Origin of the sequence: Actinomadura citrea (assembly GCF_013409045.1) — a bacterium.
GTDB lineage: Bacteria > Actinomycetota > Actinomycetes > Streptosporangiales > Streptosporangiaceae > Spirillospora > Spirillospora citrea.
The window spans coordinates 5,922,578-6,037,920 of record NZ_JACCBT010000001.1 but is presented as its reverse complement, the minus strand read 5'-3'; the positions used below and the strand labels follow the sequence as shown (position 1 = coordinate 6,037,920).

The window sequence follows — 115,343 nt, the reverse complement described above, 5'->3', positions numbered from 1 at the left end:
CGCTGATCAGCGGTGTCCCGTCGGCGATGTCCGCGCTGCTGGCCACCGGCGCGCTCACTCTGGACGCGGGGGACGTGGTGCTGGCGGGGGAGGCGCTGCCGGCGCGGCTCGTCCAGGATCTGCGCGCCCTCCTGCCGGACGCGCGGATCTCCAACATCTACGGCCCGACCGAGGCGACCGTCTACGCCGCGGCCTGGTTCGACGACGGCAACGCCGCCGGACACGCCCCGATCGGCGGCCCGATCGCCAACACCCGCGCCTACGTGCTGGACGCGTCCCTGAGGCCCGTTCCGGCGGGCGTGCCCGGCGAGCTGTACCTCGCGGGCGAGGGCCTCGCGCGCGGCTACCTGCGCCGCCCCGGCCTGACCGCCGACCGGTTCGTCGCCTGCCCCTTCGGGGAGCCGGGCGGGCGGATGTACCGGACGGGCGACCTCGTCCGCTGGGACGAGCGGGGCCGGATCGAGTACCTCGGCCGCCTCGACCACCAGGTCAAGGTGCGCGGCTTCCGGATCGAGCCGGGCGAGATCGAGACCGCGCTGTCCGCGCACCCGGCCGTCACGCAGAGTGTGGTCGTCGCGCGCCGGGACAACGCGGGCGACACCGTCCTCGTCGCCTACGTCGTGTCGGACGGGGCGGACCCCGCCGACCTTAAGCGGTTCGTGGCCGCCGTTCTGCCCGAGTACATGGTCCCGTCGGCGATCGTCGTCCTGGACGCGATGCCGCTGAACCCGAACGGCAAGCTCGACCGGGCCGCGCTCCCGGAGCCCGACCTGGCCGCGCCCGCGGGCGGGCGCCGGCCGCGCGACGCCCGCGAGGAGGCGCTGTGCGCCGTGTTCGCCGAGGTCCTCGGCGTCGAGCGGGTGGGCATCGACGACAACTTCTTCGACCTCGGCGGCGACTCCCTCAAGGCGACCCGCGTGGTGTCGCGGGCCCGCGCCGCGCTGGGCGCCGACCTGGGCGTCCGCGCGCTGTTCGAGGCGCCGACCGTCGCCGCGCTCGCCGCCGTGCTCAAGGAGGCCGACGGTGACGCCCGGCCGAGGCTCGTCCCCGCCGAGCGCCCGCCCCTCGTGCCCGTGTCGTACGCGCAGCGGCGGCTGTGGTTCATCCACGACCTCGAAGGCCCGAACGCGACCTACCACATCCCGATCCCGCTGCGGCTGACCGGCGAGCTGGACGTCGCCGCGGTCCGCGCCGCGATGCGCGACATGATGGCGCGCCACGAGGCGCTGCGCACGGTGTTCGTGCAGGTCGAGGGGGAGCCGTACCAGCGGATCCTCACGCCGGACGCGATGGCGCGTGAACCGGAGTTCACCGACCTGTCCCCCTTCCGGGGCGCGGGGGAGGGCACCCCTCCACAGGGAGACGTCACGCCGGAGGACCTCCACGCGGCGGTGTTCGAGGCCGCGACGCGCGGGTTCGACCTGGCCGCCGAGCCGCCCGTCCGCGCGCACGTGTTCCGCCTCGCCGAGGACGACCACCTGCTCCTGCTGGTGATGCACCACATCGCCGGGGACGGCTGGTCGATGGAGCCGCTCGCCGCCGACCTGATCACCGCCTACGCCGCCCGCGCCGCCGGGGACGCGCCGCGCTGGGAGCCGCTGCCCGTCCAGTACGCCGACTACGCCCTCTGGCAGCGGGAGGTCCTCGGCGGCGAGGACGACCCGGGCAGCGTCATCGCCGCGCAGCTGGCCTACTGGCGCGAGGCCCTCGCGGGCCTGCCCGAGGAGCTGGCCCTCCCCGCCGACCGGCCGCGCCCGCCGCGCGCCACCTACCGGGGCGCCCAGCACCCCTTCACGCTCCCGCCCGCCCTGCACGAGGCGCTGGCCGCGCTCGGCCGCGACCACCGCGCCAGCCTGTTCATGGTGCTGCAGGCCGCGCTCGCCGGCCTGTTCACCCGGCTCGGCGCCGGGACGGACGTGCCGATCGGCTCGCCCATCGCGGGCCGCACCGACGAGGCCCTGAACGACCTGGTCGGCGTGTTCGTCAACACGCTCGTCCTGCGCACCGACACCTCGGGGGACCCGACGTTCGCCGAGCTGCTCGCCCGCGTCCGCGAGGCCGACCTCGCCGCGTTCGCCCACCAGGACGTCCCGTTCGAGCGGCTGGTCGAGGTGCTGAACCCGCAGCGGTCGATGGCCCGGCACCCGCTGTTCCAGGCGATGATCTCGATCCAGAACGACCCGTCCGCGCGGGTCGCGCTGCCCGGCCTGACGGTCGCGCTGGAGCCGGTCGACCCGGGCGTGTCCCGCTTCGACCTCGCGCTCCTGGTGGACGAGACGCGGGACGCCTCCGGCGCCCCTGCCGGGATCGCCTGCCGGCTGGAGTACGCGCTCGACCTGTTCGACCCCGAGACCGCCGCGTCGATGGCGGCCCGGCTGGAGCGGCTGCTGGCGCAGGTCGCCGCGGACCCGTCCCTGCCGCTCAGCGCCGTCGACCTGCTGGACGACGCCGAGCGCGACACCCTCCTGCGCGGCTGGAACGCGACCGACCTGCCCGTCGCCCCGGCCGTCGTCCCCGAACTGGTCGAGGCGCAGGCCGCCCGGACGCCCGAGGCGGCCGCCGTGGTCGCGGGCGGGGCGCGGCTCACCTACGCCGAGTTGAACGCCCGCGCGAACCGCCTCGCCCGCCACCTGATCGCGCGGGGTGTCGGCGCGGAGGACTTCGTCGCGCTGGCTCTGCCGCGTGACGAGAACCTGGTCGTCGCGGCGCTGGCGGTGCTGAAGGCGGGCGCGGCCTATCAGCCGATCGATCTGGCCTACCCGGCCGACCGTGTCGCCTACATGCTGGAGGACGCGGCTCCGGCCTGCGTCATCACGACGTCCGGCGCCGACCTGCCCGGCACCACTCCGCGCGTCGAACTCGACGCGCTGTCGCTGGACGGGCTGTGCGGCGACGACGTCACCGACGCCGAACGCGCCCGGCCGCTGCGCCCCGCGAACCCCGCCTACGTCATCTACACGTCCGGGTCGACGGGACGCCCCAAGGGCGTCGTCGTCTCCCACGCCAACGTCGTGGACTTCTGCGCCGAGTCGATGGCGAGCTACGGGCCCGCCCGGATGGCGCGCGTGCTGTTCTCGACGTCGCTGAACTTCGACGTGTCGGTGTTCGAGTGGCTCGTGCCGCTCACCGTCGGCGGCGAGATCGAGGTCGTCCGCGACCTGTTGGAGGTCGCCGAGCGCGGCGGCTGGTCCGGGACGCTCGTCAGCGGCGTGCCGTCCGCGGTGTCGGCGCTGCTGGCGCGCGGCGGTCTGCGGCTGGAGGCGGGGGACGTGGCGCTCGGCGGCGAGGCGCTGCCGCCGCAGCTCGTCCGGGACGTCCGGGCGCTGCTGCCGGACGCCCGCGTCTCCAACATCTACGGCCCCACCGAGGCGACGATCTTCGTCACCGGGTGGTACGACGACGGCAACACCGAGGGCCTGGCGCCGATCGGCCGACCGATGGCCAACACCCGCGCCTACGTGCTGGACGACCGGCTCGGCCCCGTCCCTGTCGGCGTGCCCGGCGAGCTGTACCTCGCGGGCGACGGGCTGGCGCGCGGCTACCTGCGCCGCCCCGGCCTGACCGCCGACCGGTTCGTCGCGTGCCCGTTCGGCGGGCCGGGGGAGCGAATGTACCGGACGGGCGACCTCGTCCGCTGGAACCGCGCCGGCCACATCGAGTACCTCGGCCGCCTCGACCACCAGGTCAAGGTCCGCGGCTTCCGGATCGAGCCGGGCGAGATCGAGACGGCGCTGTCCGCGCACCCCGCCGTCACGCAGAGCGTCGTGCTCGCGCGCCGGGACGCGGTCGGCGACACCGTCCTCGCCGGCTACGTCGTCGGCTCCGCGAGCCCGGCCGAGCTGCGCGCGTTCGTCGCCGGGACGCTGCCGGACTACATGGTCCCCTCCGCGATCGTCGTGCTGGAGGAGATGCCGCTCACCCCGAACGGCAAGCTCGACCGCGCCGCGCTCCCCGAGCCGGACCTCGCCGCCTCCCTCACCGCCCGCGGCCCCCGCGACGCCCGCGAGGAGATCCTCTGCGGGATCTTCGCCGACGTCCTGGGCCTGGAGCGGGTCGGCGTCGACGACGGGTTCTTCGACCACGGCGGCGACTCCCTCAAGGCGACCCGCGTCGTCGCCCGCGCCCGCGCCGCGCTGGACGTGGAGCTGCCGGTCCGGGCGCTGTTCGAGGCCCCGACCGTCGCGGGCCTCGCCGAGTACATCGCCTCCGCCGGAGGCGCCGGGCGCCCCGCGCTGCTGGCGGCCGAGCGCCCCGCCCCGCTGCCGGTGTCGTACGCGCAGGAGCGGCTCTGGTTCCTGAACCGGCTCGAAGGGCTCACCGCCACCTACAACATGCCGATCCCGCTGCGCCTCACCGGCGCGGTCGACCCCGAGGCGATGCGGGACGCGCTGCGCGACGTCGTCGCCCGCCACGAGCCGCTGCGGACGCTGTTCGCCGACGCCGACGGCGAACCGCACCAGGTGATCGTCGCGCCGGACGAGGCCGACCCGCGCCTGACGGTCAGCGAGCCCGCCGACCTGCGCGCCGCCCTCTTCGCGGACGCCACCCGCGGCTTCGACCTGGCGGCCGAGCCACCGGTGCGCGCCCACCTCTACCGGCTCGGCGAGGACGAGCACCTGCTGCTCGTCGTCCTGCACCACATCGCCGGCGACGGCTGGTCGATGGCGCCGCTCGCCCGCGACGTCATCACCGCCTACCTGGCCCGCCGCGACGGCGGCGCCCCCGGCTGGGCGCCGCTGCCCGTCCAGTACGCCGACTACGCGCTCTGGCAGCGCGGCCTGCTCGGCGACGAGCGCGACCCGGCGAGCCTCGCCGCCCGCCAGATCGCCTACTGGAAGGACGCACTCGCCGGGCTGCCCGACCAGATCAGGCTGCCGCACGACCGCCCCCGTCCCGACCGCGCGTCCTACCGGGGCGGCCAGATCGCCTTCGAGGTCCCGGCGGAGCTCGCGGAAGGGCTGCGCGCCCTCGCCCGCGACCACCAGGTCAGCGTGTTCATGGTGCTGCAGGCCGCGCTCGCCGCGCTGCTCACGCGCCTCGGCGCCGGGACGGACGTGCCGATCGGCTCGCCCATCGCCGGCCGCACCGACGAGGCCCTGGACGACCTCGTCGGCGTCTTCGTCAACACGCTGGTGCTGCGCACCGACACCTCCGGCGACCCGTCGCTCGCCGAGCTGCTCGCCCGCGTCCGGGAGACCGACCTCGCCGCCTACGCCCACCAGGACGTCCCCTTCGAGCGGCTCGTCGAGGTGCTCAACCCGGCGCGGTCGCTGGCGCGGCACCCGCTGTTCCAGGTCATGCTGACCCTGCAGAACAACCCCGAGGCGTCGGTCGAGCTGCCGGGCCTGAACGTCGCCGTCGAGCCGGTGGACGCCGGGGTCGCCAAGTTCGACCTGGAGTTCCTCCTGGAGGACGCCCGCGACCGCGCGGGCGGGTACGCGGGGACCCTCGAATACGCCCTCGACCTGTTCGACCGCGAAACCGCCGAGCGGCTCGCCGGCTGGTACCGGCGGACCCTGGAGGCGGCCGTCGCCTCCGGCGGCGCCGTCACCGTCGGCGCCCTCGACCTGCCCGGAGCTCCGCAGGACCTCACCCAGGCCCCGCGGTCGGCGGAGGGTCCGAGCGAGAAGCGCCTCGTCGCGTACGTCGTCGCCGCGCCCGGCCAGACCCTCGACCCCGAGGAGCTGCGCGCCCACCTCCGCGAGAGCCTGCCGGAGTCGATGGTGCCCGCCGCCGTCGTCGTCCTGGACGAGATGCCGCTCACCCCGAACGGCAAGGTCGACGCCAGGGCACTGCCGAAGCCGCAACTGACGATCGCCCCGGCGACCGCGTACCGCACCCCGTCGGGGGAGGCGGAGGAGGCCGTCGCCGCCGTCTTCGCCGACCTGCTCGGCGTGGACCGGGTCGGCGCCGACGACGACTTCTTCGCGCTCGGCGGCAACTCCCTCATCGCGATGCGGGTCGTCAGCCGGGTCCGCCGCGCCCTCGACGTCGAGCTGCCCGTGCGGGCGCTGTTCGAGGCCCCGACCGTCGCGAGCCTCGCCGCCCTGCTCGGCCGCGGCGCCGCGCCCGTGCGCCCCGCGCTGGAGCCGCGCGAGCGCCCGGGCGTGATCCCCCCGTCCTACGCCCAGCAGCGGCTCTGGTTCCTCAGCCGGTTCGAGGGGCCGTCCGCCACCTACAACATGCCGACCGCCCTGCGCATCCGCGGCCCGCTGGATGTGGACGCGCTCCGCGCCGCCGTCGGAGACCTCGTCGAACGGCACGAGTCGCTCCGCACGATCCTGCCCGACAGCGGGGGAGTGCCGCGCCAGCTCATCCTGGACGCGGCCGCGGCGCGGCCCGAGCTGGAGATCGCCGACACCACCGAGGCGGAGCTGCCGGCGCGGCTCGCGATGGCCGCCGGATACGCCTTCGACATCTCCGCCGAGCCGCCGCTGCGCACCCACCTGTTCCGGGTCGGGCCGCGGGAGCACGTCGCGCTGCTGCTCATGCACCACATCGGCGGCGACGGCTGGTCGATGGCGCCGCTCGCCCGCGACTTCATCACCGCCTACGCGGCCCGCGCCGGCGGCACGGCCCCGGAATGGGCGCCGCTGCCCGTCCAGTACGCCGACTACACGCTCTGGCAGCAGGACCTGTTCGGTTCCGAGGACGATCCCGGCAGCCTGATCTCGCAGCAGATCGCGTACTGGCGCGAGGCGCTGGCGGGGCTGCCGGAGGAGCTGCCGCTGCCCGCCGACCGGCCGCGCCCCGCGCAGTCGTCCTACCGGGGCGGGACGGCCCGCTTCCGGCTCGGCGCCGAGGTCCGCGGGCGCCTGCAGAAGATCGCACAGGAGACCGGCGCCAGCCCGTTCATGGTCGCCCAGGCCGCGTTCGCGGCGCTGCTCACGCGGCTCGGCGCGGGGACGGACGTGCCGATCGGCTCGCCGATCGCGGGCCGGACCGACGAGGCTCTGGACGATCTGGTCGGCATGTTCGTCAACATGCTCGTCTTCCGCACCGACACCTCGGGCGACCCGTCGTTCCGGGAGCTGGTGGGACGGGTGAAGGAGACCGACCTCGCCGCCTACGCGCACCAGGACGTCCCGTTCGAGCGGCTCGTCGAGGTGCTCAACCCGCCCCGCCACCTGGCCCGCCACCCGCTGTTCCAGGTCGGGCTGACGTTCCAGAACAACCCGGAGGCGCGGCTGGAGATGCCCGGGTTCAGCGCCGAGCTGGAACCGCTCACCTCCGCAGTGTCCCGATTCGACCTGCTGATGATCCTCACCGAGCGGGAGGACGGATTCGACGGCGAGCTGGAGTACGCGCTCGACCTCTACGACCCGGCCACCGCGCGCGGCCTCGTCGAGCGGTTCGAGCGGTACCTGGAGTCGCTGCTCGCCGAACCCGACGCCCCCATCGGCGCCGCCGACGTCCTGTCGCCGCGGGAACGCTCGCTGGTCCTCGGCGACTGGGCGGGCGGCTCCGCGCGCCCCGCCGAGCGGTCCACGATCCCCGCGCTGTTCGAGGAGCAGGCGGCGGTTCGTCCGGGTGCGGTGGCGGTGTCGTTCGAGGGTGTGTCGTGGACGTACGGCGAGGTGAACGCGCGGGCGAATCGTCTGGCTCGGCGGCTGGTCGAGCGGGGTGTGGGGCCTGAGCGGTTCGTGGCGCTTGCTCTGCCGCGTTCGGCGGAGCTGGTGGTGGCGATCCTCGGGGTGTTGAAGGCGGGGGCGGCCTACGTTCCGATCGATCCGGACTATCCGGAGGACCGGATCGCCTACATGGTCGAGGACGCCCGCCCGGTTGTGACCCTGCGCCCGGAGGATCTCACCGATCTGGACGCGGCCGGGTACGACGACACCGATCTCGGCATCGCGATCTCCCCGGATCATCCGGCGTACGTCATCTACACGTCGGGTTCGACGGGGCGTCCCAAGGGTGTGGTGGTGCCGCATCAGAACGTGGTGCGGTTGCTGCGTTCGACGGAGGGGTGGTTCGACTTCGGTCCGGGTGATGTGTGGACGCTTTTCCACTCCTACGCTTTCGACTTCTCGGTCTGGGAGCTGTGGGGTTCGCTGCTGTACGGCGGCAGGCTCGTCGTCGTTCCCTATCTGACCTCGCGGTCGCCCGAGGACTTCCTCGCCCTGCTCGCCGCCGAGAAGGTCACGGTCCTCAACCAGACACCGTCGGCGTTCTACCAGCTGATGGCGGCCGACAGGCAGAACCCGGGCAGTGACCTGGCCCTGCGCTACATCGTCTTCGGCGGTGAGGCACTCGACCTCGGCCGCCTGGAGGACTGGTACTCCAGGCACGACGAGGACGCGCCGGTCCTGGTCAACATGTACGGGATCACCGAGACAACGGTTCACGTCTCGTATGTGGCTCTGGACCGCGCCTACGCGGCGAACACGCCCGGCAGCGTCATCGGCGCCGGCATCCCCGACTTGCGCGTCTACGTACTGGACGGCCGTCTCCAGCCCGTCGCGCCAGGCGTCGTCGGCGAGCTGTACGTCGCGGGTCCCGGTCTGGCGCGCGGCTATCTGAACCGTCCAGGCCTGTCCGCGGAGCGGTTCGTCGCCGACCCGTTCGGCGAGCCCGGTACCCGCATGTACCGGACGGGCGACCTCGGTCGCTGGCGCCCTGACGGAACCCTCGACTACCTCGGCCGCAGCGACCAGCAGGTGCAGCTGCGCGGCTTCCGCATCGAGCTCGGCGAGGTCGAGTCGGCCCTGGTCCGGCACGGCGCGGTCACCGACGCCGCCGTGATCGTCCGGGACGACCGCCTCGTCGCCTACGTCGCGGGCAGCGGAGTCGACACCGCCGACCTGCGCCGGTTCGTGGGCGGGCACCTGCCGGACTACATGGTTCCGGCGGTGGTGGTGGAGGTGGACGCGCTGCCGCTGACCTCCAACGGCAAGCTGGACCGCGGGGCGCTGCCCGCGCCGGACTTTTCGGCGAAGGTGTCGTCGCGGGCGCCGCGCACGGAGCGGGAGGAGACACTCGCGCGGTTGTTCGCCGAGGTCCTCGGCCTGGAACGGGTCGGGATCGACGACGGGTTCTTCGACCTGGGCGGCGACTCCATCATCGCGATCCAGCTCGTCTCACGCGCCCGCCAGTCCGGCCTGGTCATCACTCCCCGCGAGGTCTTCCAGCACCAGACCGTCGAAGAACTCGCCGCCACCGCCACACCGGTCGGCGAAGGCGAGGAGATCGAAGCGGAGGCGCCGGGTGCCGGGGTCGGCCCCGTCCCCATCACCCCGATCATCGCCTGGCTGCGCGACCGGGCGGACGGCGACGCGTCGCTCATCAGCGGCTTCCACCAGGCGATGCTGCTGCGCACCCCGCCCGGCCTCGGCACGGAGCGGCTGACCGCCGCGCTGGCGACCCTGCTCGACCACCACGACGTCCTGCGCCTCCGCCTGGACGCCGACGGCGGCCGGTGGCAGCCGGTCGTCCGCCCGCCGGGTTCGGCCGACGCCGCCGCCCTCCTCACCCGCGTCGACGTCGCGGGCCTGGACGGCGACAAGGTCCAGGCCGTCGTCGCCGAGCAGGCCGCCGCCGCCCGCGACCGCCTCGACCCGGCCGCCGGGACGGTCGCGCAGCTCGTCTGGTTCGACGCGGACCGCGAGCAGGGGCGCCTCCTCGTCGTCCTGCACCACCTGGTCGTGGACGGCGTGACCTGGCGCATCCTGCTCCCCGACCTCGTCACCGCCTGGGCCGGGGGAGAGCTCCAGCCGGTCGGGACGTCCTTCCGCCGCTGGGCGCAGAAGCTCACCGCCGCCGAGCGGGGCGGGCAGGACCTGGAGGACTGGCTCGACATCGTCGACGGCCCGCCGGACGGGCTCGCTGACCGACCGCTCGACCCGCGCGCGGACATCGCGGCCCGCGCCCGCTCGCTCACCCTCGACCTGCCCGCCGACGTCACGGGGCCGCTGCTCACCGACGTGCCCGCCGCGTTCCACGGGCGCGCCAACGACGTGCTGCTCACCGGCCTCGCCGTCGCCGTCGCCCAGTGGCGCAGGCGCCGCGGCGGGCGCGGCACCGGCGTGCTGGTCGACCTGGAGGGCCACGGCCGCGAGGACTCCGTGCCGGGCGTGGACGTCTCGCGCACGGCCGGCTGGTTCACCTCGATCCACCCCGTCCGGCTGGACGCGGGCGGCGCGACCGGCGGCGCGGCCGTCAAGAAGGTGAAGGAGCAGCTGCGCGCCGTCCCGGACGTCCTCGGCTACGGGCTGCTGCGCCACGTGGACGGGGACGAGGAGCTGGCCGAGGTCCCGCCCGCGCAGATCGCGTTCAACTACCTCGGCCGGGTCGCGGACGGCGGCGACGGAGGCGACTGGACGCTCGCCCCGGAGGAGCTGCCGGCCGGGGAGGACCCCCGCATGCCGATGGCGCACGCGCTGGAGGTCAACGCCCTCACCCGGGACCTGCCCGCGGGCCCGGTGCTGTCGGCGACCTGGACGTGGCCCGGCGGGCTGCTGGACTCCGCCGACGTCCGGGAGCTGGCCGAGGGCTGGTTCGCGGCGCTGCGCGGCCTCGTCGCGGACGTCGCCGGCGGCGCGGCCGGCGGATTCACCCCGTCCGACCTGCTGGTGGACCTGGACCAGGGCGAGATCGACAAGCTGCAGACCGCGTGGAGGCAGAAGAAGTGAACCGGGGCGACCTCGAGGACATCCTGCCGCTGTCGCCGCTGCAGCAGGGCTTCTTCTTCCACGCCCTCTTCGACGCCGGCGACGGCGACGTCTACACGGCCCAGTTCGTCCTGGACCTGGAGGGCCCCCTCGACGTCGCCGCGCTGCGGACCGCCGCCGCGACGCTGCTGCGCCGCCACCCCAACCTGCGCGCCGCGTTCTGGCACGAGGACCTGTCGCGGCCCGTGCAGGTCGTGCCGCGCACCGTCGAGCTGCCGTGGGAGGAGGTCACCGCCGCCGGCGCCGAGGCCGACGCCGTCGTGCTGCGGGAACGGGCGCGCGGCTTCGACATGACCGCGCCGCCGCTGCTGCGGTTCGTCCTCGTCCGCACGGGCCCTGAGAGCCACCGCCTGATCTTCACCAACCACCACATCCTGCTGGACGGCTGGTCCACGCCGATCATGGCGACCGAGCTGTTCCTGCTGTACATGCAGGGCGGCCACGACGCGGGGATGCCGCGCGTCACCCCCTACAAGAACTACCTGGCCTGGCTCTCCCAACAGGACCGCGACGCCGCCGAGGACGCCTGGCGCCGCGCCCTGGACGGCGTCGGGGAGCCCAGCCTCGTCGCCCCCGCGGCCGCCGCCCGCGCCCCCGAACCCCCCGAGCGCACGATCACCGGGCTGGACGAGCGCACCACCCGCCGCCTCACCCGCGCCGCGCGCCGCCACGGCGTCACGCTGAGCACCGTCCTGCAGGGCGCCTGGGGACTCGTCCTCGGACGGTTCCTCGGCACGGGCGACGTGGTGTTCGGCGCGACCGTGTCCGGCCGTCCCCCCGAGCTGCCGGGCGTCGAGCAGATGATCGGGCTGTTCATCAACACGCTGCCGGTCCGCGTCCGGTACCGGCTGGACGAGCCGCTCGGCGCGCTGATGGAGCGGCTGCAGGACGAGCAGACCGAACTCCTCGCCCATCACCATCTCGGCCTCACCGACATCCAGCGGGCGGCGGGCCACGGCGGCGCGCTGTTCGACACGATGACGGTGCTGGAGAACTACCCGTTCGACCCGTCCTCGATGGACGGCCCCCTCAACGGCGTCCGCATCGCCGCGGCCGACTCCTACGACGCCACCCACTTCCCCCTGTCGTTCGTCGCCGTCCCCGGCGAGAGCCTCTCGCTCCGCCTGCACTACCGGCCCGACGTCTTCGAGGCGCCCACCGTCGAGGCGCTGCTCGCCCGCGTCCGCCGCTTCCTGGAGGCGTTCGCCGAGGACGCGGACCAGGTGATCGGCGCGGTGGACCTCGCCGGCGACGCCGATCGGGCGGCCCTCGCCGCCTGGAACGACACCGCCGCCGACGTCCCGTCCGGCACCCTCCCGGCCCTGTTCGAGGCGCAGGCCGCCCGCACCCCGGACGACACCGCCCTCGTCTGCGGCGAGGCCCGGCTGACCTACGCCGACCTGAACGCGCGCGCCAACCGCCTCGCCCACGAGCTGATCGCCCGGGGCGTCGGCCCCGAGGACCGCGTCGCGCTCGTCCTGCCGCGCACTCCCGAGATCGTCGTCGCGATCCTCGGCGTCCTGAAGGCCGGCGCCGCGTACGTGCCGGTCGACCCCGAGTACCCGGCCGATCGCATCGCCTCCACGCTCGACGACTGCCGCCCGGCGCTGACCATCACCGCCGGCGACTTCCCGGACGCCGCCGGACGGCCCTCCCACGACCCCTCCGACGGCGAGCGGATCCGGAGCCTCCGGGCGGACAACGCCGCCTACGTCATCTACACGTCGGGATCCACCGGGCGCCCCAAGGGCGTGACCGTCCCGCACGTGGCCGTGCTCAACTACTTCGAGGCGCACCGGGACGCGTTCTTCGACCCTGCGATCGAGGCAGCCGGTGGCCGCCGGATGCGGTTCGCCCACCTGGCGTCGTTCTCGTTCGACACGTCCTGGATGGGCCTGCTGTGGATGACGTACGGCCACGAGCTGCACCTCATCGACGACGAGACCCGCCGCGACGTGGAGGCCTACACCGCGTACGTGGCGCGCGCGCGGATCGACCTGGTGAACACCACCCCGTCGCACTTCACCTCGCTCCGCGAGGCCGGCCTCCTGGACGCCGACGGCCGGCACCTGCCCTCGCAGCTCCTCCTCGGCGGCGAGGCGATCAGCGAGAACCTGTGGACGGAGCTGCGCGCGGTCCCCGGGCTCACCACGCGCAACTTCTACGGGCCCACCGAGTCGACCATCGACACCATGAACGCGGTGGTCGCCCGCAGCGGGCGCCCGACCGTCGGCGCCCCCTACCGGAACACCCGGACCTACGTGCTGGACCGCGCGCTCCAGCCCGTCCCGGCCGGCGTCCCCGGCGAGCTGTACCTCGCGGGCGTGCAGCTCGCGCGCGGCTACCACGACCGGCCCGGCCTGTCCGCCGAGCGGTTCGTCGCCGACCCGTTCGGCGCGCCCGGCGAGCGCATGTACCGCACCGGTGACCTCGGCCGGTGGCGGCCGGACGGGACGGTGGAGTACCTCGGCCGCGCCGACGACCAGGTCAAGATCCGCGGCTTCCGGGTGGAGCCAGGCGAGATCGAGAACGTTCTCGCCGGATGCCCGGGCGTCGCGCGGGCCGCCGTCGTCGTCCGCGAGGACCGGCCGGGCGACCGGCGCCTCGCCGCCTACCTCGTCGGGCCGGACGTCGACGCCGCCGCCGTCCGGCGGTACGCGGCCGAGCGGCTGCCCGACCACATGGTCCCCTCGTTCACCGTCCTGGAGGCGCTGCCGCTCAACGTGAACGGCAAGCTCGACCGGGCCGCGCTGCCCGCCCCCGACGCCGGCGCCGCCGGCCGCGCGCCGCGCTCGCCGCAGGAGGAGATCCTCTGCGGGCTGTTCGCCGAGATCCTCGGCGTGCCGAGGGCCGGCGTCGACGACGGCTTCTTCGACCTCGGCGGCGACTCCCTCACCGCGACCCGCCTCGTCAGCCGGATCCGGTCCGCGCTCGGCGCCGAGCTGCCCGTCCGGGCGCTGTTCGAGGCGCCGACCGTCGCGGGCCTCGCCGAGCGGCTCGCCGAGGCCTCCGGTGACGTCCGCCCGCCGCTGGTCCGGGCCCAGCGTCCGGACGTCGTCCCGCTGTCGTACGCGCAGCAGCGGCTCTGGTTCCTCAACCGGTTCGAGGGCGCCCCCGCGACGTTCAACATGCCGATCGCGCTGCGCCTGGACGGCGCCCTCGACCTCGCCGCGCTGCGCGCCGCGCTGGCCGACGTCGTGGCGCGCCACGAGCCGCTTCGCACGATCTTCCCCGACCGGTCCGGAACCGCCCGCCAGCTCGTCCTGGGCGCGGCCGACGCCCGCCCCCGCCTCGACGTCGCGGAGGTGGAGGAGAGCGCGCTGCCGGCGGCGCTGGCCGCGACGGTCGGACAGGGCTTCGACCTGTCGGTGGAGCCGCCGCTGCGGGCCCGCCTGTTCGCGCTCGGCGGCGGCACGCACGTCCTCATGCTCGTCCTGCACCACATCGCGGCGGACGGCTGGTCGATGGCGCCGCTCGCCCGCGACGTGATCCTCGCCTACGCGGCCCGAGCGGAGGGCCGCGAGCCGGAGTGGGCGCCGCTGCCCGTCCAGTACGCCGACTACACGCTCTGGCAGCGCGAGCTGTTCGGTTCCGAGGACGATCCCGGCAGCCTGATCTCGCAGCAGATCGCGTACTGGCGCGAGGCGCTGGCGGGGCTGCCGGAGGAGCTGCCGCTGCCCGCCGACCGGCCGCGCCCGGCGGAGGCGTCCTACCGGGGCGGGGCGCACGGGTTCGAGCTGGACGCCGAACTCCACGCCGAGCTCCTGGCCCTCGCCCGGCAGAGCGGCGCGAGCCTCTTCATGGTCATGCAGGCCGCGTTCGCGGCGCTGCTCACGCGGCTCGGCGCGGGGACGGACGTGCCGATCGGCTCGCCGATCGCGGGCCGGACCGACGAGGCTCTGGACGATCTGGTCGGCATGTTCGTCAACATGCTCGTCCTGCGCACCGACACCTCAGGGGACCCGTCGTTCCGGGAGCTGGTGGGACGGGTGAAGGAGACCGACCTCGCCGCCTACGCGCACCAGGACCTGCCGTTCGAGCGGCTCGTCGAGGTGCTCAACCCGCCCCGGTCGATGGCGCGGCACCCGCTGTTCCAGGTCGTCCTGTCGTTCCAGAACAACCCCGAGGCGCGGCTCGAACTGGACGGCCTGACCGGCGGCGCCGAGCCCCTGGCGGCGGGCGCCGCCAAGTACGACCTCTCCCTCTACCTGGAGGAGCGGCACGGCGGCGACGGCGCGCCCGCCGGCATCGAGGCCGGACTCGAATACGCCCTCGACCTCTTCGACCCCGCCACCGCCCAGGCGATCGCCCGCCGGTTCGAGCGCCTCGTCCGCGAACTCGTCGCCGACCCCGACGCGCCCATCACCACCGCCGAGATCCTCGACCGCGGCGAACGGCGCACCCTGCTGCGCCGCTGGGCGGGCGGAAAGGGCGGCGACGTCCCGCGCACGACGATCCCCGCGCTGTTCGAGGAGCAGGCGGCGGTTCGTCCGGGTGCGGTGGCGGTGTCGTTCGAGGGTGTGTCGTGGACGTACGGGGAGGTGAACGCGCGGGCGAATCGTCTGGCTCGGCGGCTGGTCGAGCGGGGTGTGGGGCCTGAGCGGTTCGTGGCGCTTGCTCTGCCGCGTTCGGCGGAGCTGGTGGTGGCGATCCTCGGGGTGTTGAAGGCGGGGGCGGCCTACGTTCCTCTCCTTCCGGACTATCCGGAGGACCGGATCGCCTTCATGGTGGAGGATGCCCGCGCCGTCCTGACCTTGCGCCCGGAGGACCTGGAGGGTTTGGACGACCCGAGCGTTCCCGCGACCGATCTCGGTGTCGTCATCGACCCCGACCATCCGGCGTACGTCATCTACACGTCGGGTTCGACGGGGCGTCCCAAGGGTGTGGTGGTTCCGCATCAGAACGTGGTGCGGTTGCTGCGTTCGACGGAGGGGTGGTTCGACTTCGGTCCGGGTGATGTGTGGACGCTTTTCCACTCCTACGCTTTCGACTTCTCGGTCTGGGAGCTGTGGGGTTCGCTGCTGTACGGCGGCAGGCTCGTCGTCGTTCCCTATCTGACCTCGCGGTCGCCCGAGGACTTCCTCGCCCTGCTCGCCGCCGAGAAGGTCACGGTCCTCAACCAGACACCGTCGGCGTTCTACCAGCTGATGGCGGCCGACAGGCAGAACCCGGGCAGTGACCTGGCCCTGCGCTACATCGTCTTCGGCGGTGAGGCACTCGACCTCGGCCGCCTGGAGGACTGGTACTCCAGGCACGACGAGGACGCGCCGGTCCTGGTCAACATGTACGGGATCACCGAGACAACGGTTCACGTCTCGTATGTGGCTCTGGACCGCGCCTACGCGGCGAACACGCCCGGCAGCGTCATCGGCGCCGGCATCCCCGACTTGCGCGTCTACGTACTGGACGGCCGTCTCCAGCCCGTCGCGCCAGGCGTCGTCGGCGAGCTGTACGTCGCGGGTCCCGGTCTGGCGCGCGGCTATCTGAACCGTCCAGGCCTGTCCGCGGAGCGGTTCGTCGCCGACCCGTTCGGCGAGCCCGGTACCCGCATGTACCGGACGGGCGACCTCGGTCGCTGGCGCCCTGACGGAACCCTCGACTACCTCGGCCGCAGCGACCAGCAGGTGCAGCTGCGCGGCTTCCGCATCGAGCTCGGCGAGGTCGAGTCGGCCCTGGTCCGGCACGGCGCGGTCACCGACGCCGCCGTGATCGTCCGGGACGACCGCCTCGTCGCCTACGTCGTCGCGTCCGGCGCCGGCACCGCCGACACCGCCGAGCTCCGCCGGTTCGCCGCGAAGGAGCTGCCGGACTACATGGTTCCGGCGGTGGTGGTGGAGGTGGACGCGCTGCCGCTGACCTCCAACGGCAAGCTGGACCGCGGGGCGCTGCCCGCGCCGGACTTTTCGGCGAAGGTGTCGTCGCGGGCGCCGCGCACGGAGCGGGAGGAGACGCTCGCGCGGTTGTTCGCCGAGGTCCTCGGCCTGGAACGGGTCGGGATCGACGACGGGTTCTTCGACCTGGGCGGCGACTCCATCATCGCGATCCAGCTCGTCTCACGCGCCCGCCAGTCCGGCCTGGTCATCACTCCCCGCGAGGTCTTCCAGCACCAGACCGTCGAAGAACTCGCCGCCACCGCCACACCGGTCGGCGAAGGCGAACAGACCGAGGTGGAGGCGCCGGGCGCGGGAATCGGCCGCATCCCCGCCACCCCCATCATGCGCTGGTTCCAGGAGCTGCACGGCCCCGTCGACGGCTACAGCCAGCGCATGCTGCTCCAGGTGCCGCCCGGCCTCGGCGTCGAGAGGCTGACCGGCGCGCTCCAGACCGTCCTGGACCACCACGACATGCTCCGCCTCCGCGTGGCCGACGCCGAGTTCGAGGTCACCGAGCCCGGCACCGTCGACGCCGCGCCCCTCGTCCGCCGCGTCGACGTCGCCGGCCTGGGCGCCGGAGACCTGCGCGCCGTGCTCGCCGCCGAGGCGGAGACCGCCCGCCGCGGCCTCGACCCGGCCGCCGGGACCATGGCGCGGCTCGTCTGGTTCGACGCGGGCCCCGCCGCGTCCGGACGCCTCCTGCTCACCCTCCACCACCTGGCCGTGGACGGCGTCTCCTGGCGGATCCTCCTGCCGGACCTGGTCACGGCCTGGGCCGGGGGAGACCTCGACCCCGTCCCGACCTCGTTCCGGCGCTGGGCGCAGCGCCTCGCCGCCGAGGCGTCCGACCCCGCCCGGACCGCGGAGCTGCCGCTCTGGGACGACATCCTCGCCACCCCCGACCCGGCGCTCGGCTCCCGCCCGCTGGACCCGGCCACCGACACGTTCGGGACGGCGGGGCACCTCACGCTCGACCTGCCCGCCGACGTGACCGGGCCGCTGCTCACCGAGGTCCCCGCCGCGTTCCACGGGCGGGTCAACGACGTGCTGCTCACCGGCCTGGCCCTCGCCGTCGCCGAATGGCGGCACGAACGCGGCGCCTGCGACGAGACCGCCGTCCTGGTCGACCTCGAAGGGCACGGCCGCGAGGAGATCGTCCCCGGCGCCGACCTGTCCCGCACCGCCGGATGGTTCACCACGATCCACCCGGTGCGGCTCGACCCCGGGCGGCTGTCGCCGGCCGACGTCCGCGAGGGCGGCCAGGCCGTCGGCACCGCCCTCAAGCGGGTCAAGGAGCAGCTGCGCGAGATCCCCGACAACGGCATCGGGTACGGGCTGCTCCGCTACCGGGGCCCCGTCGTCCGCGCCGGCGCCCACCCGCAGATCGCGTTCAACTACCTCGGCCGCTCCGCCGCGCCCGAGGCGACCGACTGGGGACCCGCGGACCAGGCCGACTCCGACGCCCTCGGCGCGGGGCAGGACGCCGCGCTCGGCCTCGTCCACGCCATCGAGGTCAACGCGCACACCCGCGACCTGCCCGGCGGTCCCGAGCTGTCCGCGACGTGGACGTGGGCGGGCGGCCTCTTCGACGCCGCCGCGATCGAGGATCTGGCCGAGCGCTGGTACGCGGCCCTGCGCGGCCTCGTCGCGCACGTCGTGGACGGCGCCGCCGACGGGCCCGTCGGCGGGTTCACCCCGTCCGACCTGTCCCTGGTGGACGTCAGCCAGGAGGAGATCGACGAGCTCGCCGCCGAGCTCGACGGCGAATGGGAGCTGGATTGAGCACGTCGCAGCTTGAGGACATCCTCCCGCTGTCCCCGCTACAGCAGGGCCTGTTCTTCCACGCGCTCCACGACTCGGGCCGCGACGTCTACACCGCGCAGATCGTGTTCGACCTGCGCGGCCCTCTCGACGCCGGCGCGCTCCGCGCCGCCGCCGCGACCCTCCTGCGCCGCCACGCCAACCTGCGCGCCGGGTTCCGGCAGCGCAAGGAGGGCTCGCCCGTCCAGGTGGTCCACCGCGCGGTCCGGCTCCCGTGGCAGGACGAGGATCTGTCGGCCCTGCCCGAGGCGGAGCGCGAGGCGAAGGCGCGCGAGCTGGCCGAGGCCGAGCGCGCCCGGCCCTTCGACATGACGAGGCCGCCGCTGCTGCGCTTCCTGCTCATCAGGCTGGCGGACGGCCTCCACCGCATGGTGTTCACCAACCACCACATCCTGCTGGACGGCTGGTCCACGCCCGTCCTGCAGACCGAGCTGTTCGCGCTCTACCTCGCCAAGGGCGACGACACCGGGATGCCGCGCGTCGCCCCCTACAAGAACTACCTGGCCTGGCTCGCCGCGCAGGACCGCGCCGCCGCCGAGGACGCCTGGCGCCGCTCGCTCGACGGCGTGCACGAGCCCACCCTCGTGGCCCCGGGCGCGCCCGAGCCCGGCGCCGGTACCCCCGGAAGCGTCCGGACCCGGCTCACCGAGGGCCTCACCTCCGCGCTCGCCGCGCGGGCCCGCGCCCAGGGCGTCACCCTCAACACCGTCCTGCAGCTGGCGTGGGGCACGCTGCTCGGCCGCCTCACCGGCTCGGCCGACGTGGTGTTCGGCGCCGCGGTCTCCGGCCGGCCCCCGGAGCTGCCCGGCGTCGAGCAGATGATCGGCCTGTTCATCAACACGCTGCCGATCCGCGTCCGCGTCCGGCCCGCCGACACGGTCGCCGGGGCGCTGACGCGGCTCCAGGACGAGCAGGCCGCGCTGATGCCGCACCACCACCTCGGCCTGTCCGACATCCAGCGCCTCACCGGCGCCGGGACGCTGTTCGACACCATGACCGTCCTGGAGAACTACCCGTTCGACCCGGACGCCGCCGGCACCGACCTCGGCGGCCTCACCCTCCACGACGTCGACGGCCACGACGCCTCCCACTATCCGCTCACCTTCGCCGCCGTCCCGGGCCGCGGCCTGTCGCTGCGCATCGACCACCGCACCGACCTGTTCACCGGCGAGGACGCCGCCCGCCTGATGCGCCGGTTCGTCCGCATCCTGGAGGCCGTCGCCTACCGGCCCGACCTGCCGCTCGGCCGCATCGAGGTCCTGGACGAGGAGGAGCGCGCCCGCGTCCTCGCGGCCTGGCAGGGCCCGGCGACCGGCCGCCGCCCGCAGACCCTCACCGCCCGCTTCGCCGAGCAGCGGGCGAGGACCCCGGACGCCGTCGCCGTCCGGGCCGCGGGGGAGTCGTTGACCTACGCCGAGCTCGACGCCCGCGCGAACCGGCTGGCGCACCGCCTCGCCGGCCTCGGCGTCGGCCGGGACACCCCGGTCGCGGTGCTCCTCGAAAGATCTGCCGACATCGCCGTGGTCTCCCTGGCGATTCTCAAGGCGGGCGGAGCCTACGCGCCGATCCACCACGGCTACCCGCCCGAGCGGATGGCCTGGGCGGTCGCGGAGGTCGCCGCGCCCGTGCTCGTCGTCAACACGCCGATGCGCGACCGCGTCGCCGCCCTCGGCACCGCCGTGCGGATCCTCGTCGTGGACGACGACCCCGAGATCGGCGCCCAGCCCGCGGCCGCCCCGGCCGTCGAATGCCACCCGGAGCAGCTCGCCTGCGTGCTGTTCACCTCCGGCTCCACGGGCGTGCCCAAGGGCGTCATGCTGCGGCACCGCGACGCGGTCGACCTCGCCGCCGACGGCCGGCTCCGGGGCGGGGCGCACGACCGCGTCCTGGTCCACTCCCCGCACGCGTTCGACGCGTCGGTCTACGAGCTGTGGACGCCGCTGCTGCACGGCGGGACGGCCGTCGTCGCGCCGCCCGGCCACCTGACCGGCGAGGCCCTCGAAGAGATCATCGCCGCCGAGGAGCTGACCGGCCTGTTCCTCACCACCACCCTGTTCAACCTCGTCGCCGACGAGCGGCCGCGGGCGTTCGCGCGGCTCCGCGAGGTCCTCACCGGCGGGGAGGCGGGCTCTCCCGCCGCGATCCGCAAGGTGCTCGCCGCGTGCCCGGACACCGAGGTCGGCAACGTCTACGGGCCCACCGAGGCGACCACCTACACCACCATCGCCGGGCAGCGGGCGCCGCTCGACGACCCCTCCGAGACGTCCGCCGTGCTGGGCCGCCCCATCGACGACGTGCGCGTGTACGTGCTGGACCAGGGGCTGCGCCCCGTCCCGCCCGGCACCGCGGGCGAGGCCTACATCGCGGGCGCCGGGCTCGGCCGCGGCTACCTGCGGCGGCCCTCGCTCACCGCCGAACGCTACGTCGCCGACCCGTTCGGCGCGCCCGGCGACCGCATGTACCGCACCGGCGACCTCGTCCGGTGGCGGCCGGACGGCACCCTCGAATACCTCGACCGCGCCGACCTCCAGGTCAAGGTCCGCGGGTTCCGGATCGAGCTCGGCGAGATCGAGGCCGCCATCGCGGCGCACCCGGCCGTCGCCAACATCGCCGTCGTCGCCCGCGAGGACGCCCCCGGGACCAGGGCCCTCGTCGCCTACGTCATCGCCCCGGACCTGCCCGCCGCCGGGCACGGCCTGCGCGAGTTCGTCAGGGAGCGGCTGCCCGAGTACATGGTGCCGGCCGCGTTCGTCCTGCTCGACACGTTCCCCGTCGGGCCGAACGGCAAGCTCGACCGGCGCGCCCTCCCCGCCCCCGACTACGGCGAGGCCGCCGCCGGTCGCGACCCCCGCACCCCCGAGGAGGAGCGCCTCTGCGGGATCGTCGCGGACGTCCTCGGCATCGACCGCGTCGGCGCCGACGTCAGCTTCTTCGACCTCGGCGGCGACAGCATCGCCGCGCTCAAGCTCGCCACGCGGGCCCGGCGGGCCGGCGTCGAGCTCACCCCCCGCGACGTGTTCACCCACCAGACCGTCGAGGCGATGACCAGGGTCGGCGACCCGGAGGACCGGCTCGGCTTCGAGGTGCTGCTGCCCATCCGCACGTCCGGGACCCGGCCGCCGCTGTTCCTCGTCCACCCCGCCGGCGGCCTGGCCTGGGGCTACCTGCAGTTCCAGCGGCACCTCGGCACCGACCAGCCGATCTACGGGCTGCAGGCCCGCGCGTTCACCCGGGCCCGGCTGCCGGAGTCCATCGGGGAGATGGCGGCCGACTACCTGGAGCAGATCCGGGCCGTCCAGCCGTCCGGCCCCTACCACCTCGCGGGCTGGTCGCTCGGCGGGCTCGTCGCCTACGAGATGGCCCTGCGGCTGCAGGCCGCCGGGGAGCGGGTCGCCCTGCTCGCCCTCATCGACGCCTACCACGGTCAGGACCTCGAAACGGAGCGCCGCGAGATCCTCCCCGAGCTGCTGGAGGCGATCGGCGTGGACGCGCGGATGGTCGCCGAGGACGGCGACCCCGATCTGGCGCAGATCATGGCGGTGCTCGCCGAGCGCGACGACGCGCTCGCCACCCTCGGCGAGGAGGACCTCGTCAACGTCTACCGCAACTACGAGAACGGGCTCCGCCAGGCGGAGGAGTACCGGCCCGGACGGTACCGCGGAGACGTCGTGTTCTTCACCGCGCTCCGCGGCCGCACCGCGGACTCGCCCACCGGCCGCTCCAACTGGGGACCGCTCGTCGACGGCGGGATCGAGGACTACCCCCTCGACGTCGACCACCACCTGCTCATGGAGCCGGGCCCGGCCGCCGAGATGGGGGCCGTGCTGGCCGCCAGACTCGACAAACTGCACGCGCCACTCCAAGCCGCCAGAGCCACGGAAAGGGATGACCGATGACCAACCCCTTCGAGGACCCCGAGGGCACCTACCTCGTCCTCGTCAACGACGAGGGCCAGCACTCGCTGTGGCCGTCCTTCGCCGAGGTCCCCGCCGGCTGGACGGTGGCCAAGGACGAGGACACCCGCCAGGCGTGCCTCGACTTCGTCAACGAGAACTGGACGGACATGCGGCCGAAGAGCCTCATCGAGGCCATGGGTGAGTGAGGCGGGCTGGAGGCCGCCTCCGGAGACCGCGCATCTGCGGGTCCCCTCGGTCACCGAGTGGGAGATGGAGATGCGGGACGCCGCCGACCTGCGTCCCGCGCCGCTGCCGGGCGTCGAGATGACGTTCACCCTCGCCGGGCTGCCGTCCCCCGACGTCAACCGCGCCCTCTACGCGACCGTCGGCGCCCGCGTCTGCTGGACCGACCGCTTCCCGTGGACGTACGAGCAGTGGCGGGCCTGGGTGGAGCGGCCGGAGCTGTCGACGTGGATCGCCATGGCCGAGGGCACCATCGCCGGCTTCTTCGAGATCGAGGCGCAGCCCGGCGGCGACACCGAGATCCACCTGGTCGGCCTCACCCCCGCGTTCGTCGGGCGCGGCTACGGCGGCTACCTCGTCGAGCAGTGCACCCGCCGCGCCTGGCAGCGCGGCGAGCTGTGGGCCCTCAGCGGCGGGCCCGCGACGCGGGTGTGGCTGCGCACCAGCAGCCTCGACCACCCGAACGCCATCGCCAACTACCGGCGGCGGGGCTTTAAGGTGGCGGCGGAGAGCACCGCGTCGAAGCTCGTGCCGGACCCGCGGGTCGCGCCGTGGCCGCTGCCGCGCGACCCCCGCGCGGCGTCGCGCCGGCACGAGGAGGAGGAGTTGATCACGTGACCTGGTTCCGCTGCCCCGAGACGCGCCCCTGGGCGTCGATGCGGCTGTTCTGCCTGCCGCACGCGGGCGGGTCGGCGGTGTTCTACCGGCCGTGGGCCAAGCGGGCCGGCCCGGCCGTCGAGGTGCAGGCCGTCCAGTACCCGGGGCGCGCCGACCGGATGGCGGACGCGTTCGTCACCGACGCCCGCCAGCTCGCCCGCCTCATCGCCGGGGCGATGGCGCCGCTGATGGACCGCCCCGCCGCGCTGTTCGGGCACAGCATGGGCGCCGTCCTCGCCTACGAGGTGGCGCGGCTGCTGGAGGAGCGGGGCACCGCCCCGGTGCACGTGTTCGCCTCCGGGGCCCGCCCGCCCGACGACCGGGGCGACGAGCACCTCCGCCACAAGGACGACGACGGCCTCGTCGCCGAGCTGGTGCGGCTCGGGGGGACCGACGCCGAGCTGCTGGCGGAGCCGGAGCTGCGCGAGCTCGTCCTGCCGTACGTCCGCAACGACTTCACGCTGATCGAGGAGTACGCCCACCGGCCCGAGCCGCCGCTGACCGTCCCGGTCACCGCGATCATCGGGGACGCCGACCCGCACGTGGACGAGGAGCTGGCCCGCGGCTGGGAGCGCGCCACCCGCGGGCGGTTCGCGCTCCGGGTGCTGCCCGGCGGGCACTTCTACCTGGCCGACCAGCAGCCCGCCGTGCTCGCCGAGGTCCTGCGGACGCTGGAGGTCCCGGCCGTCTGACGCGCGGGCGGGCCGCCCCCCACGGGAGTCCGTGGCGGGGGCGGCCCGACGCTGCGGGGGAGCCTCCTGGGGTTCTTTAGTAGACGGACGCGCTGTACACCGACAGCGGCTCGGTGATGGGCTGGAAGAACGTCGTCCCGCCCGAGGAGCAGTTGCCGCTGCCGCCCGAGGTCAGGCCGAGCGCGGTGTTCCCGGCGAACAGGGAGCCGCCGCTGTCGCCCGGCTCGGCGCACACCGTCGTGCGGATGAGGCCGCTGACGCTGCCCTCCTGGTAGTTCACCGTCTGGTTGAGCGCGGTGACCCGGCCGTTGTGCAGGCCGGTGGTGCTGCCGCTGCGGTACACGGTCTGGTTGACCGCGGCGTTTCCGGCGCTGGTGATGTCGCGGGTGCCGCTGTAGAGGCTGACCGTGCCCTGCGTGTCGGTGGGCGTCGAGGAGTACGTGACGATGCCGTAGTCGTTGCCGGGGAAGCTGCTGCCGGCGGTGCGGCCCAGCGTCCGGCCCGAGCTGTCGGTCCAGGTCGAACCGATGTTGGTGCAGTGCCCGGCGGTGATGAAGGCGTAGCCGCTTCCCCTCCTGACGTTGAAGCCCAGCGAGCACCTGGCGCCGCCGGTGTAGATGGCCTCGCCGCCTCGGGTGAGCGTCTGGAACCTCCCGGCGACGCTCTCGGTGCGGACCGCCGCGCCCTGCCTGCTCGCGGCGGCGCGGACCTTCGTGAGCCGGGCGCCCTTGACCGTGCTGTCCACGCTGAGGACGACCTGGTTGCTCGCGGGGTCCACGGCCCAGGCGGTGCCCGGGACGGTCGCCTCGCGCTTGAGCGCGGCCTCGACCTTCTTCAGGTCCGCGCCGCTGCGCGCGACGGTCCGCGGCACCGCGCCCGCGGCGCGCACGGCCTGGGCGGCCTGCGCGTCGGTGACCGTGACGACCAGCTTGCCGTCCTTGAGGTAGGAGCCCGCGCTGCGGGTTCCGAGCTGGTTCGCCAGGGACGTCGCGACGTCGCCGGGAGCGGCCGGTGCGGCGGGAGCCGCCGGAGCCGCGGACGCGGTGGGAGCGGTGGCCAGGGTGGCGGCCACCAGGCCGGCCGCGGCCGTGGTGACGGCCGCGGCACGGACGCGCCTGTGACGGATCTTCACTTGTGCCTCCACGGGGGATAGGGCGCACCCGAGTGGTGCGCCGGAGGTCATCGACATGGTGTAAGAACAGTCAAGGCGGACGTAAGACGCAGAAGGTGACTAATTCGACACGTTCCCGTTGGCACTCTCGAAGCGGCGCCCGTGGTCAGTCCGGCAATGCCATCCGCCGCGCGCCGGGTAAGAACGATGTTCGGTCCCGGTCCTTTCGCCGGGGCGGAAAAAGGACCGGGACCGAAACCTCTCCGGCTTCCCGCCGCCTGGGAGCTCCGGCGGGCCGCCGAGGGGCCGGCTAGTAGATCTCGACCCCGAACGCCGACAGCGGCTCGGTCACGGGCTGGAAGAACGTGACGCCCCCGGACGAGCAGTCACCGCTGCCGCCCGAGGTCAGCCCGACCGCGCTCGACCCGGCGAACAGCGGGCCGCCGCTGTCGCCCGGTTCGGCGCACACCGTCGTCTGGATGAGGCCGCTGACGCTGCCCTCCTGGTAGTTCACCGTCTGGTTGAGCGCGGTGACCTGCCCGTCGTGGACGCCGGTGGTGCTGCCGCTGCGGGTCACGGTCTCGCCGACCGTGGCGTCGGCGGCGCCGGTGATGTCCTGGAACTGTCCGTTGACCGTGACGCCGCCCTGCGTGTCCTCCGGGCTGGAGTCGTACTTGACGAGGCCGTAGTCGTTGCCGGGGAAGCTGCTGCCGGCGTTGCCGCCGAGCGCGCCTCCCGATTCGTCGGTCCAGGTGGAGCCCGCCTCGGTGCAGTGCCCCGCCGTCAGGAAGTAGTACTCGCTTCCCTTCCTGACGTTGAAGCCCAGGGAGCAGCGGGCGCTGCCGGTGTAGATCGGGTCGCCGCCGGCGGTGAACATGCGGAACCTCCCCGCGACCCGCGTGGTGCGCACGGCCGCGCCCTGCTTGGTCGCGGCGCTGCGCACCTTGGTGAACCGGGCGCCCTTGACCGTGCTGTCCATGGTGAGGACGACCTGGTTGGCGGCCGGGTCCACGGCCCAGGCGGTGCCCGGGACGGTCGCGTCGCGCTTGAGCGCGGCCATGACCTTCTTCAGGTCCGAGCCGCTGCGCGCGACGCTCTTCGGCACGGCCCCGGCGGCCCTGACCGCCTGCGCGGCCTTGGCGTCGGTGACCGTGACGACCAGGTTCCTGGTCGCCTGGTCCACGTAGGCGCCGGCGCTGCGGTCGCCGAGCCGTTGCGCCAGCTTCGCGGCCACCCCACCGGTGTCGGATCGGGTGGTGACGCCCCCGCCGGGCGCGTCGAGGGTCGCGTTCGCGGCGGGGACGGCGACCAGGGCGGTCGCCACGAGCCCGGACGCCGCCACGGTGGCGGCGGCTCCGCGGACGCGGGTAGGACGGATCTTCACTGTGCCTCCAGGGGGGATTGGGCGCGCCCGAATGGCGCGCCGGAGGTCACGGGTCATGCTGGAAGATTCCTGAACGCCCATGTAAGTCGAGAAAGTGACTAATCGACCATCTACGGATTGTCACAATGGGTGCGGGTTCCGTGGTCGATCCTCGGGGAGGACTGTCCGTTTAGCTGGTTTCGGGCGGGACGGGAGGTCCAATGGGGTGCCCTCCCGGGGTGACGCCGGCCTCGGGGGCGCGGGAGGATGGTCCGGTGACGCTCCTCTTGGCCCGTTCCATCCTTGAGTCGCTGCTCGACCCCGCCCCCTGCCTGGACGCCCTGCGCCGCGGCTTCACGGCCGAGGACGGCGGGGCCGCCGCCCGCCGGGTGATCGTCGAGCTGCCGGAGCAGGGCACCGCGACGGCGCTGATGCCGGGCGTGGTCGAGGGGATCCCCGCCTACACGGTGAAGGTGAACGCCAAGTTCCCCGGCAGCCGGCCGGCGCTGCGCGGCGTCGTCTGCCTGCACGACCTCGGGACCGGCGAGCTGCTGGCCCTGCTGGACTCGGCGACCGTGACCGCCTGGCGCACCGGCCTGGCCGCCGCGCTCGGAACCCACGTCCTGGCGCGCCCCGCGGCCGGCTCGGTCGCGGTGATCGGTGCGGGCGCGCAGGCCGAACTGGTCATGCGGGGCCTGGGCGAGCTGCGGGAGGTGCGCGGCCTCACCGTGTTCGACCTGGACGCCGCCCGCGCCGCGGACTTCGCCGCGCGGCACGGCGCCCGGCTGGACGCGCCCGCGACCGTGGCGCCCGACCCGCGCGCCGCCGTCCGGGACGCCGGGATCGTCGTCCTGGCGACCTGGGCGCGCCGCCCCCTGCTGCACGCCGCCGACGTGGCCCCCGGGACGCACCTCACCTCGCTCGGCGCGGACCAGCCCGGCAAGGCGGAACTGGGGGCCGACCTGCTGGAGGGCGCCCGCGTCGTCGTCGACGACGTCCCCCTGGCCGTCGAGATGGGCGTGCTGGCGGGCGCGGGCCTGGACGTCGAGCACGCCGCCGGGACGCTGCGCGACCTGATGCGCGGCCAGGTGCCCGGGCGGGTGAAGGACGGCGAGATCACGGTGTACGCGCCCGTCGGGCTGCCCTGGCAGGACCTCGTGCTGAGCTGGACGGCCTACACCGCGGCCCGCGCCGCGGGCGCCGGCGCGGAGTTCGATTTCCTCGGCTGAACCGGTTTCGGCCATCAGGTGTACGGCCGCTAATTGGCGGAATACCCAGCGCTGGATTCCTGGTTTTCCCGGTGTCTTTACAATGACGCAGTGAATAGTGTTGGCTCCGTCCGGTAAGACTTCAGTAGTCGCGAGGCCTGTCGAAGGTGACCTAATGAAAATTCGATTTCGCGCTGACCGAATCTCCGGCAGCCCTTCTCGGCCACCGCCCTGACTTCATATTAGAAGCGCGTTCGGTGATTGTTCCCTTCTCGGGCCGCGGACGGGTGGCCGTGTTGGAGACGAAAATGATTCGGATTCTGCTCGCGGAGGGGGCGCCTCTCCTGCGCAGCGGGCTGGTCGCGCTGTTCGACCGGGTGAAGGACCTCGACGTGGTGGCGGCGGTCGGCTCGGGCGATCAGGTGCTCCGCACGGCGCGCAGACGGCGGCCCGACGTCGCACTGATCGACGTCGGGCTGCCCGACCTGGACGGATTCACGGCCGCCCGGGCGTTACGCGAGGCCGTCCCGGAGTGCCGCACCGTCCTCATGGCGGGCCGCTGCCGTACCGGCGACCTGCGGCGCGCGGTGGACGCGCGGGCGGCCGGGCTCGTGCTGAAGGACACCTCGCCGGGCGAACTCGTGGACGCGATCAGGCGGGCGGCCGAGGGCGCGCGCGTCATCGACCCCGACATGGCCTTCACCGAACTGGGCTCGGCCCAGAGCCCGCTCACCGAACGGGAGATCGAGGTCCTCACCCTGGCGTCACGGGGCGCTTCCGCGGCGCAGATCGCCGAGGACCTCGTCCTGACGATCGGCACCGTCCGCAACCACCTCTCCCGCATCAACCGCAAGATCGGCGCGGAGAACCGGGTCCAGGCCATCCGGATCGCCGAGGACGCCGGGTGGCTGTGAGCCCTCCTCCCAGCGGCCGATCAGGTCCCGGTACAGCGGGCACACCGCGGGCAGGTCCGCGTGCCGCCCGAGGTGGGCGCGGGTCCCGTCCAGCACCAGGACGCGGCGGGCGCGCATCGCCGAGCTGATCCGGTGCGCGATGACGACCAGCGTGCCGGGCCGCCGCGCGAACGCCTCCTCCATCCGCGCCTCGGCGGCCGGGTCGAGCCGGTACGCGGCCTCGTCCAGGATGACGACGGGCTGCGGCGCGAGGTAGGCCCGGCACAGCGCGACGCACTGCCGCTGGGCCTCGGTCAGCGCGCCGGGCTCCAGCCGCGCCCCGTACCCGCCGAGGTCGCGGACGAGCGGCGCCAGCCCCAGCGCGTCCACGGCCCGGCCCGCCTCGCACGGGCCGGCGTCCGGCGCGTGGTAGGTGAGGTTGTCGAGGAGGGTGCCGCTGAAGACGTACGCCTCCTGCGGGACGAGCACCCGGCGGCCCGGGTCGCCCGCCGGCCGCCCGTCCACCAGGACCTCGCCCGCGCCGGGCGCGGCCAGCCCCGCGATCAGCGCCGCCAGCGTCGACTTGCCGATCCCGCTCGGCCCCACCACGGCCAGGTGGTCGCCGGGCGGGACGACCAGGTCCAGGTTCTCGATCACCGGCCGCGCGCCGTCCCCGTAGGCGAAGGTCACGCCGCGCAGCTCCACCGCCGGAGCCCCCGGCACGGGCGCGGCGGGCTCGGGCGGGACGGGCGCGTCCGGCGCGCCCGTCTCCAGGATCCGGCCGAGCGTCACCGCCAGCCGCAGCCCGCTGCCGCCCATCCCGTGCACGAGCGTGCGCAGCGCCGGCTGCAACCCGTGCAGGACGTAGGTCAGCGCGCCGATCACCGTCCCCGCCGTGGCGCCGCGCCGCATCAGCCACGGCGCCGCCGCGAGGACCAGCAGCAGCGGCAGCCAGCCGCTCACCGCGAGGGCGACGGCGCGCACCGCCGCGAGCCGCGCCACCGCGCGCCCGGCCGCCGCCTGCGCCTCCACGGCGGCGCCCAGTTCCGCCCGCAGCAGGTCCTCGCCGCCGCACCCGACGGCGTCCCGCAGCCCGGCGGCCAGGGCGGTGGTCCGTTCGGCGATCTCCTCCTCGCCGACGACGAGCTCCCGCTGACGCGCGGCCGCCCTCCCGAACACCGCCCCGAACAGCGCCAGCCCGAGCACGAGCGGCGGCAGCACCAGCGCCACCACCTCCGGCGTCATCGTCGCCAGCCCCAGCAGCGCCGCCCCGGCCGTGAACGCGAACCCGCGCGCGACGACGAGCAGCCCGCCGAACGTGTCCCGGACGATCTCCACCTGGTGGGTGAGCCGCGCGACCGCGCCCGTGTCGGGCCGTCCCCGCAGCGACCGGTGCAGCGCCCCCGTCGCGACCCGCCTCACCAGGTCGTCCCGGAACGGCTCCACGATCGCGGCCAGCGCCGGATACAGCCGCCGGCTCCCGACCGCCCCCACCAGGGCCGACACGGCGAGGGCGCCGAGCCAGGCGACCGCGGCGGACGTGCGGCCCGTCCGGAACGCGTCGGTGGCCTCCCCGACGGCCCGCCCGAACACCGCCGTGGGCACGGCCTCCACCGCCGACCACCCGGCGGCCCGCGCCACCGCCCGCGGGCGCGCCCGGACGGCGTCCCCGGCACCGCGCCACAGGACCCGCGCCGCCTCCCGCCTCCCGATCACGCCGGACCCCCGAAGACCGCGCGGTAGTCGGGGTCGGGCCAGAGGACCTCGTGCGGGGCGACCCGGCGGACGCGGCCCTCGTGCAGCCAGACGACCAGGTCGGCGCGGGCGGCGGTGGAGGCGCGGTGGGCCACGATCAGGCGGGTCCGGTCGGCGAACCGGTCGAGCAGCGCGTCGGTGATCTGCAGTTCGGTCACGGTGTCGAGGCTGGAGGTCGCGTCGTCCAGGACGAGGACGCGTCCGGCGTGGGCGAACGCGCGGGCCAGGCCCACGCGCTGCAGCTCCCCGCCGGACAGCGGCGCCTCCGCGAGCGGTGTGCCGTAGCCCCGCGGGAGGCGGCGGATGAAGCCGTCGGCGCGGGCGGCCCGCGCCGCCTCGCGCAGCCAGGTGTCCGGCGGGCGCGAGGGACCGAAGGCGATGGCGTCGCGGACGGTCGCGCCGAACAGCGCCGGCCGGGCGAAGGCGTAGCCGATCTCGCGGCGCAGCGCCGTCCGGCCGAGCCGGGGGAGGGGCGTGCCGTCCAGCAGCACCTCGCCGCGGTCGGGGTCGGCGAGCCGCCCGGCGAGCGCGGCGAGCGCGGAGGCGCCGGAGCCGGAACGCCCCACGACGGCGACGGCGCGCCCGCCGGGGACCGTGAGGTCCAGGCCGTCCAGCGCGCCGGGGACGGCGACCCCGCGGAACTCCAGGCGGCCGGGGCCCGGCGGGACGTCGCCGGTGCCGTGGCGCCGCGCGGGCCACGCCAGGATCTCCGCGGCGCGGCGGGCGCCGGCGCGGGCGCGGCCGAGGCGGAGCAGCTGGGTGAGGACGGGCCCGAACCCGGCGGCGAGCCCCGCGTACTGGACGGTCGCGACCAGCTCGCCCGGCGTGACGCGGCCCGCCGCGAGCTCGGCGCCGGCGATCCCGACGGCCGCGACCTGCAGGAGCAGCAGCGCCAGCAGGCCGCGCGCCGCGATGCCGCCCTGCACCCGCCACATCGCCTCGCCCTCGGCGCGCAGGCCGGGGAGGGGGCCGAGGATGCGCGCCGCCTCGCGTCCCGCCGTGCCGGCGGCGGCGATCGTCCGGGTCCCGGCGATGGCCTCGGCGAGGCGGCCCGCGATCGTGCCCTGGACGGTGAGGTAGCGGTGCGCGGACGCGGTGATGTCGCGGACGAACGCGCGCATCAGCAACGCCACCGCAGGCAGTGCGGCCGCGATCGCCGCCGCGATCCGCCAGTCGATGAGGCAGAGGGCGGCGAGCGCCCCGGCGGCCGGCAGCAGCCCGGCCGCGGCCTCGGTCGCGGCGGCGGGCGCCACGCCCGCCTCGGCCGCGCCGCCCACCATGCGTCCGGCCACGTCCCCCGGCGGGACGCGCGGCGCCGGGTCCGCCGCCAGCAGGTGCCGGACGAGGGTGTGCCGCAGCCACGCCGTCGCCCGCGCGGCCGCGCAGCCGGTCGCGAGCTCCGACAGCACCTCCGCCGCCGCGGACGCCGCGACCAGCGCGACGCAGGGCCACAGCGCGGCCGAGGCGGGGGTCCCGCCCGGCGGGACCGCGTCGATCGCGCGGGCCAGCGCGAACGGGAGCAGGACGGCCGCCGCCGCGTCCGCCAGGGCGGTGGCCGCGACGAGCGCCGTCCAGCCGCGGGCGCGGCCGGCGGCGCGCAGCAGCAGCCGGTCCGCGCCGGGCGCCGGGGGAGGGGAGGTCATGGGGTCTCCAAACACGGTGGCGGCCACGGCCCCGGAAGAGGGCCGTGGCCGCCAGCGTCATCACAGGCAGATCGTGATGCTGTGGGAGCTGTGGCAGAGCAGGCTGAGGCTGCTGTTGCCGCCGCCGCCGCCGTTCTCGCTCACCATCCCCTGAAGGTCGAGAAGCGCCATGTTCTTCACCTCCTTTCGGGCTGGATAGAGGTGGCCGCCGTGGGGGTCCCCACGGGGGGTCGGTGCGCCGTCCCGAGGAACGGCAGTCCGGGGGCCGGGTCGTGGAGGGCCGCGCCGAGCGCGAGCAGCACCCCGGCGGTGCCGGTCGCGAGGTCCATCGACAGCCGGTACATGTGCTCGCCCGGCATCGCCAGCCCGCCCGCGTACGGCAGCGCGTGCCAGGCGAGGTCGCGGACGTGCCCCTCCACCCGCGCCCCGTCCGCCGGGTCGAGGCCCGACCGGGCGTGCCGGGCCAGGTGGAGCAGCATCCCGGCACGCCCGCTGAACAGGCTCGGCTGCGCGTAGTACCGGGACATCGCGGCGAGGCGGACGGCGTCGCGCGCCGCCTCGAACCGCTCGTCCGCCCGGTGGGCCAGGTACTCGTCCAGGACGAGGCCGATGCCGACGCTGCCGCGGCCGAGGTAGGGCAGCACCCGGCTGCCCTGGTCGACGTGCAGGGCGCCGTTGTGGTCGGTGACGCAGGCGGCGAGGTCGCGGTGCAGCGCGGCGGCGGCCAGGTCGAGCAGCTCGGGGTTCCCGTCGCGCTCGTAGGCGCGGACGAACATCAGCGCCGCGCCGGCGCCGCCGTGCATGAGGCCGGGACGCGCGCCGCCCCCTCCGCCGGACCGCTCCGCCACGATCTCCACGCAGCGGCGGGCCGCCTCGCGCAGGAACGCGTCGCCGGTCGCGCCGGCGAGGTGGTCCAGGACGAGCGCGACTCCCGGCAGGCCGCCGTAGAGGTCGTCGCCGAGCCGCTCCCACCGTTCGCCCAGGCAGTGCCGGGCGGCGGTGAGCGCGGCGTCCCGGTGGCCGAGGCGGGACAGCACGTACGCGGCGCCCATCAGGCCGTCGTACAGGCCGATCCCGGTTCCGCGGCGCGGGTTCGCCGCCCGCTCCGCCAGCCACTCCTCGTGGGCCGGGACCCGGCCGGCGCCCGTCGCGTCCAGCGCGTACAGGACGCCGGCGGCGCCGTGCGCGAGCCCGAGCGACGCGCCGGAGAACTGCTCCACGTCGCCGGGGAAGAGCCGGTCGGCGCGCTCGGGGGTGGCGCTCTCGAGGATCGCCCGTGCGAGGGCGTCCCTGGCGCGCTCCCAGCCGGGGGCGTCCGGAGTGAACGCCGGTGCGGGGGCGGGCACGACGTCCCGGGCGATCTGCGCGACCGCCTCGTCCAGGAACGCCCGGGGGACGGGGAAGTTCTCGGCGATCAGGTCGGCGAGCTGCCGCGCCTTGCCCCGGTCGATCACGAACAGCGTGGTCAGCGGGACGAACAGGGCGAGCCGCAGGCAGGCGAGGCTGTAGCGGTCCACCTCGGCGCCGCGCCGGTCGGGCGGGGCGAGGAACGCGGGGTTGGCGAGGGTCTGCCGGCCGCCGTCGGCCGCGGGCGCCGCCGTCTCGAAGTCGATCAGCGCGACCGAGTCGTCCGGCCGCACCATCACGTTGAACATGTGCAGGTCGTTGAAGACCACGCCGCGCTCGTGGATGGCGGCGATGACGCGTTCCACCCCTGCGTGGACGCGCAGCGCCCATGTGGTGTACTCGGCGGTCTTCGCGGGATCCGGCTCGGGATCGAGCATCGGGTGCCGTTCGGCGAAGAAGGTGTTGAGCGTGCGCCCCTCGATGAACTCCTGGACCAGGAAATGGTGCTCGCCGAGCGTGAACCAGTCGAGAACGGCGGGCACGCCGTCGATCCCGTCGAGCTTTTCCAGAATGTCCCGCTCACGCCGGAGCCGGGTCACCGCGTCCGCGCCGTCGGCGGCGAGGCCCGCATAGGGGCGCCCTTCTTTCAGTACCACCTTCGTCCCGCTTCGGGTGTCGGTAGCCGCGTAGACACCGCCCCCGTTGGAAAAGTGGAGGGCCGTGTCGATCCGGTAGGGCAGATCGGTCGTCGTCGTGGCGCCGCGTGCCTTGAGATGCGCTTCCAGGCAGTCGGGAAGGCTCACCCAGCCGGGGACGGAGAAGACGGGATCGCGCCGGTCCGGCACCAGTTCCCCGGAGCCGTCGCGCAGCGCTGGCACGAGCCGCCCCTGCTCGTCCAGGCACCGGCGCTCCGCGAAGCCGCCGTACCGGACGTGCAGCGGGCCCTCACCGATGCGCAGGTCGCTGAGGATGTACGGGCCGGGGAGGCCGTCCAGCCGCGCGCCGAGCCCGGTGAGCACCTCCGCCAGCTCGCGCTCGTCCTCAGGGTAGATCGTGACGAGCTTCCCGCTCGCCCCGCGCGGCGCGTACTTGGCGTTGCGCCTCCGGAGCGTCCCCGGGCCGCGCAGGTGCTTGAACTCGATTCCCCGGGCGACGCAGTATTCCCACGTGCCGGCGAGCGACTCCTCCGCGCTTTCCGGGCACCCCGAGACGTGCACTTTCCAGCCCTGCTCGGGGGCGCGCTGCACCGGCGGCACATAGACGACCCACTCGTCGCCGAAGACCTTTTCCCAGCCCTCGGGGAGTTCCCGCCGAGTGATGTCGAAGTCGGTGCTACGGGCCACCGGCGGAGCATCGTAAAAGAGCTCGTCTGCGAGGCAGTAAAGCTCGTACCCCTTGTCCACGGCCGGTTTCCCCTTTCCTGTGCGCCGGTTGCCGGAACGCACAGGGGAAAGAATTGCAGGCATGTCGGAAATGGACTAGTAGCGGACATCACGAATGACCCGTGAAGATGTACCGTCCGCCGGCGTGCGCCCGTCACGCGCCGCCCGTCACACTGGTATTGAAACAGGTTCTAGTTCCTGCGTAGGCTGTGCGGGCGGCGAGGCGACGGACCGGAGGTGACGCCGGTGATCTCGGAGCGGTTCCGAATCGACGGCAGGGTGGCGGTGGTGACCGGCGCGGGCCGGGGGATCGGAGCGGCCACCGCGGTCGCGCTCGCCCAGGCGGGCGCCGACGTGGTGATCTCCTCCCGGACGCGCGAGCAGCTCGACGAGGTCGCCGCCGGGATCGAGGCGGCCGGGCGGCGGGCCCTGGTCGTCCCCTCCGACCTGGCCGACCCCGAGACCGCCGCCGAGCTGGCGGACCTCGCCGCCGGCGAGTTCGGCCGCCTGGACATCGTGGTGAACAACATGGGCGGCGCCATGCCCGCCGCCTTCCTGGACACCTCCCCCCGGCACATGGAGAAGGCGTTCCGCTTCAACGTGGGCACCGCGCACGCGCTGACCCGCGCGGCAGTCCCGCACCTGCTGAAGGCGGACGGCGGCAGCGTCGTCAACATCTCCTCGGCCATGGGGCGCATCGCGGGCCGCGGTTACCTCGCCTACGGCAGCGCCAAGGCGGCCCTCGCCCACTACACCCGGCTCGCCGCGTTCGACCTGGCCCCGCGCGTGCGCGTCAACGCCGTGGCCGTCGGCTCCGTCGCGACGTCCGCGCTCGACGTCGTCATGACCAGCGACGAACTGCGCACCGAGATGGAGCGCAGGACGCCGCTGCGCCGCGTCGGCGAGCCCGAGGACGTCGCCGCCGCCGTCCTCTACCTCGCCGCGCCCGCCTCCGCCTACGTCACCGGCAGCGTGCTGCGCGTGGACGGCGGCATCGAGGCCCCCAACCTCGACCTCGGCCTGGAGGATCTGTGACCTACCGCGTCGTCCAGTGGAGCACCGGCAACGTCGGGCGGCACGCGATCGCCGGCATCGACGCCCGCCCCGACCTCGAACTCGCCGGGGTGTGGGTCTCCAACCCGGCCAAGGTCGGCCGGGACGCCGGCGACCTGGCGGGCCTCGGCCGCGACCTCGGCGTCACCGCCACCGGCGACGCCGAGGCGCTGCTGGCCCTGCGGCCCGACTGCGTCGTCTACACCTCGATGGCCGACGTCCGGCTGATGGAGGCGATCGACGACCTGTGCCGCATCCTGCGCGCCGGGGTGAACGTCGTCTCCAGCAGCCCGGTGTTCCTGCAGTTCCCGGACGGCGTCGTCCCGGCCGGGATGTCGGACCCGGTGCGGGAGGCGGCCGCGGCCGGCGGGGCGTCCGTCTTCGTCAACGGCATCGACCCCGGCTTCGCCAACGACGTGCTCCCGCTCGCCGTCACCGGCATCAGCGAGCGCATCGAGCAGGTCCGCTGCATGGAGATCCTGAACTACAACACCTACGACCAGGCCACGGTCCTGTTCGACATCATGGGCTTCGGGCGCCCGCTGGACGACGCGCCGATGCTGCTGCAGCCCGGCGTCCTCACCATGGCGTGGGGGAGCGTCGTTCGGCAGATCGCCGCCGGCCTCGGCGTGGAACTGGACGGCATCACCGAGGGGCACACCCGCCTCCCCGCGCCCGAGACCTTCGCCGTCTCCGCCGGGACCATCGAGAAGGGCACGGCCGCGGCGCTGCGGTTCGAGGTGCGGGGCATGCGCGGCGGCGAGGCCGTCGTCGTCCTGGAGCACGTCACCCGGCTCCGCGACGACCTCGCCCCCGACTGGCCGCAGCCCGCCGGCGCGGGCTGCTACCGGGTCGAGGTCCGCGGCGAGCCGAACTACACGGTGGACCTGCGGCTCCTCGGCACCGACGGCGACCACAACACCGCGGGCCTGAAGGCCACCGCGATGCGCCTCGTCAACGCCGTCCCCGCCGTCGTCGAGGCGCCCCCCGGCCTGCTCACCGCCCTGGACCTGCCGCTGATCCCCGGCCGCGGCCTCCTCTAGGAGCCCGCTCCTAGAACTCCAGGGCGTCCAGGAGCGGGACGAGCCGCTCCTCTTCGCGGTCGAGATGCGCCCCCAGGGCGGCGGTGAGCCGGTCGACCTCGGCGCGCAGCGACGCGGAGTCGCCGGCGTCGAGGACGCGGCGCAGCTCCTCCAGCAGCGCGCTGATCGTCGCGTGCTCGTCCCTCAGCTCCGCCAGCGCCGGGGCCAGCTCGGGGTGGCGCCGCTCCAGCAAGGGGAACATCTGCTGGTCCTCACCCATGTGGTGGTGACCGAGCCCCTGGCACATCGTCAGGCAGTTGACCCTCAGCTGAGCGCCCACGGCGGCCCCGGACGCGGCGACCTCCTTGCGGATCAGCTCCAGCTCCCCGCGGAACGCGTCGTGCACCGCGACCAGCATGGCGCTGGGCGACTCCGGCCCGGAGGGCGGCCCGGCGGCGACCTGGACCAGGGCGACGACGGGGAGCGTCCGTCCCGACTTCTCCTCGTACCCGGCCCAGCCGGGATCGGCCTCGGCGGCCCGGGCGAAGGCGCGGTCGCGCTCGTCCCCTTCCAGGACGACCGCGTCGGCCTCGTAGGTGAAGGCGCCGCTCTCGACCGTGACGCGCGGGTTCGCGACCAGGTTGTGGAACCAGGCCGGGTTCCTCGGCGCGCCACCGGCCGAGCCGATGACCAGGACGCGCCCGACGCCGTCGGGCAGGTAGCCGAGCGGCGTCGTGTGCGGGGCGCCGCTCCGCGCCCCGGTCGTGGTCAGCAGGAGCAGCCGCCCGCCCTCGAACGGGCCGCCGACCCGTCCGCCGTTCGCGCGGAACTCCTCGATGATCTGCTTGTTGAAATCCATTTGTCTCCTGTTTTCGGGCATGGCGAACAAGCCACGGAAAGAACGCGCGGCCGTGGCTTCGGAAAGGTGGTACAAGGGCATGCCGAAAGCACGGGCATGCCTGATGACGTCGCGCTGCGCGCGCGAAGAACGATGCGCGGCGCGCGCGGAAGATGAAGAGAAAGGGGAGTGGAAGAGGCGGGCCTCGGGCCCGCCGCGGCCTCACTCGGAGGCCGGGAACCTCACTCGCTCGTGGCCCATGGCCGACCCGGCAGTCACGAAATGCACATTACCGGCGCCCGGTCCGGAATGGCAAGATCAGGTGCCCTCGCGGTGGGCGACGGCGGCGGCCTGGGTGCGGCTGGAGACGTTCAGCTTGCCGAGGATGTTCGACACGTGCACGCTCGCCGTCTTGGGGGAGATGAACAGCGCCGCCGCGATCTCCCGGTTGTTGCGGCCCTCGGCGACGAGCTTCAGCACCTCCCGCTCCCGTCCGGTGAGGGAGTCGAGCGGACCGGACGGCGCGGTCCGGGGCGCCGCGCCCGCGCGGCCGGTCCCGAGCCGGGCGCGGACGCCGAGGTCGCGCAGCGCGGCCAGCAGCGGCCTGGCACCGAGCCGTTCGGCGGCCTGCACGGCCGCCCGCCACTGCACGGCGGCCTCGTCCCGGTCGCCGTTCTCGGCCAGCGCCTCGGCCAGCCGCCACCGCGACCGCGCCACCTCGTAGACGAACCCGCCGTCGGAGTCGCCGTAGGTGAACAGCTCGGCCGTCCTGCGCCACAGTTCCACGTCGTGGACGCCGTCCAGGCGGCGGCGCTCGGCCTCGGCGCGCGCCAGCCAGCCCTGCCCCTCCCAGCCGAGCCAGGCGCGCGGCTGCCCGTCGACGTTGACCGCGACGACGCTGCGCGCGATCCGCAGGAGCATGTCGCCGGTCTCCCGCGCCGCCCGCAGCGCCTCCTCGTCCCCGGCGGCGCGGGCCCGGGCCGCCCGGTCGGCCTCCGCCCAGAGCCCGGTCGCCGCGATGCGGATGGCCCCGACCGTCTCGATGTAGACGGTGTCGAGAACGTCGCGGACGTGCTCGGCGGCCGTCTCGGGGTCGCCGTGCCACAGCGCCTGCTCGGCGGCGAGCCCCCGGGAGAGGTAGTTGACGAACCCGTCCTGCGCCCGCAGCGGAGCGATCCAGCGCAGCCGCTGCTCGACCGTCGGGGCGCCCTGCGCGACCTCCAGGAACAGGGCGTACGCCGACACCTGCGCCTCGGGCGTGCGGACGACCTGGACCGCGAACTCGTCGGCGAGCCGGCCCGCCTCCGCCCAGTCCCCCGACGTGTAGTGGACGAGGTAGCGCAGGGACCGCAGCACGATGCCGAACGTGCTCCACACGAGGCCGTTGTCCACGGCGAACTTCACGCCCGCGTCGGCAGCACGGACCGCGCCCGCGAGGTCGCCGCGGTCGAACTTCGTCCGGGCGAGGTGGAAGGAGGCCCGCATCGCGATCATGGAGCTGTCGCCGGCCGCCGCGGCCAGCTCGTGGGCGCGGGCGAACACCTCCGCGACGCCGGTGTCGGCCTCCCGCGACTCGCGGTACAGGCCGAGCGTGACCAGCAGGCTGGCCTCGGCGCCGGTGGCGCCCGCCTCGCGCGCCGTCTCGATGGCGCGCTCGGCGAACTCGGGCATCTCCCCGGCCGCGTCCCGGTACATCAGCGTCCGGGCGTAGGTGGCGAGCGCGTCGGCGCGCTCGACGGTCGGCGGGTCGGCCGGCAGCATCGCCACCGCCTCCCGCGCCACCGCCTGCGACTCGGCGTCCTCGTCGATGTCGCCGAGGTAGCCGGCCAGGTGCTCGCGCAGCAGGCAGCCGAGCCGGACGTCGGCGGGGTCGGCCGCGGCCAGCACCCGGCGCAGCCGGTGCACCGCCCGCCGCAGCTCGCCGGCCCGCGCGGACGCCTGGGCGGCCGCCAGCGACAGGCGCATCCGGTCCGTGCCGGCGGCGGCCTCCGGGTCGGCGACGGCGTCCCACAGCTCCAGCGCCCGGTCGTAGTGCTCGTAGGCCTCGGCGGGCGCGGCGAGGCGGTCGGCCTCCCGGCCGGCCCGGACCGACGCGGCGAACGCTGCGGGCAGGTCGTGCGCGGCGAGGCTGTGGTGCGCCAGCTCGGCGGCCGACCCGCGCGTGCCGTCGGGGAGGCCGACCAGGAGCCGGGCGAAGTCGGCGTGCAGCCGGGTCCGCTCGCCGGGCAGCAGGTCGGCGTAGACGGCCTCGCGCAGCAGCGCGTGCCGGAACGTGTACCCGGCGCCGGACGGGACGAGCAGCTGGTGCGACACCACCTCGCGCAGCGCCTCGCCGACCGTCGCCTCGTCCAGCCCCGCCACGACGCGGACCAGTTCGTCGTCGACGCGGCGCCCCGCCACGGCCGCGACCCGCACCACCCGCTGGCCCGCGTCCGACAGCCGCTCGATCCGCGACAGCAGCAGGTCGGCGAGCGCGGACGGCAGCCCGGCCGCCCCGTCGTCCCCGGTGTCCCCGACGTCCAGGCCCGAGGAGTACAGCTCGGCGGCGTAGAAGGGGTTGCCCTCCGACCGGCGGTGCACCCGCTCGACGGTCCGTGCCGTGACCGGGGCGGACCCGCGCGCCAGCTCGGCGAGGTACTGGGCCGTCTCGCCCCGGCCGAACGGGCGGACCTCGACGCCCGTCACGTTCGGCAGCCGCAGCAGCTCGGCGACCACGGGCCGCAGCGGGTGCCGCCGGTGCAGGTCGTCGGACCGGTACGTCCCGACGAGGCAGACCCGCTCGCGCTGCAGGACGCGGCTGAGGAACGTCAGCAGGTGCCGCGTCGACCGGTCGGCCCAGTGCAGGTCCTCCAGGACCAGCAGCACGGGCCGCTCGTCGCCCAGTTCCCCGAGCAGGCCGAGCACCGCGCCGAACAGCTGCTGCTGGCCGAGCTCGGATCCCGCGGCGGGGCCGCCCTCGCCGTCGGGCAGCAGGCGCGCGAGCGCGGGCCGGGCGTCGAGCGCGGAGCGGACCTCGTCCGACTCCGGCGTCCCGGCGTGCGCGGCGGCCCACAGGGCGTCGGTGAGCGGCAGGTAGGGCATGCTCTCGCCCAGCTCGGCGCACTGCCCGACGAGCACGGCGCAGCCGCGGTCGACGGCGGCGGCGGTGAGCGCGGACACCAGGTGCGTCTTGCCGACCCCCGCGTCCCCGCTGACCAGCACGACGCCCGCGCTGCCGGCGGCGGCGCGGTCCAGCGCGGCGGTCAGCTCCGCGAGCTCCGCCGCCCTGCCGATCAGCATGAACTGCCCTTTCTGGTCATCTCGGTCGAGTATTCCATCCGGGGGGACGTGAACGGGCCCCGGACCGGGAGGGTCCGGGGCCCGCAGGGACGGTGTGCGTCAGCCGACCAGGGCGGGGGCCTTGCCGGTCTCCTGCCCCGCCTCGTCCTCCTCCGCCGGCTCCGGCTCCGGGACGGGCAGCACCTTCAGGTACGCGCGGAGCGTCTCGGCGGCGACCCGCTCCAGGGAGTAGCGGGAGCGCGCGCGGTCGCCGGCGGCGATCGAGTAGCCGTGCAGGGTGGTGTCCTCCGACAGCAGCTGCCGGATCGCCCGCCCGATCACGACCGGCCGTCCCGCCGGGACGTGGATGCCGGTGATGTGGTCCAGGACCTCGTCGGCGTTGCCGCCGACCGGGGTCGCCACCACGGGGACGCCGCAGGCCATGGCCTCCAGCGGCACCGCCGGGGACGGCTGGTGCGGGGCCAGGCAGAGCGCGAGGCTCGCGGTCCGCAGCAGCTTCGGCAGGGTCTTGCGGGGCAGCCGCCCGAGGAAGATGACCCGGTCGGCGACGTGCAGCTCCTTGGCCAGCAGCCGCAGCCGGTGGACGGCCGAGTCGTGCTCCAGGTCCTCGCGCTCCGGGCCGCCGGCGACGGCCAGCTCGGCGTCGGGGACGTGCACCAGGGCGCGCAGCGCGGTCTCGGCGTCGGCGCCGAGGTCCTCGCTGACGATCACCAGGCGGGGCCGGTCGCCGTGCGGCATGGCCGGGCCGACCTGCGAGAAGTGCTCGGAGTCCACGCCGTAGGGGACGACCGAGACCGACGGCCGCGGGACGCCCGTCCGCACGACCGCGGTGGCCTCCTCGGCGTGCCCGGCCAGGACCAGGTCGGCGTCCCGCCCGATGGCCTTCTCCAGGCGGTCGCGGTGCGGGTGGACCTGGCGTCCGGCCTGCCGCTCGACGGCGGCCACGCCGTGGTAGCTCTGCACGAAGGGGATGCCGAGCTCGCGGGCGACGGCGCAGGCGGCCAGGCCGCCGATCCAGCCGTGCGCGTGCACGATGTCGGGGCGCGCCGAGCCTGACCAGCGGCGACGCAGCCCGTCGGCGAAGTCGCGCAGGTGCTGGAGCAGTTCGTCGTCCGACAGCGGGCGGGCGGGGCCGGCGTCCAGGTTCACCTGGGAGGCGCCCGGCGCGAGCCGGACGCGACCGCGGGCGGCCCTGTCCTGGCGGCGCGTGTAGACCGTGACCTGGTTCGGCTCACCGTCGGCGACCAGCGGACGGGTGAGGGAACGAGCGAGATCCCGGACGTGGACTGACTGCAGGTGCTCGCCGTCAAGGTCGGAGGCGGACACCAGAGCGATGTGAAGCGGGCGATGCATGACGGATCCTCCGGGACTACGCAGGGGAAGCTCGGAGGTATCTGCGTCGTAGACACCTGCTCGGTCAGTTTCCTATCCCTCCCCCCTCTCCGTCAAACCTGACGAAACGGAATACCTGCCCCCGGCGCCGGCGGGAGGCCGCTCACCCTGCGGCGATACTTTTTCCGACGGACGACGAACCGGTCCGGTTCATGGCGTACGGCGCGAACCTGTCCCGCGACGGGTTCCGCGCGCGGCCACAGGGCCGCCGGGGAGGTCGCGGCCCTGCTCGGCTAGGTTCGACCCATGAAACCCGGTGATGTCGTCGACGACTTCGAACTCCCGGACGAGACGGGCGAACCGCGCACCCTGACCGGCCTGCTGGCCGAGGGCCCGGTGGTCCTGTTCTTCTACCCGGCGGCCATGACCCCCGGCTGCACCGCCGAGGCCTGCCATTTCCGCGACGTGGTCGCCGAGCTCGCCGAGGCGGGCGCCCGTCCGGTGGGCATCAGCGCGGACCCGGTCGGCAAGCAGAAGGAGTTCGCCGACAAGCACTCGCTCGGCTACCCGCTGCTGTCCGACCCGGACGGCGAGGTCCGCGCGCGCTTCGGCGTCAAGCGCTCCGTGGCCCTCATGCCGACCAAGCGCCAGACCTTCGTCATCGACACCGACCGCAGCGTCCTGGCGGTCGTCAAGAGCGAGGTCCGCATGAACACCCACGCCGACAAGGCGCTGGAGGCCCTGAGGGCCCGCCGCGGCTGACCCCGCCGCCCCGCCGTTCAGCGGACGATCGGCAGCATGATCGCGGACGGGTGGCCGGGGGCGTGGAAGATCTCCTGGTCGGCGGTGAGCATCTCGGTGGCGCTGCCGATGGGGGCGCCGGTGCCGGAGTTGCGGGCCACGCGGGGATAGGCGCCGCTGGCGACCTGCACGCGGACGCGGTGCCCCCGGCGGAAGCGGTGGCCGACCGGCCAGAGTTCGACGGCGACGCGGCGGACGCCGTCGGGTCCGGGCTCCGGGGTGCCGGGGACGAGGCGGCGCATGCCCTCGCACAGGTTGAGGGACTCGCCCTCGGGGGTGACGTCGCAGAGCCGCACGACGAAGTCGGTGTGGTCGCGGTTCGAGCGGACGTGCAGGTCGGCGGTGACCGGGCCGATGACCTCCAGGTCCTCGTCCAGGACGCCCGAGGTGAAGGTCAGCACGTCCCGGCGGCGCTCCAGGCGCTTCTGGTCGGTGGACGGGTGCGTCTCGCCGAGCAGGGTGGGGCCGCCGAGGAACGGCGTGGGGTGGTTCGGGTCGTAGCGGTAGACGTCGGGGTCGGACTCCGGCGGCTCGTCGGGGGACAGGGCGCCCGCCGGGTGCAGGTGCCAGCGCTCCTCGCGCATGCCGGGGACGGGCCAGTCGGGGAACTCGCGCCACTCGTCCGCGCCGGTGACGAAGATCCGGACGGGCTGCGCGCGCAGGCCGGACGGGTCGTCCAGCAGGTGGGCGCGGAACCACGCGATGGCGTCGGCGACCGAGCCGCGCATCATGCGCTGGTCGGCGTGGAACCAGGGGCCGATCGTCAGGTAGGGGCGCCGGCCGGCGGCGCGCAGGGCCGCGTAGTCCTTCATCTGCCAGGGCAGGAAGATGTCGTACCAGCCGCCCGTCATGTTCACCGGCGCTGTGACCTGTGACACGGTGGTGCTGAAGTCGCGCTTGTCCCAGAACGGGGTGTCGGGGCCGTTGACGAGCAGGTCCTGGAAGAAGCGCTGCTGCTCGCCGGTCGCGAGCCGGTCCAGCTCGGCCAGCGGGCGTCCCGACAGGGTGGCGCGGCGGGCGCGGCGCGGCGACATGATGCCGGTCGTGATGCCCGACAGGGAGCTCTTCATCCGCGCGGTCAGGTCGACCCAGATGAGCGCCGACTCCAGCGCGAAGGTGCCGCCGACGTTGACGGCCTCCCGGAAGGTGGACGCCGTGACCTGCATCGACAGCGCCTTCAGCTCGGGTCCGGCCTCGGCGGCGACGGCCCACTGGACGTAGCCGAGGTAGCTCGGCCCGTGCATGGCGAAGGTGCCGCCGAACCACGGCTGTGACGTCAGCCACTCGATGGTGGCGAGCCCGTCCTCCCGCTCGTCCAGCGCCTCGAAGACGCCGCCGGACCCGAAGCCGCCGCGCACGCTCTGCACGACGGCCTGGAACCCGTGCGAGGCGAACCCCTGCCCGCACATGAGGCCGAACGGCCCGCGCCGCCCGTAGGGCGAGCGGACCAGGACCGTCGGCGCCCTCTCGACGTCGGCGGGCGAGTACCGGTCGGCCAGCAGCGTCACGCCGTCGGCGGCCGGCACCTCCAGGTCCCGCTCGACCGTCACCCGATGGGGGCCGTTCCGCAATCCCAGCGCCGTGACCCCGAGCCGGCGCATCATTCCCACGCCTACCACTTGATCGATCGTAACGGGCAGGTCCCCGGGCCCTGGAGCCAGATGTGCCGTGATGTGCCTCGCAGTGCCTCGGGTCTTCACTACGATCAGGGACTCGTAACACGCAAAACGGAAATTTCAACGGGGCGGCACCGTGCTCCCCGGACAGAGGGGGGAATCTTCCGCGTCATGGCTGACCTGGGCGATCTGAGCTGGCATCGGGTTGTGGGAGCCGCCGCCGTGCTGGTGGTCGCGGTCGGGATCGCGGTGATCCTGCGGCTTCTGACCGGCCGGCTGTTCCGGCGCGCGGGCGACACCCGGTGGGCGTGGGACGACCTGGCCGCCCGCCTGGTCAAGGACCTGGCGGTGCCCGTCTCGGTGCTGCTCGGCCTGTGGGGCGCGGCCCGGGTGCTGGACCTGCCGCGGGGCACGCTGGACGTGACCGCGAAGGTGCTCACGGCCGCCGCGATCCTCATCGTCTCGCTGGCGATGGCCCGGCTGATCGCGGGCTCGGTCACCTCGATCGCGCTGGCCCGGCAGGGCGTCGCGGCCAATGTGACGATCTTCGCGAACATCACCCGGGTCGTGGTGCTGTGCGTCGGCGTCCTGGTGATGCTGCAGAGCCTCGGGATCTCGATCTCGCCGCTGCTCGGCGCCCTGGGCGTGGGCGGTCTCGCGGTGGCGCTCGCCTTGCAGGACACGCTGGCCAACCTGTTCGCGGGCGTGCACGTCCTGGCGTCCAAGACGATCGAGCCCGGCGACTACATCAAGCTGAGCAGCGGCCAGGAGGGGTACGTCGTCGACATCAACTGGCGCAACACCTCCATCCGGACGCTGTCGGACAACATCGAGGTCATCCCGAACCAGCGGTTCTCCGACACGATCCTCACCAACTACCACCGCCCCGCCGAGGACATGTCGCTGCTGATCCAGGCCCGCGTGGCCTACGAGAGCGACCTGGAGCGCGTGGAGAGCGTGGTCGTCGAGGTAGGCCAGGAGGTCATGAACGAGGTACAGGGCGGGGTGAAGGACAGCGAGACCCTGGTGCGCTTCCACACCTTCGGCGACTCGTCGATCGGCTTCACCGTGATCCTGCGGACCGACGAGTTCGGGGACCAGTTCCGCCTGAAGCACGAGTTCGTCAAGCGGCTGCACCGCCGCTTCGTCAAGGAGGGCATCGAGATGCCCTACCCCCGCCGCCAGCTCATCCTGCCCGACGGCGAGGGTACGCACGGTCTGGTCAGCGGATGAACCGGACGTCGGGGTGGCGGGGCGACGGACGGTCGAGGACCGGGCGGTGCCGTCCGAGCAGCGCCCGGTCGAAGAACGCGGTGACGTAGGCCCGCACCGACGCCGTCATCCGTCCCGGGTCGACCGTCCCGATGAGGGCGGCGCGGTCCTCGGCGGGGATGTCGAGCTCGCCGTCCAGCGCCGGAAGGACGGACTGGACGTCGGTGTAGGAGTAGTGGCTCGCGGCGGGGACGTTCAGATCGCGCTTCCAGCCGGTCGAGCGGCTCCAGAACGATCCCCAGGACGGGGTCGTCCGGTGCGTCTGCGGAGAGCCGCCCGTGGCGGCCCCCATCAGCATGAACGCGCGGTCGAGCCCCGTCTCGGCGACCCGCACGAAGTCGTCGTCGGCGTACTGCATGGTGCCGTCCATGTCGATGCCCGCGTCCACCCGCCGGTCGGTGCGCATGGCCTCGGCCGCCTCGATGCCGCCCGCGGAGTGCCCGACCATGCCGACCCGGGACAGGTCGAGGGCCCGCCCGAGACCGCCGGGCAGGGCCCGTCCCTCGGCGTCGGGGTTGCGGCCGGCCCGCAGGGCGGCGAGCCGGTCGAGGACGAGGCGGGTGTCCTTCACGCGCGCGTCCAGCGCGGTCTTCAGCCGCTGCGGCCCCTGCGGGGGGAGGCGCTGCCCCTCGACCCGCCCGCCGGGGAACTCGACCGGGGCGGTCTCGTAGGTGTGGTCAACGGTCACCACCACGTACCCGCGGGCGGCCAGCTCCTCGGCGATCGTGGTGCCGAGCGCGCGCGGGACGCCGAACCCGGGGGAGTACAGGACGACGGGCCGCGCGCGCCGCGCGTCCGCGGGGGCGCCCTCGGCGGCATGGGTTCGGGCGCCCGCCCAGTCGACCGTCCCGGCCTTGAACACGCCGAGCGCGTCGACCTCCGAGAGCGCCTTCGCGACTCCGGGGCGCAGGTACGGCGCGGTCGGCCCGGAGCCCCGGGCGGCCGGGTACCAGACGCTGACCATCAGCTCGCGTGTCCGGTCGGGCACCCACGGGTCGGCGCGGCCGGCGTCCACGAGGTGCAGCTCGGTCGTCCCGATGGCCTGGTGCGGGCCCGTGGGGCGGGGCAGCTCGAACCCGGCGGGCGCGGTGGCGGCGGTCCTGGTGGCGTGGGCGGAGGTGCCGCACGCGGACAGGGCGAGGGGCAGGACGGCCGCGGCCGCGAGCAGGCGGCGGGGTGCAGGTGATCGCATCGCCCCAGCCTTCCGGCCGCGGACCACTTCCGATCATGGTCGAACGTCCGCCGCGCACCCCGACCTTCGTCAGGGGCGCACGATCGGCATGAGGACCTCGTCGACGAGCGACGCCAGGTCGTCGTCGGTGATCGGGCCGCCCTCGGTGAGGTTGCGGTACACCATCACGGCCGGGCCCACGTTCGCGATCTGCCGGGTCGCGGCGGCCGGCCGGATCTCCCCGCGCGCGGCGGCCTCGCGGAGCGCCTCGTAGAGCAGGTCGCGGACGGGCTTGGACAGCCGGTCGCGCACGACCTCGTGGACGAGGCCGACGCCTTCCTCGCTGTCCTCCTTCAGCACCCGGAACGCCGCGCCGCGGCAGGCGTGCAGCGTGTCGCGCATGCACCGCAGGATCCGCAGCATGTCCTCGCGCACCGAACCGGTCGCGGGCGGGGTCGGCGGCTCCGGCAGGACGTGCTTGAGCGCGTCGGTGATCAGCTCGTTCTTGGACCGCCAGCGCCGGTAGAGGGCGGCCTTGCCGGTGCGGGCGCCGGCGGCGACGCCCTCCATGGTCAGCCCGCGGTAGCCGACGGCCTCCAGCTGGGCGAACACCGCGTCGAAGATCGCGGCCTCCAGGTCGCCGCCGCGGCGGCGGGTCGCCGGAGGACCCGCGTCGGCGGAGGTCTCCGTGTCGGGGGGAGGCCCGGAGTTCGCACGGGTCACGGCACGATCCCGAAAATAGTGAACGCTAGCGTTCTCTTTCGTGCGCATCGATGGTACGTTCCCCACATAGTGTACTTCGCCGTTCCTTATTTTTGGGAAGGTTCGCCTTGACCGCAGCCAGCGGGCGGACGGCCGAGCCCCGGGAGTCGACACCTCCCGGTTCGGCCGCGCCGCCCCTCCATCATCGTGCAGGAACCGTCCTCGCCGTCATCGTCGGCTGCCAGCTCATGATCGGCCTGGACACCTCCGTCGTCACCATCGCGCTCCCGGACGTCCGGGCCGGCCTCGGCCTGACCACCGGGGACCTCGCCTGGATCCAGAACTCCTACATGCTCGCATTCGGCGGCCTGCTCCTGCTCGGCGGGCGCGCCGGGGACGTGTTCGGGCGCCGCCGCGCCTTCACCGCCGGCATCGTGCTGTTCACCGCCGCGTCCCTGGCGGGCGGGTTCGCGGACGCGGGCTGGTGGCTGCTGGCCGCCCGCGCCGTCCAGGGCGTCGCCGCCGCCGTCGCGGCGCCGAGCGCGATGGCCCTGATCGCCACGAACTTCGCGGGCGCCGCCCGGGTCCGCGCGCTGAGCGTCTTCTCCGCCGTGACCGGCGCGGGCGCCGCCGTCGGCATGATCGTCGGCGGGGTGCTGACCGAGGCCGGGTCGTGGCGGTGGGTGTTCTTCGTCAACGTTCCGGTCGGGCTGGTCCTGGCGCTGGCCGCACCGCGCGTCCTCACCGAGACGCAGCGCCGCCCCGGCCGCTTCGACGTCCTCGGCGCCGTCGTCTCCACGGCCGGCATGACCGCCCTCGTCTACGCGCTGATCCGGGTCGGGTCGGGCGGCTGGGACGACGGCCGGGCCCTCGCGGCGTTCGGGGCGGCGGCCGCGCTGCTCGCCGCCTTCGTGGCCGTCGAGGCCCGCACCCGCCGACCGCTCATGCCGCTGTGGCTGCTGACCGGGCGCGACCGGGCCGCGTCCTACGTGACCCAGCTGTGCCTGGCGGCCGCCCTGTTCGGCGCCTTCTTCTTCCTGACCCAGTACCTGCAGCAGGTGCTCGGCTACGGGCCGCTGCGCGCCGGCGCCGCGTTCCTGCCGATGGTGGGGATGCAGTTCGTCGTCGTGCGGACCGCGCCGCGGCTGCTGGCGCGGGTCGGCGCCCGTCCGCTCGTCATCGCGGGGACGATCCTCATCGGCGCCGGACTGCTGTGGCTGTCGCGGCTCTCTCCGGGGGACGGCTACGCCGGCGCGCTGCTGGCGCCGTTCGTGCTCATGGGCGCGGGCGGCGGACTGTCGATGCTGCCGCTGAACGCGACGATCCTGGGCAGCGTCGAGCCGGAGCAGTCCGGTGCGGCGGCCGGGGTCGCCCAGACCATGCTGTGGTCGGGCGGGTCGCTCGGCTCGGCGGTCATGGTGACGGCCTACGGGTCCGCGGCGTCCGGCCACGGCCTCGCGGACGCCGTCGACGGCATGGACGCCGCGTTCGCGACCGGCGCGGGGTTCGCCGCCGCGGCGCTGCTGGTGGCGCTGCTCGTGCTGCGCGTCCGGCGCTGAGCGCTCACGCGGGCGGGGGAGCGGCCTCCTCGAACCACGCGAGGAGCTCGGCGTCGCCGACCAGCCGCGCCGTGTCGGCGGCCGACGGCGACCCCGCCCGCGGGTCGGCCCCCGCGTCCAGCAGGGCCCGCACGACCTCGGTCTCCCGCTTGAACACCGCGCCGGTGAGCGGGCGGTGGCCGCGGTCGTCGGCGCGGTCCGGGTCGGCGCCGCGCATCGTGAGCGCCCGGACGGTCTCCGGATGCCCGTGGCAGGCCGCGTGCATCAGCAGGGTCTCGCCCCTGTGGTCGGACAGGTTCACCGGCACCCCGTCGTCCACGTGGGAGAGGATCCCCTGGGTGTCCCCGGCCCGTGCCATCTCGAACAGCCGGGCCGCGAGCCCGTCCGACCCGGGCCGGAAGCCGTCCCGGAGCGGGACCTCGCTGTCGGCGGTGAGGAGCCCGCCGAGGCTGTCCTCCCCGTAGGACAGGCGCTTCTCCAGCGCGACCAGCGCCCCGTCCGCGGGGAACGAGGCGAACCGGACGTCGTCGGCCAGCGCCCGCATGATCATCAGGCCGCGCCCGTTCTCCGCGGACGGGTCGGGGTGCGGGACGCGCGCCGCGTCGAAGCCCGTGCCCGAGTCGATCACCTTGATCACGCAGCGCCGGCCCTGGATCATCGCCCGCACGGTGTAGTCCGCACCGTTCTCGGCATGCTTGATCACGTTGGTGCACGCCTCGGTCAGCATCATCTCGATGTCGTCACGGATGTGGCCCTCGACACCGAGCGCGGCCAGGGCCGCGTCCAGGAGCTTGCGTGTCGCCGGGACGCTCGCCCCGTCGCGCGGAAGCACGAGGTCCATGGTGATTTCCACATCATCTCCATCCGTCCCCATGAATCGTGCCCAATCGGACCTCTTAAAACATGGGGGGACGGTCACTGCGGCTCGGCGGGCCTCGGCGCGTAGTCGTCCACGTACTCCTGGCCCGACAGCCGCTGGATGGCCTCCATGATCTCGTCGGTGACCTGCCGGGCCGCCCGGCCGCGCGGAACGCCCCTGTCCCGGCCCCGGAAGTCCAGCGGCGCGCCGATGCGCAGCCCGATCCGTCCCGGCCGCGGGACGGCCTGCCCCCGGGGCTGCACCCGGTCGGTGCCCTCGATCGCCACCGGGACGACGGGCGCCCCGGTCTGCATCGCCAGGCGCGCCACGCCCGTCCGGCCGCGGTAGAGGCGCCCGTCCGGCGACCGCGTCCCCTCGGGGTGGATCGCGAACACCCCGCCGCCCTCCAGCACCGCCGCCGAGGTGTCGAGCGCGTCGAGCGCGGCCCGCCCCCCGGACCGGTCGACCGCGATCGCGCCGACGCTGCGGAAGAACGTCGCCGTGGCGCGGCCCCTCATCCCCGCCCCGGTGAAGTACTCGTGCTTGCCGAGGAAGTGGACCCTGCGCGGCACCATCAGCGGCAGCACGAACGAGTCGAGGAACGCCAGGTGGTTCGCCGCGAGGATCACCGGCCCGATCCGCGGGAGGTGCCGCAGGCCGCTCACGCGCGGCAGGAAGGCCAGGCGCATCGCGGGTCCCATGACCACGTGCTTCATGAGGGGATAGATCAGGCGTTCGGGGTCCATGTCCGAGCAGGTTATGGGGCGGGCCGTCCCGCCGCCGTTGGCGCCCGATACAAGTTCGGTGCCCCGGATCTTGTAGGAACCCGCACTTGCCCTTCCGTCCCGCCCCTCAACCGCTCGCCGCGGCCGCCCTCTTCTGGCGGATCACCTTCTTGACCGCCGGCGCCGCCGGCCCCGTCCGCGCCGTCAGCTCCTCGATCCGCCGCCGGTGCCGCCGCCGGTCCCGCCCCGGCAGGACGGTCTTCAGCTCGCCCGCCGCCGCGAGCGCCACCGCCGCGGCGTCGTAGCTGTTCACATGGGCCACCGGACGCCCCCGCAGCGCCGACGACGCCCCGCCCCACAGCGACTTCACCACCCGCGGGTCCTTCACGGCGACCTCCCTGCGGGGGACCACCCCGAGCACCCGGCGCGAGCGGACCCGGATCCAGCCGCCGCGCACCAGCTCCTCGCGGACCGCCGCCACGATCGGCCGGGCGTCCTTGCGCACCCAGTGCCGCCACGACCGCGGCCGCGACGCCGCGATCTGCGCCAGGACGCCGTACGGGTCGTCGCCCGGCGTCCCCGGGACGGGCCCGCGCCGCTCCTCGCCGAGCCGCCCGTCCAGGTACAGCTCGGTCAGGGCCGCGGCGCGCAGCACGTAACCGAGCCGCGCGCCGCCGCTGGTCATCCTCTGCTTCCGCAGGTCGTACGCCAGCAGGTACATCCGTGCCGGCAGCGACTCCGGAACCTCGACCATCGCTAGTCCTCGCCCCCGCCGCCCGGCGGGCTTCCCTCGTCCTCGTCGTCCCGGACCTTGCGCGGCCGCCCGGGTCCTCGCATCCGTCCCGCCGACCCCGGCATCCGCCCCGCGTCCGCGAGCGCCTTGCGCAGCAGGAACTCGATCTGCGCGTTGGTGCTGCGCAGCTCGTCCGCGGCCCACCGCGCCAGCGCGTCGTGCACGGCCGGGTCCAGCCGCAACAGGATCTTCTTGCGTTCCGCCACTGGTCGCGGCGGTCACTGGTAGAGCGAGCCGGTGTTGAGCACCGGCTGGGCGTCGCGGTCGGCGCACAGCACCACCAGCAGGTTGCTGACCATCGCCGCCTTGCGCTCCTCGTCCAGGTCGACCACGTTCTCCTCGTCCAGCCGGTCGAGCGCGAGCTGCACCATGCCGACCGCGCCCTCCACGATCCGCTGCCGCGCCGCCACCACCGCGCCCGCCTGCTGGCGGCGCAGCATCGCCTGCGCGATCTCCGGCGCGTACGCCAGCCCGGTGATCCGCGACTCGACGATCTTCACACCGGCGGACGCCACCCGCTGCGCCAGCTCGTCCGACAGCTGCCCGGTGATCTCGTCGGCGTTGTCGCGCAGCGACGTCCGGTCATGGGCGTCGTAGGGGAAACTGCCCGCGATGTGCCGGACGGCCGCCTCGGTCTGGAACGCCACGAACTCCACGAAGTCGTCCACCTCGAACACGGCCCGCGCGGTGTCGGCCACCTGCCACACCACCACCGCCGAGATCTCGATCGGGTTCCCGTCCAGGTCGTTGACCTTCGCCAGCCCGGTCTCGTGGTTGCGGATCCGCGTCGAGACCTTGCGCCGCTCCGTGAGCGGGTTCACCCACCGCAGCCCGTCGTCGCGGACGGTCCCCTTGTACCGCCCGAGAAGCTGCAGCACCCGCGCCTCGCCGGGCGCCACCGGCGTCAGCCCCGCCGAGACGACCAGCCCGGCCAGCGCCAGCAGCGACCCGACGACCACCCCCGCCGCGACGGCGGCGACCCCTCCCGCCGCCACCCCGCCGAGCGCCGCCGCCGCCCCGGCCACGATCAGCGCCACCGCGACCCCGAGCATCCCCCACCCGCCCCGGTCCGCCGCCGCCCGCTCCGTGATCTTCGGCCGTGGCATGTCCACCTTCGCCGCCGCGTCCACCATCCCGTCCTCCCACTCCCCGTTATCACCGGTATAGCAAAGTGATATCACATAAATTCCGGACAGACCACCGCGATCTGCCCGAGCATGCCGTGATCCCGCCCGGGGCCGGGCGGGATCACGGTGGTCAGCGGGCGGAGACGAGCTCCGGCTCCTCGGTTTCGGGGATGACCTTGGGGACGTTGCGGAGGGTGACCAGGGCGAAGGCCGCGACCAGGACGGCGAGGCCGGCGCTGCAGGTGAGGGCGGCGTGCATGCCGTCCACGAAGGCGTCGCGGGCGGCGGCGGCGACCTGGGCGCCGAGCGCCGCGGGCAGGTCCGCGGCGGCCTGGAGCGCACCGCCGAGGGAGTCGCGGGCGGCGGACGCGGCCGGGGCCGGGACGCCGGCGGGCAGGTCCAGGACGCCCCGGTACACCGCGTTCAGCACGCTGCCGAGGACGGCCATGCCGAGCGCGCCGCCGAGCTCGGTGGCCGTCTCGGAGATCGCGGACGCGGCGCCGGAGCGGTCCTTCGGGACCGACGCGAGGACGGTGTCGGCGGTGACCGTCATCGCCAGGCCCATGCCGATGCCGGACAGCAGCATCGCCGGGACCATCGCCCAGTAGGAGGTGTGCAGGCCGATCGTCATGAACAGGGCGAAGCCGCCGGCCGAGAGCACCATGCCCGCCGCAACGACGCGGGCGCGGCCGAGCGCGTTGATGAGCGGCGGGGCGAGCGCGGCGCCGCCGATCATGGCGCCCGCGGCGCCGGGCAGGCCCGCAAGGCCCGACCGCAGCGGCGACCAGCCGAGCGCGAGCTGGAAGAACAGCGAGAAGATCAGCGACTGGGCGACCAGGGTGAACATCGCGAACATGTTGGTGCCGACCGCCCCGGAGAACGCGGCGCGGCGGAACAGCCGGATGTCGATGAGCGGCTCGGCCACCCGTCCCTGCCGGACGAGGAACGCGACCAGCGAGAGTGCGCCGACCAGGGCCGAGACGGAGACCGCGGGCTCGTCCACGCCGTGCGCGGCGGCCTCCTTGACCGCGTAGACGAGGCCGAGGACACCGGCGACCGACAGCGGCACGCTGAGCAGGTCGAGGCGGCCGGGGACGGGGCCCCGCGACTCGGGCAGCACCAGCGCGCCGGCGACGCACGCCACCGCCATCAGCGGCACGTTGATCATGAAGACGGACCCCCACCAGAAGTGGTCGAGCAGGGCGCCGCCGACGACGGGCCCGAGCCCGACCGCGAGCCCGGCGATGCCGCTGAACGCGCCGACCGCCATCGTCCGCTCCTTCGGCTCGGTGAACGCGCGCCGCAGCAGCGACAGGCAGGACGGCATCAGCGTCGCCCCCGCGACCCCGAGCAGCGCACGCGCCGCGATCAGCAGTTCGGCGCTCGGCGCGTAGGCGGTCACGGCGGACGCGGCGGCGAACACCGCCGTCCCGATCAGCAGCAACTTCTTGTGGCCGATGCGGTCGCCGACGCCGCCCATGGTGATCAGCAGGCCGGCCAGCGCGAACCCGTAGGCGTCGGCGATCCACAGGATCTGCGTGCCGGAGGGGTGCAGGTCGGCGGACAGGTGCGGGACGGCCTGGTTCAGCGCGGTCAGGTCGATGTTCGGCACGAGCGCGACGAGAAGGCAGATCGCGAAGGTGCTCCATTTGCGGGCTGAGGGGTTCATGCCCAGGAGGTTCGCGCGGCGCGCTGACCGTCCGCGCACCGTCCGCTGACGGCGGCGCCGGGGGGCGGTCAGCCGCCGGTGAGCAGGGCGAAGGCCCGGTCGCGGGGGAGGTCCGCCGCCCGGGCGAAGGCCGCCTCGCGCGCGTCCTCGTCCAGCAGGGCCCGGACGTGGGCGGTGACGCGCTCGGTGTCGGGGTCGCCGGACACCGTGACGCCCCGCAGCGCCCTGCTCGCGCCGAGCAGCAGCGCCGCGCGCTCCCCGTCGCCCTCCCGGGCGGCCAGACCCGCCAGAGCGGTCGCCGCGTCCGCCTGGTAACCGAAGATCGGGTGGTCGAACGACATGTCCACCGCCTCGCGCAGCAGCGCCCGGGCCCGCCCGGCGTCGCCCTCGTCCGCCGCGAGCCACCCCAGCCCGACCAGCGCCGCGCCGCGCACGGCGGCGGCGATGAACCGCTCGGAGCCGTAGCCGGTCAGCGCCACCTCGTACATGCCCCGCGCCTGCGCGGCGTCCCCGCGCAGCCGCGCGACGGTGCCGAGTCCCTGGCAGCCCCCGGCGATCTTGTCGGGGGTGCCGGCCCGGCGCGCCAGCTCGATGCCGCGCTCGTAGTCCGCCCGCGCCGCGTCCAGGTCGCCGGCGTGGATGTGGACGAGGGCGCGCTGGTAGAGCAGGTCGGCGGTGTCCTCCAGCGCGCCGAGCCGTTCGACCAGCTCCAGCGCCTCGTCCAGCAGCGCGCGGGCCCGCTCCCGGTCGCCGCGCCAGTCGGCGAGCTGCGCGAGCGGGTCGAGCGAGTTGGCCGTGCCCCAGCGGTCCCCGCACGCCCGGAAACCGCGCACCGCCTCCTCGCACGCCTTCTCCGCCTCGGCCAGGTCGCCGCCGTACTGGGCGAGGAACCCGTCGCTCATCCGCACCAGCGCGCGCGTCCACGGGTCGTCCCCGACCTGCCGCTGGAAGACCTCCAGGTCGGTGCGTTCGGGGCCCGCCGTCAGCGCCCACAGCACGATGACCGCCGGGTGCCGCACCGGACGGTCGATGCGGCGCAGGAGCTCGGCCGCCCGGTCGAGCCACGCCACCGCGCGCTCACCCGTGGCCCCGCCCGACACCGCGTTCGTGACGCACAGGACGTACTCCTCGTGGAGCCCCTCGGGCGGGCCGGTGCCGACCACGTCCAGCAGTTCCGACGCCAGCTGCGCGCCCTCGACGCGCCCCCGCAGCCACCAGTACCACGACAGCAGCGCGATCATCCGCAGCGCGAGCGCCGGGTCGGGCCGCACGCTCCGTCGCAGCGCCGCGTGCAGGTTCCCGTGGTCGGCGGCGAGCAGTTCGAGCCACTCCAGCTGGTCTGTGCCCCGCAGGTGGGGCTCGGCGCGCTCGGCCAGCCCGGCGAAGTACTGCGCGTGTGCCCGTTCGAACCGTTCCACCTCACCGGCCCCGGCGAGCCGCTCGGCGCAGAACGCCCGGACGGTGTCGAGCATCCGGTACCGGGACCCGTCGCTCTGCACCAGCGACTTGTCGGCCAGCTCCACCAGCAGCTCGTCGGCGTCGTCCAGCCCGCACACGGCCATCGCCGCCTCCAGCGTGAGTCCCCCGGCGAACACCGTCAGCCGCCGCGCGAGGGTCTGCTCCGCCTCGTCCAGCAGGTCCCAGCTCCACTCCACGACCGCCCGCAGCGTCTGGTGGCGCGGCGGCGCCGTCCGGTTGCCGCGCGACAGCAGCCGGAACCGGTCGTCCAGCCGCGTCGCGACCTCCGCCACCGGCAGCGACCTCAGGCGCGCCGCCGCCAGCTCGATCGCCAGCGGCAGCCCGTCCAGCGCCCGGCAGATCCGCAGCACCGCCTCGGCGTTGCCCTCGTCCACCGCGAACCCGGGGCGCACCGCCTCCGCCCGATCCAGGAACAACCGCACCGCCGGATACCGGGGCAGCTCCCCGAGCGCCGCGCCCGCGGGCGGGACCTCCAGTGGCGGCAACGGCCGCAACGCCTCACCCGTGATCGCGAGGGCCTCCCGGCTGGTCGCCAGAACCCGCAACTCGGGGCAGGCGCTCAGCAGCCGGTGCGTCAGCTCCGCGACGGCCGCGACCACGTGCTCGCAGTTGTCCAGGACGAGCAGGACCCGCCGCCCCTCCAGTGCCGTGACCAGCCGCTCCACCGCGTCCGGCGGCTGCTCGCCGGGCATCGGCAGCATCCCGGCCTCGCGCAGCCCGAGCGCCCCGAGCAGCGCCTTGCCCACCTCGGCCGGGACCACGGGCGCCAGGTCGACGAAGCACACCTCGCCGCCGTCCCGTCCGGCCGCCTCGATCGCCAGCCGCGTCTTGCCCGCCCCGCCCGGCCCGAGCAGCGTGACGAGCCGCCCGTCCGCGAGCATCCTCCCGACGCGGCGCAGCTCCTCCTCCCGCCCGATGAAGCTCGTGAGCTGCGCCGGCAGGTTCGCCCGGACGGCCGCCGGCGCCTCCCCGCGCAGGATCGCCAGGTGGACGTCCGCCAGCTCCCGCGACGGATCCGCGCCGAGCTCCTCGGCAAGGACCGTGCGCCCGTCCTCGAACACCGCGAGCGCCTCGGCCTGCCGCCCGCCCCGGTGCAGCGCCCGCATGAGCAGCGCCCGCGCCCGCTCCCGCAGCGGCTGCGCGTCCACCAGGTCCCGCAGCGCCTCCACCAGGTCCCGCAGCGCCGCGACCGCGGCCCCGGGGTCCTCCGCGAGGACCGCCTCGCCGTACTCCTCGACGGCCGAGGCCCGCTCCTCCTCCAGCCGCGCCGCCTGCCCCGCCGCGAAGGGCGCGCTCACATCGGCCAGCGCCGGCCCCCGCCACAGCCCGAGCGCCTCCCTGAGCAGCCCGGCCGCCTCGTGCCGCCCGGCGGCCCTGGCGTCCGCCACGAGCCGCTGGAACCGGTGGACGTCGACGTCCTCCTGCTCCACGGTGATCCGGTACCCGGCGGGCGTCCCCTCGACCAGCCCCGGATCGCCCAGCCCCCGCCGCAGCCGCGACACCTGCGACTGCAGCGCGTTGGCCGCCCCGCTCGGCGGCTCCTCCCCGTACAGCCCGTCGATGAGCCGCTCGGCCGGGACGAGCCGCCCCGCGTCCAGCAGGAGCATCGCCAGCAACGCCCGCACCAGCGGCCCGCCCACCGGGACGACCGCCCCGTCCGCCGTGACCTCGACGGGTCCCAAGATGCCGAACCGCATGGCCCGATTCTCCCGCACTACGGTGGTTCCACCGACCTCTGGAGGGACGCCATGACCGAGATCCAGATCGTCACCGACTTCCTCGCCGCCCTCGAGGACCTGGACGTCGACCGGGCCCTCACCCACGCCGCCCCCGGCATGGTCTACCAGAACGTCCCGCTTCCTCCGGCGCGCGGCCTGCCCGCCGTGGAGAAGACCCTGCGCGCCATGGCCCGCTACGGCACGGGCTTCGAGGCCCGCGTCCACAACATCGCCGCCACCGGCCCGGTCGTCCTCACCGAGCGCACCGACGTCCTGGAGAGGGGCCCCTGGCGCGCCGAGTTCTGGGTCTGCGGCACCTTCGAGGTCCACGACGACAAGATCACACTGTGGCGCGACTACTTCGACTGGACGACCTTCCTCGCCGCCTCCGCCAAGGGCCTGCTGACCGCCGCGCTGTCCACCGCGCGAAAAAAGTGATCCCCGGGGCGGCGCGCCCCGGGGATCGGTGACTCGGACCGGCCGGCTCGTTACCGGTCGGTCGAACTCGGCGCGGTGTCCCCGCAGGACGGGTACTCCGCGAACGGCTTGCAGGAAGCGAGCACGTCGGTGGAGACGTCCACCTTCCAGGCCGACGCGATCGGCAGGGCCGTGACGTCCAGGTTCCGGAGGGCGTCCCTCTGCTGGGAGGCGTACTCCAGGTCGCTCTGGGGCTCGTCGAGCGGCGCGAGGACGAGGAACGGACCCTTGGGCCCGTCCTCGAAGACGGCGACGATCTTGCCCGGGCGAGCCGAGACGTCGGCGGACTCGGAGGCCGAGGGCTCCGGCTGGCTCGTGGACGGGGCCGCGGACGGCTCCGTGGTGGTGGTGCTGCTCGCGCCCGTGACGGAGGGCGAGGGCTGGGTGTTGGCGGACGCCGAGGACGACGGCCGTGCTTCGTTCGAGTCGTCCGAGGAACCGACGGCGCATCCGCCCGCGACGGCCGCGACGACCGCCAGCGATCCGAGAGCCTTGGCTGCGGCGGACTTCGAAACGCGGAAAGTGAAGAACATAGTTTGTATGCCAGCTGACAGGCCCGACGCTACGCCGGGCACGAGTATGTCGCTGGTCCTCCGTCATGGACTGTCCGGACTCCGGCCGCGCTGACCACCACCGGGTCGCCCCCCGATCGTTTGCCGAGCGGGCCGGGGTCCGGCACGGTAGAGCCCAACACCCGTGGTGAAGCACGGGATTCACACAAACTGGCCGGCGCCCGTGAAGCACGAGCGCCCCAACACAAACCGGGAATCATCATGAACAGAACCGTCATATACGGGCTGATCGCGATCGCGATCGGCGCCCTCGCCGGCATGATCGTCGGAGGGGTCATCGAGAGCCTGGTGCACACCGTGCAGCACGCCTGGACGACTGTCCTCCACGGCGGCGTCCCGGCCGGGCTCACCGACTCCGACGTGATGGCCGCCATAGTCGACGGCGGTTCCTCCGGCCACCTCATCGCCGGAGCCCTCGGCGGTTTCGTCGGCTTCGTCGGTTCCACCATCCGCGACGCCTACCGCGCCGCTTATCGCGACGCCGTCGCCCGGGACGACTGGGGGCGCGTCGTCGTCAGCGGTCTCGTCCTCGCCGTCGTCATCGGCGCCGGCGTCTTCTCGGTCGGCGACCTCGGTCTCATCACCGCCATCGGCGGCTTCGTCGTCGGCACCGGTGTCGGCGCCGTCACCGCCGATATCTGACCCACCCGCGGGGCCTGGCGAAGTCAGGCCCCGTCCCGTTCCACCCACGGGGGCCTGGCGACGCCAGGCCCCCGTCTCGTTCCACAGGATGTACCTGACTTGTCCGTAAGTCGTCGGGGCCGCGGTGGGTACCGCGGCGCTGCGGTAGGCCACTGCACGACAACTGACCGCGTACGGACGTGAGCTGAACGGTGGGAGCTTCGAGCGAACTGAGGTTGCCGGCTATGTCCTCAGTTGGCGGTTGAGCCGGCTGTCCGATCGCAGATCCGGTTGCTGGGCGGTGCGGTCGATGGTCTGTGTGAGGATCTCGCGCGCCTTGGCAAGATCGTCCGCCCGGCGGTCGAGGTCGGCCAGTTGCTCGCGCAGGGCGTCCAGGACGCCGGGGCAGGGACGCAACCGGGATGTGCCTGCGGCGCAGGGAAGGACCTGCCGGATGGTGCGGGTGGGGAGCCCGGCGGCCAGCAGAGCCCGGATGTGGGCGACCGTCTGCTCGGTGGCCTGGCTGTAGTCGCGGTAGCCGTTGGCGAGCCGATGGGAGTTGATGAGTCCCCGGCTTTCGTAGTAGCGCAGCAGGCGCTCGCTCACACCGGTGCGTTGTGCCAGTTCTCCGATCAACACCACGTCCCCTGTCGCCGGCTTGACCTTCCAACAGTGTCAAGGCGCAACAGTGCGCCGACCGGGTGCATTCCAGGACGACCCGGCCGGCACGAGGAGAAATAGTTGATCATCGACGCGCACAGTCACGTCCATGACCCGGTCCCCGAGCACATCACGTTGCTGGATGACGCCGGGGTGGACCGCGCGGTGCTGTTCATGACCCGCCCGCATCCGGAACGCGCGACCGATCTGGTGTCGCTGCGCCGGGAAATGGCGATCCTGCAGAACCGTCTCCAGGAAAAGACGACCACGCCGACACCTACCGGACCGCCTGGGCTGAACTGGACGCCGCCCTTGCGGCCTTCCCCGACCGCTTCATCGGATGCGGCTCCGTGCCGCTGGATCTGCCGGGTGAGCAGATCTCGGCAGTGATCGAACGGGAGGTGGTGGGGCGAGGGCTGTGTGGAATCGGAGAGCTGACACCGCCGCCGGGCCAAGCGGCACGCATCGAGCCCGTGCTCCAGGCCTGCACCGATCAGGGCGGGTTGCCGGTCGTGGTGCACGGTTTCGCCCCCACGACAGCCGACGACCTGCGCACTCTGGCCGAACTCGCACGCAGGTATCCGCGCGTGCCGCTGGTCGTGAGCCAGCTCGGCGGGCTGAACTGGATGGACGCCGTAGAACTGGTGCGTGACATCCCCACCATGTACCTGGAGCTGTCCACCGCCAACATCATCTTCGCGGTCCGCCTGGCGATCACCGAGATCCCCGAACGGACGCTGTTCGGATCCGACGCTCCCTACGGTGACCCCCTGTTGTCCCGGTCGACCGTCGAACGCGTCACCACCTCCGGCGAGATCCGTGACCGAGTACTCGGCGCAACCGCCGCCACCCTGTTCGGCCTGGCCTGACCCCCTCGTCAGCCCAAGTGTCGTTGGTCGGCGTGTTGCCTCTGTGCCACGTCCATCGGGGCAACACGCCGCAAGTCGATGTGGTCGCGTCATGGTTTGAGGCGGGCCCAGACCCATTTGCCTCCTGTCGGGTCGGGGGAGTAGCCGCACTCGGTGGCCAGGGCCGTGACGATCGGGAGGCCCCGGCCGCCGTCGTCGTCCCGGTGCTCCTCGGAGATGTCCAGGGTGTCGAGCGTCAGCTCCGCCAGTGGACGAGGTTGCGGGCTGACCGTGCTGGCGTCCCACACGGCGATGAGGACGCCGGCGACGTCCCGGCTGCATTGGTAGCGGATCTCCTCGCCGGGCGTCGCCGCCACGGCGTTAGTGATCAATTCCGAGGCGATCAAGAATGCATCGTCCGAAATATGCACGCAGTCCCATTTGTGGAGTCGCGCCATCGTCAGCGTGCGCGCCAGTCCCGGTGCGGCCTTCGACGCCAGCATGGAGAGCAGGAGGCAGTCCGGCGTTGTCAGCATTGCCGTGCCCTTTCCTTGTGTGTTTCCGGGTTTCTGTCCTCAGGATCGGGCGCACAAGCTAATCTCGCGCGTATCTGGGAAAACCGGAAACACTGGAGAGGTATGGCCAACAGCAGGGAGCCGCTCGACCCCAAGATCTCTATCTGGCATTTTCTGGCGTACGCACTACGCTTCGAGCGGGAAAAGCATGATCACTCGCTGGCCCAGTGCGGGCAGATCATCGGTGCCGCGCGATCGACTGTTTCCAACATGGAGGCCGGGCGGCTCAAGTTGCACGATGACCAGGCGAGAGTGCTCGACAAAAAGTACAACACGCCCAGGCTCTTCGAAATGCTGATTTGGTTCGCTCGTACGGCGCATGAGCCGGATTGGTTCCGGCAGTACGCCCAGTACGAGTCGCAAGCCACCATGATCAGGATCTACCAGGGGCAGGTCATCCCCGTCCCCTTCCAGACCGAGGACTACGCTCGGGCGTTCGTCCAGGCCGGGGGTGCGCCCGATGTCGAGAGCGTCGTATCGGCGCGCATGGCCCGCCAGAAGACGCTGCTGAGCGGTACGGCCGGGCCTCTGCTGCTCGTGTTGCTCGACGAAGGCGTCCTCTACCGTCCAGTCGGCGGAGCCGAGGTGATGAGGGCCCAACTCCAGCGCCTGCTGGAGTTCAGCGATCGAGCCAACGTGATCACGCGGGTCATCCCGAGGTCGGCCGGGGCCTACATAGGGCTTGACGGCCCGTTCCAGATCATGAGTCTGGAAGCTCGGGACATCGCCTACATCGGGGCTTTTCGCGGAGGCCGGTTGGTGGAGGTGCCTTCCGAAGTTAGGCAGTTGAACATGGACTTCGAGCGGATCGGAGCGAAAGCCCTCCATGAGGACGCCTCCCGGGCTCTGATCCGCAAGGTGATGGAGGAGTGCACATGACCAGCGCGTGGAGGAAGAGTTCTTACAGCGGTGGTGCGACAGACGAGGCGTGCGTCGAGATGGCCGCGTTGCCCGACGGCGTCGGGGTCAGGGACTCCAAGGATCCTGAGGGGGGACGGCTGACCGTGAGTGGCGACGTGTTCGGCGGTCTGCTTCAGCGGATCAAGGAAGGGGCTCTCGACCTGGCCTGACGGGGACGTGGGCGGGCCGGTCCGGGAGCGGGGACGCTCCGGGACCGGCCCTGCTCGGTGAAAGGAGCTGATGCGCTGAGGGCTTGGCGGTGGCGTTGCGCACCGTGCGGATGTCCGGGGTGCGGCACGCGGGCGAGACGCCGGGCCCGGACGGTGGCCGTCCGGGCCCGGTGGCTCTGCCGGACTCAGCGGGCGTAGACCTCCAGCGTCCACCTCCCCGCCGGTTTCACGCCCTTCATCAGCTTCGCCAGCGCGGCGTCACCGGTGCCGTGCACCTTGCCCGCCTCCGCCGGCAGCACGGCGATCTCGATCGCGTCCGTCCCGCCTTCGACGTCCTGGTCCCAGGCGATGCCCGTGGACTCGGCGCTCTCACAGTCGACGATCTTGGTCCGCCCGCCGATCCGGACGACCGCCACCGCCGCGCCGTCCACACACGTCACCCGCATTCGCGTCGACTTCCCCGGCTCCTTGAGCGGCACCGTCCGGGAGCTCCCGTCGGCGGTCCCGGTCACCCGCGCCAGCCGTTTCAGCTCCGCCACCGGCAGCTGCTTCGGCTGCGTGGGCGGACGCGTCAACATGGTGCAGGTGTCGGGGTCGCACTGGCCGCTGTACACCAGGACGCTCCACTCACCCGGCATCGGCCCGTGGCCGGCCAGATACCGGTCGATGTCGGTCATCGAACCCAACGTGCTCGGGCCCTGGCCGCCGTCCTTCAGCGGGACGGCCACGACCTCGAAGGTGATCGGCACGCCTGGCGTGACCTTGAAGACCGAGGTGGCGTTGTCGCCAGGCGTTCCCTTGTCGCAGCCGCCACCGTCGAAGAGGCCCGGCTTCCTCTCCTTGTAGACCATGAAGTCGCCCGAGCACCGGAGGGCGGTGCCGATGAACGGCCCGGTCGGCGTGACGGTGAACCATCCCTTGGCCCGAAGTTTCGAGAACCGCACCTCCTTCAGGGGCAGCATGCCGTCCCGCCCCGCGGACCCCGGGAAGTCCGGGTTGACGACGCCCGCCATCGTCGGTGCCAGCGCATCCCGACCGCGGGCGTTCCCATCCTGCTGGACGATCCCGAAGGCCGTCCCCGCCACCAGCACCGCGCCGAAGGCCGCGGCGGCGGCGCGCAGCCGGTTGCCGCGCCGGACCCGGCGGCGGACTCCGTCCAGCAGATCCGGGGACGGAACGCCGCGTGCACTCTCGGCCTCCATGACCTCGGTCAGGTCCTTCAGTTCGTGTGCCATCGGTCATTCCCTCCCTGCGGTGCGGCGGCCAGGACGCCCGGATCGATCCGGAGCTTGGCGAGGGCCTTGCTGGTCTGGCTCTTCACGGTCCCGACCGAGCAGCCGAGCACCGCGGCGACCTGCGGCTCCGACAGATCCTCGAAGAAGCGCAGCACCAGCGTGGCGCGCTGCCGGTGGGGGAGCCGGCCGAGCGCCGCCCACAGGACCGCCTTGTCCTCGGCGGCGCCGATGCCGTCCGCCGGGTCGCGGCCGTCCGGCGGCCGTTCCGTGGGCCGCTCGCCGCGCCAGTACCGCTTGGCCCAAGACGCATGGGTGTTGACGAGGATCCGGTAGACGTAGGGATCGGGGTTGTCCTCGATCCGCCGCCACGCCCGCCACGCTTTGACCAGCGCCGTCTGCAGCAGGTCCTCCGCCTGCGCCCAGTCGCGGCACAGCAGATAGGCCGTTCTGAGCAGCCGCGGCGACCGTTCCGTCACGTACGCCGCGAAGTCCGGTGGCTCCCGCATCCGACCTCCCAGTAGATCTCCCGCCGACATCTACCGGCTGGACCCCCGAATCGGTTGCCCGGCGTTAAGGAGTTTCCGGATGCCATGTGATGCGGCCGGTGGCGGCTCTACGGAGTGACGGGCGGGTGGGCGAGCCGTAGGCCTGGCGCCGGCGGCAGCGGCGCGGGCGCCCCCGTCTCCGGAACGGCTTGGAAGGCCTCGATCACGTAGGCGGCGAAACGGCGGGACGCCTGGAGCCGGGCGTCGTGCGGTGCGTCCTGGATGCCCCGGTGGGCCATGAGCATGAGGACCAGGTCGTCGACGACGAAGCCGGAGCGCAGCCGGCCGGTCTCCTGGGCGCGGCGGGCCAGTTCGGCGACCGCCCGCAGGGTTCGCTCCCGATCGACGGCGAAGTCCATGACCTCGGGGAAAGCCGTCATGAAGGCGTCGGCGAAACCCCGGCTGAGGGCGTGGAGCTCGCAGATCCGCTCGACCAGGCTCCGGAATCCGTCCCACGGGTCCGGGTCGGCGAGGGCGTCGTGGACGATGGCCCGGCAAGCTCGCCGCTGCTCGGCGAAGGCCTCCGCGATCAGAACCTGCTTGGTCGGGAAGTGCCGGTACAGCGTGGCCGGGCCGACGTCCGCGTGCCGGGCGACCTCTCGCATGGGCGCACCCAGGCCTTCCTCGCCGAACACCGCGCGGGCGGCGGCCAGGATGCGGGCCCGGTTGTCGCGGGCGTCGGAGCGCGCGGTGTGAGGCAAACGGCCGGTCATCGCCTCTCACTTTAGCCAAACGGACGGGTGCGTCCGTTACGGTCCGATGACGGTGGCCCCGCCCGGGTCCCGGTACTCGGCCGGTGATGCCTCCGGCTTGGAGGCCGGTTCGCCATCCACGGTCGCCGCGGCCGTGACCCCGCCACGCACCCTCCCGAGGAGCCAGGATGAAAGCCGTCGTGATCAGGAAGTTCGGCGCCCCCGAGGGGCTGGCGGTCGTCGACCTGCCCGTGCCCGTCCCCGCCCCGGGACAGGTGCGGATCGCCACGGAGGCCATCGGGGTGGGTGGCGTGGACGCCGTGATCCGCCGGGGGACGCTCGCCGCCCACGGCTTCCGGGAGGGCCATCTCCTCGGCAGCGAGGTCGCGGGACGCGTCACCGCCGTGGGAGAGGGCGTGGACGCTTCGTGGACGGGGCGGCGGGTGTGGGCGTTCACCGGCCTGGCAGGCGGGTACGCCGAGCAGGCCGTCGCGGCGGTCGAGGACGTCCTGCCCCTGCCCGACGGCCTGACCGGCACCGACGCGGTGACGCTCGGCGGCTCCGGTGTGGTCGCCCATTTCGCCCTGGACCGGGCCCGTCTCGCGCCCGGCGAGGCGTTGCTCGTGCGCGGCGCGGCGGGCAGCATCGGGATCACGGCGGTCCAGCTCGCGACCGGGTTCGGCGCCGGCGCGGTGGCGGTCACCACCTCGTCGGCGGAGCGCGGCGCCCGCCTGCGCGACCTGGGCGCGACGCACGTCCTCGACCGTTCCGGCGAGGGCGGCGGCCCCGGCGCGCCATCGGGCTTCGATGTGGTGATCGATGTCGTGGGAGGCCCCCGGCTTCCTCATTTCCTGGACAGGTTGAACCCCAACGGGCGATTCGTGGCCGTCGGAGTGGTCGGCGGGCAGCCACCGGAGGATTTCGGCATGCGGCTGATGGACGCCTTCCGCAGGTCGCTGTCCTTCGCCACCTTCAGCTCCGACACCGTGCCCGGCCCCGACAGGCAGGCCGTGCGGTCGTCCCAGTTCGCCGCGGCCGCGAACGGGGACCTGCGCACGGTCGTCCACGAGGTGCTGCCGCTGGATCGGGCAGAGCAGGCCCACCAGAAGATGGACGCCGGCGAGGTCTTCGGCAGAATCGTCCTGGCCCCCTGAGCCAGAGACGGAACCCGCGCCCCCGGAGCTGCTGGAGTTGCGACGCCAGCGCCAGGACGCCGAAATTCGCTCGCGCGGGACCTCGCCCGGGCGTCAGACTCTGGAGGTGATCGAGGTAGCCCTGAGCCCCCTGGACGAGCCCGCGCTGGCGCGGCTGCTCGACGCGGCCGTGGCCGGCGCGGACCCTCTTGAGGTGATGCCTCCGGTCAACGGCGCGCCCGGCTGGACGCCTGAGCGCCGGACGGCGTTCCTGGAGTTCCATCGCGCGAGATGCCTGAACCCGGCGACGGCGGTGGAGCGCACGTGGGTGGTCGACGTCGATGGGGAAGCGGCCGGGGCGGCGCGCCTGCAGCCCCACGGAGACGCGGTGGAGGCGGGCATCTGGTTGAGCCGCGCTTCTCGTGGCCGCGGGATCGGCACGCGGGTGACGGCATTGTTGTTGGCCGAGGCCCGGTCGACCGGAGCGGCGAGGTTCCTCGCCTCGACGACGGCGGGCAACCGCGGCGCCCGCGCGTTGCTGGTGAGCCTGGGCGCCGCGCTCACCACCGAAGGGGACGAGGTGACCGCGGAGCTTCCGCTCGGCTGAGCTGCCGCGCCTGCAGCCGGACCTGCGGCACGGTCCGCGCGGTGCGCCGGAAACGGCACCCGGCGATCCATGCTCGCGGACGGCTCCGGCGTCCAGGCCCTGGATGCGCTCGCCGGCCCCGGCGTTCCGCGGTCCGGCTATTGCGGATGGCGGCGTTCGGGGACGGGCTGGGGCCGCCAAGCTGTCGCGGCCATGGCCAGTAGGAGCCCGGTGAGGGTCAACCAGTAGCCGGTGTCTTGCGCGTTCGACGGCGGGTTGGTCAACGGGGAGGCCACGGCGGGCAGGACGTAGATGGTCGCGGCCAGTGCCCAGCGCGGGCTGCGCGCGATCGCGGTGGCCAGCACTCCGGCGAGCAGGAGGACGCCCTCCGTGCCCGCCCTGACCAGTTGCCAGGTCTCGCCGTACTCCCGGCTCCCGGGCATGGAGGTGAGCGCCAGGGCGGCCGCGGGGATCACCAGCCACCACAACGGCCGCACCCGCAGGGCCCGAGGCCCGGAGAGATTCCCCGCCCGGATCGCCGCAAGTGCCATGGCCCCGATCGCCAGAACGCTGTAGGGGGCCAGCGAGGCCCAGTTGTGGTACGCCGGTCCGAAGAACTGCGGCGGCCAGGACGTCGTCTCCGCCCCCACCAGCATGGCCCGGCCGGTCGAGAACGCCACGGCCAGGGCGAGCGGCAGGACCATCAGTGCCCAGCCGCGCAGCAACGCCACGACGAGCACTGCCGAAGCGGCCAGCCACCCGGGGGACGCGTGGTCGCCGATGCCGTACGCCAGATTCGCCAGCGCCAGCATCAACAAGCCGAGGTGCACACCGTCCGCCCACCACGGCCCGGCCTCCCCCGCGGCCGCGCGGGCCCGGGCGGCGAAGCCCGCGGTGAGGAGCCCGGCCGTCTCCCGCGGCGAGGGAGCGCGGCGTGAGGTGTCGTTCAGCAGTGTGTCGAGCATCTCGGCGCCGTACTCGGCGCGGTGAGCGGGCGGGAACGTCCGCAGGAACAGCCGATACCAGCCTCGGGTGAATGCTCCGCTCATGCTCCGGCCTCCCCCGTCATCGGGGAGGTGTGGCCCGTGACGACCCGGGCCGCCTGCTCCAGGCGCAGGGCCTCCCGGTGGACGGCCAGGCGCCCGTCCTCGGTCAGCCGGTAGTAGCGGCGCGGACGGCCCTGGACGGTCTCCTCACCGTCCACGACGATCAGCCCGCCGCTCGCCAGCCGGTCGAGTGCCCCGTAGAGGGTGCCGACGGCCAGCCGGACGCGCCCGTCGGACAGCGCCTGCGCCCTCTTGATGATCCCGTAGCCGTGCACGGGCCCGTCCAGCAGCGCGGCCAGCACGAAGTACGTGGGCTCGCTCATCACCGTGGTTCGTTTGACCATACGGCAGACGATATATCACCCGACGAAGTATCCGCCACACCCCCGGCTCAGGTGAGGTGACCGATCACGATGGTGCGTGGGAGGCGGCCGGCCGACGTCACTTCTTGTACGGGGCCACCTTCTCTCGCAGTTCCTGCATGGTGCCCTGGAGGAGCTGCCGGAGCCGGTCGCGGTCGGCGCCGTCGGCGTCGGCGTAGTCGTCGATGTCGATGAGCTGCTTCTTGGTGGCGGTGATCGAGTTGAGCTGGTGGTCCAGCTTGATGTCACCGAACCACGGGCTGCGCAGCATGTTCGCCATGTCGGTGCGGAACATCGCCACCAGATCGTCGGGGTCGGCGATGTGGTTCTTGACCTCGGCGACGAACGTCAACGTCGCCTTGCTGCCGAGCACGGCCTGCTGCAGCACGCCGTCCCCGGTCTTGCGGTCCAGCACGATCGTGAAGCTGTACAGGACCGCGTCGCCCACCGGTTTGAACCGCACGTACTGCAGGTCCCCGCCGGACTTGATCCCGATGACGGGGCACCCCAGGTGGGCCATGGTGAACACCATCTCGCCGATGAGGGCCTCGTCCTTGCTCTCCCGCTCCTCGGCGCTGTTCTTGAACTTGTTGATCATCGAAAGCATGGCGGTCCTCCGGTTCAGGCGGCGATGCGGCCGTGCAGGTACTTCGCGCAGGCCTGGGTGACGGCGGCGATGTGCTCCTGGAGGACGGGGTACTTCACCGTGTAGTGGTCGGCGAAGTACTGGTCCAGGTCCAGCAGCAGGGGCACCTGCACGTAGACGTAGCCGGTGGCGAGATCTGCGTCGACGGTGAGCACGCCGGGTTCCCCGACGTCCAGGAAACCGCTCTTCACCTCGGACTTCAGCGCCTGCCACACCGTCCGCGCGTCCCGCACGTACTCGCCGTAGGCGATCGTCACGGCCGCGTGCTGGCCGAGCGTCTTGGCGGCCGTGACGGTGCCGGCCCGGTGCGTGAGCTGGAACATCAGGCGGTGCTTGCGCTCCCGGTGCTGGAACCGCAGGTAGTGGTGGTTGCCGTCGGAGTTCAGGTCGATCAGCGCGTTGCCGTGGGCGACCGCCGCGGTGATCACGGCGCCGACGAGCAGATCGTCGATCTCGCGGGTGTGGAGCTCTTCGGAGAAACGCTGCCAGCTGCGGTTGACCAACCGGCCGAAGACCTGGTCGAGCTGCTCGGTCACGATCACCTTCCGTCGAGGGGGATCAAGGAACGGAGGTGAGACTCCCGAACAGCGGATTCGGTTTCATGGCATCCCGGTTCCGCCCGGGCACAGGGCCGGGGGAAAAGAAGAGCGCGGGCGGATCCAGTGGATCGCCCGCGCTCGACCGTACGCCGGGTCCCCGTGCGGAGGGGGACCCGGAAAATCACTTGCCCGGCACCTCAGCGACCGCGAACACGTTCTGTCCGAAGCGCAGGGGCAGCCGGTCGAGCGGCCGGCTCAGCGGAACGACCAGGCGGTCGTACAGCCTCACCAGTCGCGGGTCGGCGTAGTCGACCGTGCGGTCGACCATGAACCGGTTGAACAGCCCGCCCAGGAGGTTGATGGGTCGGCTGAACTTCACCCGCAGCCCGGCGGCGCGGAGCAGCCCGCTGAGGTCGTCCGGCGTGTACCGCACACGGCGGCCGGCCTCGAAGCGGTCGAAGGGGCTGTACAGCTCCGGGTAGCCGGCCTCCCAGACGATGAAACGGCCGCCCGGCACGATGACCTTGGCCAGGGCCTCGATCGTCTTGGCCTCGTCCGAGAGATGCCCGAGAACGTTGACCATGAGCACCGTGTCGACGGGCTCGATCTCGGGAGTGCTCGGGAGGTGCAGGCGCAGGACCTCGGCCTTGGTGAAGCGGCCACGCAGGTGGTCGACCCACCCTTGCTCCTGGTCACTCAACACCAGGCGTTCGAGGTTGGCGCCCAGCAGCTTCACGAGCCGCTCGGAAACCTCCCCCGTCTGCGCACTGACGTCGAACAGCGAGTGGCCGACGACGTATCGGGCCACTCGCGCGGCCTGGTAGTCGTGGTACCGGTCGGCGTCCCCACTGGACGTCCACGACGAGATCGCCGCGGGATCCAGGTGGCCGTCGCCGTCACCGGCGGTGGGCTTGACCGGCTCCCTCGTCTCGATGAACGGGCGGAGAGAGTCCGGCAGAGGCACGCGTGCCATGGTGGTTCTCCCTTTCGTTTGGGTGCGCCCCGCTGGTTCTTTTACCGGCAGGGACACACATGCTTCCCCAATAACAGTCGGCGGTTGCCCCTGAAGCGCAACCCGAGGTCAGAAATCAGAACCCGCCAAGCACACGCCTGCGAGCCATGTAAGTGCGCACGTGTGAACTTTGTACGTGGTGGACGCAGAGGTGCGGCAGGCGTTTACATGCGTCTCAGCATTAGGGCTGTCGCCCATTCGCACTGATGGCAGGACGGCCGAAGGGTCCGCCCGGACCCCCCACTCGACGGGTTCTCGGCCCTCGCGACGGCTTCGTCGAGATCGGTCTTCTCCAGGCGATGCGTCCGTCCACCTCGCCTGAAGGGCGGCCGTGCGGTGGGCGACAGGACGAGCCCGACGGCCACGATCACGCAGGTCGTGGGCGCCTCTGCGCTCTTCAGGTGCCGTGGAGAGAGCGTGGCGCTTGGATCGGCCAGTGCGTGCACGGCGGCGATGCGCCTCGTTTACGGGACGGCGCGCCCGGCGAAGGATTCGATCAGCTACAAGGTCGTGGAGAGCGCGGTCAGGCGGTCGTGGAGGTCGTCCTTCCAGCACGCGCGCGGTGCAGGGTTGTCGCCCGCGACGTCGGGCGGCGACGGATTCGCCCGGAACTCGTCCGGGTCGCATGACCGATGATGGCCACGCGCGCTTTCGGGACGGTGGCGCGGTCGGCCTGTCGCTGTGCAGCGCCGTGCGCAGGTTCTGCCCGAGCGCGCCGTCGATACGGGAACGCCGCATACCCTTCGCCCACTCTTCCTTGATCATGAGGGCGGGGGAGCCGGGGCACGGGTCGGGATCCTCGCCGGCGTCCTCGACCCAGCCGGCCTCGCCGGCCATGGCCACCAACTTGCCGACGAGTCTCGCGCCCGAGGGGGCCGTAGCGGATGCGGCGTTCGCTGAACGCGGCCAGCACCTCGACGGGATCGCCCTAGATGAAGGGTGCAGCGCTGATGTTCCCCCGTCCGTCGCCGAGCCGGCCGCGACTCGGCGCCGGAAGTCGGCCTCGCCCTCCGGCGCGCTGAGCACCGGATCCGCGCCTTACAGGCCCCCTCGTTCTCGTCGCCGGGGAATGAGCTGTGCGCCGGTCCTACATTCCTCCGGCCCTCGTCGTCCGCTCATTCCACAATGAAATAAAGTTCCGCGGCGACGTCCTCGAATTCCGCCAGCACCGCTCGCGAGAACCTGTTCTCATAAGATTCGTCGCGCCGGGCGCGCGGAATCGCCTCTTCGTAGATATCGTCGATGAGAACTCGCGCGCGCCGGAACGTCGAGCCCTTGCCGTGCTCCTCGGACGGGCGCCTGGTCAGCGCCTTGATGCTGGACCAGTGCTTCTTCGGCACCTCCGACTCCTGGGAGAGCCCGAGGGCGCCGCGCCACCGGATGTGGAAGGCCCGGACCGCCTCGACCACCGCGTCCGTCAGCTGCCCGCTTTTGTAGACGGGGCGCGCCGGCCCCGTCCCGACCTGGACCGCCTCCTCGGTGAGCGCTTCGAGGAGCCCGTTGAGCTGCCGCATCGTGCGCAGGGACGCCTTCGGCCCGGCCGGGTCGATCCTTTCGGGATCGAGAACCCGGTCGATGCCTCCGACGAAGAAGCGGGCCTCGTCCAGGCGGCGGCGCAGGATTCGCTCGGCCAGTCCGAGTTCTTCACGGACCTCGCTCAGCACGTTCTCAGCCGATACGAGGACGTGCCGTTCGCGGTCGGAGAACGACCCGAGGTTGTCGCCCTTGACGAGGTCGAAGTGCGTGAACAGGAAGAACAGCTTCTCGCCGTTTCCCGTGGCGCCCGCCGTCCGCATCACCGCGACCGGCGCCGCCTGCATCGGCTGCTGGGCGTTGTCGACGAGCACGACGGCGTCGACCTCGTCCAGGCGCTTGCGCAGGGGAGTGGAGACCTCGGCGATGGAACCGGGCGTGTGCCCCAGCCCCTCCCCGTCGATCAGGACGAGCCGCGCCGCATGCTCGGCCCAGACCGGACGGAACGGTCCCGCCACCCGGATGCCGTTCACCAAGGGGGTCAGGAGCCGGCCGAAGAACGCGGCCTGGTTGCTGGAGAACCTGGTGATGATGCGGAGGAACTCGGCCCGGTCCGCGCACTCCCAGGACCAGGACACCGGCCACCCGTCCGGATCGCGCCGCAGATCGCCCTCCCCGAGCAGCGCGAACCGGTTCTCGACGGCGTGCAGGAACGCGTCGACGATCCGCTCGCACATGTCGGAGCGCCGAACGCGCCTCTCGAGCTCGTCCTCGATGTACTCCTCGATGGGGCGGCCGTCCTCCCCTGCCCCGGCCGCGTTCTGGATGCCGACCAACTGGGTCGCCACCACATGCTTGAGGGCGCGCACCGCGTTCTGGACCAGCGCCGTCGTGCCCGGATCGGTCGCGCGGGCCGCCGGCGTGGCCGCCTGGCCGTCGTCCAGGTCATCGTCGAGGTCAGGCCCCGCGTCGGGGAGGGCGGCGCGACCGAGCAGGTAGCTGAACCGGTAGCGCTGGCCGACGTGGTCGAGCAGCCTGTTCTGGACCACCTCCTGGGAGCGGCTCTCGAACGCCGCCCGCGCGGCCTCCCAGACGTTGTCGCGCAGATGATCGGCGATCTCGTCGCGCCCGGCGAAGGTGACGGCGGCACGGAACGGTCCCTCACCCGTGAGGATGATCTCGGTGTCGGCCACGGTCGTCTTCGAGGTCGAGGTGGAGGGGAACCGCTCGGTCTCCGGGTCCGTGCCGAGCAGCTGCCGGACGACCGTCGTCTTCCCCGCCCCCGTCGTGCCCAGCAGGAGCACATGCCGGTATCCCTCGGCGTCGCCCGGGAGTGGGAGCAACTCGTCTCGAACAGCCAGAAAATCCCTGTGCGCGCCTCGTGTGATCGCCTCGCCCGCGGTGGGCCGCTCGGTGAGCTGCCATTGCCGCTCGACCGCGTCCGCCAGGTCGGCGGGCATCCGCCAAAAGCCGACGATGTGCGGAGCGGGCACGGGTTCGGCGAGTGGGACCGCGTCCGCCAGCTTCCAGTGGATGAGCCGCCTGTCAGCCCAGGGACCGCAGTCGCACGCCCTTTCATCGCACACGTCCGCCAGCCGGGCCACGGCGACGATGGCGTTGCGCTCTCCACAAAGGGCGTCGAGGCTCTCCGGCGAGCGGCCGGTCAGCCGATTGGTCAACCGCTTCAAATCGTCGTCCATGTAAGAGCCCGCGCAGATCGCGATCCAGCCGCGCTGATCTGTGCCGCTCTGGCGGTTGTAGACGGCCTGGTGGCCATGGGCGACTGCCCACGCGGCTGGCTGAGGGACGGTCAGAGCCCAGGAGAGTTCCGCCAATTCACATCCTTCGGTAGGGGTCCCGAACCAGGACCAAAGAATGCCTGTGGCACGTGGGACGCCCCGGCCGCGCCACCGGTTGCCCAGGGGGCGGCATGTCCAGGGAAACCTCGGGGTCATTCGTCCGGCCTTGGGCTCAACAGTCGCCGAGAGTGATGCGGTGACCTCGCCGGACCACATCAAGCCGAGCAGTTCGACGACCCCGAGTTTCGTGCCCGGGGCGTCGTAGAAGAGCTTGCCCTGACCGAACTGTGAGGTTGATCTGCTGGGAAGGACGCGAAGTCCTTATCCGTCCACGGCGACGCGACCCGGGGTACCTATCGAACCTGCGTCCCCGAGGTTCGATAAACGTCTGGTCATAACTGAATGCTCGAGGTCCTGTCGCCCATGGGGGTGCACCATCGCCCAACAGAAATGTGCGAGGACTTTCGACGCAACGAACCCGAGCGGTTCGTGCGGACGAGCGGGGCGATTCTTGCCATCTATGACGTGTCGTCGCGGGCGATGAGACCGACGCGCAAGAAGGATTCGCTCCGGCTCCGGAGGAGGGGGCGACGCCACTCACAAAGATGGACAGTGGGCCCCTGGGAAATGCCATCGGCCTTGAGTTGGACAGGCTCGTCTCAAGGCCGATGATGTCCGTAAGGGGTCAGTGAGCCGCTGAACGAATCTTGCGGAGGAGAGTGCGCCATTCGTCCTCGGTGAACTCCAGGGTTGGCCCGGTGCCCTCAAGCTTGGTGTCCCGGACGCCGATGGTGCCGTCGGCGGCGAGGCCGACCTCGACGCATTCGCCGTTCGGTTCGCTGTGGTGTGACTTGCGCCACCCGTGGAAGTCCTTGGTCATGTTTCCGATCCTGTCTGATCGGTGAGCTGGTTGGCTACCCGTTCGAGGAAGGTGATGCTGTCGTCCCTGGACAGCGCTGCATCTCTGACGCGGTCGTACATCCGGGTGTACTGCGCCACTTCATTCCGCTGGGTAACTATGAGGTCGGTGGTGACCGTGTCGACTACCGCCAAGGGTGAGTCGCCTGGTTCGCTGAACGTGTAGAGATAGAAGGATGACTTCGCGAGGAAGCCGCCCGGAATACGAGTGTTGTGCAGCAGAACGCGGACGCTAATCCGGTCCACCATCGAGACCACGTCGACCATGTGACGGAGTTGGTTGACCATAGCTAGAGGCGGGACAGCCAGCCGCTGAATGACGCACTCGTCCAGGATGATCTCGTAGGACGGACCGTCCGGCCGGAGAAGTTCGTGTTGCCGCCGCATACGAGCTTCGGCCATGCGCTCGGGGACGTAGTCGAGCTTGCCCTGGCACTTGTCCAGGTCGACGAGGGCTGAAATGAATGCGGGTGCCTGCAAAACCGCAGGCATCGCAGTCTGGTTGTAGGCGCGCACGGTCGCGGCGCTGTACTCCAGGTCCGCGTAGAGCTTTTGGCGGGGCCCCATGGAGACCCCGTACCGATCCCACCAGCCCTTCTGTCCGGCCTCCCGGGCGAGTTGGCAGATCCGGTCATACTCGCTGCCGGTGACGTCCAAGGCATCGAGCAGGTTCATGATCTCGACGAGGTCGGGGCGGATTTGGGCGTTCTCCAGACGAGTGATCTTCGTCCGGGAGTGAAAGACGAGGCGGGCGAGGCCATCGGTCGTGAGGCCGCGGCTCTCGCGAAGTTTGCGGATCTCAACCGCCAGCCGGCGGCGGCGGACATAGGGGCTCGGCATGGCCGTCCTCCCGATATCGCATCGGACACGGTCCGTACTGATCGCTAACACTCTGCAATCGAACGTGTCCGGCAATACTAAAGTCACGCCCCGACAAAATCCCGCCACGCCGACGCGAGGGCCAAAATCCGCACATGCGGAAATCGGGAGTGCAGCCCTCGCCAGTCCGGTTCGGCCGTTAAGCCCTTATTTGCAAACGCCCATACCTGCGCGTATCGGAGATATGCGAGAAGTTCCGAGGAGTCGAGCCACCTCTTCCTCGTGATGCTTCCGCCCGCGTCGCGGCTAGAAAACCTCTTTAACCGTGCTGGTCAGCACGTTGAATGGAAGAGGCCACCGACGAGCTGGGCGTGGGCCAGGTTGTTGTAGAGCTCGACGGCTGCGGTCGTCTCTTCGATGTGAACCTGGATCCTGTGGTCTTCCAGGATCTTCAATGTCTCGGGCATGGTCTGCAGGCGTAGTTCCATGCCGCGGCTGAGTACGATCACGGTGCAGCCGTGGTCGAGGAGTTCTTGGACGTCGGCGGGCTGGATGCCTGGCTCGTGGCGGGTGCCGTGCTCGGACCAGTCCCAGGCGCGGCCGCCTCCTGGATACAGCTTGAAGTCCTTGCCCGATGCCAGGCCCTCGACCTCCATGCGGCCCCATGAGATGTGCGTGATCAGGGGCGACTTGTCCATCAGTGGACTCCTTGCGGCGCATACCAGTTCGAAATGTTCTGGATCGTAGGCCCGCCCGAGGCGTTTCCCAAACATCAGACCGGTCTGGGCGTGATCATGAGCGTTGCTGAGGCACCTATCGCTACCAACGCCGCGAGGATTGAGTCTCGCTCGCTGGATGAGTACGCCCGTGTCGATGCACTCACCGTGTGGCCCGATTCCGGCCTGGCCTCCATAGCTGCCTGATTCCGAGAGAAAGTGGCCCGTCCCGCCGGTGTACCAAAGGGCAAACCCGACCCCGAACGACCACCCGGCTCCAAGAACCGACATCCCGCACCCCGCCACGATGTTGGCAAACGATCAAACGCGAGACCACCGTCGCCTACCCGATTCACGCAGGAAGGTGAAAGAACAAGTTCAGGGGTTACGAGGAGGCCGACGTGGAGGCTTCGGCCCGCCGCGCCGCGAGCCACTGCTCGGTGTAGGCGGTGACCTCCTCGATGAACTGCTCCAACCCTGCCCGATCGAGATCCATTTCGGTGATGAGGTAGAGCAAGATGAAGACCTGGGCATGCAGAGTGGCCGACACGTCGTCTGGGACGGTTTCCTTCAGCAGGGGCGCGTCGACGGCGCGGCGGACCATGTCCTCGGCGACGAGCGGGTTGATCAGGTTCGCGTCCTCACCGGCCGCGATCCGCACATCGGCGACGAACCGGACAAGCTGACCCACGATGTAGGTGGGCGCGAACTTTCGGCGTACCGCAACCTCGAACGCGCAGAAGAGCAGCGACATGTACCCAGCCGCGGTCTCATCGTCCACCTGCATCTCGTCCTGCAGAGGCACCCACGCCTCAGGCCCCTCCAACAGGAACGACCGCAGCGCGAGGATGTTCTCCTCGCCAATCCGGACAATCGAATAGTCCATTACTGAAGAATCTCGTCCGCGAGAGTGCGCGCTTCCGCTATAAAGGCATCAAGCTCGGGATCATCGAGCTGGGCCTGACCGATCAGAGCGGCAAGAAGAATGATTTGGTGCTCTAGCTTTGTATTCTCGTCTAGTGTTGCGATCGATCCTCTGCCCAATAGGGTCAGAATCATTTTTTCCGCTACGTCCGGATTGATAATCTCGGCTGAGTCGTCGCTTCTTTCTCGGGCGCTTGCAACGAACTCGATAACTTCACTATCGTCTGCGATTATCTCGCCTTGCCTAAAGCGTCGTTCGACGGCAACGACAAAGGCCGCGGCGACCAGAGCTGCGTAGCCCTGCTTCGCTTGCTCCGGATCGAGTTGCCGCAGTAGCCGGCGGTGCTCGTCAGCTTGTCCCGAAAGCTGGGCGCGCAGCGTTGCTACCTGATCACTAGATACGGGCATTTTATCTCCTTATAAGCTTCCGCGCCATCGTTATGCTGTAACGCCCTGCTCCTATTGCCATAACGGTCGTACCGATAATTCCGAGCGTAATGTCTCCTACCTGTACCTTCGCGTCTACTGATTTTACGTGATCAGGGTTAGTGCGAGCTACGCACGACTGCCCTGTTGGTTTCACTCGTTCTAGGTGTTTCTGACCTGGTTCAACCAGCTTGTCGGCCGAATCCTTGAGGTCGTCTGCCTTCGTGAACATTAGACGAGTCATGTCTCGCAAGCGAGATGGTTTTTCGGGGTCGTTCTCCTGATAATCGCGCGAAGCTCCATCGTCTTCGACGCGGCGGAGTTCGCCCCGCCCGGCCTCTCCGCCTCTGGCTCCGACTGGGTCGAGGTCTTCACGGGTCGGGAGTCCTGTCGGTTCTGTGGTCTCCGGTACGCTTCGCGTCGGATCACTACCGGGCTCGTCGGTTTGCTCTCGTCCGTATCGAGGCTCGACGCGCACCTGGCCTTGGCCGTCGGTGTACACGTCGGAGATAATGGGATTGGGGCGGACCTCCGGTTTCGACTCATCGGAATCTTCCGGGTCCGACTCGGCGCCGTCGCCTTCGGCATTTCTACTATGGGCGTCGGTCTGTTCACCGCGAGCCTCTGGGGGCGTGGCGTTCTCGCCGGTTCCTTCGGGAGGGGGCGTGGTCTCGTCGCCGGGTTTCGGGGCGTCTGTCTCGTTGCCCGTGGTTCCGTCGTCAGCCTTGGGCTCTGGGGGCTCGGTGCCCTGATCGGTCGTTTCGGGGCCGACAGAGGATGCTTCGCGGCCGGTTTCGGCGGCGGGCTCGGTCGGTTGGCCGACCTCTGGGCCCGGCAGCGTCCCGTCCTTCGCGTCCCGAGTTCGGTCGTCGGCGGGTGGTGAGCCGTCCGCTGGTGGTTCGGCCGGTGGGTCGCCGCTGTCGTCGCCCGCGTCTGAGGAGTCCTGCGGGACGAGGGGCTCGTGCTCCTGATTTTGCGGACGCGGTGTCTCTTGCGCCGGGGGCTCGGCCTCTGCTTCGGGGGTCGCAGGCGCAGGCTGGTCGCGACCGCCGGAACCTTCACCATTGCCGGACCTGTCGCTGCCGCTGGACATGTCGCCGTCGCCGATAGTGCCGGGCGGCGTCTCGGTGCCTGGGGGTTGTGCTTCCGGTCCGCGCTCGTCCGACCCCGCGTTCTCGCTCTGCGGCGGCGCACCGCTGTCGCGGCTTTCGCCGGCGGTTCCTTCGCCGGGTCCGTTGGTGGTCTGGGCGTCCTGGAATATGGCTCGCCGTTCTTCCGCGGTTTCCAGCTGGCTTTCTCGGGCGGCGGCGAGGCTTGCACGGCGGGAGTCGGGCGGGAACTGAGGAGCCTCGGCCGGGCGGGTGCTCGGCTGCTCGGAGGACGCGGGGGCGTCGGCGGTGGTGCCGTTGTCCTTGCTGCCGTCCTGTCCTTCCGCCTTGCCCGGCTCGGCCTGATCGGTCTTGGACTCGCGGTCGTTGGTGCCCCGCTGGCCCTCGTCTTGCCTAGGGTCCTCGGTCTTGGCCTGGCCGGGCTTTTCCGCTTCTGTGCCGCCGTTGTCGTGGTCGCGATCTTCGTCCGGCCGGGAGTCGACCTCGGTCTTGCCGGTCTCCGACTCCTTCTCGGTCTTCGGCTCGGCTTCGGACGGCGGGTCACCCGGGGTTCGCGGCTTCTCTCCGGCCGGGCCGGTGGAGGAGGAGTCGGTGGAGGATCCGTTGGATTGCGCCTCGCGGTCGCCGCGTTGTTCGGTGCCAGCTTCCGGCCGTCCTGGAACCGGCTGGCCTGCTGCCTTGTAGCTGTCTATACGGGGGGTCCCCGATGTGCCGGGGGCGTCGGCCCGAGGCTGGTCGTCGGTGCGTGGCGGGGTGGGCTTGTCGGGGGTCTCGGGACCTTTGCCCGGCCCACCAGGGGGGTTGTCCACGCCCACGCTTGCAGCCCTTTCATCGGGGGAAGGCGAGCCGGTCGGCCAGACGGTTCGCCGGGTGCGTCCGTGGCGTGCGGGGCCAACGCCGGATCACACAGGCCCCTATGTAATCGCGCACGTGCGAACTTTGCACGTGCCGATATTCCACTCACCTCCTCCTGGCGCGCGTATCGTGCGACGCTGTGTCGGTTTCCCGCTGATTCGTCTACTTGTTTGGACCGGTCGGATCGGAGCGGCTTCACGCGGCGAGTCATTCAAGCGTTCCGATGGTGCGGTCTTCATGCCGATATAGGCGTTATGGATGCTTGGGGGGCGTGCGCGACCCGCCGCTTCTCGCGGCCTGGCAGTGCCGCGACGGACGTCCTCGACGCCGCGCCGTGGTGTCGCCACTCATCTGCGTTCAGGGTGATCTGGTCATCCGGTCCAGGCGGCCACGGGTGACGTGATCGTCGAAGACGGACCTGCCTCCTCGGCCCTTCGTCCGAGTGCGGCAGCTGAGCGTGCGCGAATTCCGCACGTGCGGAGGTCGGACCTGAGACCAGCACACGTTCTAAATCCCTTGCCGGGGCAGGTGGCACTCTGATCCTCCGTGCTCGATTGGCGACCGAGTGTGACGATGTGCGTGCGGAACAAGGATCGACTCATCAGATCCGCAACGGCTACGTCCATCACGACCCGAGGTGCTCTGATGTCTCTGACGACGCTCCCGCCAGCACAGCCGGTGCCGCTGTGCTGGCGGCGCTCCTTCCCCGGCGGGCCCGAGCAGGCCCGCAACGTCCGCCGGTTCGCGGGCTGCCTGCTGGACGGCTGCCCCTTCCTCAACGACGTGCTGCTCGCCGCCGACGAGCTGGTCGTCAACGCGCTGCGGCACACCAAGTCGGGCCAGATGGGCGGCTCGTTCACCGTCGAGGTCGTGCGGGACGGCGGCCTGGTCGCGGTCTCGGTCACCGACCAGGGCGGTCCCGGCGAGCCCGCCGCGCTGGACGCCGACGCGCTGGCCGAGTCCGGCCGGGGCCTGCGCACCATCTCGCTCACCGCAGCGAGCTGGGGATGGCACGGCAACGGCGAAGGCCGCACGGTCACCGCCGTGTTCGCGGGGGAGTGGGCCGCGTGACCGAGCCCGCCTCCTGGACGCACGATCAGGTCCACCTGCGCGTCCACGCCGCGATGACCGCCGCGATGCGCGCCGACCCCCACTCCATCGACGCCGCGCTCGTCCAGACCAGAGCTCTCGACCCGTCCAGCCGGGAGTTCGTCGCCCATTCGCGGCGCCTCGTCTTGGCCTGCACGGTTGCGCTGACCTGCGTCCTCGCCTCCCACCGCCCCGGCGAGGGCCCGAACGGCGAACCGATCTGCCGTGGCTGCGGGACGTCCGAGTGCCGGACGCTGCGCGGCCTCGCGCACGTTTTCACGGCCTACAGCGTCCGTCCGGCACCGGTCGACCGGGCCGAGGCGTGGCGGCGCGCGGACGCGCACTTCTGGCGCGGCGGCCGCCCGGTCCCGCTGATCGTCGAGGACTTCCCGGACGGGTTCGTCGCCCGCGCCGCCGACGGCTCCAACGACGAGGCCGCCCCACTGCTGGTCGTCGACCGGCACACAGGCGCGCTGAGCCGCTGGCCGTCCATGCCCTTCGACGTCCTCGTCTGCGAATACACCCGCTACCGGGCGGGGCTCTGACCGGCTCATGGAGGAACGCCGAAGCGACCTCGTCGTCAATGGACGGATCATGCGCGACCTTCTCGACACCGCCATCGCCCAGGCGCGGTGCATCACCACCGGTGACCGCCCGGACGACCTGCGGCCCGTTACGCCCGAGACTCGATCTAAGAACACGGGCCTGTATCTCTGACCCCCGCGCCCTCCGCCGACCTTGGGCCTATGTCCGCGGGTCGGCGGGGCAGGAGTTGATGTTCGGGAGCGCGCCGGTGACCAGGTAACGGTCGATGCTGGTGGTCGCGCACCGGTTGCGGAGGTAGGCGGTGTGTCCGTCGCCGTCGTAGGCGAGGACCTTCGAGCCGCGGATGCTGCGGCTCAGGCTCTTCGCCCATCCCAGGGGAGTGGCCGGGTCGTGGGTGTTGCCCACCAGCAGGACGGGAGGCGCGTCGCGGATGTGCACCGGCCGCTGGGGATTGGCCGGGGGGATCGGCCAGCCGATGCATCCGGTCGTCATGTCCCAGAACTCCGACGTCCCGCCCATGTGCGGAGCCCGCTGCCGGACCAAGTGCTCACGCCTGCGCAACTCGCCGAAGCCGGACACCTGGGGGGCGATGTCCTGGCACAGGATCGCCCGATAGGCGGCCGTGCTCGCCGGGTCGTACAGTGCCTGGTCTCGCATCTGCCCCAGCAGTGAGGCATCGTTCCCGTCGGCTTCGGCGATGCCCCGCGCGAGCCCCTGCCCGAACTCGGGGAACAGCGTCAGCATCGCGTAGACGCTGTAGCGCAGTTCCTCGGCGGTCAGCGGCCGGCCGTCCGGGACCGGCAGGGGGTGGTGCTCGGCCCGGTCGACGAGCGCGTCCCACACCTTCGCGACCGGGCGCCCGTGCAGTTCGCAATCGGCTGTCCGCGCGCACCAGGCCGCGAACCGGTCGAAGGAGTCCTCCACGGCCGATGCCGCCTGGCCCACCATGCGGCGCGACGGCATGCCGTGGTCCACGACACCGTCCAGTGCCATGGTGCGGATCCGGTCGGGGAACAGCCGCGCGTACTGGGTGCCGAGCATGCTGCCGTACGACCGTCCCAGGTAGCTGACCTTCCGTTCCCCCAGAGCGGCGCGCACGGCGTCGAGATCGCGCGCCACGCTCACGGTGTCGACGTGCCGGATGAGCGGATCGCAGCTTTCCCCGACCGCTCTGTTGCGGGCCACCATGCGCCCATACTCACGCTCGGTTCCGGGGAACTGTGTCACTTCCGGATCGTGGACGGGCATCCCGCAGGAGATCTGTTCGCTGCCGCCGACACCGCGCGGGTCGATGCCGACGATGTCGAACCGCTCCCGCAAGCGGGGTGAGAAGAACTGTGGTGCCCAGTCTCGGACCAGGTCGGCGGCGCCCGTCCCGGGGCCGCCGGGGTTGTACAGCAGCGTGCCGGCACGGGCCTTGGTGGCCTTCCTGCGGGTCACGGCCAGCGAGAGCTTCCGCCCGCCCGGGTGGGACCAGTCCACGGGCACCGTGACCGTCCCGCATTCGGCGCCGGTGGTCCCACAGGCCCGCCAGGCGATCGTGCTTGCCGCCGCGCTGCCCGGGACGGCCATCATGGGCGGGATGGTCAGGGCGAAGGCCGCCAGCACCGAGGGTCGCTTCATGTGTAACGATCTTGCTGATGCGGCGCGGTCGGCGTATCGGCCGGACGGTCGCCTACCGGTGGTGAGCATCGACCGTTCGGAGGAGGCTCATGCCATCGGAAGGCGGTCGCCGCGTTACCGTTCGGGGGATGTCCCCGACTATCTGGGAGGAGTCGCGGTGAGACCGCCGGACTGCTTCATCTGCCAACGGTCCCTTCGCGACGGCGAACCGTACTCGTCGTTCACGGACGTCTGGTTCGCGCTCACCCCCGAGGAGGAGGCGATCCGCCGGGAACAGGACCGGCAGGGCTGGGTCGGTCATCCTCCGGAGGTGGAATGGTTCTGCGACAAGCACTCCGCATTGGCTGAGGAGCATGCGCATCTGCACTGGCGAGAGGCTCTCGAACTGCTGGCGCGGCAACGCGGGCAGCTCGGCGAGGCGCGCTGAAGCCGGTCTCGGCGAGGCGGGCGCGCGGGCGCGGGGTCATGACGGCCGGTGGCCGGGTGGGTTCGGGGGCCAGGCGGTCCCCCTGGCCATCAGGTGGAGGCCGCTGAGCCATGCGGGGTTGGTCGCGAGCACCACGCGTATCGAGACCGGGATCGCCCCGGTCCGCTTGGTCGGGAACTCGCCCGGCGCGGTGGCTCGGGTCAGGTAGGCGAGGCCCTGCCGCAGAAAGGTGCGCGGCCCGGGGTCGAGATGGCTCGCCCACGGCGGCTCGGTCTCGCCGCGCAGCCAGGCGTAGCAGGCCATCGCGTAGCCGAACTCGCGCTCCGTCAGATACCCGAGGCGTGAATAGTCGTCGTGACGGGCCGCGTTGAGAGTGCGCTCGTCCAGATCGCCGAGTGGCTGGACGGAGAAGCCGCGGGTCGTCTCGCCGAATCTCAGCGCGGCGTTCGTGCTGAAGACGCCGAAGCCGAAATAGACGGTGAGGAGGTCGGTCAGCCGCTCGTGGTCCTTGCGTTCGTTGGTGATCCGCTCCTCGCCGAGGAGGCGGACATGGCACAGTTCGTGCGCGATCACGGCGATCAGGTAGGCGGCGTCGGACGCCTCCGTCACGTCCAGCCCGATGACCGCCCGGCCGTCCTCGACGTAGTAGTGCCCGACCGCACGCCTCCCCTGGCGCGCCGCCGGGTCCTCGCCCTCCCGGTCGAAAAGCTCCACGGTGAGCTCGGACCGGTCGATCTCCATCAGCCCGCACACCCACGCGACCACGTCGTTGATCTGCTTCGGGGTGCCGGTGTAGTCGGCGGAGCGAAGATCCGGCCGGGGCAGGACGATCGGCCGCAGCGCCGGGTCGCGGCCGAACTCGCGGACGAACCAGGTGATCGACGTCTCGATCCACGCCTGATGCGCGACGCCGACCGGGCACTCGGCGCTGAATGCCGGAGACCAGGGCGGGGGCGTCTCGCGCCTCTCGTTCATAAGGGTTCCTGACGGTCGTCTTCTCGCGGCTCCGTCCCTGCGGAGCCGCACTGGAAAGCAGTGGCCCGGCCAGGCGGAACGGCGTCCCTGCCGCCGCTCATTCGGATGCGCTTCCATCGCCGGGTCGGCTGTGCACAGTTTTTATCACGCACTCCGATCGCCTTGCCATCATTGATCATGAATGGCCTGCCGATTTGGCCAGAATGGCGTTGGTTCGAAAGTCGAGTGACCAAACCTCGCCTGCCCGCGCGTTTGGCATCCGAAGCTCGCACGTGTGCGATTTCGGATGTGCGAAGCCTGCCTGTGTCGGGCCGCCCCCCTCGGGCAGCGACCGTGGGTTCGTGATCAAGACACGACCGTGGCCTGGCGCGGTGTCGGACTCCCGAGCTCAAGGCGGGGTCGCTGCCCACCTCTTCCGTGGCGCCGGCGCCCGCTCCAGAATGATCTCCTCCCCTGACGGCACGCGAATGGCCTTTTCCGGCCGCGCGGCCAATACCTCTCGTCACGAGTGGCGAAGCTCATGGAGGATTGCAGCGCGGGCCGCATGGCGGCGGAAGACGTCCTCCGTCCGGAATTGAAGATCATCCGGTGTGGTCGCCCGGCCGCCCTCGACGGAACGCGGACACGGGAGGGGATTCATGGGTGAGCTCGGTCTTGCCGAGAGCATCGCCGCGCTTCGCGCGGAGTTGATGGAGGCTCTGGAGGCGGGGAAGGAGTCGGAGCTCGCTTTCGGCGTCGGTCAGATACAGCTGGAGTTTCACGTCGGCGTCACGCGCCAAGGCGGGGCGTCCGGCAAAGCGAAGTTCTGGGTTCTCGAACTGGGCGGCGACGGGTCCTACCGGCGCGAGGAGATCCAGCGCGTGACGGTCACGCTGGAGCCGCCGCGCGACGGTGACGGCCGCCCGATCAAGGTGACGCGCGGTCTGGCGGACAAACCCTGAGATGCCCGAGCTCACGGCCCGTGCCGTCGAGATCCTGCGCCGGGGCCCCGGCGGCCGGTGGAACGTGGGCTCCGGCTACCTGGTCGGGCGGCGGTGGGTGCTGTCAGCGGCGCACAACGTCATGGACGCCGAGACGCTGCTCGTCCGGCGGGTGGACGAGACGGAGCATCCGGCCGAAGTCGTCGTGGTGGACGAGCCCGGAGACATCGCCCTGCTGGCGGTGGCGGAGGATTCCTTACCGGACGACCTGCCCCCGGTCCGTTTCGCCCGGGTCGATCGCTCCCGGACGGGCCAGGTCGGCCCGTGCTGGGCGATCGGCTTTCCCAGGTGGAAGGAGCGCCCGCGGGGGCCGGAGGAGGTCCCGCAGCGTGAAAGCGCTCAGGTGAACGGTTTCATCCCGACGGGCTCGAACCTGCGCACGAACCTTATGGAGCTGGGCGTTTCCCTGATGCCGCGTTCGGCGGGCGGGCGAGGCGTAAGCGAATGGCAGGGGATGTCCGGGGCAGTGGTATTCGCCCACGACGGATCGGGCGACGAATACGCCATCGGCGTGGTGGTGGAGCATCATTTGTCAGAGGGGCCGTCCGTCCTCACCGTCGCCCCGCTGGACCACTGGGCGGACACGGTCCGCGACACGCCCTGGGGACGGGAACTCGGGTTGGGGAACCTGGCGCGCCTTCCGCGCCCGCAACGCCCTCGTCCGTTCTCCTCGGGCCATGTGAACCTGAGCAGATCGCTTCCGGACTTCACCGACAGGGACGAGGCGATCGCGAAAGCGGGGGCCCTGCTCACCGACCGGCTGACCGAGACGTGTCCGCTGGTCGTCCTGCACGGCATGGCGGGCGTCGGGAAGACCGAACTGGCCAACGAGCTCGCCCACCGGCTCGCCGCCACGTTCACGCATGCGCGGATCCGGGTGGACGTGGCCGCGGCCGCCACCGCGGACGCCGCCATGGTGGAGGTCCTGGCCGCGTTCGGCCTGCCCAGCGACGCGATGCCGCGCGATCCCGGGCAGCGCCGACGCGAGTTCCAGTCGCGGCTGAGGCAGGGGCCCAGCCTGCTGCTGCTCGACAACGTGTCCGAGGCGCGCCAGGCCGCCCCGCTCCTGCCCGAGACGCCCGGCACGGCCGTGATCGTGACCAGCAGGACCACGCTGGCCTCGATGGACGGCGCCGACCGGCTCCGGCTCGACCCGCTGCCCGACCCCGAAGGGCTCCGGCTGCTCGAACGCATCGTCGGCGCCGAGGCGGTGGGCCGCGACCGCTCGTCCGCCCTCAAGATCGTCGAACTCCTGGCCGGACTTCCGCTGGCCATCCGCATCGCCGCCGCGCACCTGGTGATGAGACGCACATCGCCGGCCCGCTACCTGTCGGAACTGCAGGACGAGACCAGGCGTATATCCCGTCTCCAAGGCGAAGATAGGGGAGTGCGCAGCAGCTTTGAACTCAGTTACCGGTCACTTCGGCCCGACACGGCGAGGCTGTTCCGCCATCTGGGCGTTCTGGCGGGCCGGGATTTCACCGCCGAAATGGTCGCGCGCACCGGTGACGTGGACGACGAGGACGCCGAGCGCATGCTCGGCGAACTGACGGACCGGCATCTGACCGAGATCGCGGGAGAGGACCGCTACCGCCTCCACGACCTCCTCCGGCTCTACGCCAGAGAACGCATGGCGGACGAGGAGCCGGCGTCCGCCCGGCGGGAGGCGTTCCGGCGCTCATTGAACTGGTACGGCGACCGCCTGCACGAATGGATGGCGCGGCCGGGTGCGCACGAGCAGCCCCCGGCCGATGCGATCGCGTGGTTCGCCCACGAGTCCCTGAACGTGCGGGCGAGCCTGCGGGCCGCCGCGGAGGCGCGGGAGGACCGGCTCGTCGTCAGGATCGCGGAGTCGCTCTACGGCCTGATCTTCTACCGCGCGCACTGGGAGGAGATGGAGGCGGTCAAGGCCCTCGCGGTCGAGGCGGCGCGGCGCGTGGGGGACGCCCCGGCCGAGCTGGGATCCCTGATCCACCTGGCCGAGGCGCGCCGGCTCCTCGGGCGCGGGGCTGAGGCGCCGCCCCTCTACGAGCGGGCGCTGGAGGTGGTCCGCTCCATGGGCGATCCCGGCAAGGAGGCGTGGGTGCTGACCCATTTCGGCGATTTCCAGTGCGACCTCGACCAGCCCGAGCGGGCCCTCGACCGCTATGCCGAGGCGGAGGCGATCTACCGGGGCAGGGACGACACGGCGGGCGAGATCTGGCTGGCCGCGCACATCGCCGACGCGTACCGCCAACTCGGCCGGTACGCGGACGCCGCCCGCGTCCTGGAGGACGCGATGGCCGTGAGCGAGGGGCGAGGCGATCGCGACGAGATCGTCTGGTGCGCGTGGCATCTCGCGCTGGCCTATGACGGCCTGGGCCGTTTCGCCGACGCCGAAGCGGTGCTCCGACCGGCCGTCGCCTTCCACCGGGAGATCGAGAACGAGGCCGGTCTCGCCACCATGCTGTGCATTCTGGGCGGCGTGCACCGCCACGCCGGACGTCCGTCCGACGCCCGGCGGGCCTACTCCGAGGCGCTCGACCTCCTCGTGAAAATCGACGCTCCCACGCGGGTCACCGAAGTGCGGCAGATCCTCGCGGACCTCTCCGGAGAGGACTGAGACGCCCGCAGTCCCCCGGGGGCGTCGGCCTGGAGTCCCTCGCCCACGGCGACTTCGGGCCGTCACCGGCCCTCGACCGGCTCGCCGAGGTGGCCGGTCCTGTACGCGGGCGCGAGATTGCTGCGGCCGGGGTTATTCGATGGTGCGCTTGGTCATCCCGTCGGAGCCGGGGTCGATGCCCCAGCTGAAGACGGTGTGCGGGTGGATGCGGATGACGTCGCCGCTGAAACGGGAGCCCTCCGCGACCGCGGCCTCGGCGCGTCCGCGGATCTCGATGCCCCGCACCCGCCACGGCTTGACGGAGGCCAGGTCGTCCACGACGAAGGCGACCTGGTCGTTGTGGCGGAGGTTGCGGTACTTGCGGGATTCGGCGAGGTTCCAGCCGCCGATGTCGATCGTGCCGGTCTCGGCGTTGTAGTCGAACCCGACCGGGTTGTTCTGCGGGTCGCCCTTGGGGCCGACCGTGGCGAGGCGGCCGAGGCGCTGGGTGGAGAGGTATTCGCGTTCGAGATCGGTGAGGCTCATGCCGTCCAGGTTGCAACCTCAACCTTGGCTGAGGTCAAGCGAGGCGAGGACGCTGCGGAGACGGGGCGACATCGCGTCCGGGAGCGCGTCGAGAGGCCACCAGCGGGCCTCCAGGATCTCGCCCGCGTCCAGGTCGAGCCGCCCGCCGACGACCCGCGCCGCGTAGTAGGCCTCGACCCGGTGCCGGAAGCCGCCGGCGACGTGGAGCGGCGGCGCGGTGACCTCGACCTCCAGGGCCGTCTCCTCCCGGACCTCGCGCGCGACCCCGTCCTCGAGCCGCTCGCCGGCGTTGACGTATCCGCCCGGCAGCCCCCAGGCGCGGTAGGCGGGCCACAGCCGGTGCCGGAGCAGGAGGATCCTCCCCTGATCGTCCCGGACGATCCCTCCCGCGTACACCAGGAACGTCTGATGCCGGAGCCGCGCGAGACGCCACTGCGCCCGGCCGCCCAGCCGCCTCCACACCGGCGCGGCCAGGACCCCGAGACGGGCCCGCGCGCCGAACGGGATCCTCATTTCCGCGATGCTAGCGGGCCCTGCGGGGCGGGCCGCCGCCCTGGGGAACGGGTTGTGACTCTGGCCACACCGCACCGGATCGGGGATCTTCGGTGGCCTGCCGGTTCGTCCCAGAAGAAAGCCGTGTACGCAGATCGGGGGACGATGTGACCACGACCGCCATGGACCGTGCCGGGACGGACACCGACGCGGCGCCCGCGAGCCGGCGTGGCGCGCACGTCCGGCTGCTACGCAAGATCGGCGTCGCGGTCGCCGGAGCCGCCCTGATCGTCGCGGGCGTCGCCATGCTCGTGCTGCCCGGTCCCGGCATCGTCGCGATCCTCGCCGGACTCGGCCTCCTCGGCACCGAGTTCCCGACCGCCCGCCGCATCAGCACGAGCGTGAACGGTCACGCGCGCGCCGCGTGGCACCGGATCCGGGGCGGGGCCTCCCGCCTCGGCCGAAAGGGCTGAACTCCGGCTGCCGCCCGGCGCGCAGGACGCATTTCCGGCGCCCTGCCCCATCCGCCGCGAATCACCGCAAGATAGGTGATTATCCCGCATGGTCCTTCCTCTCGGGGAAGGGCCATGCTTCCTTCCGCGCCCGAGCCGCCGATCCCCGGAAGGCGGCTCCGCCGGGCCGATGGGGGTGGGCGGGCTCGGCGGCGAGCAGGGAGGCGTGGTGCGGGACGGGCTCCTGGGGCCGCGGGGAAGAACGCCGGAATGGTTGTGAGGTCTTGGGGTCGACCGCCCTGAGATTTTGGCTGTTTCGGATGGCAATGGCGAATCATGCCAAACAAAGTTGATCAGTCTTGAGCTTGGCGTAATGGCGGTTCGGGTATAGGACGGAAGACACAATTCGATACGTCGCTCCGGAGTGTGCCGATGCGTCTGTCCCGCCCCTGTCTGGCCGCCTTCGGTGCGGCGACCTTCACCGCCGCCTCACTGCTCGGGTCCGGGTCCGCTTCGGCGGCCGGGCCCGCCTACGTCGCCCTCGGCGACTCCTACTCGTCCGGCACGGGGGCCGGGAACTACGATCCCGGCAGCGGAACGTGCCAGCGCAGCGCCAACGCCTACCCGAACCTGTGGGCGGCGTCGCACGCCACGTCGTCGTACAAGTTCGTCGCCTGCTCCGGCGCGACGACCACGACCGTCGCCAGCGGACAGCTCGGCGCGCTCAGCTCCTCCACGACGCTCGTGAGCGTCACCGCCGGCGGCAACGACGCCGGATTCGCCGACGTCATGCAGACCTGCGTCCTTCAGTCGACCTCCTCGTGCCAGAGCAAGGTGACGCAGGCCGAGACCTACATGAAGAACACGCTTCCCGGGCAGCTCGACTCGCTGTACGGCAAGATCCGCGCGAAGTCCCCGTCGGCGCGGGTGGTGGTGCTCGGGTACCCGCGCCTCTACATCATCGTCGACTGGTGCGCCGGGCTGAGCAACACCAAGCGCACCGCGCTCAACCACGCCGCCGACACCCTCGACGGCGTGGTCTCCGCCGCCGCGGGGCGCGCCGGGTTCACGTGGTCGGACGTCCGGGACGAGTTCTCCGGGCACGAGCTGTGCTCCGGCGACGACTGGCTCAACGCGGTCACGATCCCGATCGGCTCGTCCTACCACCCGACCGCGCTGGGCCACCGGTCCGGCTACCTGCCGGCGCTGACGGGCTCGGCCAGCCTGGCCCTCCAGAAGCAGGCCTGACCGGCGAGCACCGCGATCGCGCCGGCCATCAGCAGCGCGCTCACCCACACGGGCGAGCGGTAGCCGAGGCCGGCGGCGATCGCGGTGCCGCCGAGCCACGGGCCGAGCGTCCCGCCGACGTTGAACGCCGCGGTGGCGAACCCGCCCGCCAGCGTCGGCGCCGCGGAGCCCTGTTCCAGGACCCGTGAGATCAGCGCCGGGCCCGTCCCGAACGCCAGCATCCCCTGGACGAACACCAGCACGACCACCGCCGCCGGGCTCCCGGCCGTCAGCGCGAGGACGGCCCACCCGGCGGTCAGGGACGTCATGCCCGCCGCGATGAGCGCGGCCGGATGCGCGTCGGCGATCCGTCCGCCGATGGTGACGCCCGCGAGGGACCCGGCGCCGAAGAGCGCCAGCAGCGCCGGCACCCAGGCGGAGCCGAACCCGGCGACGTTCGTGGCGAGCGGCGCGAGGTAGGTGAACGTGCAGAACGTCGCGCCCTGGAACAGCGCGTTGACGGAGAGGGTGAGCAGCAGGCGTCCGCCGGCCAGGGCGCGCAGTTCACTGCGGGCGCTGCCCGCGGACGGGCGCTCCTCCGGGATCGCCCTGGCGATCGCGACGACGGCGGGCAGCGAGACCAGCGCGACCGCCCAGAAGGCGGCCCGCCAGCCCCACGCCCCGCCGAGCAGCGCGCCGGCCGGGACCCCGGCGACGCAGGCGACGGTGACACCGCCGACCACGACGGACGTGGCGCGGGCACGGGCGGCGGGGGGCACGAGCGCGGTCGCGGCGGCGAGCGCGACGGCCCAGAACCCGGCGTTGGCCAGGGCGGCGGCGACGCGGGTCGCCAGCAGCACCGCGTAGCTGGTGGTGAGGGCGCCGACGACGTGGACGGCGACGAAGGCGGCCAGGAAGATCAGCAGCGCGCGGCGGCGCGGCCACCGGCGGGCCAGCAGCGTCATGGACGGGGCGCCGATCACCATGCCGACGGCGAAGGCGGAGGTGAGCAGGCCGGCGGCGGGGATGGAGACCCCCAGGTCCGCGGCGATGCCCGGGACGAGCCCGGACAGCATGAATTCGGAGGTGCCCTGGGCGAACACGGCGAGCCCGAGGACGTAGACGGCGAAAGGCAAGGGGAGACTCCCGAGACGGCGAACAGGTCGGCTGTCGTTGGGGGCTGCGCCGAGATGGCCGTCCGGCATCGGCACGGACGGCGACGGCAGAGAAAGATCCCTCGGATGCGAGGGCGAGGAAGGCAGCCCGCCTCAGGCGGCCCGCACGAAGGGGAGCCGCCCGGGAGTCAGCGTCTGTCGGACTCGGGGCTGGACATGGCCACGAGGCTAGCAGGAGTCCGGACGACCCCTGTCCAGAACATTATTCTGGCATGGCAGAATAATGTTCTATGAAGGAGGCCGGACGGGAGCGGATCCTGCGGGCGGCGCTGGAGCTGTTCGGGCGCGACGGGGTCGCCGGGACCACGCTGAGCGGGCTCAGGGCCGCGAGCGGGGTGAGCGTGGGTAGCTTCTACCACCACTTCTCCGGCAAGGAGCAGGTGGCGGAGGCGCTGTTCGTCGAGAGCATCGGGATGTACCAGGACGCCTTCCTCGCCGAGCTGAAGGGCCATGGCGCGGCGCGGGAGGCGGTGACCGCCGTCGTGGCCTTCCACGTGCGGTGGTGCGGGGAGCATCCCGGCCGGGCCCGGTTCATGTTCACCGAGCGCCCTGCCGGGAGCGAAGGGCTGGCCGAGCGCAACGGCGCGTTCTTCCGCGAGGTGCGCAGCTGGTGGCGCGTGCAGGCGCGGCACGGGGCGCTGCTCGACGTGGACGCGGTGACCGCGTTCGTCCTGTGGCTCGGGCCCGCGCAGGAGTTGTGCCGGCTGTGGTTGAACGGCCAGAGCCCCGAACCGGACGGCGAACAGGTCGCATTGCTGAGCGAGGCCGCATGGCGGTCGGTGGGAGGTCCCCATGGTGATTGACGCGTGGATGCAGCACGGGACGGTGCGGTTCCTGCGGCACGAGATGCTCGACTCGCTCTGGAGGTGGACCGGGCAGGAACCGCCGGCGGAGGAGATCCCGGTCGGGACCACGGTCGCGGCGATGGACGCCGGGGGAGTGGACTTGGGCCTGATCAGCGCCTGGTACGGGCCCGAGGGCGACCTCGTGAGCAACGACGAGGTCGCCTCGTTCGTCCGGCAGGCCCCCGGCCGGCTCGCCGGCATCGCCTCGGTCGACCTGCGCAAGCCCATGGAGGCGGTGCGGGAGCTCAGGCGGTGCGTGGGGGAACTGGGCTTCAAGGGGCTGCGCGTGGTGCCGTGGCTGTGGGAACTGCCGCCCACCGACCGGCGGTTCTACCCCCTGTTCGCCGAATGCGTGGAACTGGGCGTCCCGTTCTGCACGCAGGTCGGTCACACGGGCCCGCTGCGCCCGAGCGAGACGGGCCGGCCGATCCCGTACGTCGACCAGGTGGCGCTCGACTTCCCCGAGCTCGTCATCGTGGGCGGGCACATCGGCTACCCGTGGACGGAGGAGATGGTCGCGGTGTGCCGCAAGCACCCGAACGTCTACATCGACACGTCCGCCTACACGGTCCGCAGGTATCCGCCGGAGCTCGTCCGGTACATGGCCCAGGACCGGCACCACAAGGTCATGTTCGGCACCAACTACCCGATGCTGACCGCCGAGCGGGCGCTCACGGGCCTGGACGACCTCGGCCTCGGCGAGGACGCGCGGGAGGCGTTCCTCGCCGGCAACGCCCGGAAGGTCTTCCGCCTGTAATTGATCTACAATGTAAAGGTCACCGCCGGAGCGTCCGGCAGGCGAGCACCCCCAGGGGAACGGGCGCCCAGAACGTGACCGCCCGGAACAGCAGGACGGCGTGCAGGGCGGGGCCCGCGGCGATGCCGAGCGCGGCGAGCGCGGCGACGAGGGCGGCCTCGGTGGAGCCGACGCCGCCGGGCGTCGGGACGGCCGAGCCCGCCGCGGCCCCCACCAGGTACGCGGCGAGGAGCGCCAGCGCGTCGGCCGGGCCCACCGCCGTCCCGGGGACGGCGAGGACGCTGAGGGCGAACGCGACGCTGAGGACGAACGTGGTCCCCGCGGACGCGGCGAGGGTGACCGCGAGGTCGCGCGGGCGGCGGCACAGGTCGGCGAGCCCGCCCGCGGCGCTGCGGGCCGCGGTGGAGCGCACCGCGCGGCGGCCCCACAGCACGGCGGCCGGCAGCAGCACCCCGCCGGAGACGAGCAGCGGGAGCGGCGGCACGAGGTCGGCGGCCCGGGAGGCGTGGTGGCCGAGGGCGTCCAGCATCCGGTCGTTCCCGCCGTCCGGGGCCAGGACGGCGCCGAGGCCGAGGACGGCGCCCATCAGCAGCAGGTCGGCGGGGACGCCGGCCACCTGGAGGACCGCCACGGCGACGGCCGCGCGGGGCAGCGGCAGGCCGCGGCAGACGAGGTAGCGGGTGTTGACCGCCGCGGCGCCGAGGCCGCCGGGCGTGACGCGGTTGGCGGCCGACGCGGTGAGCTGCGTCATCGTCGTCCTGACCAGCGGCAGCGGGCGGCCGGCGGCGCCGCGCAGCGCGACCGCCGAGAGGACGTAGTGCAGCAGGGACAGCAGGACCAGGCCCGGCAGGAACCCCCAGCGCATGTGGCCGAGCGCCGCGAGGGCCGGCCGCAGCGGCCCGGTGGTCGCCGGCACGGCGGTGACGAGGACGGTCAGCAGGAGCCCGGCGACCGCCCAGCGGGCCCGGTGGATCCGCCGGGTGAGGGGGAGCGTCGCGGCGTCGGCGCCAAGGTCGGGGAGCTTGGCGGCCGCCGCGTGGTCGGCGCCGGCTGTGATCGTCTCCACACCTCAGTGTTCGGCTACTCGCCTGAAGCGTGTGCGACCTCCGGGCCCCTTCGACAAGAACGTTGCGTGACCTGCGGGCCCCGGGCGCGCAGGTCAATGCGGTTCAGGCGGCCGGGCGGTAGCGGTTCTGCCGGGTCTGGGCGCCGATGTAGCGCAGCATGCTGCGCAGTGCCCAGTGGTTGAGGCCGGTGGGCATCATGCGGTAACCCTGCCGGTTGGCCAGGGCGAGCGCGGAGAACTGCGCCTGGTCGAGCGGGGACCAGGGGATGTCGAAGCGGTCCCGGACGACCTGCGGCAGGCAGCCGAAGGTGATCAGGCGGAGCGGGCGCTCGATGACGAGGCGTCCGGCGCGGTCGATCCGGGGGCCGCCGACGGGCAGCAGGGTGACGGTGCCGGAGCCGTGCTTGGCGATCTCCAGGGCGCGGGCGGCGGCGGGGGTGAGTTCGAGGGTCCGGGTGCAGACATGCCAGAACTTGGACTGGAAGGCGGCGTAGTCGGCGGGGACGGGGCGCATGCTGACGCCGTAGCGGGAGTACCAGGTGACGGTCTCGGCGTACATCTGCTCGTGGTCCTCGGCGGTGAGGGTGCCGGGGTGGAAGGTCTCGGCGGCCTTGAAGATCTCCCAGGTGAACGTGGCGTGCGCCCACCAGAACGTCTCGGGCTCCAGGGCGTGGTAGCGGCGGGCGTGCTCGTCCACCCCGCCGATGACGCGGTGCAGGTCGCGGATGGTGCGGGCGCGGGCGGCGCCGTCCGGGGCGAGGATCGTCGCCCAGATCTGCGGGACGGACCGGTGGATCCGGTCGAAGGGGGCGTCGAAGAACGCGGAGTGCTCGGTGACGCCGGCGCCGACGCCGGGGTGCATGAGCTGCATCAGCCCGGCGGCGGCGCCGGGGAGCAGGGAGCGCAGGTCGGCGGCGTGCCGCCAGAGAAGGGTGCCGGGGCCGAGCGGGGCGAGGGCGGCCCTGCGCGCGGGCCTGCGGGCGGCGGCGGTGACGACCGTCGGGGGCGAGGGCGGGGCGGGCATCGCACCTCCTGACCAGTGACCACTTACTTCACCGTAGCCGCTGTGAGACAGAAGTCAATCTTTGTCGCATGCCGGAGGGTGGGGCCCGGAGGGCGGCGGCCCGGCCGCCGGCCTCCGCCGCCTCTCCGAGGACCCCGTGTGACCTCCGTCGTCCTGCGCGAACCCTCCTGACCTCGTGCCCTCTCGCGGGTCAGGCGGTCGCGGGCTTGTACACGGCGACGGCGCAGGCGCTGCCGAGGCCGATGTTGTGCTGGAGGGCGACGCGGGCGCCGTCCACCTGGCGGGCGCCGGCCTGGCCGCGCAGCTGCCAGGTCAGCTCGGCGCACTGGGCGAGGCCGGTGGCGCCGAGGGGGTGGCCCTTGGAGATGAGGCCGCCGGAGGGGTTGACGACCCACGTGCCGCCGTAGGTGGTGGCCTCGTCGTCGACGAGCTTGTGGCCCTCGCCGACGTCGGCCATGCCGAGCGCCTCGTAGGTGATGAGCTCGTTGGCGCTGAAGCAGTCGTGCAGCTCGATGACGTCGACGTCGTCGATGGACACCTGCGCCTCGTCCATCGCCTTCCGGGCGGCGCGCCGGGAGACGCCGAAGCCGACGACCTGGATGGAGGAGTGGTCGGCGAAGCTGTCCTGCGTGTCGCTCGCGATGTGGTGGCCGGCGATCTCGACGGCCTGGTCCCACAGGTCGTGCTCGTCGAGGAACCGCTCGCTGACGACGAGCGCGGCGCCGGCGCCGTCGGAGGTGGGGGAGCACTGCAGCTTGGTCAGCGGGTCGAAGATCATCGTGGCGTTCTTGACGTCGTCCAGGGAGTACTCGGTCTGGAACTGCGCGTAGGGGTTGTTGACCGAGTGCTTGTGGTTCTTCCAGCCGATCCAGGCGTAGTGGTCGGGGGTGGAGCCGTACTTCTCCATGTGCTCGCGGCCGGCGTTGCCGAACATCTGCGGCATGGGCGCCTTGTCCAGCTCCCACTCGCGGCCCGCGGTCATGGAGCGCAGGTGGTGGTCGATGATCGTGACCTTGGACTCGCCCATGCCGGCGCCGAGCGAGCCCTTCTTCATCTTCTCCATGCCGAGCGCGAGCGCGCAGTCGGCGAGGCCGCCGCGGACGGCCTGGCGGGCGAGGAACAGCGCGCTGGACCCGGTCGCGCACGCGTTCATGACGGTCATGACCGGGATGCCCGTCATGCCGGTCTCATAGAGGGCGCGCTGGCCCATCGATCCGTACATCGAGCCGGCGTAGGCCATCTCGACGGCGTCGTAGCCGACGCCTGCGTCCTCCAGGGCGTTGCCGACGGCCTCCTTGGCCATGTCGGGGTACTCCCAGTCGCGGGAGCCGGGCTTCTCGAACTTGGTCATGCCCACGCCGACGACGAAGGTGCGGTTGGCCATCGGGCTCGCCTCCTGTTACCGAATCCTGTTCGGTCACACCATAACCCGCGGGCCGCCCGGCGGGCGGGGTCGCTCTCGATGATCGGGATGACCGGGCCGGTCAGGCCGCCATCTCCTCGGCGAGCGCGGCGGCGAACGCGTCCACGTCGTCCTCGGTGGTGTCGAAGGAGCAGACCCAGCGGACCTCGCCGGTCGCCTCGTCCCAGGTGTAGAAGGGGAACCGCTTGCGCAGCCGCTCGGCCGCGTCCTTCGGCATGAGCGCGAACACCGTGTTGGCCCGCACGTCCTGGGTGATCTCGACGCCGGGGACGGCGCGGGCGGCGCCCTCCAGGCGGCGGGCCATGGCGTTGGCGTGTGCGGCGTTGCGCAGCCACAGGTCGCCGTCCAGCAGCGCGATGAGCTGTGCCGACACGTACCGCATCTTGGACGCCAGCTGCATGCTCGACTTGCGCAGGTACGCCAGCCCCCGCACGGCGCCCGGATCGAGGACCACGATCGCCTCACCGAGCAGCAGCCCGTTCTTGGTACCGCCGAACGACAGCACGTCCACGCCCGCGTCGGTGGTGAGGGCGCGCAGCGGCAGGCCGAGGGACGCGGCGGCGTTGGCGATGCGGGCGCCGTCCATGTGGACCGACAGGCCGCGCTCGTGCGCCGCCGCCGCGACGGCCGCCGTCTCCCGCGCGGTGTAGACGGTGCCGAGCTCGGTGCTCTGGGTGATCGACACGACGGCCGGCTCCCGCCGCTGGACGTTGCCGAAACCCGTGGCGTACCGGTCCACCAGTTCGGGGGTGAGCTTGCCGTCCGGGGCCGGAACCGTGACGAGCTTCAGCCCCGCGATCTTCTCGGACGCGCCGCACTCGTCGGTGTTGATGTGCGCCGACTCCGGGCACACCACCGCGCTCCACCGCTCCGACATCGCCTGCAGCGACACCACGTTCGCGCCCGTCCCGTTGAACACCGGGAACACCTCGGCCTGCTCGCCGAAGTGGCGCCGGACGACCTCGCGGAGCCGGCCGGTGACGGCGTCGTCGCCGTAGGCCGGCTGGTGGCCGGCGTTGACCGCGGCCAGGGCCGCGAGGACCTCTGGATGGACGCTCGCCTGGTTGTCGCTGGCGAAGCCGCGCGCGGCGGACGGACGGATGTCGGACGGCTGAGTCATGCGCCCATTCTCCAGGACGCCGCCGATGTCCCCTTATGCCAGGCGGTCGGTGAGGTTCTGCACCGGGGCGGGCACGGCGTCCGGCGGCGGCTCGGCGGTGCGCAGCGCCATCCGGGCGCGCATCGCGTCCAGGTCGTCGCCGAACCTGGTGACCGTGGACTGCAAGTCCCGCCAGAGCCCGGTCCGCTGCTCCAGCGCCGCGACCTTGGCGCGCAGGTCGGCGACGCGCCGCTCGGCGGCCTCCAGCCGGGTGTGGTTGCCCGCGGTCTCGCGGCCGGTCCGGATCAGGCTGGTGGCGACCGCGGCCAGGTCGCGCTCGGTGTCGTCCATGCGCTCGTCGAGGCGCGGCAGAAGCCGGTCGTTGAGCTGCCCGACCAGCGAGTCGAGCTCGATGCGGATCGTGCGCAGTTCGGCGTCCTGGACCCGGACCGACTGCTCTAGGATCGACAGGCGCTCGACGAAGGAGGGCAGCAGCCGGAGGAGCTCCGCCGACCGTTCCAGATCCCGCCCGGCTCTGACCAGGACGCCGGCGCCCTCGCGCAGATGGTGCTCCACCTCGGCGGCGGCGCGGCGGACAAGACCCGGTATCACGGTCATGGCGCTCCCTTCCGGGGCCAGTGGGTGGAATCTCCTTAAACTGTAGGCGAATCGACCGTGAACGTTTTGTGAACCGACCGGTTTATTTCGGGGTCGGCGCGCCTTTCCGGACGGGCGCTTGCCGCCGCGGCCGGGTGGACGGCGCGCTGCAGACGCACAGGCCCTGCCGCACGATGAGCGAGGCGCGTTCGGCGGTGTAGTCCGCCCGGCTCGCGGCCGGTCGAACGCGGTGGCACGTCAGGCAGAGCATGGGTCGTTCGTCCTCCCCGTAGCGCCGGGAGCGGGCCGTCCCGCACGCATTCCCCCCGGACGCGTGCGGGACGGCGGACCCACAGGATGGTCCTTCGACTCCCCGGCGCCGCTCACGGTAGGCGCACCCACGTTGCATGCACGTTGCGATCATCCGGTCACGGATCGTGTCGCGATCCGGCCGTGCGGGATCCGGCGAATCGGTTGCGCCGCCCCGGTGATGGATCGATGCTCGAACGGAGCCGGATTTCCCTCCGGGAGAAAGGGCTGATGGTGGTGCGCGAGCCGGTGACCGTCCGGGCGCCGATCGCCGAGTCGTGGCGGCGCTCCAAGGACGCCGACGTCGACGCGGGCATGGAGGCGGCGCCGCTGGTGTTCGATCGGGACGCCCTCGCCGCCGCCCGCGGCGCCCACCCCCTCGAACCGCACCTGCCGATGCTGGATGCGCTGCTGCGGCGGGTCGCCGATGAGGCCGAGCACCTGATGGTGATCAGCGACGCCGCCGGGCACGTCCTGTGGACGCAGGGTCCGGCCTTCGCCCGCCGCGCCGCCGACGCCATCGGCCTGACCGAGGGCTTCCTCTGGTCGGAGGACGCCGTCGGAACCAACGGCATCGGCACCGCGCTCGCCTCCGGGCGGCCCGAGTACGTGTACGCCGCCGAGCACGTCGCGCACATCCTGCACTGCTGGTCGTGCGCCGGTGCGCCGATCACCGATCCCGACTCGGGACGCGTGGTGGGCTGCATCGACGTCAGCGCGACGGTGGGGGCGCTGCATCCCGCGACCGTCGCGCTCGTCGCCGCGGCGGCGCGGCTGGCCGAGGCGCGGATGGAGAACGAGATGCTGGGGCGCGACCAGCGGCTGCGCGAGCGGCTCCTGCCGCACCTGCGGGGGCTGCGCGGCACCGGCGTCCTCGCCACCGCCGCCGGCCGCATCCTCGCGGCACCGGGGGGCGGGCTGGTCGGCCGGCGCGTCGCCGTCCCCGAACCCGGTGGGACGGTCGTGCTGCCGGACGGCCGCACGGCCATCGCCGAGCCGCTGGGCGAGGCGTTCCTCCTGCGGATCCCGGGGGCGCGCGGCCGGGTCGACGAGAGCGCCCCGCCCGAGCGCGGCCTGGCGGCCAGGCCCGCGGCCGCCGGGGCGCCGCTGCTGACGCTGGCGCTGCTCGGCGACGGGCCGCACGCGCTGCTGGACGGGCGGCGCTTCGACCTGACGCTGCGGCACGCCGAGATCCTCGCGCTGCTGGCGCTGCATCCGCGGGGGCTGAGCGGCGACCGGCTCTCGCTGTACCTGTACGGCGACGAGGGCAGCGCGGCGACCGTCCGCCCCGAGATCCACCGGCTCCGCCACCAGTTCGGCGACGTCGTGCGCGCCCGCCCCTACCGGCTCGGCTGCGCGGTCGACGCCGACTTCCTCGCGGTCCGGCGGCTGCTGGACGAGGGGGACGTCGCCGGCGCCGTGCGGCTGTACGGGGGCGAGCTGCTGCCGCGCTCGGACGCGCCCGCCGTCCGCGTGGAACGCGACGAGCTGGCGGTGCGGGTCCGGCGGCAGGTGCTCGACCGGGGCGGCGCCGACGTGCTGTGGATCTACGCGCAGACCGAGCCGGGCCGCGCGGACCTGGAGGCGCTGGAGCGGCTGCGGGGCGTCCTGCCGCCGGGGGATCCGCGGCTGGCCGCCGTGACCTCCCGCAGCGCCCGGCTCCTCAGCGGCGAGCCGTAGGCGGCGGCACCGCGGCGGTGGCGAGGTGGGCGCAGTCGTTGTAGCAGACGGGCGCGAGCCCGGTCCCGTCGTGGCGCCACCGGGTGACCGACGCGTTGGCGACGGGCTCCTTCTCGATCCGCATGACCTCCTGCTCGGTCAGCTCCTCCACCAGGTAGCGGGTCATGACGATGATCGCGTCATGGGCGACGACCAGGGCCCGGCCGCCGGGCGCGCCGGTCTCCAGGTCGCGGTAGAAGCTGCGCAGCCGCAGCGCCAGGTCGGCCCACGACTCGCCGCCGGGCGGCCGGTGGTAGAACTTGCCGAGCTGGCGCAGCCGCTCGGCCTCACCCGGGTACCGGGTGCGGACGCCGCGGGGGGTGAGCCCCTGCAGGACCCCCTGCTCGCGGTCGCGGATCCGCTCGTCCACCCGGATCCGCGGGACGGCGAAGGAGGTCTCGGCGAGCGCGATCCTCGCGGTGTCGTGGGCGCGCACGTAGGGAGAGGTGATCACCGTCGTGGGGCGCTCGTCCTCGGGGAGCGCGTCCAGCCACCGGCCGAGCGCCGCCGCCTGGGCCCGGCCGGTGTCCGACAGCGGGACGTCGGCGTCCCGCTCGGGGATGTCGACCTCCTCGGCGTCGGTGCCGAGGACGGCCTGGTAGGCGAGATTGCCGGTGCTCTCACCGTGCCGGGTCAGGGTCAGCCATCGCAGCGCGTTCACGCCCGCCATGCTGCCATGCCCCGCCGCTTCCCGGCCCCGCGCCGGGGGGCGCCGTGCCCTGCCGGGCGGCGGCGTCGCGGTTGCTCTACAGCCGGTAGTACTCTTTGGTGCCGTGACGAACGTGCTGTCCACCACGACCATCGTGGTGGCGCTCCTGGCCGCCGGCTACGCCCTGGTGACGGCGCTGCGCGGCCGGGCGATGGGCGCCGGCGACCTCGCCGCGTTCGGCGTCCTGGAGGTGCTGCTGGTCGCGCAGGCCGTGGTCGCCTTCGTCAGGCTCTCCGGCGGCGAGGGCCCGGACGGCCCCGCCACCTTCGTCGGCTACCTGCTGGGATCGCTGCTGGTCCCCGTCGCCGGCGCCGGGTGGGGGCTGCTGGAGCGCACCCGGTGGGGCCCCACCGTGCTCGTCGTGGCCGGGGTGGCCGTCGCCGTCATGATCGTGCGGATGAACCAGCTGTGGAGCGGTACCGGTGCCTGACCCCGAACACGAGCCCGTCCGCGAGACCGAGCCCGTCCGCGAGGACCCGCCCGCCCCCGAGACCGCGGTCCGGGGGCCGCTGACCCGCGCGGACGACGGCGCCCGCGCCGGCGCCGAGGCCCGCACGGGCGACGGTGCCCGCCCCGGCGCCACCGCCGGCGGGCCGGGACGGCTGCTGGTCGCCGTCTACGCGATCTTCGCGCTCGCGGCCGGCGCGCGGGCGGGCGTGCAGATCGCCACCCGCTTCTCCGACGCGCCCGTCGCCTACCTGCTGTCGGCGTTCGCCGCCGCCGTCTACGTCCTGGCGACGGTGGCCCTGGCCCGGGGCGGCCGGACCTCGTTCCGGATCGCAGTCGCCGCCTGCGCGACGGAGCTGGCGGGCGTGCTCGCCGTGGGCACGCTCAGCATCGCCGACCGCGCCGCGTTCCCCGACGAGACCGTCTGGTCCGTGTACGGACGCGGCTACGGGTTCGTGCCCCTGGTCCTGCCCGTGGTGGGCCTGCTGTGGCTGCGCCGCACCGCCCGCAGAGGTGGCGGAACCCCCGCGGGCGGTGGGCGCCCTGTGAGCGGCGGCGTGTGAGCCCTCCGGCCACAGGTGTCTGTCGGTCATGCCGTCCTCCTGCGAGGGGGCGGGTCACGCCGCGGCATGGGCCGAGCCGTGGGATCCGACGGGGAGGGCGCGCACGGCGGCCCGCGTGATCGCCTCGATCTCCTCGGCGGAGCGGTCGGCGGTCGGGTTGCGGCGCATCCAGCGGATCAGCTTCAGCGGCGGCGCGAACACGATGCCGTCGGCGGTGAACGGCGTGCGGGCGAGCTTGCCGCCGTGCACGGCCAGCACCGGCGTCACCGTCACCGGCGTCCCGGCGGCGCGGGAGATCGCCGCGGCGGCGGCCTCGGCCCGCGCGGTCAGCCCGGCGACGAGTTTGGACTGCGTCCGGCCGTCGATGAACAGCCGGCCGCCGTGCTGGGACACCTCGGCCCCCGGCGACCACGCCTCGTTGTGCACGAGCCACACGCCGCCGGGCCCGACCACCAGTGCGTCGGCGGTCCCGTGCTCGGGGACCGTCCGGGCGTGCAGCACGCGGTGCCCGCGCCGCTCCAGCGTGTAGCGGAGGAAACGGTTCATGCGCTGCTCGCCGCGCAGCCCGAGCCGCCACACCCGCGACGCGCTGTAAATGCGCCAATGGACGAGCGTGTCCGCGGCCGCCACCACAACGGCCATCACGACTCCGAAAACGGCGTTGACGAGCAGCCCGCACAGCACGAGCGTCGCCGCCGCCAGAAAGGCGCGTGTCCGCAATCGTCCTTTTCGGCCCCGCTGCCAGAGTTCCTCGTACACCGCCTGCGGCGAGCCGCCCGTGAAAGCGGGGCGGTCCCTGAGGTAGATGGAGCTGCCGAACATGTCCGTCCTCCCAGCACCTGCGGCGACGCCACCAGTATGGGGACGCTCCGGCATTCCCGCCACACTTTGCGAGGTGACTTAAATCAAACTCCCGCGCCACTTCTTGGGCCTGGGGCATTGCTCACCTGCCCGTTCGCGCATGATTGGTGCGACGATTCGTGGGAACATCGGAGAAGAGCCGCCGGAGATTGCCTGAAAGGCGCGGTGCAACTATCACCGCAACATTCAAATCCCTTTTCATTGCAATTGATTGCCCGGTGGTCCGGGCGGCGCGGCACACTGGGACGATGCACCTCAGCGCCGCCGAAGGCCTCCCCGTCCGCCACGCCGTCCCCGCCCTGCGCGCGGCCCTGGACGAGCACGGCGCGGCGGTGCTGGCGGCGCCTCCCGGCACGGGGAAGACCACCCTGGTCCCCCTCGCCCTCGCCGGGCTCGCCCTCGGCGCGCCGCCCGCGCCCGGCAAGGTTCTGGTCCTGGAGCCACGCCGCCTCGCCGCCCGCGCCGCCGCCCGCCGCATGGCCTGGCTCCTCGGCGAACGCGTCGGCGGCCGGGTCGGCGTCACCGTCCGCGGCGAGACCCGCCCCGGCGCCCGCGTCGAGGTCGTCACCACGGGCGTGGTCCTCCAGCGCCTCCAGTCCGACCCCGAACTCGACGGCGTCGGCACGGTCATCCTGGACGAGTGCCACGAGCGGCACCTGGACGCCGACACCGCGCTGGCGTTCCTGCTCGACGTCCGCGCCGCGCTGCGCCCCGACCTGCGCCTGGTCGCCGCGTCCGCCACCGCCGACACCGGCCCGTGGTCGCGCCTGCTCGGCGGCGCCCCGGTGGTGGAGACCGCGGCGGCGCTCCACCCGGTCGAGACGGTCTGGGCGCCGCCGCCGCGCCCCGTCCCGCCGCCGCACGGCATGCGCGTCGACCCGGGGTTCCTCGCGCACGTCGCCGCGACCGCCCGCCGGGCGCTGGCCGAACGCGACGGCGACGTCCTGTGCTTCCTGCCGGGGGTCGGCGAGATCGCCCGCGTCGCCGGGCTGCTGTCCGGCGCGCCCGCCGAGATCCTGCAGATCCACGGCCAGGCGCCGGGGCGCGTGCAGGACGAGGTGCTCGCGCCCGCCTCCCGCCGCCGGATCGTCCTCGCCACCTCGGTGGCCGAGTCGAGCCTCACCGTCCCCGGCGTCCGCGCGGTCGTGGACAGCGGCCTCGCCCGCGAGCCGCGCACCGACCACGCCCGCGGCCTCGGCTCGCTCACCACCGTCCGCGCGTCCCGCGCCACCGCCGACCAGCGCGCCGGGCGCGCCGGACGCGAGGCCCCCGGCGCCGTCTACCGGTGCTGGACGCAGGCCGAGCACGACCGGCTCCCCGCCCGCCCCCGCCCCGAGATCGAGCTGGCCGATCTCACCGGCTTCGCCCTCCAGGCGGCCTGCTGGGGCGATCCCGGCGCGACCGGCCTCGCCCTGCCCGACCCGCCCCCGGCCGCCGCGATGGAGGCCGCCCGCTCCACCCTGCACGCCCTCGGCGCCCTGCGGGACGGCCGCGCCACCGACCGCGGCCGCCGCCTGGCCCGCGTCGGCCTGCACCCCCGCCTCGCCCGCGCCCTCTTCGACGGCGCCCGGCGGGTCGGCGCCCGCGACGCCGCGCAGGTCGTCGCCCTGCTCTCCGAGCCGCCGCCCCGCTCGGCGGGCGACGACCTCACCGCCGTCTGGCGGGCCCTGCGCGGCAGGAACCGGCCCGCCGACCCGCACACCGCGCGCTGGCGCGACGAGGCGGCCCGCCTCCAGAGGTCGCTCGCCCCGGGGGGCGCGAGCCCGGCCGGGCTCGGCGACGACCATGTGGCGGGAACCGTGGTGGCGCTGGCGTTCCCGGAGCGGGTGGCGCGGGCGCGGCGGGGGAGCGGCTACCTGATGGCGTCGGGGACGGGGGCCGAGCCGGCGGAGGGGTCGGCGCTGGCCGCGGCGCGGCCCGGCTGGCTCGCGGTCGCGGCGGCCGACCGTCCCGCCGGGGCGGCGTCGGCGCGGGTGCGGCAGGCCGTGGTGATCGACGAGGAGATCGCGCGGTCCGCGGCGGCGCCGCTGGTCGAGACCGTCGAGGAGGTCGTGTGGCGCGACGGCGAGGTGGTGGCGCGCCGCGTCGAGCGCCTCGGCGCGATCGAGCTGGAGGCGCGGCCGCTGCGGGAACCCGATCCCGGGCTCGTGCGCGCCGCCCTGCTGGACGGGGTGCGCGCGGAGGGCCTCGGGCTGCTGCGCTGGAGCCCGGCGGCCGTCGCGCTGCGGGAGCGGCTGGCGTTCCTGCGCGGAGCCCTCGGGGAGCCCTGGCCCGCGGTCGACGACGCGGCGCTGCTGGAGCGGGCGCCGGAGTGGCTGTCCGGCGCGCGGCGGCGGGCCGACCTGGCGAAGGTGGACGTCGCGGGCCTGCTGCGCGGGCTGCTGCCGTGGGACCTGGCGAAGCGGCTGGAGGAGTACGCGCCCGAACGGGTCGAGGTCCCGTCCGGGTCGCGGATCCGGGTCGACTACTCGGGGGAGCGGCCCGTCCTCGCGGTGAAGCTGCAGGAGCTGTTCGGGTGGGACGCGGCGCCGCGGCTCGCCGGCGGGCGGGTGCCCCTGGTCGTGCACCTGCTGTCGCCCGCGGGACGCCCGGCGGCGGTCACCGCGGACCTGGCCTCGTTCTGGCGCGAGGGGTACCGCGCGGTCCGGGCCGAGCTGCGCGGCCGGTACCCCCGGCACCCGTGGCCGGAGGACCCGGCGGGCGCCGTGGCGACGAAGCGGACCAAGCGGGCTAGCGGGAGCTGATCAGCATGTCGATGCCGTCCAGGACGCGCGCGAGGCCGAACTCGAAGGCGCGTCCGGGCGCGATGGCGGCGCTGTACTCGTACCCGACCGCGGCGCCGACGCGGGTCCCGAGCGGGTAGTCGTCCTCGGTCACCAGCTTTTCCAGGAGGGGGGCGCTCGCCTCCCACCACTGCTCGTCGGTCATCCCGCTGCGGCGCTCGGCCTCGGCGGCGTTGACCGACACGCGGGCGGCGCTCTCGGCGAAGCCGGTCACGAGCGCGACGACGGAGTCCATCTCCAGGTCGCTGAGGCCGAGGCCGTCCACGGCGCGCAGTTCGAACTCGAATCTGGCGCACGTGTTCGGGCCGAGCGGCGGCCGCGCCATGGTGATCTGCAGCAGCCACGGGTGCCGGTGGAATAGCGCCCAGTCGTCGCGGGCGATGTGCTCCAGGCGGGCCCGCCAGGAGTCGTGCCCGGGCGGCGTCAGCTCGCCGAACGCCCGGTCGACCATGACGTCGATCAGCTCCGCCTTGCCCGGCACGTAGGTGTAGATCGACATGGGGGAGACGCCCAGCTCCTCGGCGATGCGCCGGATCGACAGCCCGTCCAGGCCCTCGGCGTCGGCCAGCCGGATCGCCGCCCGGACGATCTCCTCCGCGGTCAGACGCGGCTTGGGCCCGCGCCGGGGGCGCTCCCGGACGTCCCACAGCAGCTCCAGGGTGCGCTTGGGGTCGCCCGCCCCGCTGTACTCGGTCACCGGCCGATCCTCTCAGGGATGAAACTCTGTACTGCGTACGTTATATTGGCCGCGATGGTAAATCCGTACTGTGTACATAGTTTTGGAGGACGGGTGACGGAACCACGGTTCGCGGTCGTCGCCGAGGGGCTGCGCAAGCGCTACGGCGGCACCGAGGCCCTCGCCGGGCTGGACCTGCGCGTCCCCGCGGGGACCGTGCACGGCCTGCTCGGCCCGAACGGCGCGGGCAAGACCACCGCCGTCCGGATCCTGACCACGCTGACCCGCCCGGACGGCGGCAGCGCCCGCGTCGCCGGGCGCGACGTGGTCCGCGACGCGGTCGAGGTGCGGCGCCGCATCGGGCTCGTCGGGCAGCACGCCGCGGTCGACGAGGTGCTCGGCGGGCGGCAGAACCTCGTCATGTTCGGCCGCCTGCACCACCTCGGGGCCCGGCACGCGCGGCGGCGGGCGGACGAGCTGCTGGAGCGGTTCCGCCTCACCGACGCCGCGACCAGGCCCGCCGGGGAGTACTCCGGGGGCATGCGGAGGCGCCTCGACCTGGCCGCCTCGATGATCCTCGCGCCGCCCGTGCTGTTCCTGGACGAGCCGACCACCGGCCTGGACCCGCGCAGCCGGGGCGAGGTGTGGGACGCGATCCGCGACCTGGTGGGCGGCGGCACGACCGTCCTGCTCACCACCCAGTACCTGGAGGAGGCCGACCGGCTCGCCTCCGGCGTCTCGGTGATCGACCACGGCCGCGTCATCGCCGAGGGCACTCCCGACGCCCTCAAGGCGCGGCTCGGCGGCGACCGCGTCGAGGTCGTCGTGGACGACGCCGGAGCGCTCGCCGACGTCGCCGAGGTCGTCGGCCGGGTCGCGACCGGCGAGGTGGACGTCGACGCCGAGGCCCTGCGGGTCGGGGCGCCGGTGTCGGGGCGGGCGGCCGCGCTGACCGAGGCCGTCCGGGCCCTGGACGAGGCGGGCGTCGCCGTCGCCGACATCGGCCTTCGCCGCCCCACGCTGGACGAGGTGTTCCTGCACCTCACGGAGAAGGAGGAAGTGCCTCGATGTGCGAAGCGAACTGGGGGGCCGTCCCCCCGCGGGGCGGACGCGTGAGCGTTCAGGCGGCGCGGTGGGCCGTGGCCGACGGGTGGGTCCTGACCTCGCGCGCTCTCGCCCACTGGGCGCGCAAGCCGGGCGAGGTCGCCGTCGGGCTGCTGTTCCCGGTGATGGTCGTGCTGATGATGGGCTACCTGTTCGGCGGCCAGATGGACGTCCCCGGCGGGGGCGGCGGCTACCGGGCGTTCATCGTCCCCGGCATGTTCGCGCTGACGATGACGTTCGGGGTCGAGACGACGTTCGCCGCGATCGCGAGCGACGCGAGCAAGGGGGTGACCGACCGGTTCCGGTCGATGCCGATGGCCTCGTCCGCCGTCGTCGTGGGCCGGGCCACGGCCGACATGCTCCACTCGGTCGTCGCGCTGGCCGTGATGGCGGCCTGCGGGGTGCTGATCGGCTGGCGCATCCACGACGGCGCGGGCAAGGCCCTCGCCGGGCTCGGGCTGCTCCTGCTGCTGCGGTTCTCGCTGGTCTGGCTCGGCGTCTACCTCGGCCTGGTCGCCAAGGGACCGGAGTCGGTCGCGGCCGTCCAGGTCCTGGTCTGGCCCATCGGGTTCCTTTCCAGCGCCCTGGTGGCGCCGAGCACGATGCCGGGCTGGCTGGGCGCGATCGCCGAATGGAACCCCATGTCGGCGACCGTGACGGCGTGCCGGGAGCTGTTCGGCGAGCCGGCCGCCGGCGGGTCGTGGGCGGCGCAGCACAGCCTGCTGATGGCGGTGGTGTGGCCGCTGGCGATCGCGGCGGTGTTCCTCCCGCTGTCGGTCCGCCGCTACCGCGCCCTCGGCCGCTAGGGCAGGAGGGACGCCCGGTGCCGGGCCAGCGCCAGCGCCGGGTAGCACGCCTCGGGCAGGGACGCCGTGCCGCCGCGCTCGGTGCCGAGCGCGGCGCGGAGCCGCGCGCCCACGGCCGCCGCGTCGTAGGGCTGGACGACGCACAGCTCCGCCTGCATCGCCTGCCGCGCCGCCGCCATCAGCGCCGGGACGTCCCCGACGACCACGATCTCGGCGGGGGCGTCGCGGTAGGAGAGCCGGACGGCCAGGGCGTGCATCCCGGCGGTGCCGGCGCCCTCGTAGCGGAACTCGCAGACCAGGCGGTCGCCGTCCAGCGGCCCCTCCTGGATCAGCCACGCCTGGCCGGGGACGACCCGCCCGAGCGACTCCTCCCAGGGCGCCGCCGGGACGCCGGCGAGGCGGTCGGCGGCGCGGGCCGCGGCCGCGCGCCCCTCGGCCGGGCCGATCGCGGCGAGCGCCCGCAGGAAGGCCCGCGCGCCCGGGGTGGCCGCCGCGTGCAGGCAGCCGATCAGGTCGCCGAGCGCGGCGCGCCGCGCGGCGGCGTGCGGGGCCGCCGCCTCCAGGCCGCCGAGCTGCGCGGACGTCCACATCTCGGCCTGCAGCGGGCCGGGCTGCGCGGGCAGCGCGTCGGCCTCCCGGACGTAGGCCGCGTACACCTCGCCGAGCCCCGGCAGCATCAGCTCGGGGCCGGCGGACGGTCGGGTCGCACTCACCACCTCAGCCTATGAGACACGGGAGGGCGGCCCGGCCGTCCCTCCCGGAGCCGTGCGCCCCGGGCCGCCGGGCCTACGCCGGGACGGTCAGCAGCGTGCGGCCCTCGCCGATCGTGCGGACCTCGAACCGGCTGATCTCCTGCGGCCGCAGCGCCGTGCCGCCCTGCAGGGCCAGCTGGGGCTGCGGCGACCCCGGCAGGCCGTAGCCCTTGTCGGGGACGGACCAGCCGACGACGGTGTGCGCCTTGCCCCGCTTGTCCACGGCGACCAGTTCGCACGCGAGCGGCCCGTCGACCTTGCTGAGCCGCAGCGCGATCCGGCTGCCCCACGCCTTCTGCTGCATCGCGACCGTCCCGGTGACGCCGGTGCCGGCGTCGGCCGCCGACATCGCCCGGCCGTCCCGCAGCAGCTGGGCGGTCCCGCCGTCCGGCGCGGAGGCGGCGGGGCCGCGGTCGACCCCCAGCGTGTACCCGGTGCCGAGCGCCCCGCCGAGCAGCACGACCCCCGCGGCGGCCGCGGCCAGCGCCCGCGCGGTCCGGTTCCGCCGCTCCCGGCGGATCCGGTGCCGGATCAGGTCGGTGACCGCCGCCGGATCGGGCGGCGCGGGCATCGCCTCCACCGGATCGGAGATCGGGCCGATGCCGTCCAGGGTCTGGGCGAGCCCGCTCAGCGCGCCGAGCTCCTCGTGGCAGGAGAAGCACGACGCCAGGTGCGCCTCGAAGGCGCGGCGGTCGGGCTCCTCCAGCAGGCCGAGGGAGTAGGCGCCGACGTCGACGTGCGGCATGTCCGGCGCTCTCATGGCGTCACGCCCCTCTCCTCCAGGGCGACGCGGAGTGCCCGGAGCGCGTAGTAGACCCGGGACTTCACGGTGCCCACGGGGATGCCGAGATGCTTGGCGGCCTCGTTCACCGAGCGGTCCCGGAAGAAGGTCTCGTTGAGGACCTCGCGGTGGGCCGGAGACAGGGCGAGGAGGGCTTCGGACACGACGACGGAGCGCAGCAGATCCTCCAACCCGTCGGGCACGCGCATGTTCTCCAGCGGGCCCTCGCCCGCCTCCTGCGGCCGTGCGTTCTTGCGGCGCTGGTCGTCGATGACGATCCGGCGGGCGACGGTCGCCAGCCAGGGCAGCAGCGAGGTCGCGTTCTCGTCGAGCTGGTGCGCGCTGCGCCAGGCGCGGATCATCGTCTCCTGGACGACGTCCTCGGCCCAGTGCCGGTCGCCGCCGGTCAGGCGCAGGACGAACGACAGCAGCGGGCGGCCGTACACGCGGTACAGCTCGTTCACGATCACCTGGTCGTCCACGCCGCCGGCGGGCCGCGGGCCGCGGAACCAGCTCCACGGTCCGGGAGGGCGTTCGCGGGTGGCCGGCGCGGCGGCCGGTGATCTGTGGGCCATCGGGGGTCTCCGGCGGGGTGCGAGGGGTGCGGGGCGACGCGGTGACCGTGGGTGTCACGTTGGGAGGCAGTACGGGACCCCTGCGCCGCGCGGTTCAACCGAGACCGTTTCGTGGGGGATTTTCCGCATTGCTCCTTACTTGTTCGCCACCTTTTCCTTACCGCTCGGGCCCAGGGATCATCGAGGTGCGTCTCAGGGGCGAACGGGAGGCGACGACTCCGACCCGCGCATCGGAACCTTCGCCGGGCAACACTCACTCCACGCATTGGAGCGAATGCGGGCATCGGGCCCATTTGCCCACAGATACCGAGGGCGGGGATCGGAACGGTGAAGGAGAACGGGGAAGTACAGCTCAGCTACCGCCTGCTGCTGGCGGTGGACATCCAGGGGTACAGCAGGCGCGACACGCGCGAGCAGCTGCGCGCGCAGCGGCTGCTGTCGGACGCGCTCGACGGCGCCGCCCGCGGCGTCGGCCTCGACCGCGACGGCTGGGACAAGCAGGTCGGCGGGGACGGCGAGCTCGCCACGCTGCCGGAGGGCGTCGACCCGGCGACGGTGGCCGGCGACTTCGTCATCCTCCTCGACGAGGCGCTGCGCGAGGTCAACCGGGACGCAGGCCGCTTCCGGCTGCGCGTCCGGCTCTCGCTGCACCACGGCACGCTCACGGCCGGGCCGTTCGGCCCCGCGGGCGACGCGCCCATCGTCGTCCAGCGGCTGCTGGACGCGGCACCGCTGCGCCGCCAGCTGGCCGACGACGCGGACCGCGACCTGGCCTACGTCGTGTCGGACTCGCTGTTCGACGACGTCGTGCGGACCGGGTTCTGCGCCCTGCCGCCGCGCGGCTTCCGCGCCGTCAGGGTCGTGGCGAAGGGCGCGGTGTTCCGCGGCCACATCCTCACCGGCCGCGCCGTCGGCGAGGACGCGGGCGAGGACGCGGGCGAGGGCGCGGGCGGGCCGGGAGCCCGGACCGCCCGCGTCCTCGACTTCCCGGCCCTCGCCCTCGGCTGACCGGGGAAGCGATCGGCGCGCCCCGCGGTTGACGCCGGTAAGGCCGACGACCGATGGAGGCGGACATGGCGGACGACACGGCGCTGGTGAAACTCCTGGCGGGGCGCGACATCGGGGTGCTGGCCACCCTCAAGCGCGACGGGCGGCCCCAGTTGTCCACGATCAACTACCACTTCGACGAGGGGCGCCGGCTCGTCCGGATCTCGATCACCAGTGACCGGGCCAAGGCCCGCAACCTGGCCCGCGACCCGCGCGCGAGCCTGCACGTCGGCTCGCCGGACGGCTGGTCGTGGGCGGTCGCCGAGGGGACCGCCGAGCTCTCGGCGGTCGCCGCCGATCCGGGCGACGCCGCCGTCGAGGAGCTCGTCGCGGTCTACCGCGACATCAGCGGCGAGCACCCCGACTGGGACGAGTACCGCCGCGTCATGGTCGAGGACGGGCGCCTCGTCGTCCGCCTGCACGTCGAGCACCTCTACGGACAGGCGCGCTGACGCCGGGCGGGGCGCGGGCTAGGCCCCCAGCAGGGCGGCCAGGAGGCGGTTGTCTCCGCGCTGCCAGAGCGTCCCGGTCTCCTCGAAACCCGCCTCGCGGAGCGCCGCGACGTGGGTGGACAGCAGCTCCGACTCCGACCCGTGGTGGCCGGTCGTCTCGTCGCGGGCCACCGCCCGCAGCTCGGCCAGGTCAGGGTCGGCGGCGATCGCCTCCCACCACTGGTCCCACCCCTCGGGACGGTCACCGGCGAACCGGCGCGCCTGCTCGCGCTCGCGCAGGGCGACGTCGAGGGCCGCGAGGCCCGGCGTCCGGTCGTCCACCCCCAGGTTGTCGCCGTTGAGGAACAGCCCGCGGGGCCGCAGCACCCGCGCGAGCTCGCCGTAGGCGACGCGCAGCTGCCCGGCCGACAGCCAGTGCAGCGCCGTGGTGCTGACGGCGGCGTCGGCCTGCCGGTCCAGCCGAAGCCGGGCCGCCCAGCCGGGCTCGCGCAGGTCCAGCTCGGTGAAGGTCAGCCCCGGCCGGCCGGCGTGCACGGCGCGGCCGAGCGACAGCAGCAGCGGGTCGGCGTCGACCGCGACCACGGTCGCGCCGGGGAGGCGGTCCAGGATCCGGCCGGCGAGCGACCCCGGCCCGCAGCCGAGGTCGAGGACGAGCGGGTCGGGCCGTCCGGTCGCGGCCTCCAGCGCGTCGAGGAGGGCGGTGAACCGCTCCTCGCGGTCGGGGATGTAGCCCTCCTGCTGGACGTCCCAGCGGGCGGTCCACGCGCTCGCGACCTCGTGGCTGAGCATGGTCATGATCCCTCCTGTGACTGTCGTATAAACTTTGGACAGTCACAGTGTGAACCCGGAAGGCGTAACTGGTCAAGTGGAGTTCAACAGTCATACCGATGCGGTGGTGCAGGCGGCCGCCGGCCTGGTCAACGAGCTGACCCCGGGGGAGCGGCGCGGCCGCGCCTACACCCCGCCCCCGCCGCCCGCACTCGCCGCCGCCGTCACCGACGTCCTCCGGCGCGTCGGCCGCGGATCGCGCGCCACCGAGGCCGAGCTGCCCGCGCTCGCCGCCGTCGCGCGCGAGCTGCGCGCCGTGTTCGACGCCGTCGCCGCCGGCGACGTCGACGGCGCCGCCGAGCAGGTCAACCGGCTCCTGGAGAAGACCGAGGCCCGGCCCCGCCTGGAACGCCACGACGGGCACCCGTGGCACGTCCACTACCACGGCTCCGACGAGAACGACTGGGCCGGCCCGTGCGCCACCGGCCTCGCCATCGTCATCGGCAGCGAGCTGCACGACCGCCTCGGGGTCTGCACCGCGCCGCACTGCGATCGCGTCTACGTCGACACCTCCCGCAACGGCACCCGCCGCTTCTGCTCCACCGCCTGCCAGAACCGCGTCAAGGCCGCGGCGTTCCGCGCCCGCGCGCAGTCGTCCTGACGGGGCCCCGAAACCGGGCCTGCCGCTGCCGTCGGCGTGGCTGTAGCGTGTGGCGATGATCCAGGCCACCGCCACCACCGCCGCCTCGCCCGAGGACCTCTTCCGGCACCTGGCCGTCCCCGAGGCGTGGGGCGCCTGGGGCAGGTTCCCCACCCCGGCGCGGCGGGCGCGCGCGGGCGACACCGCCCCCTACGGCGTCGGGACGGTCAAGAAGATCTGGCCGGCCAGTGAGCGGACCGTCGCCTACGAGCCCTACGAGCACTTCGGGTACGTCGCGCTGTCGGGCCTGCCCGTGCGCGGTTACCGGTCGGACGTCCGGCTGGAGCGACGGGGCGCCGGCACGTTCCTGCGCTGGGAGGCGACGTTCGAGCCGCTGATCCCCGGCACCGGACCGGTCGTCGGCTTCGCGCTCCGGCAGATGCTGAGGGCCTTCACCCGTTGGCTGCCCGCGCACGTCGAGCATTGCCCGCCGGACTGCCCCGCCCGCAGGGCCGAGGGCATCTGACCCGGCGGGGCCTCCGGCCCCCGGCGGAAGGTCTGAGCCGGAGACCGTGCGACCCCCCGCACGGCCTCCGGCGAAAAGGTGCAGGCCGAGAGCACCCCGCAGTTCCCTCGGCCTGCACGACCATGGACCCCTCAGGCGGGGTCGGGACCGTAGACCTCCCACAGCTCCCCGGCGAAGAACCTGCCGAAGTCGAGCAGCTTGCCCGCCCCGTCGGGCCCCGTCGTGCGGAAGGTCGTCAGCTGCCGCGCGAAGTCGGTCAGCTGGATGTGCAGCACGCCCGCCGCGACGACCTGCGCGCCGTCCTCCTCGTCCTCGGCGACGTGCCCGTCCAGCAGCCGCACGTAGAGGGTGGAGGTGTCCGGCCAGATCCGCGTCGGCGGCCCGTGCAGGACGTTCTTGTGCCCGCTCAGCGTGCGCCGCCGCCCCTCCCCGTCGGTGTAGAACAGCCGGTACTTCATCAGCCGCCTGTCCTCGGGCGCCTCCGCGACGAACAGGTTGAACGTGCCCCGCTCGACAGGGCGACGCCCCCCGTGCCCGGTCGCGTCGACCCATCCGGCGGCCGTCGCCTCGTGGTCCGGCTCGGCCAGGAAGCGGTCGGTGTCCGCCGCGGTGATCGTCAGGCGGAACGACAGGGGCCGGCGCCCCTCGGCCAGCTCGCCGATCCGCGTGTCGGTCTCGCCGTAGGTGACGAACCCCTTCATCTCCTCGGTGAACGACAGCGACGTACGGCCCGCGACCACGGTGGACGGTCCCCGTGTCCCGCCGTGGCTCCCCGATGCCGGGCCGTACGTCGAGCCGTTCCCCGCCCCGCCTGGCGAGCCGGCTCCCCCGGCCGGCTCGGCCCCCGTGGCAGGCGGGGCGGTCGGTCCCCCCGCCCCCCGGCGGGCGGACGTCTTCTCCAGCAGCCGCGTGGCCAGCCGATCGGCCTGCGCGGCGATGGTGAGCGAGGGGTTCGGGCCCACCGGACCGGGCATCGCCGCCCCGTCGGCGATGTAGAGGCCCGGGAACCCGAACACCTCACCGAAGGCGTCGCAGACGCCTTCGCCCGGGTGGTCGCCCATGGGGGCGCCGCCCAGCGGATGGACGGTGATGATGCGCTTGCGGAACCACATCGGGTTGTCGGCGTAGTCGGCGCCGAGCACGTCCGCGATCCCCTGCATCGTCTTGCGGACGCGGTTGAACAGCTCCTCGCTCGTCCGGGCGTTCCAGTCGGCGGCGAGCCGGCCGTCCCTGAGGTGCAGCCGCCCGTCGGCGGTCTCGCGGCCCATGCCGAGCAGCGGCAGCGAGCTGACCGTCAGCGCCCCGTCGCCGATCAGGTCCGAGAGCTCCTTGGACAGGTTGGTGTCCGGCGCGTCCTTGAAGAACTCGGTGAAGCGGCCCCACAGGAACTCCACCGCGCGCTCGAACTCGCCGCGGACGTCGAAGCCGTTCACGATCCAGTCGGTGAACCCGGGGTAGCCGCCGTCCTGGATGTAGGCGCCGGGGCCCGCGCCGGGCACGCCGTCCAGGTCGTCCGGCAGCCGGATCGCCGTGGTGATCACCGGTCCGCGGCTGGCGTCCAGCGGGCGGACCCGGTTGCGGTCCTTGGCCCGCAGCAGGAACGTCAGCAGGTCGCCGTTGCCGCAGAACCGGGTGCCGAGGGCGGAGCTCAGCCCGGGGAACGCCTTCCGCGAC

95 protein-coding genes and 2 pseudogenes (2 of these 97 running past the window's edge) are annotated in these 115,343 nt (G+C 73.1%); 42 read left to right on the top strand and 55 right to left on the bottom strand.

Annotation, left to right across the window (positions count from 1 at the left end; translation table 11 throughout):
* The 6 genes in view from BJ999_RS27885 to BJ999_RS27860 are tightly spaced (each overlapping or abutting the next) and all read left to right on the top strand, a layout consistent with a single transcriptional unit that may run on beyond the window.
* Positions 1–10,631: the 3' portion of a non-ribosomal peptide synthetase gene (locus BJ999_RS27885; protein ID WP_179836012.1), read on the top strand. It extends 2,053 nt beyond the left edge of the window; 10,631 of the gene's 12,684 nt are visible here — the last part of the coding sequence; the start codon falls outside the window, past its left edge; it ends in the stop codon at positions 10,629–10,631.
* On the top strand, positions 10,613–18,325 hold the full coding sequence (locus BJ999_RS27880) for an amino acid adenylation domain-containing protein (RefSeq protein WP_338070786.1): 7,713 nt from the start codon (positions 10,613–10,615) through the stop codon (positions 18,323–18,325). Before BJ999_RS27885 ends, BJ999_RS27880 begins: the two co-directional genes overlap by 19 nt.
* On the top strand, positions 18,322–22,260 hold the full coding sequence (locus tag BJ999_RS27875) for an amino acid adenylation domain-containing protein (RefSeq protein WP_229810526.1): 3,939 nt from the start codon (positions 18,322–18,324) through the stop codon (positions 22,258–22,260). The genes BJ999_RS27880 and BJ999_RS27875 overlap by 4 nt, the downstream gene beginning before the upstream one ends.
* Complete coding sequence (locus BJ999_RS27870) at positions 22,257–22,466, top strand: MbtH family protein (protein WP_089315257.1); 210 nt, start codon at positions 22,257–22,259, stop codon at positions 22,464–22,466. Before BJ999_RS27875 ends, BJ999_RS27870 begins: the two co-directional genes overlap by 4 nt.
* Positions 22,459–23,121, top strand: a complete 663-nt coding sequence (locus tag BJ999_RS27865) for a GNAT family N-acetyltransferase (protein ID WP_229810525.1) — start codon at positions 22,459–22,461, stop codon at positions 23,119–23,121. Before BJ999_RS27870 ends, BJ999_RS27865 begins: the two co-directional genes overlap by 8 nt.
* Positions 23,118–23,852 carry a thioesterase II family protein gene (locus BJ999_RS27860; RefSeq protein ID WP_179836010.1) on the top strand — a complete coding sequence of 245 codons (735 nt, stop codon included), beginning with the start codon at positions 23,118–23,120 and terminating at the stop codon, positions 23,850–23,852. Before BJ999_RS27865 ends, BJ999_RS27860 begins: the two co-directional genes overlap by 4 nt.
* Before the next feature lie 76 nt (positions 23,853–23,928).
* Here the strand turns inward: BJ999_RS27860 and BJ999_RS27855 are convergent, their stop codons facing one another.
* Positions 23,929–24,984 carry a S1 family peptidase gene (locus tag BJ999_RS27855; protein WP_229810524.1) on the bottom strand — a complete coding sequence of 352 codons (1,056 nt, stop codon included), beginning with the start codon at positions 24,982–24,984 and terminating at the stop codon, positions 23,929–23,931.
* A gap of 289 nt (positions 24,985–25,273) precedes the next feature.
* Positions 25,274–26,347: a S1 family peptidase gene (locus BJ999_RS27850; RefSeq protein ID WP_229810523.1), complete on the bottom strand. Its 1,074-nt coding sequence runs from the start codon at positions 26,345–26,347 to the stop codon at positions 25,274–25,276.
* Positions 26,348–26,601: 254 nt separating this feature from the next.
* On the opposite strand from BJ999_RS27850, the gene BJ999_RS27845 reads away from it, so the two are divergent.
* Positions 26,602–27,555: an ornithine cyclodeaminase family protein gene (locus BJ999_RS27845; protein WP_179836008.1), complete on the top strand. Its 954-nt coding sequence runs from the start codon at positions 26,602–26,604 to the stop codon at positions 27,553–27,555.
* A gap of 287 nt (positions 27,556–27,842) precedes the next feature.
* Positions 27,843–28,367, top strand: a pseudogene (locus BJ999_RS27840) (response regulator transcription factor); the annotation flags it as partial.
* Here the strand turns inward: BJ999_RS27840 and BJ999_RS44105 are convergent.
* From BJ999_RS44105 to lanKC, 4 genes are read right to left on the bottom strand one after another with little or no spacing between them, the layout of a single operon-like run.
* Positions 28,299–30,143, bottom strand: coding sequence for an ATP-binding cassette domain-containing protein (locus BJ999_RS44105; protein ID WP_373292816.1), 1,845 nt, complete (start codon positions 30,141–30,143; stop codon positions 28,299–28,301). The pseudogene BJ999_RS27840 and the gene BJ999_RS44105 sit on opposite strands and share 69 nt — an antisense overlap.
* The gene (locus BJ999_RS41460) at positions 30,140–31,825 is read right to left on the bottom strand and encodes an ATP-binding cassette domain-containing protein (protein ID WP_218935269.1); all 1,686 of its coding nucleotides are present in this window, start codon (positions 31,823–31,825) and stop codon (positions 30,140–30,142) included. Before BJ999_RS41460 ends, BJ999_RS44105 begins: the two co-directional genes overlap by 4 nt.
* 60 nt (positions 31,826–31,885) lie before the next feature.
* Positions 31,886–31,996, bottom strand: a complete 111-nt coding sequence (locus BJ999_RS27830) for a SapB/AmfS family lanthipeptide (RefSeq protein ID WP_089315262.1) — start codon at positions 31,994–31,996, stop codon at positions 31,886–31,888.
* 5 nt (positions 31,997–32,001) lie between these two features.
* Positions 32,002–34,575, bottom strand: a complete 2,574-nt coding sequence (gene lanKC, locus BJ999_RS27825) for a class III lanthionine synthetase LanKC (protein ID WP_179836006.1) — start codon at positions 34,573–34,575, stop codon at positions 32,002–32,004.
* Positions 34,576–34,800: 225 nt separating this feature from the next.
* Between lanKC and BJ999_RS27820 the strand changes: the two genes are divergently transcribed.
* Positions 34,801–35,589 (top strand): SDR family oxidoreductase, encoded by a 789-nt coding sequence (locus BJ999_RS27820; protein WP_179836005.1) that lies wholly within the window; start codon positions 34,801–34,803, stop codon positions 35,587–35,589.
* Positions 35,586–36,650, top strand: coding sequence for an NAD(P)H-dependent amine dehydrogenase family protein (locus BJ999_RS43740; RefSeq protein WP_179836004.1), 1,065 nt, complete (start codon positions 35,586–35,588; stop codon positions 36,648–36,650). The genes BJ999_RS27820 and BJ999_RS43740 overlap by 4 nt, the downstream gene beginning before the upstream one ends.
* Positions 36,651–36,660: 10 nt before the next feature.
* On the opposite strand, the gene BJ999_RS27810 is transcribed toward BJ999_RS43740, so the two are convergent.
* The 3 genes from BJ999_RS27810 to BJ999_RS27800 all read right to left on the bottom strand — a co-directional run bounded on the left by BJ999_RS27810 (position 36,661) and on the right by BJ999_RS27800 (position 42,099).
* Positions 36,661–37,488: a nitroreductase/quinone reductase family protein gene (locus tag BJ999_RS27810; protein ID WP_218935267.1), complete on the bottom strand. Its 828-nt coding sequence runs from the start codon at positions 37,486–37,488 to the stop codon at positions 36,661–36,663.
* Positions 37,489–37,785: 297 nt separating this feature from the next.
* Complete coding sequence (locus BJ999_RS43190; protein WP_179836002.1) at positions 37,786–40,746, bottom strand: helix-turn-helix transcriptional regulator; 2,961 nt, start codon at positions 40,744–40,746, stop codon at positions 37,786–37,788.
* A 99-nt stretch (positions 40,747–40,845) separates the two neighbouring features.
* Positions 40,846–42,099, bottom strand: a complete 1,254-nt coding sequence (locus tag BJ999_RS27800) for a glycosyltransferase (RefSeq protein ID WP_179836001.1) — start codon at positions 42,097–42,099, stop codon at positions 40,846–40,848.
* 285 nt (positions 42,100–42,384) lie between these two features.
* Between BJ999_RS27800 and BJ999_RS27795 the strand changes: the two genes are divergently transcribed.
* The gene (locus tag BJ999_RS27795) at positions 42,385–42,840 is read left to right on the top strand and encodes a peroxiredoxin (RefSeq protein ID WP_179836000.1); all 456 of its coding nucleotides are present in this window, start codon (positions 42,385–42,387) and stop codon (positions 42,838–42,840) included.
* A 17-nt stretch (positions 42,841–42,857) separates the two neighbouring features.
* Here BJ999_RS27795 and BJ999_RS27790 read toward each other — a convergent pair whose 3' ends face one another.
* On the bottom strand, positions 42,858–44,498 hold the full coding sequence (locus tag BJ999_RS27790; protein WP_338070785.1) for a CocE/NonD family hydrolase: 1,641 nt from the start codon (positions 44,496–44,498) through the stop codon (positions 42,858–42,860).
* A 168-nt stretch (positions 44,499–44,666) separates the two neighbouring features.
* Here BJ999_RS27790 and BJ999_RS27785 point away from each other — a divergent pair, with 168 nt between their 5' ends.
* On the top strand, positions 44,667–45,728 hold the full coding sequence (locus BJ999_RS27785) for a mechanosensitive ion channel family protein (protein WP_179835999.1): 1,062 nt from the start codon (positions 44,667–44,669) through the stop codon (positions 45,726–45,728).
* Here the strand turns inward: BJ999_RS27785 and BJ999_RS27780 are convergent.
* Together BJ999_RS27780 and BJ999_RS27775 are read right to left on the bottom strand one after the other, a co-directional pair.
* Positions 45,718–46,959, bottom strand: coding sequence for an alpha/beta hydrolase family protein (locus BJ999_RS27780; protein WP_218935266.1), 1,242 nt, complete (start codon positions 46,957–46,959; stop codon positions 45,718–45,720). The genes BJ999_RS27785 and BJ999_RS27780 overlap by 11 nt on opposite strands.
* 69 nt (positions 46,960–47,028) lie before the next feature.
* Positions 47,029–47,661 (bottom strand): TetR/AcrR family transcriptional regulator, encoded by a 633-nt coding sequence (locus tag BJ999_RS27775; protein WP_218935265.1) that lies wholly within the window; start codon positions 47,659–47,661, stop codon positions 47,029–47,031.
* A 107-nt stretch (positions 47,662–47,768) separates the two neighbouring features.
* On the opposite strand from BJ999_RS27775, the gene BJ999_RS27770 reads away from it, so the two are divergent.
* A complete protein-coding gene (locus BJ999_RS27770; RefSeq protein WP_229810521.1) occupies positions 47,769–49,199 on the top strand; it encodes an MFS transporter in 1,431 nt (476 codons plus the stop codon).
* A gap of 4 nt (positions 49,200–49,203) precedes the next feature.
* Here BJ999_RS27770 and BJ999_RS43735 read toward each other — a convergent pair whose 3' ends face one another.
* The 7 genes from BJ999_RS43735 to BJ999_RS27730 form a co-directional block, all read right to left on the bottom strand.
* The gene (locus BJ999_RS43735) at positions 49,204–50,052 is read right to left on the bottom strand and encodes an ATP-binding protein (protein WP_308427275.1); all 849 of its coding nucleotides are present in this window, start codon (positions 50,050–50,052) and stop codon (positions 49,204–49,206) included.
* 62 nt (positions 50,053–50,114) lie between these two features.
* A complete protein-coding gene (locus tag BJ999_RS27755; RefSeq protein WP_179835997.1) occupies positions 50,115–50,804 on the bottom strand; it encodes a lysophospholipid acyltransferase family protein in 690 nt (229 codons plus the stop codon).
* Positions 50,805–50,910: 106 nt separating this feature from the next.
* Complete coding sequence (locus tag BJ999_RS27750; protein ID WP_179835996.1) at positions 50,911–51,537, bottom strand: GOLPH3/VPS74 family protein; 627 nt, start codon at positions 51,535–51,537, stop codon at positions 50,911–50,913.
* 2 nt (positions 51,538–51,539) lie between these two features.
* On the bottom strand, positions 51,540–51,782 hold the full coding sequence (locus BJ999_RS27745) for a type II toxin-antitoxin system antitoxin (protein WP_179835995.1): 243 nt from the start codon (positions 51,780–51,782) through the stop codon (positions 51,540–51,542).
* 12 nt (positions 51,783–51,794) lie between these two features.
* Entirely contained in the window at positions 51,795–52,709 is a 915-nt protein-coding gene (locus BJ999_RS27740) for an SPFH domain-containing protein (protein ID WP_218935264.1), read from the bottom strand.
* A gap of 124 nt (positions 52,710–52,833) precedes the next feature.
* The gene (locus BJ999_RS27735; protein WP_179835994.1) at positions 52,834–54,372 is read right to left on the bottom strand and encodes an MFS transporter; all 1,539 of its coding nucleotides are present in this window, start codon (positions 54,370–54,372) and stop codon (positions 52,834–52,836) included.
* Positions 54,373–54,440: 68 nt separating this feature from the next.
* Positions 54,441–57,548 carry an AfsR/SARP family transcriptional regulator gene (locus BJ999_RS27730; RefSeq protein WP_218935263.1) on the bottom strand — a complete coding sequence of 1,036 codons (3,108 nt, stop codon included), beginning with the start codon at positions 57,546–57,548 and terminating at the stop codon, positions 54,441–54,443.
* Positions 57,549–57,599: 51 nt separating this feature from the next.
* Here BJ999_RS27730 and BJ999_RS27725 point away from each other — a divergent pair, with 51 nt between their 5' ends.
* Positions 57,600–58,007 (top strand): limonene-1,2-epoxide hydrolase family protein, encoded by a 408-nt coding sequence (locus BJ999_RS27725; RefSeq protein ID WP_179835992.1) that lies wholly within the window; start codon positions 57,600–57,602, stop codon positions 58,005–58,007.
* A 50-nt stretch (positions 58,008–58,057) separates the two neighbouring features.
* Here the strand turns inward: BJ999_RS27725 and BJ999_RS27720 are convergent, their stop codons facing one another.
* On the bottom strand, positions 58,058–58,579 hold the full coding sequence (locus tag BJ999_RS27720) for a hypothetical protein (protein ID WP_179835991.1): 522 nt from the start codon (positions 58,577–58,579) through the stop codon (positions 58,058–58,060).
* Positions 58,580–58,819: 240 nt separating this feature from the next.
* On the opposite strand from BJ999_RS27720, the gene BJ999_RS27715 reads away from it, so the two are divergent.
* Positions 58,820–59,260: a hypothetical protein gene (locus tag BJ999_RS27715; RefSeq protein WP_179835990.1), complete on the top strand. Its 441-nt coding sequence runs from the start codon at positions 58,820–58,822 to the stop codon at positions 59,258–59,260.
* 222 nt (positions 59,261–59,482) lie between these two features.
* Here the strand turns inward: BJ999_RS27715 and BJ999_RS27710 are convergent, their stop codons facing one another.
* Entirely contained in the window at positions 59,483–59,878 is a 396-nt protein-coding gene (locus tag BJ999_RS27710) for a MerR family transcriptional regulator (protein ID WP_179835989.1), read from the bottom strand.
* 102 nt (positions 59,879–59,980) lie between these two features.
* Here BJ999_RS27710 and BJ999_RS41455 point away from each other — a divergent pair, with 102 nt between their 5' ends.
* Complete coding sequence (locus tag BJ999_RS41455; RefSeq protein WP_218935262.1) at positions 59,981–60,289, top strand: hypothetical protein; 309 nt, start codon at positions 59,981–59,983, stop codon at positions 60,287–60,289.
* Positions 60,196–60,768, top strand: a pseudogene (locus BJ999_RS27705) (amidohydrolase family protein); the annotation flags it as partial. The gene BJ999_RS41455 and the pseudogene BJ999_RS27705, both read left to right, overlap by 94 nt.
* A gap of 89 nt (positions 60,769–60,857) precedes the next feature.
* Here BJ999_RS27705 and BJ999_RS27700 read toward each other — a convergent pair.
* Positions 60,858–61,283, bottom strand: coding sequence for an ATP-binding protein (locus tag BJ999_RS27700; RefSeq protein ID WP_179835988.1), 426 nt, complete (start codon positions 61,281–61,283; stop codon positions 60,858–60,860).
* Positions 61,284–61,385: 102 nt separating this feature from the next.
* Between BJ999_RS27700 and BJ999_RS27695 the strand changes: the two genes are divergently transcribed.
* A complete protein-coding gene (locus tag BJ999_RS27695; RefSeq protein ID WP_179835987.1) occupies positions 61,386–62,201 on the top strand; it encodes a DUF5753 domain-containing protein in 816 nt (271 codons plus the stop codon).
* The gene (locus tag BJ999_RS27690) at positions 62,198–62,392 is read left to right on the top strand and encodes a DUF397 domain-containing protein (protein WP_179835986.1); all 195 of its coding nucleotides are present in this window, start codon (positions 62,198–62,200) and stop codon (positions 62,390–62,392) included. Before BJ999_RS27695 ends, BJ999_RS27690 begins: the two co-directional genes overlap by 4 nt.
* Before the next feature lie 185 nt (positions 62,393–62,577).
* Here BJ999_RS27690 and BJ999_RS27685 read toward each other — a convergent pair whose 3' ends face one another.
* From BJ999_RS27685 to BJ999_RS27675, 3 genes are all read right to left on the bottom strand, one after another.
* The gene (locus BJ999_RS27685; RefSeq protein WP_179835985.1) at positions 62,578–63,627 is read right to left on the bottom strand and encodes a hypothetical protein; all 1,050 of its coding nucleotides are present in this window, start codon (positions 63,625–63,627) and stop codon (positions 62,578–62,580) included.
* On the bottom strand, positions 63,612–64,133 hold the full coding sequence (locus tag BJ999_RS27680; protein WP_179835984.1) for a SigE family RNA polymerase sigma factor: 522 nt from the start codon (positions 64,131–64,133) through the stop codon (positions 63,612–63,614). The genes BJ999_RS27685 and BJ999_RS27680 overlap by 16 nt, the downstream gene beginning before the upstream one ends.
* Before the next feature lie 107 nt (positions 64,134–64,240).
* Entirely contained in the window at positions 64,241–64,885 is a 645-nt protein-coding gene (locus tag BJ999_RS27675; protein WP_179835983.1) for a TetR/AcrR family transcriptional regulator, read from the bottom strand.
* Between the two features lie 167 nt (positions 64,886–65,052).
* Here BJ999_RS27675 and BJ999_RS27670 point away from each other — a divergent pair, with 167 nt between their 5' ends.
* Positions 65,053–66,018 carry a zinc-dependent alcohol dehydrogenase family protein gene (locus tag BJ999_RS27670; protein WP_179835982.1) on the top strand — a complete coding sequence of 322 codons (966 nt, stop codon included), beginning with the start codon at positions 65,053–65,055 and terminating at the stop codon, positions 66,016–66,018.
* 106 nt (positions 66,019–66,124) lie between these two features.
* Positions 66,125–66,604: a GNAT family N-acetyltransferase gene (locus tag BJ999_RS27665; RefSeq protein ID WP_218935261.1), complete on the top strand. Its 480-nt coding sequence runs from the start codon at positions 66,125–66,127 to the stop codon at positions 66,602–66,604.
* A gap of 137 nt (positions 66,605–66,741) precedes the next feature.
* Here the strand turns inward: BJ999_RS27665 and BJ999_RS27660 are convergent, their stop codons facing one another.
* The 9 genes from BJ999_RS27660 to BJ999_RS27620 all read right to left on the bottom strand — a co-directional run bounded on the left by BJ999_RS27660 (position 66,742) and on the right by BJ999_RS27620 (position 75,895).
* On the bottom strand, positions 66,742–67,632 hold the full coding sequence (locus tag BJ999_RS27660) for a hypothetical protein (protein WP_179835981.1): 891 nt from the start codon (positions 67,630–67,632) through the stop codon (positions 66,742–66,744).
* Complete coding sequence (locus BJ999_RS27655) at positions 67,629–67,973, bottom strand: PadR family transcriptional regulator (RefSeq protein WP_229810520.1); 345 nt, start codon at positions 67,971–67,973, stop codon at positions 67,629–67,631. Before BJ999_RS27655 ends, BJ999_RS27660 begins: the two co-directional genes overlap by 4 nt.
* A gap of 97 nt (positions 67,974–68,070) precedes the next feature.
* Entirely contained in the window at positions 68,071–68,598 is a 528-nt protein-coding gene (locus tag BJ999_RS27650; RefSeq protein WP_179835980.1) for a hypothetical protein, read from the bottom strand.
* A gap of 14 nt (positions 68,599–68,612) precedes the next feature.
* Positions 68,613–69,173, bottom strand: a complete 561-nt coding sequence (locus BJ999_RS27645) for a hypothetical protein (RefSeq protein ID WP_179835979.1) — start codon at positions 69,171–69,173, stop codon at positions 68,613–68,615.
* Between the two features lie 184 nt (positions 69,174–69,357).
* On the bottom strand, positions 69,358–70,149 hold the full coding sequence (locus BJ999_RS27640) for a class I SAM-dependent methyltransferase (RefSeq protein ID WP_179835978.1): 792 nt from the start codon (positions 70,147–70,149) through the stop codon (positions 69,358–69,360).
* Positions 70,150–71,303: 1,154 nt separating this feature from the next.
* Positions 71,304–73,361 carry a hypothetical protein gene (locus BJ999_RS27635; protein ID WP_179835977.1) on the bottom strand — a complete coding sequence of 686 codons (2,058 nt, stop codon included), beginning with the start codon at positions 73,359–73,361 and terminating at the stop codon, positions 71,304–71,306.
* A 784-nt stretch (positions 73,362–74,145) separates the two neighbouring features.
* Positions 74,146–74,340, bottom strand: a complete 195-nt coding sequence (locus BJ999_RS27630) for a DUF397 domain-containing protein (protein WP_179835976.1) — start codon at positions 74,338–74,340, stop codon at positions 74,146–74,148.
* A complete protein-coding gene (locus tag BJ999_RS27625; RefSeq protein ID WP_179835975.1) occupies positions 74,337–75,218 on the bottom strand; it encodes a helix-turn-helix domain-containing protein in 882 nt (293 codons plus the stop codon). Before BJ999_RS27625 ends, BJ999_RS27630 begins: the two co-directional genes overlap by 4 nt.
* Before the next feature lie 311 nt (positions 75,219–75,529).
* Complete coding sequence (locus tag BJ999_RS27620; protein ID WP_179835974.1) at positions 75,530–75,895, bottom strand: Mth938-like domain-containing protein; 366 nt, start codon at positions 75,893–75,895, stop codon at positions 75,530–75,532.
* A 33-nt stretch (positions 75,896–75,928) separates the two neighbouring features.
* Between BJ999_RS27620 and BJ999_RS27615 the strand changes: the two genes are divergently transcribed.
* Positions 75,929–76,120: a hypothetical protein gene (locus tag BJ999_RS27615; protein ID WP_179835973.1), complete on the top strand. Its 192-nt coding sequence runs from the start codon at positions 75,929–75,931 to the stop codon at positions 76,118–76,120.
* A 178-nt stretch (positions 76,121–76,298) separates the two neighbouring features.
* Here BJ999_RS27615 and BJ999_RS27610 read toward each other — a convergent pair whose 3' ends face one another.
* Genes BJ999_RS27610 through BJ999_RS27600 form a run of 3 tightly spaced genes read right to left on the bottom strand, consistent with a single transcriptional unit; the run spans position 76,299 to position 79,187 of the window.
* On the bottom strand, positions 76,299–76,799 hold the full coding sequence (locus BJ999_RS27610) for a hypothetical protein (RefSeq protein WP_179835972.1): 501 nt from the start codon (positions 76,797–76,799) through the stop codon (positions 76,299–76,301).
* The gene (locus BJ999_RS27605; RefSeq protein WP_179835971.1) at positions 76,799–77,245 is read right to left on the bottom strand and encodes a hypothetical protein; all 447 of its coding nucleotides are present in this window, start codon (positions 77,243–77,245) and stop codon (positions 76,799–76,801) included. Before BJ999_RS27605 ends, BJ999_RS27610 begins: the two co-directional genes overlap by 1 nt.
* A 1-nt stretch (position 77,246) precedes the next feature.
* A complete protein-coding gene (locus tag BJ999_RS27600; RefSeq protein WP_179835970.1) occupies positions 77,247–79,187 on the bottom strand; it encodes a hypothetical protein in 1,941 nt (646 codons plus the stop codon).
* Positions 79,188–79,872: 685 nt separating this feature from the next.
* Here BJ999_RS27600 and BJ999_RS27595 point away from each other — a divergent pair.
* Genes BJ999_RS27595 through BJ999_RS43185 form a run of 3 tightly spaced genes read left to right on the top strand, consistent with a single transcriptional unit; the run spans position 79,873 to position 81,033 of the window.
* Complete coding sequence (locus BJ999_RS27595; protein WP_179835969.1) at positions 79,873–80,298, top strand: ATP-binding protein; 426 nt, start codon at positions 79,873–79,875, stop codon at positions 80,296–80,298.
* Positions 80,295–80,861, top strand: a complete 567-nt coding sequence (locus BJ999_RS27590; protein WP_179835968.1) for a hypothetical protein — start codon at positions 80,295–80,297, stop codon at positions 80,859–80,861. Before BJ999_RS27595 ends, BJ999_RS27590 begins: the two co-directional genes overlap by 4 nt.
* A 49-nt stretch (positions 80,862–80,910) precedes the next feature.
* Complete coding sequence (locus tag BJ999_RS43185; protein ID WP_268247844.1) at positions 80,911–81,033, top strand: hypothetical protein; 123 nt, start codon at positions 80,911–80,913, stop codon at positions 81,031–81,033.
* A 27-nt stretch (positions 81,034–81,060) separates the two neighbouring features.
* Here the strand turns inward: BJ999_RS43185 and BJ999_RS27585 are convergent, their stop codons facing one another.
* On the bottom strand, positions 81,061–82,485 hold the full coding sequence (locus tag BJ999_RS27585; protein WP_179835967.1) for an alpha/beta hydrolase: 1,425 nt from the start codon (positions 82,483–82,485) through the stop codon (positions 81,061–81,063).
* A gap of 157 nt (positions 82,486–82,642) precedes the next feature.
* Here BJ999_RS27585 and BJ999_RS27580 point away from each other — a divergent pair, with 157 nt between their 5' ends.
* The gene (locus tag BJ999_RS27580) at positions 82,643–82,912 is read left to right on the top strand and encodes a hypothetical protein (RefSeq protein WP_179835966.1); all 270 of its coding nucleotides are present in this window, start codon (positions 82,643–82,645) and stop codon (positions 82,910–82,912) included.
* A gap of 36 nt (positions 82,913–82,948) precedes the next feature.
* On the opposite strand, the gene BJ999_RS27575 is transcribed toward BJ999_RS27580, so the two are convergent.
* Complete coding sequence (locus BJ999_RS27575; protein ID WP_179835965.1) at positions 82,949–83,887, bottom strand: hypothetical protein; 939 nt, start codon at positions 83,885–83,887, stop codon at positions 82,949–82,951.
* A 638-nt stretch (positions 83,888–84,525) separates the two neighbouring features.
* Here BJ999_RS27575 and BJ999_RS27570 point away from each other — a divergent pair.
* Together BJ999_RS27570 and BJ999_RS27565 are read left to right on the top strand one after the other, a co-directional pair.
* Complete coding sequence (locus BJ999_RS27570; RefSeq protein WP_179835964.1) at positions 84,526–84,828, top strand: trypco2 family protein; 303 nt, start codon at positions 84,526–84,528, stop codon at positions 84,826–84,828.
* Between the two features lies 1 nt (position 84,829).
* Positions 84,830–87,469 (top strand): tetratricopeptide repeat protein, encoded by a 2,640-nt coding sequence (locus BJ999_RS27565; protein WP_179835963.1) that lies wholly within the window; start codon positions 84,830–84,832, stop codon positions 87,467–87,469.
* A gap of 132 nt (positions 87,470–87,601) precedes the next feature.
* Here the strand turns inward: BJ999_RS27565 and BJ999_RS27560 are convergent, their stop codons facing one another.
* Positions 87,602–87,994: a PPOX class F420-dependent oxidoreductase gene (locus tag BJ999_RS27560; RefSeq protein ID WP_179835962.1), complete on the bottom strand. Its 393-nt coding sequence runs from the start codon at positions 87,992–87,994 to the stop codon at positions 87,602–87,604.
* Between the two features lie 18 nt (positions 87,995–88,012).
* Positions 88,013–88,507 (bottom strand): NUDIX hydrolase, encoded by a 495-nt coding sequence (locus BJ999_RS27555; RefSeq protein WP_179835961.1) that lies wholly within the window; start codon positions 88,505–88,507, stop codon positions 88,013–88,015.
* A 146-nt stretch (positions 88,508–88,653) separates the two neighbouring features.
* Here BJ999_RS27555 and BJ999_RS27550 point away from each other — a divergent pair, with 146 nt between their 5' ends.
* Positions 88,654–88,959, top strand: a complete 306-nt coding sequence (locus tag BJ999_RS27550; protein WP_229810519.1) for a PGPGW domain-containing protein — start codon at positions 88,654–88,656, stop codon at positions 88,957–88,959.
* A 411-nt stretch (positions 88,960–89,370) separates the two neighbouring features.
* Entirely contained in the window at positions 89,371–90,186 is an 816-nt protein-coding gene (locus BJ999_RS27545; protein ID WP_179835960.1) for an SGNH/GDSL hydrolase family protein, read from the top strand.
* On the opposite strand, the gene BJ999_RS27540 is transcribed toward BJ999_RS27545, so the two are convergent.
* Complete coding sequence (locus BJ999_RS27540; RefSeq protein WP_179835959.1) at positions 90,132–91,301, bottom strand: Cmx/CmrA family chloramphenicol efflux MFS transporter; 1,170 nt, start codon at positions 91,299–91,301, stop codon at positions 90,132–90,134. The genes BJ999_RS27545 and BJ999_RS27540 overlap by 55 nt on opposite strands.
* Positions 91,302–91,570: 269 nt before the next feature.
* On the opposite strand from BJ999_RS27540, the gene BJ999_RS27535 reads away from it, so the two are divergent.
* Positions 91,571–92,143 (top strand): TetR/AcrR family transcriptional regulator, encoded by a 573-nt coding sequence (locus BJ999_RS27535; RefSeq protein WP_179835958.1) that lies wholly within the window; start codon positions 91,571–91,573, stop codon positions 92,141–92,143.
* A complete protein-coding gene (locus BJ999_RS27530; RefSeq protein WP_179835957.1) occupies positions 92,133–92,942 on the top strand; it encodes an amidohydrolase family protein in 810 nt (269 codons plus the stop codon). Before BJ999_RS27535 ends, BJ999_RS27530 begins: the two co-directional genes overlap by 11 nt.
* 19 nt (positions 92,943–92,961) lie before the next feature.
* On the opposite strand, the gene BJ999_RS27525 is transcribed toward BJ999_RS27530, so the two are convergent.
* The 5 genes from BJ999_RS27525 to BJ999_RS27505 all read right to left on the bottom strand — a co-directional run bounded on the left by BJ999_RS27525 (position 92,962) and on the right by BJ999_RS27505 (position 98,172).
* Positions 92,962–94,008: a lysylphosphatidylglycerol synthase domain-containing protein gene (locus BJ999_RS27525; protein ID WP_179835956.1), complete on the bottom strand. Its 1,047-nt coding sequence runs from the start codon at positions 94,006–94,008 to the stop codon at positions 92,962–92,964.
* A gap of 103 nt (positions 94,009–94,111) precedes the next feature.
* Complete coding sequence (locus BJ999_RS27520; protein WP_179835955.1) at positions 94,112–95,032, bottom strand: oxygenase MpaB family protein; 921 nt, start codon at positions 95,030–95,032, stop codon at positions 94,112–94,114.
* Positions 95,033–95,222: 190 nt separating this feature from the next.
* Positions 95,223–96,416: a thiolase C-terminal domain-containing protein gene (locus BJ999_RS27515; RefSeq protein ID WP_179835954.1), complete on the bottom strand. Its 1,194-nt coding sequence runs from the start codon at positions 96,414–96,416 to the stop codon at positions 95,223–95,225.
* A 100-nt stretch (positions 96,417–96,516) separates the two neighbouring features.
* Entirely contained in the window at positions 96,517–97,575 is a 1,059-nt protein-coding gene (locus BJ999_RS27510; RefSeq protein WP_179835953.1) for a threonine aldolase family protein, read from the bottom strand.
* Between the two features lie 33 nt (positions 97,576–97,608).
* Positions 97,609–98,172 (bottom strand): hypothetical protein, encoded by a 564-nt coding sequence (locus BJ999_RS27505; protein ID WP_179835952.1) that lies wholly within the window; start codon positions 98,170–98,172, stop codon positions 97,609–97,611.
* 519 nt (positions 98,173–98,691) lie between these two features.
* On the opposite strand from BJ999_RS27505, the gene BJ999_RS27500 reads away from it, so the two are divergent.
* The gene (locus tag BJ999_RS27500; protein WP_229810518.1) at positions 98,692–100,140 is read left to right on the top strand and encodes a helix-turn-helix domain-containing protein; all 1,449 of its coding nucleotides are present in this window, start codon (positions 98,692–98,694) and stop codon (positions 100,138–100,140) included.
* On the opposite strand, the gene BJ999_RS27495 is transcribed toward BJ999_RS27500, so the two are convergent.
* The gene (locus BJ999_RS27495) at positions 100,124–100,849 is read right to left on the bottom strand and encodes a histidine phosphatase family protein (RefSeq protein WP_179835950.1); all 726 of its coding nucleotides are present in this window, start codon (positions 100,847–100,849) and stop codon (positions 100,124–100,126) included. The genes BJ999_RS27500 and BJ999_RS27495 overlap by 17 nt on opposite strands.
* A gap of 103 nt (positions 100,850–100,952) precedes the next feature.
* Here BJ999_RS27495 and BJ999_RS27490 point away from each other — a divergent pair, with 103 nt between their 5' ends.
* Together BJ999_RS27490 and BJ999_RS27485 are read left to right on the top strand one after the other, a co-directional pair.
* The gene (locus BJ999_RS27490) at positions 100,953–101,318 is read left to right on the top strand and encodes a hypothetical protein (RefSeq protein WP_179835949.1); all 366 of its coding nucleotides are present in this window, start codon (positions 100,953–100,955) and stop codon (positions 101,316–101,318) included.
* A 172-nt stretch (positions 101,319–101,490) separates the two neighbouring features.
* Entirely contained in the window at positions 101,491–101,898 is a 408-nt protein-coding gene (locus BJ999_RS27485; protein ID WP_179838855.1) for a hypothetical protein, read from the top strand.
* Between the two features lie 54 nt (positions 101,899–101,952).
* Here BJ999_RS27485 and BJ999_RS27480 read toward each other — a convergent pair whose 3' ends face one another.
* Entirely contained in the window at positions 101,953–102,720 is a 768-nt protein-coding gene (locus BJ999_RS27480) for a nuclease-related domain-containing protein (RefSeq protein ID WP_179835948.1), read from the bottom strand.
* Between the two features lie 287 nt (positions 102,721–103,007).
* Here BJ999_RS27480 and hrpB point away from each other — a divergent pair, with 287 nt between their 5' ends.
* Positions 103,008–105,503 carry an ATP-dependent helicase HrpB gene (gene hrpB / locus BJ999_RS27475; RefSeq protein ID WP_179835947.1) on the top strand — a complete coding sequence of 832 codons (2,496 nt, stop codon included), beginning with the start codon at positions 103,008–103,010 and terminating at the stop codon, positions 105,501–105,503.
* On the opposite strand, the gene BJ999_RS27470 is transcribed toward hrpB, so the two are convergent.
* A complete protein-coding gene (locus BJ999_RS27470; RefSeq protein ID WP_179835946.1) occupies positions 105,490–106,239 on the bottom strand; it encodes a TetR/AcrR family transcriptional regulator in 750 nt (249 codons plus the stop codon). The genes hrpB and BJ999_RS27470 overlap by 14 nt on opposite strands.
* A gap of 93 nt (positions 106,240–106,332) precedes the next feature.
* Here BJ999_RS27470 and BJ999_RS27465 point away from each other — a divergent pair, with 93 nt between their 5' ends.
* Both BJ999_RS27465 and BJ999_RS27460 read left to right on the top strand, forming a co-directional pair.
* Positions 106,333–107,334, top strand: coding sequence for an ATP-binding cassette domain-containing protein (locus BJ999_RS27465; RefSeq protein WP_229810517.1), 1,002 nt, complete (start codon positions 106,333–106,335; stop codon positions 107,332–107,334).
* Positions 107,286–108,128, top strand: coding sequence for an ABC transporter permease (locus tag BJ999_RS27460; protein ID WP_179835944.1), 843 nt, complete (start codon positions 107,286–107,288; stop codon positions 108,126–108,128). The genes BJ999_RS27465 and BJ999_RS27460 overlap by 49 nt, the downstream gene beginning before the upstream one ends.
* On the opposite strand, the gene BJ999_RS27455 is transcribed toward BJ999_RS27460, so the two are convergent.
* The 3 genes from BJ999_RS27455 to BJ999_RS27445 form a co-directional block, all read right to left on the bottom strand.
* Complete coding sequence (locus BJ999_RS27455; RefSeq protein ID WP_229810515.1) at positions 108,125–108,841, bottom strand: hypothetical protein; 717 nt, start codon at positions 108,839–108,841, stop codon at positions 108,125–108,127. The genes BJ999_RS27460 and BJ999_RS27455 overlap by 4 nt on opposite strands.
* Before the next feature lie 73 nt (positions 108,842–108,914).
* A complete protein-coding gene (locus BJ999_RS27450; RefSeq protein ID WP_179835943.1) occupies positions 108,915–109,640 on the bottom strand; it encodes an anti-sigma factor in 726 nt (241 codons plus the stop codon).
* Positions 109,637–110,236, bottom strand: coding sequence for a sigma-70 family RNA polymerase sigma factor (locus BJ999_RS27445; RefSeq protein WP_244983820.1), 600 nt, complete (start codon positions 110,234–110,236; stop codon positions 109,637–109,639). Before BJ999_RS27445 ends, BJ999_RS27450 begins: the two co-directional genes overlap by 4 nt.
* A 327-nt stretch (positions 110,237–110,563) precedes the next feature.
* Between BJ999_RS27445 and BJ999_RS27440 the strand changes: the two genes are divergently transcribed.
* Positions 110,564–111,244 (top strand): hypothetical protein, encoded by a 681-nt coding sequence (locus BJ999_RS27440; protein ID WP_229810514.1) that lies wholly within the window; start codon positions 110,564–110,566, stop codon positions 111,242–111,244.
* A 65-nt stretch (positions 111,245–111,309) separates the two neighbouring features.
* A complete protein-coding gene (locus tag BJ999_RS27435; protein WP_179835942.1) occupies positions 111,310–111,735 on the top strand; it encodes a PPOX class F420-dependent oxidoreductase in 426 nt (141 codons plus the stop codon).
* A gap of 18 nt (positions 111,736–111,753) precedes the next feature.
* On the opposite strand, the gene BJ999_RS27430 is transcribed toward BJ999_RS27435, so the two are convergent.
* Positions 111,754–112,530 carry a class I SAM-dependent methyltransferase gene (locus BJ999_RS27430; protein WP_229810513.1) on the bottom strand — a complete coding sequence of 259 codons (777 nt, stop codon included), beginning with the start codon at positions 112,528–112,530 and terminating at the stop codon, positions 111,754–111,756.
* A gap of 70 nt (positions 112,531–112,600) precedes the next feature.
* Here BJ999_RS27430 and BJ999_RS27425 point away from each other — a divergent pair, with 70 nt between their 5' ends.
* Both BJ999_RS27425 and BJ999_RS27420 read left to right on the top strand, forming a co-directional pair.
* Positions 112,601–113,164, top strand: coding sequence for a CGNR zinc finger domain-containing protein (locus tag BJ999_RS27425; RefSeq protein ID WP_179835941.1), 564 nt, complete (start codon positions 112,601–112,603; stop codon positions 113,162–113,164).
* A gap of 55 nt (positions 113,165–113,219) precedes the next feature.
* Entirely contained in the window at positions 113,220–113,669 is a 450-nt protein-coding gene (locus tag BJ999_RS27420; RefSeq protein ID WP_179835940.1) for an SRPBCC family protein, read from the top strand.
* Positions 113,670–113,800: 131 nt separating this feature from the next.
* On the opposite strand, the gene BJ999_RS27415 is transcribed toward BJ999_RS27420, so the two are convergent.
* Positions 113,801–115,343 carry the 3' portion of an FAD-dependent oxidoreductase gene (locus BJ999_RS27415; RefSeq protein WP_179835939.1) on the bottom strand. The gene runs 905 nt beyond the window's last position, so only the last 1,543 of its 2,448 coding nucleotides appear in the window; its start codon lies off the right edge, out of view; it ends in the stop codon at positions 113,801–113,803.

Bases quoted from the DNA above. Each gene is read 5' to 3' on its own strand.
- BJ999_RS27680 (WP_179835984.1), bottom strand. From the start codon at position 64,133: ATGCGGGAGCCACCGGACTTCGCGGCGTACGTGACGGAACGGTCGCCG.
- BJ999_RS27500 (WP_229810518.1), top strand. From the start codon at position 98,692: ATGGTGGTGCGCGAGCCGGTGACCGTCCGGGCGCCGATCGCCGAGTCG.
- BJ999_RS27420 (WP_179835940.1), top strand. From the start codon at position 113,220: ATGATCCAGGCCACCGCCACCACCGCCGCCTCGCCCGAGGACCTCTTC.
- BJ999_RS41460 (WP_218935269.1), bottom strand. From the start codon at position 31,825: ATGACCTCCCCTCCCCCGGCGCCCGGCGCGGACCGGCTGCTGCTGCGC.
- BJ999_RS27535 (WP_179835958.1), top strand. From the start codon at position 91,571: ATGAAGGAGGCCGGACGGGAGCGGATCCTGCGGGCGGCGCTGGAGCTG.
- BJ999_RS27630 (WP_179835976.1), bottom strand. From the start codon at position 74,340: ATGACCAAGGACTTCCACGGGTGGCGCAAGTCACACCACAGCGAACCG.
- BJ999_RS27610 (WP_179835972.1), bottom strand. From the start codon at position 76,799: ATGGACTATTCGATTGTCCGGATTGGCGAGGAGAACATCCTCGCGCTG.
- BJ999_RS27700 (WP_179835988.1), bottom strand. From the start codon at position 61,283: ATGCTGACAACGCCGGACTGCCTCCTGCTCTCCATGCTGGCGTCGAAG.
- BJ999_RS27670 (WP_179835982.1), top strand. From the start codon at position 65,053: ATGAAAGCCGTCGTGATCAGGAAGTTCGGCGCCCCCGAGGGGCTGGCG.
- BJ999_RS27575 (WP_179835965.1), bottom strand. From the start codon at position 83,887: ATGAACGAGAGGCGCGAGACGCCCCCGCCCTGGTCTCCGGCATTCAGC.
- BJ999_RS43190 (WP_179836002.1), bottom strand. From the start codon at position 40,746: ATGCTGATCGGCAGGGCGGCGGAGCTCGCGGAGCTGACCGCCGCGCTG.
- BJ999_RS27460 (WP_179835944.1), top strand. From the start codon at position 107,286: ATGTGCGAAGCGAACTGGGGGGCCGTCCCCCCGCGGGGCGGACGCGTG.
- BJ999_RS27515 (WP_179835954.1), bottom strand. From the start codon at position 96,416: ATGGCCAACCGCACCTTCGTCGTCGGCGTGGGCATGACCAAGTTCGAG.
- BJ999_RS27650 (WP_179835980.1), bottom strand. From the start codon at position 68,598: ATGCTTTCGATGATCAACAAGTTCAAGAACAGCGCCGAGGAGCGGGAG.
- BJ999_RS27560 (WP_179835962.1), bottom strand. From the start codon at position 87,994: ATGAGCCTCACCGATCTCGAACGCGAATACCTCTCCACCCAGCGCCTC.
- BJ999_RS27660 (WP_179835981.1), bottom strand. From the start codon at position 67,632: ATGAGCGGAGCATTCACCCGAGGCTGGTATCGGCTGTTCCTGCGGACG.
- BJ999_RS27520 (WP_179835955.1), bottom strand. From the start codon at position 95,032: ATGCCCGCCCCGCCCTCGCCCCCGACGGTCGTCACCGCCGCCGCCCGC.
- BJ999_RS27595 (WP_179835969.1), top strand. From the start codon at position 79,873: ATGTCTCTGACGACGCTCCCGCCAGCACAGCCGGTGCCGCTGTGCTGG.
- BJ999_RS27565 (WP_179835963.1), top strand. From the start codon at position 84,830: ATGCCCGAGCTCACGGCCCGTGCCGTCGAGATCCTGCGCCGGGGCCCC.
- BJ999_RS27530 (WP_179835957.1), top strand. From the start codon at position 92,133: ATGGTGATTGACGCGTGGATGCAGCACGGGACGGTGCGGTTCCTGCGG.
- BJ999_RS27605 (WP_179835971.1), bottom strand. From the start codon at position 77,245: ATGCCCGTATCTAGTGATCAGGTAGCAACGCTGCGCGCCCAGCTTTCG.
- BJ999_RS27695 (WP_179835987.1), top strand. From the start codon at position 61,386: ATGGCCAACAGCAGGGAGCCGCTCGACCCCAAGATCTCTATCTGGCAT.
- BJ999_RS27870 (WP_089315257.1), top strand. From the start codon at position 22,257: ATGACCAACCCCTTCGAGGACCCCGAGGGCACCTACCTCGTCCTCGTC.
- BJ999_RS27615 (WP_179835973.1), top strand. From the start codon at position 75,929: ATGTTCTGGATCGTAGGCCCGCCCGAGGCGTTTCCCAAACATCAGACC.
- BJ999_RS27635 (WP_179835977.1), bottom strand. From the start codon at position 73,361: ATGGACGACGATTTGAAGCGGTTGACCAATCGGCTGACCGGCCGCTCG.
- BJ999_RS27725 (WP_179835992.1), top strand. From the start codon at position 57,600: ATGACCGAGATCCAGATCGTCACCGACTTCCTCGCCGCCCTCGAGGAC.
- BJ999_RS27675 (WP_179835983.1), bottom strand. From the start codon at position 64,885: ATGACCGGCCGTTTGCCTCACACCGCGCGCTCCGACGCCCGCGACAAC.
- BJ999_RS27585 (WP_179835967.1), bottom strand. From the start codon at position 82,485: ATGAAGCGACCCTCGGTGCTGGCGGCCTTCGCCCTGACCATCCCGCCC.
- BJ999_RS27450 (WP_179835943.1), bottom strand. From the start codon at position 109,640: ATGAGAGCGCCGGACATGCCGCACGTCGACGTCGGCGCCTACTCCCTC.
- BJ999_RS27495 (WP_179835950.1), bottom strand. From the start codon at position 100,849: ATGGCGGGCGTGAACGCGCTGCGATGGCTGACCCTGACCCGGCACGGT.
- BJ999_RS27640 (WP_179835978.1), bottom strand. From the start codon at position 70,149: ATGGCACGCGTGCCTCTGCCGGACTCTCTCCGCCCGTTCATCGAGACG.
- BJ999_RS27445 (WP_244983820.1), bottom strand. From the start codon at position 110,236: ATGGCCCACAGATCACCGGCCGCCGCGCCGGCCACCCGCGAACGCCCT.
- BJ999_RS27625 (WP_179835975.1), bottom strand. From the start codon at position 75,218: ATGCCGAGCCCCTATGTCCGCCGCCGCCGGCTGGCGGTTGAGATCCGC.
- hrpB (WP_179835947.1), top strand. From the start codon at position 103,008: ATGCACCTCAGCGCCGCCGAAGGCCTCCCCGTCCGCCACGCCGTCCCC.
- BJ999_RS27430 (WP_229810513.1), bottom strand. From the start codon at position 112,530: ATGACCATGCTCAGCCACGAGGTCGCGAGCGCGTGGACCGCCCGCTGG.
- BJ999_RS27740 (WP_218935264.1), bottom strand. From the start codon at position 52,709: ATGGTGGACGCGGCGGCGAAGGTGGACATGCCACGGCCGAAGATCACG.
- BJ999_RS27785 (WP_179835999.1), top strand. From the start codon at position 44,667: ATGGCTGACCTGGGCGATCTGAGCTGGCATCGGGTTGTGGGAGCCGCC.
- BJ999_RS27545 (WP_179835960.1), top strand. From the start codon at position 89,371: ATGCGTCTGTCCCGCCCCTGTCTGGCCGCCTTCGGTGCGGCGACCTTC.
- BJ999_RS27755 (WP_179835997.1), bottom strand. From the start codon at position 50,804: ATGGACCCCGAACGCCTGATCTATCCCCTCATGAAGCACGTGGTCATG.
- BJ999_RS27555 (WP_179835961.1), bottom strand. From the start codon at position 88,507: ATGAGGATCCCGTTCGGCGCGCGGGCCCGTCTCGGGGTCCTGGCCGCG.
- BJ999_RS27620 (WP_179835974.1), bottom strand. From the start codon at position 75,895: ATGGACAAGTCGCCCCTGATCACGCACATCTCATGGGGCCGCATGGAG.
- BJ999_RS27730 (WP_218935263.1), bottom strand. From the start codon at position 57,548: ATGCGGTTCGGCATCTTGGGACCCGTCGAGGTCACGGCGGACGGGGCG.
- BJ999_RS27735 (WP_179835994.1), bottom strand. From the start codon at position 54,372: ATGAACCCCTCAGCCCGCAAATGGAGCACCTTCGCGATCTGCCTTCTC.
- BJ999_RS27795 (WP_179836000.1), top strand. From the start codon at position 42,385: ATGAAACCCGGTGATGTCGTCGACGACTTCGAACTCCCGGACGAGACG.
- BJ999_RS27690 (WP_179835986.1), top strand. From the start codon at position 62,198: ATGACCAGCGCGTGGAGGAAGAGTTCTTACAGCGGTGGTGCGACAGAC.
- BJ999_RS27720 (WP_179835991.1), bottom strand. From the start codon at position 58,579: ATGTTCTTCACTTTCCGCGTTTCGAAGTCCGCCGCAGCCAAGGCTCTC.
- BJ999_RS43185 (WP_268247844.1), top strand. From the start codon at position 80,911: ATGCGCGACCTTCTCGACACCGCCATCGCCCAGGCGCGGTGCATCACC.
- BJ999_RS27480 (WP_179835948.1), bottom strand. From the start codon at position 102,720: ATGTTCGGCAGCTCCATCTACCTCAGGGACCGCCCCGCTTTCACGGGC.
- BJ999_RS27715 (WP_179835990.1), top strand. From the start codon at position 58,820: ATGAACAGAACCGTCATATACGGGCTGATCGCGATCGCGATCGGCGCC.
- BJ999_RS27750 (WP_179835996.1), bottom strand. From the start codon at position 51,537: ATGGTCGAGGTTCCGGAGTCGCTGCCGGCACGGATGTACCTGCTGGCG.
- BJ999_RS27810 (WP_218935267.1), bottom strand. From the start codon at position 37,488: ATGGATTTCAACAAGCAGATCATCGAGGAGTTCCGCGCGAACGGCGGA.
- BJ999_RS27830 (WP_089315262.1), bottom strand. From the start codon at position 31,996: ATGGCGCTTCTCGACCTTCAGGGGATGGTGAGCGAGAACGGCGGCGGC.
- BJ999_RS27505 (WP_179835952.1), bottom strand. From the start codon at position 98,172: ATGACCGTGATACCGGGTCTTGTCCGCCGCGCCGCCGCCGAGGTGGAG.
- BJ999_RS27780 (WP_218935266.1), bottom strand. From the start codon at position 46,959: ATGCGATCACCTGCACCCCGCCGCCTGCTCGCGGCCGCGGCCGTCCTG.
- BJ999_RS27570 (WP_179835964.1), top strand. From the start codon at position 84,526: ATGGGTGAGCTCGGTCTTGCCGAGAGCATCGCCGCGCTTCGCGCGGAG.
- BJ999_RS27510 (WP_179835953.1), bottom strand. From the start codon at position 97,575: ATGACTCAGCCGTCCGACATCCGTCCGTCCGCCGCGCGCGGCTTCGCC.
- BJ999_RS27435 (WP_179835942.1), top strand. From the start codon at position 111,310: ATGGCGGACGACACGGCGCTGGTGAAACTCCTGGCGGGGCGCGACATC.
- BJ999_RS27655 (WP_229810520.1), bottom strand. From the start codon at position 67,973: ATGGTCAAACGAACCACGGTGATGAGCGAGCCCACGTACTTCGTGCTG.
- BJ999_RS27800 (WP_179836001.1), bottom strand. From the start codon at position 42,099: ATGCATCGCCCGCTTCACATCGCTCTGGTGTCCGCCTCCGACCTTGAC.
- BJ999_RS27685 (WP_179835985.1), bottom strand. From the start codon at position 63,627: ATGGCACACGAACTGAAGGACCTGACCGAGGTCATGGAGGCCGAGAGT.